This is a genomic window from Corynebacterium vitaeruminis DSM 20294, from assembly GCF_000550805.1.
In the GTDB taxonomy this organism is placed as follows: Bacteria; Actinomycetota; Actinomycetes; order Mycobacteriales; family Mycobacteriaceae; genus Corynebacterium; species Corynebacterium vitaeruminis.
In genome coordinates, this window is sequence record NZ_CP004353.1 from 2,225,514 (window position 1) to 2,340,856 (window position 115,343).

A 115,343-nucleotide genomic window follows, 5' to 3' on the forward strand; every position below is an offset into this window, starting at 1 on the left:
CACCACCTACTACTCGCAAAAGGACGAGCACGTGGACATGCTCGTCACCAACGCGCTGCACTTCGCCGAGCACATGCTTTACGCCGTGCCGCCGCACCACGCATAGGGGCCCGCAACGACAAAACGGCCCCGAAGGGCCGTGTTCGCACGCGGTTCGCGCGTGGTTAGTCGAACCGCGGGCGCTCGGTGCGCGAGCGCTTGATCTCGAAGAAGTGCGGGTAGCTGGCCAGCTGCACCGACGCGTCGAACAGCTTCCCGGCCTCCTCGCCGCGCGGGATGCGGGTGATGACGGGGCCGAAGAAGGCGGTGTCGCCGAACTTCACCACGGGGGTTCCCACGTCGTTACCCACGGCGTCCATCGCGCCCTGATGGTACTCGCGCAGCTTGTCGTCCCACTCCTCGGTGTTGGCAACGGCGGCGTACTTCCTATCGAGGCCGACCTCCTCTAGGGCCTGCGCGATGACCTCGTCGTAGGCGCCGTAGCCCTTCTTTCCTCCCTCGTCACCTGGGTGAATGCGGGTTCCCATGGCCGTGTAGAGCTCATCGAGCTTCTCCGGGTGCTCGGTGGCAACGGCGGCGAACACGCGCGCCGGCCCCCAGTTCGCCTTCATCATGTCCATGTAGCCGGGGTCGAGGTCGCGGCCGTCGTTGAGCACCGCGAGCGACATGGGCACCCACTCGACGGTGATGTCGCGCACCTTCTCCACCTCCTTGATCCAACGGGAGGTCACCCAGCAAAACGGGCAGCTGGTATCGAACCAGAAGGTCACCTTTTCGGTCATTGCGTTCTCCTTTTTCGCTTGTCGACGGCTACGCCTTGCGGCCGCATTGCCTTGTTCAACGCCTCGTCCCTGGCGTTCATTTCTCCACGCATTCTACCTGCGGGTATTTCGATTCATTCGGCTCTGGGGCGGCCATGTCGGGCGGGTGTCTTAAAGTGGGTGACAACGCACAAACGGCACGTTCTCAGAAAGGAAGCGCATGTCCTCGATCAACCTGACCCGCGTGGAGGCGGCCAACCGCAAGCGGCTGCTGGAGGTTTCCCATTACTCGATCGACGTCGACCTCACCGCAAGCGAGGAGGTCTTCCCATCCGTCACGGTGGTGGACTTCGAGGTTATAGAGGCGGGAGATACGTTCCTCGACCTGCGGGCGCGCAGCGTGGAGCGGGTCGAGCTCGACGGCGCCGACATCACCGCCGCGGACTACGATCCGGCCGCGGGCATCGCGCTTTTAGGCCTTGGCGTCGGCAAGCACCGCGTAAGGGTCACCGCTACCTGCGAGTATTCCCGCACCGGCCAGGGCCTGCACCGCTTCGTCGACCCGGCCGACGGCGAGGTCTACCTCTACACCCAGTTCGAGACGGCGGACGCCAAGCGCGTGTTCGCCTGCTTCGACCAGCCCGACCTGAAGGCCACCTATTCGCTGGCGATCACCGCCCCCAGCGACTGGAAGGTGATCACCAACTCGCCGCAGGAGGTGGAGAACCGCGGGGAGTCCTCCGTCTTCCGCTCCGAGATCACCACCCCGCTGTCCACCTACCTCGTGGCCATCTGCGCCGGTAAGTACCACGAGGTGACGGACACCTGGCGCGGCGAGCTGACCCACCACCCGGAGACCCCAGCGGGGCAGCCCACCGAGCTGGAGATTCCGCTCGCCATCTACTGCCGCCAGTCGCTGGCGCAGTTCCTCGACGCCGAGGTGCTTTTCGAGGAGACCAAGCAGGGCTTCGAGTTTTACCACGCCAACTTCGGCGTCGCCTACCCGTTCGGCAAGTACGACCAGCTGTTCGTGCCCGAGTTCAACGCTGGCGCCATGGAGAACGCGGGCGCGGTCACCTTCCGCGACGAGTATGTCTTCTCCTCCAAGGAGACCCGCTACCGCTACGAGCGCCGCTGCGAGACCATCCTCCACGAGATGGCGCACATGTGGTTCGGCGATCTCGTCACCATGGCGTGGTGGGACGACCTGTGGCTCAACGAGTCCTTCGCCACCTGGAGCGCGGCCATCTCGCAGGCGGAGAACACGAAGTTCGACACCGCCTGGGTGACCTTCGCCAACGTGGAGAAGTCCTGGGCCTACCAGCAGGATCAGCTGCCGTCCACGCACCCGATCTCCACCGACGCCAGCGACATCGAGACGGTCGAGCAGAACTTCGACGGAATCACCTACGCCAAGGGCGCCTCGGTGCTCAAGCAGCTGCAGGCCTACGTCGGCCGCGAGGCGTTCTTCGCGGGCGTGCGCCAGCACTTCGCCTCTCACGCCTTCTCCAACGCGACCTTCGCCGACCTCCTCGAGGCCCTCGAGAAGGCCTCCGGCCGCGACCTGTCGGGCTGGGCCGGCCAGTGGCTCAAGACCACCGGCATCAACACCCTTAGCGCCTCCTTCGAGGTCTCCGACGGCGCCTACTCCTCCTTCGCGCTCACCCAGTCCGGCGCGCAGCCGGGCGCGGGCGAGCTGCGCACGCACCGCGTCGCCGTGGGGCTCTACAGGCTCATCGACGGCACCGTGCAACGCACCGATCGTGTCGAGCTCGATCTCAACGGTGCCCGCCAGGACGTGCCCGAGCTCGTGGGGGTGAAGAAGGCGGACCTCGTCCTCGTCAACGACGACGACCTCACCTACTGCCTCATCGACCTCGACCCGGAGTCGCTCGCCTTCGTCGTCGACAACATCGACAAGATCGCCGACCCCATGGCGCGCACGCTGTGCTGGTCGGCGGCCTGGGAGATGACCCGCGACGGGCGCATGCGCGCCCGCGACTTCGTGGCGCTGGCCGCCCGCGGCGCCACGCACGAGACCGAGATCGCGGTCCTCGAGCGCGTGCTCATGCAGGCCTCCCGCGCGGTGGCCTCCTACGCCGACCCCGAGTGGGCGAAGGCCACCGGGCGCGACCTCCTGGCAAACGCCCTGCTTAACGGCGCCCGCAGCGCCGAGCCGGGCTCCGACTTCCAGCTCGCGTTCGTCCAGGCACTGGCCAAGGTGGAGCTTTCCGCCGAGGCGGTGGACTTCTTCCGCGCCGTGGTGGACGGCGACTCCCCGCTCGAGGGCCTCGCCGTCGACTCCGGCCTGCGCTGGTGGGCGCTGACCGCGCTCATCGCCGCGGGCGAATACCCCGAGGACGCCGCGCGGGAGAAGATCGCGGCCCTGCTTGCCGAGGACAACACCTCCGCGGGCCAGGTCGCCGCCACCCGCGCGGCCGCCGCGATCCCCACGGCGGAGGTCAAGGCCACCGTCTTCGACGAGGTCACCGCCGTCCCCAACGCGCTGACCAACCTGGAGCTGCGCCACAAGCTGGAGGGGCTTACCTTCGCCGGCTCGAGCAAGCTGCTCCAGGGCTGCGGCGAGAAGACCTTCGAGCGCGCCCGTAAGATCTGGGCGGGTCTTAGCTCCGACGTCGCCCTCCACGTCATCGGCGGCGTGTACCCGCGGTGGGAGATCTCCGACGAGGCCATCGCCAGCGCCGAGCGGTTCCTCGGCGCCGACGACCTGCCCGGCGGCCTGCGCCGCGTCGTCTCCGAGGGCAAGGCCGGCCAGGAGCGCGCCCTGCGCAACCGCCGCTTCGACGCCCAGTAACCCCCTCCCCCTCACACAAGGAACACTCTCATGACGAATCCCTACGCTCCCCCACCCCAGCAGCAACACCGCGGCAAGGGACCGCTCATCTGGTCGTGGGTCTCCGTCGCTTTCGGCGTCCTCTGCGTGATCTCGCTGAGCAACGTCCACGGCCTCGGCGGGCTCATCGGCAACACGCTCTTCGGCATCGGGATCGCCGTCCCCGGCGCGTGGTGGTTGTGGAACAACCACCAGTACGACAAGGCGCTGGAAAGCTACAAGCAGCAGTCGGCGTCGAATGCCTACCTCAGCAACCTGCTGCAGGACTCCGATCCCCATATCGTCGCGGGCATGGGCACCCTCCAGCCACCGGAGCGGCCGAACATGCGGTGGCCGCTGGTCACCATCGTCGCGCTGGCACTGGTCTTCATCGGCTCGGGCATGTCCTAGAAAAACGAAGGGGCACAGGCTTAAGGCCTGTGCCCCCTTCGTTTTGTGTGCGTTAGAGCTGCGCGAGCGCCTGATCGACGTCGGCGAGCAGGTCCTCGACGTCCTCGATGCCCACGGAGATGCGCACGAGGTCGCGCGGGACCTCGAGGGTGGAGCCGGTGACCGACTGGTGCGTCATCGTGGCCGGGTGCTCGAGCAGAGACTCCACGCCGCCTAGGGACTCGGCCAGGCAGATGAGCTTGGTGGACAGGCAGAACTTCCGCGCTGCCTCCTCGTCGTGGAAGCGAACGGAGATCATCGCGCCGAAGCGCCGCATCTGACGGGCGGCGACCTCGTGGCCCGGGTGCGAGGAAAGCCCCGGGTAGTAGACGGTGGCGACCTTCTCGCTGGTATCGAGGTGGCGCGCGATGGCCTCGGCGTTGTCGCAGTGGCGATCCATGCGCACGGCCAGGGTCTTGATGCCGCGGGCGGTGAGATAGGCGTCGAAGACGGAGGGGATCGCTCCCGCGCCGCCCTGGAGGAACAGGAGCGCCTCGTCGATCGCGGGGTCGTTGGTCACTACGACGCCGCCGACCACGTCGGAGTGCCCGCCCAGGTACTTGGTGGTGGAGTGCACGACCACGTCGGCACCGAGCGCCAGCGGGTTCTGCAGGTAGGGCGAGGCGAAGGTGTTGTCCACCACGAGCTTCGCGCCGGAGTCCTTGATGGCCTCGGCGACGGCGGCGATGTCGGTGATCGCCAGACCCGGGTTGGACGGGGTCTCGAGCCAGACGAGCGCGGTGTTCTCGCGCAGCGACTCGGCGACCTCCGCGGCGTCGGTGGTGTCCACCACCGAGTACTCCACGCCCCACTCGGAAAACACCGAGTCGATCAGTCGGAAGGTTCCGCCGTAGGCGTCGTGGCCGAAGATGAGGTGGGCACCCGGGCGCAGCAGGCAGCGCAGCAGCGTGTCGGTGGCCGCCATGCCGGAGGCGAAGGCGCGCCCGAACTCGGCCTGCTCGAGGGCCGCGACGGTCTTCTCCAGCGCCGCGATGGTCGGGTTGCCGCAGCGGGTGTACTCGTAGCCGCCGCGCAGCTCGTTGAGGCCGTTCTGGGCGAAGGTGGTCGACGCGTAGATCGGGGTGTTGATCGACCCGTACAGCGAATCGGGCTCGTATCCTGCGTGGATGCTGGCGGTGGAGAATCCGTGGGGGGCATCGGCGCTCATGGCGGGGTCCTTTTCAGTAGCGGTACTGGCGTTTCCCACATACTAGACCAAGCTGTCCAGCGAAACTAAACGCCCGCGTCCCGCTTCCCCGCACCAACCCCGGCGTGCCCGCAAACCCCGCTCCACGCTGCGGATTCGCCGATGGCAACTGGCTGAATAAAACCACCCGCTACGCGGACTCGATCGCCATCCAGCGCCCGTTGTGTGTGCTGAGGTCGACGGGGATGCCGAAGACCTCGCTCAGGTTCTCCGCGGTGAGCACCTCCCCCACCGGCCCGGCGGCTAGGACCTTCGCGTCCTTGAGCAGCAACAGGTGCGTGGTGGAGGCGGCGATCTCCTCGACGTGGTGGGTGATCACCATGCTGGACAGCTCCGGCTGCTGGGCACGCATGGCGTCGATAACCCGAAGCAGCGTTTCCCTTCCTGGCAGGTCCAGCCCGGTGCTCGGTTCGTCGAGAAGCAAAAGCCTGGGACGGGTGACCAGCGCGCGGGCGATGAGCGTGCGCGCCTTCTCCCCCTGGCTCATCCGCGACCAGCGCGCGTCGCTTTTCGACGCCATGCCCACCAGCTCAATGAGCTCGCGCGCGAGCGCCTCCTCCTCGGGCGCCGGCTGCCAGCGCGGGATGAAGCCGTTGGAGGCGGTCACGCCGGAGAGAACCGCCTCGTAACAGCTCATGTCGTCGAGGCGCTGCTTCGGGTCGACGTAACCGATTTGCATACGCACTGTGAATACGTCGACCCGTCCCATGCGTTTTCCCAATACGTCGACGGTGCCCTCCGAGGGGAACAGCAGGGTACCGGCGACCTTGAGCAGCGTCGTCTTGCCGGCCCCGTTGGGGCCCATGATCGCCCAGTGCTCGCCCGGGAGGACGGCAAGCTCGTCGCAGCTGGCGATGCAGCGACCACCGCGGACGACGCGAACGTCGGAAAGCGAAAGCGCGGGAGTGTTCATGCAACCGACGCTACTCTTCGCTACCGTGACTGGTGTTATGAATGAGACCGTACGCAACCTCGACGCCACGACCGCCGCCAGCTGGATCACCTCCGAGGAGGTGCAATCGTGGCTGGTGCACAAGCCGCTGGAGATCCTCGGCACGCTGCTCGTCGCGCTCATCCTGCACTGGGCGCTGCGCAAGCTGATTGCCAAGGCGGCCGACATCAACATCAACAAGAAGCCCACCCGCGCGCTCTCCTTGGTCCGCTCCCGCGGCAAGGAGGGCACGGGACGGGCGGCGCAGGCGCTGTCCGACACCCAGGAGCAGCGCCGCCAAGCGCGCGTGCGCACGCTCGCTGCCGTGGGCAAGTCGGCCGCCGCGATCTTCGTGTGGGTGTGGGCGGCGCTGGCGATCCTGACCACGCTCGGCACCAACGTCACCCCGCTCATCGCCTCGGCCGGCGTCGTCGGCGTGGCCCTGGGCTTCGGCGCGCAGAGCCTGGTCAAGGACTTCCTCTCCGGCATCTTCATGCTCATCGAGGACCAGTACGGCGTGGGCGACACGATCGACGTCGGCGAGATCACCGGCACCGTCGAGGACGTCTCGCTCAGGCTCACGACGCTGCGGGATGTCAACGGCACCCAGTGGTTCGTGCGCAACGGCGAGATCCTTCGGGTGGGCAACTTCTCCCAGGAGTACGCGGTGGCGCTCATCAACACCCCCGTCGCGCTCTCCGCGAACACCGACGAGGCCATCGCCGCGGTCAAGCGCGCGGTCGAGGCCGCGGTGAAGGAGCCCGCGATCGCCGACGTCATCCTGGACGAACCCACCGTCGACGGCATCAACGCCATCAAGGTCGACCACATGCTCATCCGCACGCGCATCACCACGCTGCCGGACCAGCAGTGGTTCGTCGAGCGCGAGGTCGGTGCCGCCATCCTGGACGAGATGCAGGCCTCCGGCATCCCATACCCGCGCCCACACCGCGTCGACTACGGTAGTGAGGCATGACCAACCATTCCCTCGGCGAGCCGCAGGACCCGCAGCTCGCCCAGCAGACCTTCTACGAGGCGGTCGGCGGCGAGGACACCTTCCGCGAGGTCGTCCACCGCTTCTACCAGCAGGTTCAAAAGGACGATCTCATCGGCCCCATGTACCCGGCCGACGACTGGGACGGCGCCGAGGATCGCCTCCGGTGGTTCCTGTCCCAGTACTGGGGCGGCCCGCAGACGTTCTCCGAGAACCGCGGCCACCCGCGCCTGCGCATGCGCCACGCCCGCCTCCTCATCGGCGAGGCGGAGGCGCAGCGCTGGCTGGAGATGATGGACAAGGCCATCGCCGAGATCGACGAGCAGCGCCTACCGCTGGCCCACCGCGCCGCGATGCGCGAGCACATGCAGCGGGTGGCCTACATGCTCATCAACAAGGCCTAGCGTGGCCTGGGTCCTCCTCGGCGTGCTCGCCGGGTTCATGGTCCCGTGGCAGACCGTCGCCAACAACCGCCTGCGTCTTTCCACCGGCACGCCCTACTCCGCCTCGCTCGTATCTTTTTCCGTGGGCACCGCGGGGCTCGTTGCGGTCTGCCTCGTTCTCGGTTTGCTTTCCGACGCTACGCTGGCCATCTCCCTGCCCAAGTGGATGTGGCTGGGCGGGGCCTTCGGCGTGGTGGCGCTGACGGGCAACATCCTGCTCTTCCCGCGGCTCGGCGCCGTGGAGACCGTCGTCTTGCCCATCGCGGGCCAGATCCTCATAGGGCTGGTTATCGACCAGTTCGGGTGGTTTCACGCGCCGGTGCAGCACCTGACGCTCATCCGCGGGCTGGGTGCCGCGGTGGTCATGGCGGGCGTGCTCGCCTGCGTCGGCCGCCCCTCCGAGGCCCAGGCGCCCCGCGGGGCGTGGGGCTGGCGGGCGGCGGGCATCGTCTTCGGCGCGCTCATCGCCTGCCAGGCCGCGGTCAACGGCCAGCTCGGAAAGGCGCTCGGCTCGCCGATCCCGGCGGCGCTCATCTCCTTCGCGGTGGGCACGGCGCTGCTGCTTGTGGTCAACGCGGCCCTGCGCTGGCGCCCGCGCGCAGAGCGCATCGACGAACGCCCAAACCCGTGGTGGATGTGGCTCGGCGGCTTCATCGGCGCGACCTACGTGCTGGTCAACGCCGCGCTCGCCCCGCTCATCGGCACGGGGCTGACCGTCATGGCGGGCCTGGCGGGGCTCATGGCCGGGTCGCTGCTCGTCGACCGGATCTTCGGCCGCGGCACCCGCCTGGCCCAGGTGGTCGGCGTCCTGCTCATCCTGGGCGGCGTGGCCGCCATGCGGCTGATCTAGCCGAGCGCCCTGGCGACGGCCGCGTTGACGATCTCGCCGTCGCGGACGTTGATGCCCCCGGCAAGGCCCGGGTACTGCTCGATCGCGCCGTCGACGCCGAGGTTGGCGGTCGCGCGCACGTACGGGCTCGTCGCCGCGCTCAGCGCCCTCGTCGAGGTGTGCGCCACCGCGCCTGGCATGTTGGGCACGCAGTAGAACACCGTCTCCCCCACGGTGAAGGTCGGGTCGGAGTAGCTGGTCTTGCGCGAGGACTCGAAGCAGCCTCCCTGGTCGATGGCCACGTCCACGAGCACCGACCCCGGGCGCATCGTCGCCACCATCGCGTCGCTGACCAGCACCGGTGCCTTCGCGCCCGCCACGAGCACCGCGCCGATGACGAGGTCGGCGTCGGCTAGCTCCGCCGCGAGCGCCGCCGGGTCGGACAGGACGGTGCGCACGCGGCCCTGGTAGACGTCGTCGAAGCGCTCGAGCACCCGCGCGCTGATGTCGAGGACCGTGACCTCCGCGCGCAGGCCCGCGGCCATCGCCACCGCCGAGGCGCCGACGTGCCCGCCGCCGATGACCACCACCTTGCCCGGCGGGGTGCCCGGGATGCCCGAGAGCAGCACGCCGCGCCCGCCCTGGGTGGACTGCAGGTGGTGGGCGCCCGCCAACACCGCGAGCCGGCCTGCGACCTGGCTCATGGGCGTCAACAGTGGGAGGCCGCCCATGGCGTCGGTGACCGTCTCGTAGGCGATCGCCGTGGTACCCGCCTCCATGAGCGCACGGGCCAGCTCCGGGCTGGCCGCCAGGTGCAGGTAGGTAAACAGGATGAGGTCGCGGCGCAGGAAGCGGTACTCCTCCGGCTGCGGCTCCTTGACCTTGACCACGAGCTCGCAGGCCCAGGCCTCCTCGGCGGTGCCCAGCACCGCTCCGGCGGCCTCGTAGTCGGCGTCGGTGAACGAGCTGTGGGCTCCCGCGCCGCGTTGGACGAGCACCGTATGGCCGTCGTGAAGCAGCGAAGCAACCGCCTGCGGGGAGGCCGAGACGCGGCCTTCCTGGTTCATGATCTCTGCGGGGATTCCGATGCGCATGGTTCTCCTTGTCGTGCGCCGATGGGCGCGGATAGGGCCCGACGAGGGTGAGGGAAAGTGGGTGGTGCCCGATCGTGGAAGCCACCTAGCACCACAGTAACGCCCGCCACATACGCCCGGGGGTGGATTGACCGAGAAAACTTCGCTCACACTGCCGACTCGCGGCGGGTGCCCTAGGCTTTGCACCCATGAACGACCAACCCACCCGCGGGAGGCTAGGAGAAGTAGCGGCCAGCTTCGGGATGCTGGGGATCACCTCCTTCGGCGGGCCCACCGCGCACATCGGCTACTTCCGCGAGGAATTCGTCACCCGCCGGAAGTGGCTGGACGAGCGCGCGTTCACCGACCTCGTCGCCCTGTGCCAGCTCCTGCCCGGGCCCGCCTCGAGCCAGGTGGGCATGGCGCTGGGGTTTCAGCGCGCGGGGTTTGCCGGAATGGGGCTGGCGTGGCTGTTCTTCACTGCGCCCTCGGCGCTCGCGCTCGCGCTGTTCGCGCTCGGAGTGGGGGCCGGGTGGCAGGGCTCCGGCGCGCTCGCGGGGCTGCTGGCGGCGGCGGTGGGCGTGGTCGCCCACGCGGTCTACTCGATGTTTCGCGGCGTGCGGCTCACCGCGCTCACCGCATCCTTGATGGCGGCGGCGCTTGTCGCGTGCGTCGCCCTCCCCAGCGCGTTCACGCAGATCGCGGTCATCGCGCTCGCCGCCGCCGCGGGTTTCCTGTTCGCCCGCCCGGAGCTGCCGCCCTCGGACGGCTCGAGGCTGCGCGATCCGGGTGCGGCCGTGGCGGCCACAGCGGGCGCGGCGCTCGTCCTCGGGGTGCTGGGGGCGCTGTTCGTCATCGCCTTTCACGGCTCGTGGTCGTGGCCGCTTATCCGGTTCGCCGACTACTTCTACGCGGGCTCGCTCGTCTTCGGCGGCGGACACGTGGTGCTGCCGATGCTCCAGCCGCTGGTCACCGGCGCGGGCGGCATCCCGACCGAGCTGTTCCTCAACGGCTACAGCGCCGCCCAGGCGGTGCCCGGCCCGCTGTTTACCTTCTCCGCCTACCTGGGCGCCGTCGAGCACGGCTGGCCCGGCGCGGTGCTCGCGACGGCGGCGATGTTCCTGCCCGCCGCGCTGCTCACGGTCGTCGGCCTGCATTCCTATTCGCGGCTTGCACACAGCGTCGCTTTCCGACGCTGCCTGACGGGAATCAACGCCGCGGTCGTGGGAATCCTCGCGGCGGCCTGGTGCACACCCGTGTTCACCCACGGGGTCTGGCTGGCCTCGCGGCCGGTCGCGGCGGCGGCCATCGCTATCGGGTGCTTCGCGGCGCTAGCCTTTTGGAAGCGCCCGCCGTGGCAGATCACCGTGGCCGCGGCGCTCCTCGGGTGGCTCGTGCTCTAGCCACAACGTGGCTACACGAGAAGGCTGAGGCCCGAGCTTCGGTAGACGGTGCCAAACGGGGCGTCCAGGCGCACCCACCGCCCGCAGGTGGACACCCGCAGGTGGCGCGGGATCTCCAGCGGGGCGTCGAAGCCGGGGATGAGCCCCAGCGAGGTGCACGCGAAGATCATCCGCATGGGGATCTCGGCCCTGCCCTCGCCCTCGACGGTGAGCACCGTCTGGTCGAGCAGGCTCTTCGGGGGGCCGAGCGGCCCGTTGAACTGACGCGCCAGGTCGTGGCCCTGGTCGGCGAGACCGCGCACCACGTCGACCGGGACCTGATCGACAAGCGTGAAGCCCGAGGCCGGCGGCAGGGAGCCGGGCCACGAGGCCTGGCGGTTGGTTCCCGCTCCCCCGGCGAGGAGGTCGGAAGCACCCACGACGCCACCGTCGGGATCGACGCTGCCAGCGCAGCGTCGTGAAGCGACGACCTCGAACGGCGTGGACACGAACACCTCGAGCGAGCCCTCGCGAAGCGAACGGGCGCGGACGAGCGCCTGGGGATCGAGGCCGCTCGCGCGCTGCACGAGCGAGGACACGCCCGCGGCGCCCTCCTTCATCGACACGGTGACGGTGAGTGCATTCATGGCGACCACACTACTCCCCCCGGCGCGCGGCGAAAGGAGCCGCGAGCGCCAGGTGACAGCCGTCGGCGGCCGCTACTTGGCGGAGTCTGCGACGCGGGTCAGGATCTTCAGCTCGGCGTCGTTGATCGCGCGCGGGCGCGCCGTCTTGAGGTCGATGACCACCTGGACCGCCTCGACGATCGCGCAGGTGGTGCCGTTGAGGTCCTTGATCTCCTGGCGGGTGGTAAACGAGGTGCGGCCGACCTCGACGACCTGCGTCTCCACGATCACCGCGAAGGTGTCCGGCATGATCGGGCGCAGGTAGTCCACCTCGATCTTGCGTACAAACACCGGGGCCGCCTCGACGCCGCGCTCGACGAACTCCTCGTGGGCCATGATCTGGCGGGCCTCCTGAGCCAGCTCGATGTAGGCGGGGTTGGTAATGTGACCGAACCGGTCAAAGTCGGACCAGCGGCACGGGACCTTGGTGATGTGTACGTTGCGATTTTCTTCGGCCACGATTGGCTCTCTCCATCAATAATGTGCGTGCGAGCGCATCGGTTACTTGCCCGAACCAGCCTAGTCCGGCGGCCCGGGTTCCTCACCACAAAATAGTAGTTTTCCGAACAAACATTTCTAAATCGATGCGCCACGCTGGGAAAACCTCACGCCTCACTCTTCCCGCAACCGCCCCAAGGCGAACAAAAAACCCGCGCGCGACGCGGTGAGGCGGTCGCGCGTGGGCGGGAGTCAAGGCTAGGAATCAAGGCTAGGAATCAAAGCCAAGAGCCAAGAACTGCGGCGTCAAAGCCGCGCAGCGGGAAAACCCTAGCGGGTCAGCTTGCGGTGGGTCACGCGCGAGGGGCGCGCGGCGTCGGCGCCGAGGCGCTCGACCTTGTTCTTCTCGTAGTCCTCGAAGTTGCCCTCGAACCAGAACCACTGGCCTTCGGCGACGTTGCCCTCCCAGGCGAGGATGTGGGTACAGGTGCGGTCTAGGAACCAGCGGTCGTGGGAGATCACGACGGCGCAGCCCGGGAACTTCTGCAGCGCGTTCTCCAGCGAGCCGAGGGTCTCGACGTCGAGGTCGTTGGTCGGCTCGTCGAGCAGGATCAGGTTGCCGCCCTGCTTGAGGGTCAGCGCGAGGTTCAGTCGGTTGCGCTCACCGCCGGAGAGGACCTTCGACGGCTTCTGCTGGTCCGGGCCCTTGAAGCCGAACGCGGACAGGTATGCGCGCGAGGGCATCTCGTTCTGGCCGACGACGATGTAGTCGAGGCCGTCGGAGACGACCTCCCACACGGTCTTCTCCGGGTCGATGTTCTCGCGGTTCTGGTCGACGTAGCTGAGCTTGACGGTCTGGCCGATCTTCACCTCGCCGGAGTCCGGCTGTTCCAGGCCCACGATGGTCTTGAACAGGGTGGACTTGCCCACGCCGTTCGGGCCGATAACACCCACGATGCCGTTGCGCGGCAGGGTGAAGGAGAGGTCCTTGATGAGGACGCGGCCGTCGAAGCCCTTGGTGAGGTTGTTGACCTCCACGACCTGGTTGCCCAGGCGCGGCGGGGTCGGGATCTGGATCTCCTCGAAGTCTAGCTTCTTGTACTGCTCGGCCTCCGCGGCCATCTCCTCGTAGCGGGCCAGACGGGCCTTGTTCTTGGCCTGGCGGGCCTTCGCGCCGGAGCGAACCCAGGCGAGCTCTTCCTTCAGGCGCTTCTGCAGCTTCTGGTCCTTCTTGCCGGCGACCTCGAGGCGGGCGGCCTTGGTCTCGAGGTAGGTGGAGTAGTTGCCCTCGTAGGGGTAGAGCTTGCCGCGGTCGACCTCACAGATCCACTGTGCGACGTGGTCGAGGAAGTAGCGGTCGTGGGTGACGGCCAGCACCGCACCCTTGTAGGTCTGCAGGTGCTTCTCCAGCCACTGCACGCTCTCGGCGTCGAGGTGGTTGGTGGGCTCGTCGAGCAGCAGCAGGTCCGGCTCGGACAGCAGCAGCTTGGCCAGCGCCACGCGGCGGCGCTCACCACCGGAGAGGTGGGAGACCGGCTCGTCGGACGGCGGGCACCGCAGCGCCTCCATGGCCTGCTCGATCTTGGAATCGATCTCCCAGGCGTCGGCGGCGTCGAGCTCCTCTTGGAGCTTGCCCATCTCCTCCATGAGCTCGTCGGTGTAGTTGGTGGCCATCTCCTCGGCGATCTCCTCGAAGCGCTGCTTCTTCTCGAAGATGCCGCCCAGACCCTCCTCCACGTTGCCGCGAACCGTCTTCTCCTCGTTCAGCGGCGGCTCCTGCAGGAGGATGCCGACGGTGGCACCCGGATCGAGGAAGGCCTCGCCGTTGGAGGGCTGGTCGAGGCCCGCCATGATCTTCAGGATGGAGGACTTACCGGCACCGTTCGGGCCGACGACGCCGATCTTGGCGCCGGGGTAGAAGGCCATGGTGACGTTGTCGAGGATGACCTTGTCGCCGATGGCCTTGCGCACGTTTTTCATCGTGTAGATGAATTCGCCCACGTTGATTACTCCCTTTTCACACAGTAGTGAGTGCGGTATTAGCACTAGTCAGTCCAAAGGGTACATGAGTTTAGCCACCAATACCCACACTCCGCTACCCCGCCCCGGCGCGTTCCTATCACCCCCTTTTTGCTTTGCTTGTCGACGCCTACGGCTAGCAGGCCACGGCCGTCAGGGACGGGTCTGCGTGCCCGGTGTGCTCGGTATGCTCAGCGTGCTCGGTGTGCTCACCCTCCTCCTGCGAAGGCTCAGCGGGCGGGCGGTTGCTGTAGTCGCGGTTGATGATCGAATCGTCCACGCCGGTGGGGTCCGGCGTCTCCGTGCCGTCGATGGTCACCTCGTCGTTGGGGACCGACTTGCGCGATCCCGCAACGTAGCGCGAGAGCTCGAGCCCGAGCGCGCTGGCCTTCAGCCGGGTCACCGAGCGGATCTGCTCCTTGCCGTCCTTCTCGTCCACCCAGGTGTTGGTGTAGAGGTAGCCGCTGGCCATGATGGGGCGGCCCTTCTGCAGGGACTTCTTGGCGTTGATGGCTAGCTGTCCCCAGCACTCGACGTCAATGAACAGCAGGTCCTGGTCTACCCAGCCGTCGTTGGCGCTGCCGGGTCGGGTGGACTCGGCGGCCCCGCCCGGGGAGTAGCCGGACTGCTCGAGGTTGCTGCGCCCCTGCTCCACGGCCTGGCGGTCGGGCTGCTTGCGCACCCGGCGCGAGGAGGCCACGCGCAGGCGGCACACGAAGTTGCCGGAGGTGGTCTTGGTGAGGACGGGGTCGTCGGCGAGGTGGCCGATGATGGTGGTCTGAGCGTGCATGATGAGAGTTCCTTTCCACGCGGGGACCCTGGGTGGGGGCGCCCGGGGCCCTCGCGTGTGGTCGGTGTTTTCCTGGTCTGTGAGGCGATTGCTCCTCACACCGCGAAGCATCCCAACCAACCCGAGGCCCTTCAACCCCTCGTCGAAAAACGGCCCGATTTCTGTGGATAACTTCGAAGGGCGAAAAGTTATCCACAGAAATCGGGCCGTGTGGAAGGAGGGCCTAGCGCTCGAACCTCTGATTGTGGTATTCAGAAACGTTGTCCATCTCGCCGGAGTTCATCCGCGCGAGCATCTCGTTGTAGGCGTCCATCTCGTCGATGCCGGTTTCCTCCTCGCGGCGATCGAACTCCTCGATCTCCTCCTTGTCCTCCTTCAGCCACTGCAGGAACAGCGTGCCGAAGACCACGATGAGCGGGAACGAGCCCGACGCCCACGCGATGCCGCCGCCGACGTTCTGGTCGTGCATGAGGTCCACCGGGTACGGCAGGTTCAGGTTCGAGTAGAAGTCCTCGGCGAGGATCTGCGACAGCTGCATCAGGTACACGCCGAAGTAGAGGTGGAAGGGCATGGAGAACACCAACCACGCGAGCCGCTTCATCACGGAGTTCTCCACCGGCTTCGGGTCGCCGCCGATCATCTCCCAGTAGTAGATGTAGCCGGAGGTGAGGAACACCCAGTTCATGATGAGGTGACCCGCGTGCTCGGAGACCATGAGGCTGTACCACGGGGTGATGTAGAGCAGGTAGAAGATGGTGATGAACTGGATGGTGTTCGCCGCCGGGTGCATGATGAACCGCAGCGACTTCGAGTGCAGGAACGCCTCGATCCACTCCCGCATGCCAGGCTTGCCCGGCTCACCCGGCGCGATCGTCTCCAGGGCCAAGGTCAGCGGCGCGCCGATGACGAGGAAGACCGGGATGACCATGGACAGCACCATGTGGGTGACCATGTGCATGGAGAACTGCGCGGGCATGTACAGGCCCACGCCGGAGCTCATGGACACCGCAAGCCCTACGGAGCCGAGCAGGAACCAGAAGGTGCGCCACCACGGCCACGACTTGCCCTGCTCACGCAGGCGGTACAGCCCCCACAGGTACAGGCCGGTGAGCACGATGCCGAAGGTGGTGAACATGAGGTCGTAGCGCCACACCGTCCACACGCTGGTGACGGTCGGGGCCTTGGTCACCTCGTAGCCCATGTCGAGGACCATCTGCGAGAGCGTGATGTCCCGCGGCGGGGGCGGCGGCGTGCGGCCCAGCGAGACGGCGACACCCATGGTCGCCGCCATGACGATGACCTCCACCACCGCAACGCGGATGAACAGCCTCGGCTTCTTTTCCAGCTGCGGAATTGTGCGCTGGCGGTGAGCGAAGCCGAACACGCCGAGCAGGACGGTGAGCAGGAACTTGGCCACGATGACCCGGCCGTAGGCGACGGTGAACAGGTCCTCCACGCGCACGCGGATGGCGGCGTTGATGATGCCGGTGAGCGCCATGGCGATGATGCTCACCAGCGCCAGCGTCGAGTAGCGGCGCACGCCGACCGCGAGGTTGGGGCCGAGCCTGCGCCCGTGCGCGATGAGCCCGATGAGCCCGCCCACCCACAGGAAGGCGAACAGCAGGTGCAGCAGCAGCGAGTTGGTGCCGTAGTCGTGGTCGCCGCCGGAGGCGGAGTGCCCCTCGAGCCCCAGGGGCGCCACCTGCAGGATCGCGAAGACGAGCCAGACCGGCTGCCACATCCACGAACGCAGCCCGAGCGAGACGAGGCCAAACACGAGGGCGATGATCGCCGAGGCGAGCGCCGCCTGGGCCGCGGACACCTGCCCGATCGCGATCGACCAGGACGAAGGCTTGAGGGCCTCGGATAGGGGCTGGCCGGAGACGTCGGAAAGCGCCATCGGAACCATGAGCAGCTCGATGAGGCCGAACCCCAGCGCCGCTAGGGAGCCTGTGCGGGCCGCGAGCACGCCGTCGACCGTCAGCCGCGCGTGCGGGAGGTCGTCCGAGGCGGGCGAAATGAAGAAGGCGCTGGTGAGGAAGCTACCCACCGACAGGGCGACGAGCAGCCAGCCGACGCCGCGCAGGAACGGGTACCCGGCGGTGGTGAGGATGCCGGGGTCGGGGATACCCAGCGCCGCGAGCGAGTCGCCGGCGAAGATCCAGCCGAGGACCGCCGCGACGAACCCCGCGACGAGCGCGAAGCCCGCGTACAGGGGCCACGACGCGCGCGCCTTTCCGGCCGCGCTAGTTTGAGTGTCAGGCATGGGTTTCAGGGTAGCCCACCGCACGCCCATCACCCACTCGGTGCATGGTTTCATCACCCAAAAGAGCCACTCTATCCTCCTTTTTGCTTATCGACGCCAAAGGTACGCCCGCCACACGCGATAAACGCAGGTGGCGGGCTGATGGGGCAAAGGCTCCTTAGGCGACGGTCGAGTTCACCGGCTCGAGCTCGGCGACCGGAGCGGCGGTCACCTCGCCTTTCGACGAGCGGCGATTCTTCAGCCAGCCGAAGGCCATCGGCAGGACGGAGATGGCCACGATGATGATCATGATCTTGTCGATGGAGGTGGCAACGCCCGGGATGTCGCCGAGCAGCACGCCGACCATCACCATCGTGACCACCCAACCGATCGCGCCCGTGACGTTCCAGGTGAGGAACTTGCGGTACGGCATCTCGGCGGTGCCAGCGGCGAAGGGGACGTAGGTGCGCACGATCGGGACGAAGCGGCCGAGCACCAGCGCGGCCGGGCCGTGCTTGGCGAAGAACTCCTCGGCGGCGACTAGGTGCTTGGTCTTAAGAATCCGGGCATCATCTTTGAACAAGCGGCGGCCGAAGCGGCGGCCCAGCCAGAAGCCCACCTGGTCGCCAAGGAAGGCTGCAGTGATGGCGATGGCCAGGAGAGCCGCGACGTTGATGCCGAGGTCCGAGCGGATGATCGCCGCGGTCACGAGCAGCGAGTCGCCGGGGAGGAACGGGAACAGGACGCCGGACTCGATGAAGATCACGACGGCCAGCCCCATGACGACGTACTGGCCGAACTGCTGCAGGAGGTTTCCTGAGTCCATGAAGGCGGTCAAAAGACCCATGCTGATCATTGATGTACTCCTGAAAAAATCGGAATCGTTTTGTCTTTGCCAACCATTCTCGCGAAGCCCCTCTAAGAAACCGCCAAGAATTGTCTTACGCAGGTCAGCTAGGCTAGAAGCGTGCAGAATCGAGACGCAGACCAAGAGCTTTTCCGCCAGAGCGCCAAGCGCTTTGCCATCCGCATGGGGCTGGTGTCGGCGGGGATGGTCTTCGCCGGCGCCGCCATGTTTTTCAGCGCCCTGTGGTGGAAGGCGACCTTCGGCAGCTCGAAGCCGGACGCGCCCCGGCATGTGACCATCTCTTTCGAGCCCGTCGACCTGTTCATCTCCGTAGCCATGCTCGGCGCGGGCGCCATCGTCTTGGCCTCGGCCGCGGCATTCTACTTCGCCCGCCAGGCCACGCAGCCGCTGGCCGAGGCGATGGAGCGCCAGAAGAACTTCATCGCGGATGCCTCCCACGAGCTGCGCACTCCCCTTGCGGTCATGCACGCCCGCGTCCAGCAGCTTCAGGCGCTGTCCGCGGGGAATGAGAAGATCGCGCCGGTGGCCAAGGAGCTGCGCCGGGACACCCAGGACATGGTGGACATCGTCAACGACCTCCTCGAGATCGCCTCCACCACCACCGACCTCGACGCCACGGCCTCGCTGTCGGGCGCCCTCGCCGATCTCGAGCACAACCAGTCGCTCATCGCCACCCAACGCGGCATTAGCCTCGCCATCCCCGCGCGCGACGCCGACACCCGGATCAGCATGTCCGAGGTGTCGCTGCACCGCTGCCTCAACGCGCTGGTGGGCAACGCCTTAAGCCACACCCCCACCGGCGGGCACGTCGCACTTCACCTCGAGGAAACCGACAAGGAGGTCACCGTCCGCATCACCGACGACGGCCCCGGCATCACCGGCATCGAACCCTCCCGCGTCTTCGACCGCTTCGCCAGCGGCACGCCCGGCCGCGACCAGTCCCACGGCATCGGGCTGGCGCTGGTCAAGGACGCCGTCCACCGCTTCGGCGGTACGGTGGGTGTGGAAAATACCGGGCCCAAGGGAACCACCTTCGCCCTCACGCTCAAGAAGGCCGACTAGGAGGCACCCCATGGACCCGCTGCTCTACCTCGAGGACGACCTGCGCTTGGGAGAGGTCACCCGCGACATCTTGTCCATGCATTGGGACGTCACGTGGGTGGTCTCGCTGGCGCAGGCCAAGCCCCAGCTGGAAAAGAACATGTTCGCCGTGTGCATCTTCGACCGCATGCTTCCCGACGGCGACGCCACCGAGCTCATCGCCTGGATGCGCGCCCGGCGCGACGCCACCCCAGTGCTGCTGCTCACCGCGCTCGGCCAGGTCTCCGACCGCGTCAGCGGCCTCGACTCCGGCGCCAACGACTACCTCGTCAAGCCCTTCGACTTCGAGGAGCTGGAGGCGCGGCTTCGCGCGCTCACCCGCGACTACTCCGGCAAGGATCAGGGCATAGAAATAGGCAGCTGGGTCCTGTATCCGGACCACAGCTGCCTCGAGTCGCCCTACACGGGAAGGATCATGCTCACCGCCAAGGAGAACGCCCTCATGACCGTGCTCGCGCGCGAGCCCAACCGGGTGTTTAGCCGCGAGCAGTTACTGGGGGCTGTGTTTGATCATGGAGATTCTCTGTCGACGGTAGATACGTACGTTCACTACGTCCGTCGGAAAGCTGACCGCGATCTGATCCAAACCGTTCGGGGAGCAGGCTACCAACTCGGCACGCCAGCTTAGCACACAGCGGCGCGAGCGCACCGGACCAGACCAGCGAGAACGCGACGTCCGTCGGGTAGTGCACGCCGTTGATGAGCACGGTCGCGCACACGACCGGCACGAGCACCATGGCGAGGATCCGCAGCACGCGGTTGCGGCTGAACAGGAACAGCGAGACCGCGAGCGCCATCGTGAACGCGGTGTGCCCGCTCGGGAAGGACCAGTCCCCCGGCGTGAACGCGGTCGGGTGCGGCAGCAGCGACGGCTCCGGGCGCGGGCGCGCGACCAGCATCTTGATGAAGACCACCGGCAGCCACGTGGCCGCGACCGTCGCGCCGAACTCCAACCCGCGGCGGTAGTCGCCCGCGCGCCAGGCGATGAAGGCCGCCAGCGCCAGCACGTAAACGACGGCAAAGCCCGGCTCCAGCGCCGCGTACAGGCCCGAGGTCAGCTCCCCGAGCACCCCGGTGTGCAGCGAGTTCGCCGCGATGGTGAATCCCAGCTCTCCTGGAATGAATTCGTTCATGAACCCAAGGCTAAATTGCGGTTTCCAAGAATCCACCAAGAATTGCGCACCGCCTCTGAGCTGGGCGGATGCTTTGGCCGTCGACAAGCAAGCTGGCTAGAACCTGTCAGTTTTCTGTGACCCTCCCCTTTTTCGGTTAACCGTAGGAGAATGAGTGGTGAACGATTCTTGGCTCGTACGGAAAGGACACAAGATGGCCGGAAAGTTTGAAGTGTACGAAGATAAGGCTGGCAAGTACCGCTTCCGCCTGAAGGCTGGCAACGGTGAGATCGTCGCCGTTGGCGAGGCGTACGAGACGAAGGCAGCCTGCATCAAGGGCACCGAGGCCGTCCAGCGCGCCGCGGCTGAGGCCGTCCTCAAGGACCTCACCGCCTAAAAAGACCTGCTCAGAAAGGGCGTCCGCTTTGCGCGGGCGTCCTTTTGCGTTGCTTGTCGACGCCTATCGGTAGCGAATCAAGGTTCCGGCGGAGAATGCTGGTTCGGGTGAGGAAATGCTGTTCACCTGAGGGCCCGGGAAAACCCATTCGCGATTGACGCCCATGGTGCTGGCGACAAGGAGTGTGCTCGCAGGTGCCGGGACAACATATTTGGACACAAAGTGGAGGGCTGATTCCCGCAAGTGCGGGGCGCACTTGCTCCTGGAGTAACGGTTGCAAACCCATTTGGGCTCATCCCCGCAGGTGCAGGGCGCACCATGTCGATGCCGAGTAGGTCGTGGAGGTCGAGGGCTCATCCCGCAGGTGCGGGGCGCACCATGACTGCCGTTGCAGACGCGCAGCGCCGCGGGGCTCATCCCCGCAGGTGCAGGGCGCACAAAGCGAGGAGGCGTAGGGGGTGAATCTAGCTGGGCTCATCCCTGCAGGTGCGGGGCGCACGGGACAAGAACGAATTCCCGATCCCTGGGCCGAGGCTCATCCCCGCAGGTGCGGGGCGCACCGTGATGTAAGAGAATCCGGTGACCTGGGCGAAGGCTCATCCCCGCAGGTGCGGGGCGCACTCCATGCGCACATTCCAAGTGCCGTACCCATGGGGCTCATCCCCGCAGGTGCGGGGCGCACGGGCAGATCAAGTCCCTCATCGCCCGCACGGTAGGCTCATCCCCGCAGGTGCGGGGCGCACCCAGGCGCGGGCGCGCCGGGCTAGGGGTCGGTAGGCTCATCCCCGCAGGTGCGGGGCGCACCTCCTTGTGGTGGTAGCCCACTTCCTCGTGCTGGGCTCATCCCCGCAGGTGCGGGGCGCACGCGTCGAGGCTTGCCTCACTCGGCGGCGGCGGCGGCTCATCCCCGCAGGTGCGGGGCGCACCCTTCGCATACATCATGAACCCGGTCGCCAGGGGGCTCATCCCCGCAGGTGCGGGGCGCACGTTAAGCAGCCAGATTGGAGTGGTGTTGTGGAGGGCTCATCCCCGCAGGTGCGGTGCGCACATACCTAGGTAGACGTTCCCGGCGCGCTGGGGGGGCTCATCCCCGCAGGTGCGGGGCGCACTCCAGCACGTCGCCGACACGGGCGGGCCAGCACGGCTCATCCCCGCAGGTGCGGGGCGCACTACCATTTCCTGTGACTGTGGTGGGACATGCTGGGCTCATCCCCGCAGGTGCGGTGCGCACCGATGAACTCGGTCGCGTAGCGCTCGGTCCCGGGGCTCATCCCCGCAGGTGCGGGGCGCACCTAGCGCCTTGGGCGGGACGAAAGTGAGTCTTCCCGGGTTTGATGGAGGGTACGAAACCACGGAAGGATAGATCCCATGCCCGCCAATAAGAAGTACCCCGACGAGCTCCGCGACCGCGCCGTCCGCCTTGTCTTCGAAGCCAAAGAAGACCCCACCACCGCTAACGGCGCAGTCGGACGTATCGCTGAGCAGCTCGGTATCAACAAAGAAACCCTCCGCGGCTGGGTATACCAAGCCCGCATCGATAGCGGCGCGGCTTTGGGCACGACCACCGCTGACTCTCAGCGCATCGCTGAACTGGAACGAGAAGTCACAGAACTGCGCAGAGCCAACAGTTTTTTGAAGCAGGCCTCGGCTTTCTTCGCGGCGGAGCTCGACCGCCCCTATCGGTAATCGTCGATTTCATCACCCAGTACAAGAACACTTTCGGGGTCGAGCCTATCTGCCGCGTGCTCAAAGACGCCGGCATCAAGATCGCCCCAAGTACTTACTACGCCAGGATCAATCACACTCCCAGCAACAGAGACAAACGAGACGAGATCCTCATGAATTATCTCAATGCCCTTTTCACCAGCAATTTTTATGTCTATGGGGCAAGGAAACTTCATGCCCTCATCAACAAGGACCATCACCTCGCCTCCCACGGGCAGGGCCATGTCGCTCGGTGCACAGTCGAACGGCTGATGAAGAAAGCTAGCATTCGTGGCCCCGTCCGCAGGAAGCATCCGAATACCACCTACACCGTAAAGAAAGAGCAGTGCCCTGCAGACCTTGTGGACCGAAACTTCCATGTCCCAGCACCGAACATGCTCTGGGTCGCTGACATCACCTACGTGCGGACCCATGTGGGCTGGGTGTACACCGCTTTCATTACCGACGCCTACTCTAGGAGGATTGTCGGTTGGAAGGTATCCGCGTTCATGTATACCGATCTCGTGGTCGACACGCTGACGATGGCGATTGATGCGAGATGCCGTGCAGGCCAGCGGATTGATCAGCTAATCCACCATAGTGATCGTGGCGTGCAGTACCGGGGAGAGTGTCTGATGGTTTGTGTGTGGGTGCCCGACCCGCATAAGGAGATAGACCAGAATGATGACTGTGGCACGACGAGACCCAGCCGATAAGGCCAAGATTGACGCAATCGAGCAGAAGCTGCTTGCTAACCCAGAAATCGCGAAGTTGATTGATGAGCTCGGTACCTCTACCACTGATGCGAACGACCTAGTTCGAGGCATGTTACAGGCCTCGATTACAAGGGGTTTGAACGCTGAAATGGATGCCCACCTGGGGTATCAGGCTGGTGATCGAGACGGTAAAGCCGCTGTCGGTACGGATAATCACCGAAACGGCAGCTACCCGAAGACCATTGACTCGAACTACGGGCCGGTCACCGTGGACGTCCCAAGAGACAGAGCTGGCACGTTTGTCCCCACGATGGTGCCGAAAGGCTCGAGGCGTTTAACCGATATCGATGATCTGATCATCAGCTTGTACGCAGGTGGCATGACAATCCGTGATATCCAGCATCATCTCGCCACCACGATGGGTGTGGATATCTCCCACGAGACAATCTCGGCGATTACCGACGCCGTACTTGATGAAGTCATGGTGTGGCAAAACCGCCAGCTGGATGAGTTCTACCCAGTCATCTTCCTTGACGCGTTGCGAATCAAGGTCCGTGATGGGGGCCGTGTGATCAACAAGTCTGCGTACATGGCCATCGGAGTGGATCTCGAAGGAATCAAGCACATCCTGGGCTTGTGGATCGCCAAAGAGGAAGGAGCATCGTTGTGGGCCCAGGTGTGTTCCAACCTCGCTAACCGCGGTGTCAAAGATGTCTTCATCGTCTGCTGCGACGGGCTCAAAGGCCTACCAGAAGCCGTGGAATCCACCTGGCCTGGGTCCATGGTCCAAACCTGTATCGTGCACCTGATCAGGGCGGCAAATAGGTGGGTTTCCTACGGGGATCGTAGGGCCGTATCTGCAGCGTTGAAAAAGGTCTACACCGCACCGGATGAGCCAACCGCTGCCGCAGCCTTGGATGAGTTCGAGGCGTCTGAACTAGGTGAGAAGTACCCGAGGTCGGTGAAGGTGTGGCGGGATGCGTGGGAGAGGTTTACCCCGTTTCTGCAGTTCCCACCGGCTGCGAGGAAGGTGATCTATACGACGAACTCGATTGAATCTTTCAATAATGAGCTGCGGAAGGCCACCCGGAACAGGGTGCAGTTCACTAATGATGAGTCAGCGATGAAGACGCTGTGGCTGATGATCTGCCATATCGAAGACAAACGAGCAGTCAAGCGGGCTAGGGAAGGCAAACGCGTCTCCGCCTCTGCTGGCCGGCTCGTGGAAGGTGGACGGGTTGCCGGATGGAAACACGCCATCAACCAGATGGCTGTGGCCTACCCCGACCGATTCGACAAGTACATGTAAAAATCAGCCCCACACACAAACAACTTGACACCCTCGTACCGGGCGATTGCCTATGGGCAGCGTTTGGAAGAGAACCAGATCATTGCGTCAGTCGGGTCGAAAGGAGATTCCTACGATAATGCTCTTGCAGAACCCGTGAACAGTTTGTACAAGGGCGAATGTATCCACAACATTGATCAGCACCCCGCAGGGTTTAGACATGCTCGTGACGTCGAGCAAGCGACCGCTGCGTGGGTCGGCTGGTACAACAATGACCGCCTGCACTCACGGCTCGGCAACACCAGTCCTGTCGAGTACGAGAACGCCTACTGGGCCAGTCTGAACCCCGTTCAAACAGCGGCGTAACCAACCCAAAAACCAGATAACACACCCTCCAAAAAACCCGGGGCTTGACAGTTTTGCCGTGGAGGCTCATCCCCGCAGGTGCGGGGCGCACCAGCCCACGAGGGTGGGTGTCCGCGATCGGCTAGGCTCATCCCCGCAGGTGCGGGGCGCACCAAAAACCAACTCTGAACTGGGGAGTTACATAGGGCTCATCCCCGCAGGTGCGGGGCGCACCGTTGACGGCCCAGGAGGGTGACGTGGCGGTTAGGCTCATCCCCGCAGGTGCGGGGCGCACGACAGGCCGAGTGCTGCGGGGTCTCCGACCGCGGGCTCATCCCCGCAGGTGCGAGGCGCACGTCGAGACCGGCGACATGTCCGCGATCCCCTCGGGCTCATCCCCGCAGGTGCGGGGCGCACCCGAATACAGTTACAGAGTGGGAGGTCGCCACGGGCTCATCCCCGCAGGTGCGGGGCGCACTAAGCGGGCGCCGCCTCCTTGTAGGCGATGACAGGCTCATCCCCGCAGGTGCGGGGCGCACCGCCGTCAGCATAGGCCGCGCCCTGCCCAAGCAGGCTCATCCCCGCAGGTGCGGGGCGCACCCGATGGGTCGCTGTTTTCCCAGCAGCAGGCGGGGCTCATCCCCGCAGGTGCGGGGCGCACGGGTCGAATCCCGTTCGATTTCAACGGCCAGACGGCTCATCCCCGCAGGTGCGGGGCACACGTCTTGGGGGCTGTCCATGTGTGGCTTGATAGCGGCTCATCCCCGCAGGTGCGGGGCGCACCCTGGCCGTCGGCCATGAGGACAGCGACGGTAAGGCTCATCCCCGCAGGTGCGGGGCGCACAGGCCGAGGCCACCCGATCGCCCGATACCGTGCGGCTCATCCCCGCAGGTGCGGGGCGCACCGGACGGGACGCGCACCTATGCGCTGGTGGACGGGCTCATCCCCGCAGGTGCGGGGCGCACTATGCTGGCGCGGATGGCAACAAGACCATCGTGGGCTCATCCCCGCAGGTGCGGGGCGCACCCATGCTCTCCCTGCCCTGCTGCTTCGCAGGCGGGCTCATCCCCGCAGGTGCGGGGCGCACCCCTTGAGGAAGCCGCCGACTGGTGCCCCGGGGGGCTCATCCCCGCAGGTGCGGGGCGCACGAGCACAGGCCGAGCTCGGGGTGGTGGGCGATGGGCTCATCCCCGCAGGTGCGGGGCGCACAAAGAATCCACTTATCGGCTAGTCGGTATTGAGGGCTCATCCCCGCAGGTGCGGGGCGCACGGATGCGCTTACCCCGGGTTTTCTAGGCCCAAGGGCTCATCCCCGCAGGTGCGGGGCGCACCCGGACTACCGCTGGCAGGTCGACGAGGACGGAGGCTCATCCCCGCAGGTGCGGGGCGCACATCGTGTGCAGATGCCGTTTCTCGTCCACGAGGGGCTCATCCCCGCAGGTGCGGGGCGCACAGGTTGACCTCGGCACCTCCTACCCCCTGCTCGGGCTCATCCCCGCAGGTGCGGGGCGCACCTGCCGTCCTCACGCACGATCACAGGGCGTTCCGGCTCATCCCCGCAGGTGCGGGGCGCACCAAACACAAAACCAAAGGAGCGCCCCAAACTGAGGCTCATCCCCGCAGGTGCGGGGCGCACTCTAAATCGCGTTCGAGGTTCTGCGCCTTGGACGGCTCATCCCCGCAGGTGCGGGGCGCACTGGCCGACACTGTTGATGCTGACGTGGCAGCAGGGCTCATCCCCGCAGGTGCGGGGCGCACGGCTTTTCCTCAATCGCCGCAGCCGACTGCTGCGGCTCATCCCCGCAGGTGCGGGGCGCACAGATTGGCGAGTGGTCGGGTTTTGGCGACAAACGGCTCATCCCCGCAGGTGCGGGGCGCACGCGGAGCAGGGCAAAACCTTCGGCAACGGCTACGGCTCATCCCCGCAGGTGCGGGGCGCACACCACGACCTTCCCAGCGACCGTCGACGCCGACGGCTCATCCCCGCAGGTGCGGGGCGCACTGATATCGGTGCGGATGATGTCAAGCATTGGAGGGCTCATCCCCGCAGGTGCGGGGCGCACCCGCATGATTTGCGGCATGCTGCTGCGTCGATGGGCTCATCCCCGCAGGTGCGGGGCGCACGTTCCGGCTGCCCAGGGGATGTAATTATCATCGGGCTCATCCCCGCAGGTGCGGGGCGCACTAGTGGCGCATGCAATATTCCCGGGCTACAGCCGGCTCATCCCCGCAGGTGCGGGGCGCACCTTTGTTTTGTAGTGGTCGAGGACGCGGGCGGCGGCTCATCCCCGCAGGTGCGGGGCGCACCATCACCTCCACCGTGCGACCTGGAGACTCTGGGGGCTCATCCCCGCAGGTGCGGGGCGCACATCAAGACGCCGATCGCGACGGTGGGGCAGGGGGCTCATCCCCGCAGGTGCGGGGCGCACTCATTTGGGGTTCCCTTCTTGGGGTTGTTTTCCGGCTCATCCCCGCAGGTGCGGGGCGCACCGCCGTCGTCGACGCGTCTGTGATGGTCAATGGGGCTCATCCCCGCAGGTGCGGGGCGCACGCCTGGGCGAGTCGATTAGCATCACGCATGTCCGGCTCATCCCCGCAGGTGCGGGGCGCACGCCTCAGCCACCGACGCATCCGACGCCTGCATAGGCTCATCCCCGCAGGTGCGGGGCGCACTTTTATGGCTATTACGAGTAGTCTTACGGGGCGGGCTCATCCCCGCAGGTGCGGGGCGCACAGCAGCAGGTTCTTGTCAATCATTTGGGGCCGCGGCTCATCCCCGCAGGTGCGGGGCGCACCCGTATTCAGCACGGTGTCATTCGGCCCCGCCGGGCTCATCCCCGCAGGTGCGGGGCGCACCACGGCAAGAACGGCACCCTTAGGTAATTAATCGGCTCATCCCCGCAGGTGCGGGGCGCACTGTTGATACCCTACGCGGTGCTATTGCAAAAGGGGCTCATCCCCGCAGGTGCGGGGCGCACTCTCGCCGAGAACACCACCAGTCAGATTCCCGGGGCTCATCCCCGCAGGTGCGGGGCGCACCTCATTCAGGTTATCCATCGACAACCCGGAAGCGGCTCATCCCCGCAGGTGCGGGGCGCACGACCTGCCCCTCGCCAAGTGGCAGCACTACGGAGGCTCATCCCCGCAGGTGCGGGGCGCACTTCTCCCGAGCACGGGAGGATGGGTGGCGGAACGGCTCATCCCCGCAGGTGCGGGGCGCACTATAGGTGCCATGATTTCCACTATTTTCATGGGGGCTCATCCCCGCAGGTGCGGGGCGCACGCCTCAGGGATGTCGAAATTCTGGCGGAGCCAAGGCTCATCCCCGCAGGTGCGGGGCGCACTGACCTAGTTTTTATCCCCGGATTGGAAGGATGGGCTCATCCCCGCAGGTGCGGGGCGCACTTGAATCCTTATCGGTAGGGGTTTTTGCGGACGGGCTCATCCCCGCAGGTGCGGGGCGCACGACCCGGATATGCTTCGTGCGAAGCTGTCCGGGGGCTCATCCCCGCAGGTGCGGGGCGCACGTTAAATAGAACGCCACATTAAACAGTGTTACGGGCTCATCCCCGCAGGTGCGGGGCGCACTCAAGACCGTCAACAGCTTCGGCGATGTGCTTAGGCTCATCCCCGCAGGTGCGGGGCGCACTTCGCCTGAGCACGGAAAGCACTATCGCCGGCCGGCTCATCCCCGCAGGTGCGGGGCGCACTCGCCACCTGGTGCACCCAGGTCGAGAAGGCGGGGCTCATCCCCGCAGGTGCGGGGCGCACCCGTGCCGACACCGCAGCCGAGTTGGTCAGCGAGGCTCATCCCCGCAGGTGCGGGGCGCACGCATCTTATCCAGCTCGTCGCGGGTGATTCCGGGGCTCATCCCCGCAGGTGCGGGGCGCACTTAGCGCGCTGACCAGCAGAGAAGCGCCCATCCGGCTCATCCCCGCAGGTGCGGGGCGCACGTCACCGGCGACTCCCCAAAGAAGACGTGGGACGGCTCATCCCCGCAGGTGCGGGGCGCACTTGTCAACGGCGTGGTACTTCAGCAAACCACTGGGCTCATCCCCGCAGGTGCGGGGCGCACCAACGGATAGCGGGTTGACGTGTCCCCGCCCCGGGCTCATCCCCGCAGGTGCGGGGCGCACGAGATGCCGGGCCGCAAGCAGGGCGGCGTGGAGGGCTCATCCCCGCAGGTGCGGGGCGCACCCCTCAGCGATGGGGCAATGTGCTCAAACATTGGGCTCATCCCCGCAGGTGCGGGGCGCACCGGATCCGCCTGGTGCGCCTGAGGCTCCGCCGAGGCTCATCCCCGCAGGTGCGGGGCGCACCTCACGAGATCGGCCACGCCATTCGCGGGGATAGGCTCATCCCCGCAGGTGCGGGGCGCACAACCATGTCGAGCATGGCGAGGTAGGACGGTAGGGCTCATCCCCGCAGGTGCGGGGCGCACTATGAAAAAACCTCCCACCAAACAGGGGGGAGGGGCTCATCCCCGCAGGTGCGGGGCGCACCCCTTGAGCGAGTCCAGGCGCCCCTGCAGCGAGGGCTCATCCCCGCAGGTGCGGGGCGCACGCTACCCACTCGCCGGAGCGGACGGAGACGGCGGGCTCATCCCCGCAGGTGCGGGGCGCACATTCTGCTGTGGATTCTCGCCGCGCTGATCGCGGGCTCATCCCCGCAGGTGCGGGGCGCACAGGTCGGTGAGGAAGCTGCTGTAGGTTGGCCAGGGCTCATCCCCGCAGGTGCGGGGCGCACCGTTTACTGCTTCGTCATTCATGGTGTGGTTACGGCTCATCCCCGCAGGTGCGGGGCGCACATTTTTCAGCCAGCGCGGTCGAAAGTTCACGCCGGCTCATCCCCGCAGGTGCGGGGCGCACGTTCTTCCCGAGCTGCGCATTCGTGTCGCAAAGGGCTCATCCCCGCAGGTGCGGGGCGCACTTGCAGCAGTCTGCGGAGGCGACGCGGTCGGTGGGCTCATCCCCGCAGGTGCGGGGCGCACTGTGGATTCGTACACCACGCCGTTGTAGGTGACGGCTCATCCCCGCAGGTGCGGGGCGCACGATGACGCGCATTTGCACGATTTTGTGCATGCGGGCTCATCCCCGCAGGTGCGGGGCGCACCGTAGGTGATCACACCGGAGACGTACTGTGGAGGGCTCATCCCCGCAGGTGCGGGGCGCACGCGGTGTAGGTGTCCTGCATGGAGCCGGTCGCGGGCTCATCCCCGCAGGTGCGGGGCGCACCCCCGTTGAAGGGCGGGACACCGCCGCGCACCGGGCTCATCCCCGCAGGTGCGGGGCGCACTGTTTGGTGGGCTTCGTAGCCTTCCTGTCCCCGGGCTCATCCCCGCAGGTGCGGGGCGCACGGCCTCGAAGCCATCGACGTTTTGGAAGCATTCTGGCTCATCCCCGCAGGTGCGGGGCGCACTTCGCGATACCATCGACCGCGGTCTGGAACGCGGGCTCATCCCCGCAGGTGCGGGGCGCACCGGCCATCATCCACCATCCGCTTCACAGCCATGGGCTCATCCCCGCAGGTGCGGGGCGCACCCTCCCCGCCACCCGCACCAACATGATCGCCGGGGCTCATCCCCGCAGGTGCGGGGCGCACGGCGAAAATCCGTGATGGTCTCACGAAACATCAGGCTCATCCCCGCAGGTGCGGGGCGCACGGCTACACCTCATCATCCAGCACGCCCACCCCAGGCTCATCCCCGCAGGTGCGGGGCGCACGTCCAATAACCGCCCGGACTAGTGGCCATTTCCGGCTCATCCCCGCAGGTGCGGGGCGCACTCAAAATCCTGGTCAATCACGGCGGCGAGTTTCGGCTCATCCCCGCAGGTGCGGGGCGCACCGCAGGAAATTCCACGCCGATTCTGCCGTCTTCGGCTCATCCCCGCAGGTGCGGGGCGCACGCGGATCTAAAGCTGCTGGGTGTGTCTGGTCAGGGCTCATCCCCGCAGGTGCGGGGCGCACGATGCGCAGGTTACCGAGGTGGGCGACGTGTCCGGCTCATCCCCGCAGGTGCGGGGCGCACCGTTTACTGCTTCGTCATTCATGGTGTGGTGACGGCTCATCCCCGCAGGTGCGGGGCGCACCAAAACATCCTCGGAATAGATGACGCGACCTGGGGCTCATCCCCGCAGGTGCGGGGCGCACATGACGAGTACCCACCGCATTGAGCAAGATGTGGGCTCATCCCCGCAGGTGCGGGGCGCACCCCGTTCTTGGCTCGCTTGGGGGTTGGTGCTGGTGGCTCATCCCCGCAGGTGCGGGGCGCACCCATCGTCGTTGTAGTCGATCGCGGCGGTGGTCGGCTCATCCCCGCAGGTGCGGGGCGCACTCCTCACACCCACCCACTACAGCTCCGTGGAGAGGCTCATCCCCGCAGGTGCGGGGCGCACCCTGGGACTGCTCGGGCTTGTGGTCGGGCACCGTGGCTCATCCCCGCAGGTGCGGGGCGCACGGGACCATCTCATTGAAAAACCCGGACAGCTTCGGCTCATCCCCGCAGGTGCGGGGCGCACCGAGCCCGACGACATTCCGACGATCGGCGAGATGGCTCATCCCCGCAGGTGCGGGGCGCACAAAACTCGCTCGGAATCGGCGCGGTAGCCGGTGGGCTCATCCCCGCAGGTGCGGGGCGCACCCCGAGGGGTGGCTTTTCTTATTTACACTTCCAGGGCTCATCCCCGCAGGTGCGGGGCGCACTCGAGGGCCTTGTCAGCAGCTTCCTGCTTGAGCGGCTCATCCCCGCAGGTGCGGGGCGCACGAAAACCCGTACTGGCACATGTCCTTGAACCAGGGCTCATCCCCGCAGGTGCGGGGCGCACAGCTGGGCTGGGAGTCCGTATTCGCTTGTGACCGGCTCATCCCCGCAGGTGCGGGGCGCACGAGCTTGTGCGCGAGCCGACCTGTCAGGATCGCGGCTCATCCCCGCAGGTGCGGGGCGCACTCCACCCTCGAAGCGTTTCGAGACGGTGCGGACGGCTCATCCCCGCAGGTGCGGGGCGCACCGGCCCCTCCGGCAAATCGTAGACCACCCACGGGGCTCATCCCCGCAGGTGCGGGGCGCACTACGACCTCGCTCCTGACTGGGGGTGGGGCGCGGGCTCATCCCCGCAGGTGCGGGGCGCACTGAAATCCTGATCATTGCGCGATTGTTCTGCCGGGCTCATCCCCGCAGGTGCGGGGCGCACCCCTCACTTGATTCTTAGCCTGTGCCGGAAGGGGGCTCATCCCCGCAGGTGCGGGGCGCACTCCAACGAGTGCTTCGAGCTGATCCAAAGGTACGGCTCATCCCCGCAGGTGCGGGGCGCACTCCAACGAGTGCTTCGAGCTGATCCAAAGGTACGGCTCATCCCCGCAGGTGCGGGGCGCACAACTAGGTTTCATGGCAAACCCAGCAGAACTTCGGCTCATCCCCGCAGGTGCGGGGCGCACCCACCAGTGACCTACTGAAGTTTCTGCTCGGAAGGCTCATCCCCGCAGGTGCGGGGCGCACTACCAGAGGACGCCACACGAATGGAATGCCTTGGGCTCATCCCCGCAGGTGCGGGGCGCACCTATGCACTATTGAGTTCTCAAACAACAAGCCGGGCTCATCCCCGCAGGTGCGGGGCGCACGGGGTTTTCACGAAGGCCATCAACGATGATTTGGGCTCATCCCCGCAGGTGCGGGGCGCACGCAGCACCGAGCGAGAATCCGCCGCCGCCGCCGCCGGGCTCATCCCCGCAGGTGCGGGGCGCACTCTAGGAGGCTAAGATATGGCTACTGCCGCCGGGGCTCATCCCCGCAGGTGCGGGGCGCACGCCGCCGATCTTTATTTCTCGGAGGTTGGCTTCGGCTCATCCCCGCAGGTGCGGGGCGCACGTCACCTCAACATCAAAAACCGCCGCCGCCAACGGCTCATCCCCGCAGGTGCGGGGCGCACCCGGGATACACCCCGGGCCGTGACGTGTACCAGGGCTCATCCCCGCAGGTGCGGGGCGCACGGCGGAGCATCAAGGCTTACTTTGCGGCGGGCGGGCTCATCCCCGCAGGTGCGGGGCGCACCCTTGGGGTGGTGTTTTTTCCTTACACCTAGAGGGCTCATCCCCGCAGGTGCGGGGCGCACCTTGACCAGTGGGAGTTCTTTCCACCCGTGGGCGGCTCATCCCCGCAGGTGCGGGGCGCACGCTACCCACTCGCCGGAGCGGACGGAGACGGCGGGCTCATCCCCGCAGGTGCGGGGCGCACCGGGGAAACACTGGTCAGGATGCAGCCGAATGAGGCTCATCCCCGCAGGTGCGGGGCGCACTTCTTGTCGATTACGGCGCGCGAGAAGATGGTCGGCTCATCCCCGCAGGTGCGGGGCGCACTGTGACGATCGGATACGCGAATCTCTCGAAGGCGGCTCATCCCCGCAGGTGCGGGGCGCACCACTGCCGGTGTGACCGGCGTGACCGTCACCGGGGCTCATCCCCGCAGGTGCGGGGCGCACTGGCGGAATGCCTGCAGGAGCCTCATAGTGTTCGGCTCATCCCCGCAGGTGCGGGGCGCACCGGTTTGACGGGTTCGCGTTTCAAACGCGACCCGGCTCATCCCCGCAGGTGCGGGGCGCACGCGTGGATATTTACCTCGGCAATTCCCGTCGAGGGCTCATCCCCGCAGGTGCGGGGCGCACTTGCTTCGCTTCGAGGAAATCTTCTTGATTTCCGGCTCATCCCCGCAGGTGCGGGGCGCACGGATGTCCCGTCCTGGGTGGTCAAGATGGTGTCGGCTCATCCCCGCAGGTGCGGGGCGCACTTGCCGAGCATGCCCTCGAAGGTCGCCGTGGACGGCTCATCCCCGCAGGTGCGGGGCGCACCACTTCCTGCCTTTGGCGGTTGGCTTACCGTGGGGCTCATCCCCGCAGGTGCGGGGCGCACGTGCTTTTCGCGTTCTTGGATGTACGCCTGGGCGGCTCATCCCCGCAGGTGCGGGGCGCACCGTGTGTCGGAGGTGGAGCCGACGACGGTGGAGGGCTCATCCCCGCAGGTGCGGGGCGCACACATGCCCCCACAATTTGTGCTGGAGCGTGTTGGGCTCATCCCCGCAGGTGCGGGGCGCACGGCGAGGTAATACCCGAACATTGTCCTGATGTAGGCTCATCCCCGCAGGTGCGGGGCGCACGCCCGCAGCTCGTCCAGTGAACCACGGAACGCGGGCTCATCCCCGCAGGTGCGGGGCGCACGATCTTGATAGTGTCAATTGTCACAGTCTTTCCGGCTCATCCCCGCAGGTGCGGGGCGCACGGGGCGCAGAGCCACGCCCACATGCGCGGCGGGGGCTCATCCCCGCAGGTGCGGGGCGCACATCTGCTTCTTACCACCGAAGCTCTTGATGTCCGGCTCATCCCCGCAGGTGCGGGGCGCACGTGGTGAAGCGTGATGCGAGTGCGCGTGCGAAGGGCTCATCCCCGCAGGTGCGGGGCGCACAACATCATGCCCGCCATCACCGCCCCCGCATACGGCTCATCCCCGCAGGTGCGGGGCGCACCGCTCGAGACCGACAATCCCGGGGTAAGCACAGGGCTCATCCCCGCAGGTGCGGGGCGCACCGCCCTCGTAGGCTCCGCCTCACGGCGGAGACGGGCTCATCCCCGCAGGTGCGGGGCGCACCCGCGGTTTCGGCGACGCTGTAGGCGCGTCGTGGGCTCATCCCCGCAGGTGCGGGGCGCACCGGAGCCTTGCTATGCGCTCCTCATACACCACAGGCTCATCCCCGCAGGTGCGGGGCGCACTTGTAGTCGACCCGTACCGTATGCGGCGTATCCGGCTCATCCCCGCAGGTGCGGGGCGCACCAGGTTGAGGCGCAGGATTCGGCGCTTTTGGCGGGCTCATCCCCGCAGGTGCGGGGCGCACCAACATGGCTGTGGCAAAGCGTTCTCGTGCCCGGGCTCATCCCCGCAGGTGCGGGGCGCACCGCGACTTCTCAACCGTCCACCCCAGCCACTCGGGCTCATCCCCGCAGGTGCGGGGCGCACAGTGCGGCCGCCCCTGTCGCTATGGCCTGCGCCGGCTCATCCCCGCAGGTGCGGGGCGCACGTGCGGAAAAAGAGTCGCTGCACTTCCTCACCGGGCTCATCCCCGCAGGTGCGGGGCGCACTCGGACCATGGGTCGCGTTTCCTGGTGGCGTGCGGCTCATCCCCGCAGGTGCGGGGCGCACTGTGTGTTTTAAAACACGTGCCGATAAGGAGAAGGCTCATCCCCGCAGGTGCGGGGCGCACTTATGCAGCGGGCCACCGGGGAAGCGAATCGACGGCTCATCCCCGCAGGTGCGGGGCGCACCGTGGAACGCAGCCAGGCGGTATCCGCCGCTGGGGCTCATCCCCGCAGGTGCGGGGCGCACCTTCGGCAATACGCTCGACTGGCTCAAGAATGCGGCTCATCCCCGCAGGTGCGGGGCGCACCTCGACCGAGGTCGCGCTGACCTTCAAGGTGCGGGCTCATCCCCGCAGGTGCGGGGCGCACAGTACCAGATCATTCACCGTAATGGGATGGGTAGGCTCATCCCCGCAGGTGCGGGGCGCACGTGATGATATCAAGACTGTCATGGGGTCGGGTGGGCTCATCCCCGCAGGTGCGGGGCGCACCTGTATCCGATTTTTGAGTACATGAAGGCCGGAGGCTCATCCCCGCAGGTGCGGGGCGCACCCACCGAGCACCGCGCTGACCGCCTTAAAAGTCGGCTCATCCCCGCAGGTGCGGGGCGCACCTTCAGAATCTTGTCGACGATTGGGGAATCCTCGGCTCATCCCCGCAGGTGCGGGGCGCACCCGCCGTCTACCTCGGCGTCGCATCCGCCAAGGGGCTCATCCCCGCAGGTGCGGGGCGCACGCCGTAGGGGCTTTCTAGGAGGTGGTTGTCTTCGGCTCATCCCCGCAGGTGCGGGGCGCACTGAGCATGAGGGCGCACGAGAGTGCTATGAGGGGGCTCATCCCCGCAGGTGCGGGGCGCACTTCCTGACGGCATTTGCGCGCATTTTCCACGTCGGCTCATCCCCGCAGGTGCGGGGCGCACCTCCAGACCCACAACATCGCCGCGGGCGCGGAGGGCTCATCCCCGCAGGTGCGGGGCGCACCAGAGTTAATGGTTGATGCCATTAGAAAGCTCCGGCTCATCCCCGCAGGTGCGGGGCGCACCCAGCGCCGCCTGAATCAAGTTCTGCGCACGCGGGCTCATCCCCGCAGGTGCGGGGCGCACTCGAAACCGGCGCGCTGCGCAACGGTGCCCGCGGGCTCATCCCCGCAGGTGCGGGGCGCACTCGCAGCCGCGTGGGATTGGGTGCGGACAACCGGGCTCATCCCCGCAGGTGCGGGGCGCACTCAAACAACAAGCCGTTCCTACTGGTGAAGGGCGGCTCATCCCCGCAGGTGCGGGGCGCACACCTGGTATTTCACCAAGGTCGGCAGGATAGTGGGCTCATCCCCGCAGGTGCGGGGCGCACGGGGGCCTGCAGACCGTCAAGCTCGGCCTGTAGGGCTCATCCCCGCAGGTGCGGGGCGCACGACGCCCCCACCGGCTTCGACCAGTCCGGCACCGGCTCATCCCCGCAGGTGCGGGGCGCACCAAGGCTGGACTCGGTGGCGAAGTCTAGTGAGGGGCTCATCCCCGCAGGTGCGGGGCGCACTAGCGGTGCCGTCCCCGGTTAGAGCGGGATCACGGCTCATCCCCGCAGGTGCGGGGCGCACATATGCGCAGTTCTAAAGGTTGTCAGTTGACTAGGCTCATCCCCGCAGGTGCGGGGCGCACTCCGATGTGATCGTTGATGGATCATATTTGGTGGGCTCATCCCCGCAGGTGCGGGGCGCACGGTACGACACCAGAAGCACGCAGGATTGGCCGGGGCTCATCCCCGCAGGTGCGGGGCGCACCAGTCCGGCTCATCTCTCAAGGGGTCGATCATGGGCTCATCCCCGCAGGTGCGGGGCGCACTCTCGCCACCATTTTTGCCGTTGTCGCCAGTGGGGCTCATCCCCGCAGGTGCGGGGCGCACTCTTGCTGACGTGCGTTTTTGGAGCCGTTTTCATGCTATTACATGCAACTTGCTTTTCCGAAATGACCTTCGCCAGGTTGGAGTTCATGAGGTGCTGCGAGTGTCAGCGCATCCTGCGAGCTTTGCTCCATCCGGTCCGGCGCGCGGTGCGCTGCCTCTTGTCAGGGCGAATCATGAGTTTGATGCCATCGAAGTCCGTCGGCACCCAGTCGTTTCGGTGCACTTTGAAGTCGAAGCCCTGCTCATTCGCCGCGTTGTGGACGAGGATCGCGCGCCCGTCGCGAACAAGGTCGCAGGTCCGCTCCCACACCGCGTCGCGAACACGGGCGCTAGGCCGCCCGACGAACACGCCTGGCGATATCTCCATCAGCCATTTCGTGAGGTCGCCACGTAAGCCAGCTGGACAGGCGGTCACGACCAAGACCATCATCGCGTCACTCTTCCTCCCAGTTGATTCCGCTCGCAACGGTCTCAAGGTCGCTCCACAGTCGCAGTTCCGCCTCGATGTTCTCCGCCTCAGAGTCGATCTCCATGAGGAAAAGGAGATCCTTCACCATGCGTTGCAAAAGACGCTTTTCGACGACCTTGTCACGAACGAAATGCCGAACGTACCGGTCAGCATCCATTTGTGCCCCGGCCACGGCATCAAATGCCGCGGGTATCGTGATCTCGGCCTTGTACAAATCGGCGAGATCGTAGACGAAGGCTCTGTCCGTGCCTTGGTGAACGATGCCCAGCGCAGGATTGAATCCGAGGCTGACAATGACGGCGTGGGCGACGCCGTATAGGGCGGCATTGGCAGCCGTGAGGGCCCGATTGATGGGGTCGCCAGCATCGAAGTCGGCGGGGTTGTAGCTTCGTCGACTCCAGTAGACGCCAGTTCGGGCGCTGTGTTCGGAGTAGATTCGCTTCATTCGTGCGCCCTCGCGGCCGCGCAGCTGAGCCATGCTGAGTCGCGAGACGTCCTCACCAGGAAAGCGCATGGCGTACATTTGCCGCGCGCAAAACAGCCGCCGGCGCTGATTGGTCACGATTGCCGCCTGAGCCATGGCGTTTCTGGAGGTCTTCGCGAGCGGTCGCCCGTGGGCGTAATAGCGAATGCCCTTCTCCCCTACCCAGACGACGCTCACTCCGGCGTCGCCAAGCAGCGCCATGGCTGCGTAGGTAACCCGCGTACCTGGCCCCAGCAGCAGCACCGCGAGATCCGCGGCGGGCACATGCGCGACTCCGCGATAGTCGTGAATCGTGAGCGCATTATTGTCGCGGTTGATCGTCGCTTTCTCCGCGTAGAGAAACGAGATCCTCTCCTCTACCTTGGACAAGGCGATGCGGTCGAGCGGCGTGCTGCTGGGGTTCTCAGACATGGCCGGCCCTACCGCCGAGCGAGGGTTAGGAGGCCGCACCCATAGGCACGACCTCTGCCCAAGCCGTCGACAAGCACTTGTCGCAGCTGATCGGGATCAGTGACCTCAAGGACGCCACGGTACCGCACCGCCTGCAACGCAACTCGCCGTCGATTGGACTCCTCGCCTTTGTTGAAACGCAGATGCGAGCGTTCGACGATAGCGCACTCCTTGAGCGCGAATCCGCCCTTCGCCGCCCGATCCTCGAGCCACTGGGCTTGTCCCTCATTCCCCACGAGCGACACCACCTTTCCACGCTTGGAATTCTTCTTGAATTCCGACTTGGTCGGGTTGGCCACTAGCTCGAAGTTCCACTGCTGACCTTTTCGAAGCGAACCGAGCAGGGGCATGTAATCGGCGATCTCGGGCGGCCGCGTCGCCCAACCGGCCTGCTCCACGATGTGGCTCGCGTCGCTGGCCTCGGGGCCAACCACATAGAGCACATACTCGTGGCCCCGCTTGTCGAGGCGCCAGAGCACTCGGGACTCATCGCTGAGATCAGGAGGAAAGGCTCCGCGCACGGCGGCGTGCATCGCTTGGGGGTTGGTGAGCAACTTTCGGGCTTGCCGCCGCTCAGGATTTAGCAGGATCCTCGTGAAGCTGGTCATACCGACATCACCGCCTCCATGAAGGGGTCGTCGTGCTGCCCTAGCGGATTATCAACCTCGACGCCGCGCAAGTCATGAACGACTTGGCGCCAGCCATACTTCCGATGCTCCTGGGAAAAGGACAGAGGTACGTCTTGACGAGATACCCCGCTTTCGTTGGGACCGGCATCCCTGAAGATCGGCAGATTGACCTTCTTCGCGCGCTTTACGCGATGCGACTTGGATGCCTGCCACGGAAGTTCCTTCAGCGCCGTCACCGCGTCCTTGTCCACCGTTCCTACGAAAAGATCGGGAGACGCGGGGCACGAGCGCCGCCCCAAGAACAGCGGAAAGCGGGGGCTGTTCACTGCTCTAGCCAGCGACTCAATGAATTCATTGTCCTCACTCTCAATCGCCGAAACAAAGACAGCGTCCTCGAGAAAGTAACGCGTCACTAGCCTCGTTCCGCCGCCAGTCTGCCACTTTTCCGCAGTCTGGTAGTCCTTGAGCAGGGTTCCGGGCTGGTCAACACGCACCGCGAAGGTGAGCCCCGCGAGATCCTCGATGGGGTCCGTCCGCCGACGCCCTTGGGCCGCTGCCAAGAGTCCCAAGACCCCGGACTTTGTGGGGACTTGTCCCGTGGTTCGAATGTTGTATCGGCTGTCGTCGCCCCATGACTGCAAGGGCCCCTTCAGCCGAAGCAAAAGGGTGGCGGTCACTTCGATCGCTCCTCCAAGAACGCAGCGACGGATGCGGAAAGCTCATCCAAGGTGGCTGCCTCCGCGAGGTCCGCAAACGGAGCACCCAACTCTCCGAGGCCCATTACGAAGGCCTTCAGCGGAACAAAGCCATAGGTTTCCTCGATCTGGCGCTCCTCCGTTGCCAGCTTCTTCGCACCCTCGGCTCGACGTCCGGCCTCTTGATCCGAGCCGACCGGCTCCTCGAAGGCGTTGACTAGGGACACGGAACGCCCGTCGCGGATAGCGACGTAGACAAGCTCGGGAAGAGTGTTGTTGGCGAAGGTGTTTTGCTTACCGGTGGGAAGGCTCGTGATGAAGCTCTTGATAAACGCCACCGCGGCCTCACGTGCTGCAGGGTGGTCACCAAGATTCTCACCCAGCGATTCAACGTCGATGGTCGCAAAGCGGTAAAGGGTGGAAGACATCATCTGGACCGTGCCGATCATGCCGGCGCCTGTTTCCTCGTTGTCCTCGACGAAGTCATCGACGGCGGTGAAGTAGTCGAACTCTGGCTCGGACTCGTGAATGCCCAGGGCGTGCGCAACCTGGACCGAGGCATCGACGTTGTAGGACGGATCGTCGGCAAGCATGCGGCCGAACATCGCGATGTCGATGCTGTGCTTGGTGTCGATCGCTTCCTTCGCCTTCTTCTTATCTGGCTTGCCTTCGCCTTCGATCGCCAGCTTCGCGGCCGCCTCGATCTGACGGGGGCTGAGGAAGACGAGGTAGCCTGCCTCCGGTGCTCCCACTACAATCTCGTCGCCCTTCTTGACCTTCTTTTCGGTGATCTTGATGCCCGCAGCCTTGAAGACGCTCTCCGCCAGCTTGATGGCATCGGCCATCTCAATGGACTCATCCAGGCTGTGGATCTTCTCAGCAACGATCTCCACGACTTTGCGGGTGCGGAAGCCCACGCTTCCAGCGGGCAGATGCTTTTCGAAGTCCAAACGAATCGCGCGCTTCCACGACTGCGAGGAGACTCGCTGGCGGGGCACTCCGCCGAACACCGCGCTCTTAGGCGCACCGGTGTCGTCGCGGTTGATCAGGCTCGGGGGAAGGGTCTGCAGGGCGTGAATATCAATGACGAGGGACATTGGGGTTTCCTTTCAATGCTTTCTCTAGTTTTCCGTGGTGGTTTCGGTTTCTTCGCTGGGTGTTCCCGACGGCCGGCCGATGGCAAAATCACGGCCCCATCGCAGCAGAACCCCATTCTTCCGCTTGGGATTTTCCAGGTCACGCAGATCGACCGCGAAACGTCCGTAGTCGAAACCGAGATGGTTGTTCCGAAGCAGTGAGATCAGATTGCGCGCGTGAATGAGGCGCGAACGCGAATTGCGGGCAAGGACCATGGCGTCGAAACGCGGCTTGATGGAGCCGGACTCGCTTTGCTGAACGAGGCGCCCGCAGGCGGAAGCAAAGGTCGCATTCTCCACGTGCATCTTGCTCGTTGCCCCCTGCATGTGCAGGGCAAACAGGGTCAAGGCATGGAATGCCGCATTCTCAGACGGTGACGCCTTATTCCCCTGCCCCAGCTCGCGATCGCTCAGATCCGGCTGCAGGGTGCCAAGCACTAGGCTGATCGCCAACGGATCCCGATCAATTGGCTGGCCCGCGAGCTTTCGCAGTTGCGCGAGTTCCGCGCGCGCTTCGGCCTTTGCCGAGTGCGTTACGTTTCCGAGGTAGCTATGTTGCAGCCATTCGGCAGTGTTTGACACTGAAAAGCGCAATCGCGGCTTTCCGACGGCCAATGGCGACTCATCTTTTGTCGAGGGTTGAGTCATCGATCATTCTCCTTTTCTTCACGGTTCTGATCCTCAGATTCAAAGGCAAGAGGCAAGGCCTCTTTCAACTTCTTTCGTAGCCACATCATCGCGGTGCTGGCCGACTGGATGTGGACCTTCTCTCCAGAGTCGGTGATGCGCCCGACGAGGGCTTTCGGCCCAGCACCTTTCACGAGCACCGCCGCTTGCTCGAGGATTGTTTGGCGAACTTCCTTCTGCCACTCCGCTATTTGGTTGTCCATGTCGCCAACGTTCAGGTGAGAAAGCCAGGTCAGGAAGCGCGGCTCGAGGATTCCGAGAGCGGTATCCGTGGGATACGGCTGGAATTCGTATTCTCCTCCCGCGGCGACGAGCAGCTGCCCCGCAAAACTGCCAAGGGCTACTGCGGCATCGTTGGTGGACTTGGCCGCGTCTAGAAGCTTCCTTCGTTGTACACGGGACTTCTCCTCAAAGAAGAGCGCAATCGGGAGGTCCAGCCCGTAATGCACGACCGTGGCGACGGAAGAACCTTTTGGACCGTATTCAACTGAAAATAATTCAAGCTTCAAGAGCTTTGGGACAAGGTCAGGCTCTTGCTCAGACAAGTCAGCGAGGAAAGTCAGCGTCTTCGGGCGCTTCGGCGCAAGGTCTTTAGGAGTGAAGCCAAGATCGCCGTCAATGGAGATGAGCGGAGAAAGGCTCCTCCACATCGTTCTCTCGGTACCATACGGGCGCGGGTAGTAAACCGGCTGTCCCTTCTTCGACTTGTTGGCGCTATAGCGGTGGGGAGTCATTGGATCGTCGAGGAGATTGGCGCCAGCGTCTGGTATCTTGTCGCCGTTTGAGACGAGTACTCCTGTGACCTTGTCTCCTACGACAAAAAGTTTGATCCGCCTAGACTGCCAAGTGGCGAGGTCGGAGGCACCACGGGGCACAACAGAATCCGCCATGGAGTTATCGCGCTGCTCCGAAGAATCTTGAGGGCGCTCCCAACTCGGTTGGTCACCTGGATCGTAATTTTTCCAAACCGTATTCAGGACAAGTGTCTCTCGCAGATTTGCGCCGACGACGAGGGTTCCACCAGTCATTCCGGTCCATCCCGTACCGATCGGATACCCACGCCCTCCCTTCACCCGCGGATCGCCAAGGGCACCGGACTTAATTCCGGAATAGTCGAAGGCCTGCGTGTAAACGACCCACCTAGCAGCTTCTCCGAAGCCAACCCATGACCGCGCCTCACCTGCACGCATCGTAAAGTATTCGTTCTCGGCCTCCGGCACAATTCTCTGAATCTGTGAATGACCACCGCTCTGTGTAGCCAGATCGGCAACCTGCATGAAGGGAGTCTCAGGGTGCAGGAGGTCGAAGCGATCCTCGTGCAACTTCAGGTACTCGAGTACTGCTTCATCAGGACTGTTGTTTCGTGCCGATTCTTGCTGTGTTTCGTACCAGTCAATCACTGCATCGATGGCATCAGCGTCGCGAAAGTCGGCATCCATTTCTGGGCCATGCGCGCGCCAATAGATTGCTAGCAAAAGCCTAACAAGAGCGTAGGTCTGAACCGGGGAATCCGCCCGGACCTCTTTTACGGGATTCGAGCCGTCAAAGACTTGCCTAATGCCCAAGTCCGCTTGCTCACCGTTCTCGAGAACGCAAGGAATCCATGGTTCGTCGAGAAGCGAAAAAGTCATTTCTGTCTCCTTCAGTAAGGGGGTTCCGTTGAAGCTAATGAAACAATCGATAAAGAGATTCTTAATCCCTATTTTCGGTTAGAAGGATCATTTCCGCTCAACTTCATGGAGCCCAATTTCGTGAGAATATTCCAAGACAACTTTTCCCAGCGTGATCCGGTTATTTTCATCCAGCCTGAGAGCTACTTCCCCCTTCAAAAGGGGGCTTTTCGCCCACCCCTCGGGGGTATCAAGCTCAAGCTGGGTGATGGTGGCCTCGAAGACCGACTCATACCTCGCGAATCTGCTGGGCAACCTCAGCGAAGAGGATGCGAGCTCGAGGGCTTGCGGGAAATCAAGAATCTCCCCATCTATGTGCATGGTCTCATCACTCGAGCTCAGGGCGCGGTAACCATAGTCATTTCCGATGATGGGAATGACCTCGATGGACGGGTCGGTGTCACGGACCTGGGCTCGTGCGCGAATGTCCTCCTGATCCGCCCTCTGCCGAGGCCCGATTCTCTCAAACAGCGCACCAAGGTTCTTCGCGTCTTTAGGAGCAGGCAGTTGAAAGACCCCCGCACGTTGAAGCAATTGCGCACGATCGGAAACGCTTGTGTCGACCGCCTCTTCCCATGCCTTTCTCCACTCCTCGGGAATCTCACTCCTTACACGAGAAGTGTCGTAGACGAACTGGACCGAATCCGGAACATCCTCGGGCCTCTTGAAGGGCTTTGCGCCAAAACGCGAGGTCAGCAGGTAATACGTCCCCAGAAGGATGCTGTTGTCGTAGATTGCTTCGGTGCCAGGATCGAACTCAGGTGTCGGAGTGGTCCCCCTGATACCGCGGATCAAGACCATTGGCGACTTCATACGCTCCGGTCGGTCGCCGCTGTGCCCTGAATGCCTGTGGACTCTTCCTAGGCGTTGGATTATCAAGTCGATGGGGGCTATGTCGGTAATGAGCAGGTCGGCGTCGATGTCGAGGCTCTGCTCCAGGACTTGTGTTCCACACACGATAAGGCGGTGCGGGCGGCCGCTGCCTCGATGAGACTTCTTGCCAAGCGCTTGAAGGAGGCGTTCCTCTTTGGCCGACCGGTCATTGGCCGCGAATGCGGAGTGATGAAGCTCCACCTCGCCTGGGAATTCGGCGGCCAAAGCTTCAAAGCTTTCCTGGGCGCGGCGAATTGTATTCGAAATGACGAGGATACAGCCACCATCCTCTGTCGCAGACCGAACCTCTGCTACCAAGGTGGTTAGGTCATCTTCGATGAACCGGATCTCAGCCTCTGCGTCATTGCCACGCGGAGCAACCTCGATTTCCGAGAGTCCCTTCTCACTGGCAATGGTGATGAGTGGATACGCCGTCGATTGAGGCATCGGCAGCTTAGACTTCCACGCTGATGAATACGCCTCAACAAAGGAACGCTTGCTTTCCAACGGGAGGGTCGCACTGAGCATGATCACCGAGGCGCCGTATTCCGCGAGCCACTTGAGCGTGGTTTGGAGGTAGGAGCTCGTGTACGCGTCGTAGGCATGGCACTCGTCTATGATGACTACCTTTCCGGACAACGCAACGTGCCGGAGCATGGAGTGCCGCATCTGCAGCGCCATCATCAAAACCTGATCCACCGTACCGATGACGAAGTTGGAGAGCATCCCCTTCTTCCGGCCACTCAGCCAGCTTCCTGCCACCACGTCGCCACCTGCCTTGTCATCGTCACCGATGTTCCGAAGCCGAAGATTGTTGTAGCTGCTCAGGAGGCGATTCTTCGAATGTGCCAAATAAAGAGAGCTGATGGTATCGGGCGGAGTAATTGTCTTCGCCCAGTCCTTGAAGCGATCAAACAGGCCATTGGCAGTCGCCATCGTCGGGGCAGCAAGCACCACCCCTTGGGCTCCTGACTTCTTACCCAAGATTTCGGCCACCTTGAAGGCCGCCTCAGTCTTCCCTTCTCCGGTCGGGGCTTCGATGATGACCAAGGCGGGCACCGCAGCTTCGACAGCCGCGCGAAGCGCCTGAACCTGAACTTCCCTGGGGCTTGCGTCCTCTGGCCATCCAAAGGAAGACAAATACTCGGATTTTGGATCCCGGATGACCAATTCGCAGACTTCTCCTATCCACGGATGGGTCAACTCGACCTGGGCCATTCCTTGGATCACACGGGATGCTTGATCCCCTCGTCGTTGCGTCGGAAATGCTTCGGTGTTCGAGGCGATCCAGTCGCACATCACGACGAATCCTGTGAGGACTTCAATCGCGCCGGCAGGCAAATAATCCAGTCGACTAAGCAGGTCAGAAATCCCTGTGACCTGCGCAAGCGAGTCGAGCAGCTCACGGTGCACCGCTTTCCAGCCGGCGGGGTAGTCGTCAACAATATCCCTTACCAGGCCTCGCGTCGATGCATCTGCAGGCAGACCATGATGCGCCTCGGCCACAGATACGAGGGGCAGAACCTTGCGCCGGCGCGCACCATTGTTGCAGAGCCATTCGAGCTGGATCGCGCCAGAGAACGCCGCGTGATAGGGCTTGTTTTGTTTTTCCAGAAGATCCATGTTCACTGGCAGCCCCGCATCCATGACGGAATCGATGAGCGAACGCTTGGAGGTGGGATCCACGAGCTTTTCCTGAAAGCAGATGGAAGCCTTGCCGATATCGTGGGCTGCTGCACACCAGATCGCTAGGACTCGAACCTCTTCCCGCGAGAGGCTCGTCGCCTTGATGAGGAATTCTTTCGTCTGATGAGAAAGATAGTTATCCCACACGTACTCGGCGACCGCGCCAGAATCCGCCATGTGCTGGGCGAGATTCATCGGCCCTGACTCGTCGCCCGACTTGGCTAACACTGACCTTGTCTGGGCACCTAAAGCAGTTGCAAACATTTCCCAATTCATCGAAATCCTCAATTTAAATAAGAAATTAGGTTGTTTCTGTTTTCGAGTATAACTCACCTCTCGGTAGGATGTAGCCTCGAGAAGAACAATTTCTCTGCAGTGGCGGAGATGAGCCGTTCTTTTTTAAGTTGCCAGGCTGGTTTTTCTCACCTTCCCCGCACTTGCGGGGCCCAAAGCCGAAACTGAATCTTGATCTCATCACAATGTGTGAACTTAGCCATCCCCCACGACACTCGGGTATTTGATCGAAAATCCTTGCGTAATTCGGGTTCACGCCACACCGCAATAGTCTGAATTTATAGCCTGAATTTCATCTCTCAAGTTAGGAAACAATGCTCAGCGACAAATTGGTGAAGGTTCTTTACACAGCGGGAACGGTCTTCGACAACCTCCGCTCGAGCGAGCTTTCGACGAGGTCCTTCCTCCAGAGCGGCGATGACTCTGGCATCGTTTCTCGCGCAGACCTTGACCTACTCAATGACCTGCGAGACGCAGCAGAGATTGCGGTGCACCACAAGAGCGTTCAATCACCGGTGAGCGAGGCAATCGTGAACGAGATGCATCGGGCCATGACCCGATCGGCCGCGCTGCGCCCGGGCAAGCTGCGTACGAAAGAGCAGAACATCGGTGTGTCCACTTCCTATGGTCGCCACATGCCACCGGCGCTCGAACCAGGGGAAATTGATGGACTGCTTCGATCCGCGCTCACTCAAGGCGACCGTCGTCGACAAGCCGCGTGGATATTCGTGCTCCTCGCCAAGGCACAACCATTTGAGGATGGAAATAAACGCACGGCATTGCTCACCGCCAACATCCATCTTCCGCTGTCCGAATACCTTTGCGCACCATTTGATCCAGATGACATCGAGGTATCAAGGAAGTTTCAAGATCTCCTCGCCCGAGCCTATGTCTTCGACGAGATCGACCCGGTCGTTGACTATCTCCTAGAATATGGGCTGATCATTGGGGAATGATGGGCGATCCGTCCTCGTGTCAACGATCTGACGTGGCGGAACCACGCTGCCTCGTCAAAAGCAGCATGACCAGCGCCGCCACCTGCATCGCTAGGCAGACGGCAACCAGCCCGGCGGTCGACTTCTCGTAGAGGTAACCCAGGAGCGTGCCGCCCACGAACCAAGCCGCGCCGTAGAAGGCGGCGAACAGCCCGTAGGCGGTGGCGCGGCGCTGTTTCGGCACGAGGTCGGCAACGCCAGCGCGCAGCGTGCTTTCCTGCACGCCCATCGCGGCGCCCCAGATGAGCACGCCCGCGATCGCCGTCCAGAAACCGCCGCTAAACGACAGCACGGTGCCAAGCCCAGCGAGGATTGGCAAGGAAACCAGCACCTTGATGCCGATCTGGTCGTAGTACTTGCCCGTGATGAGGGCAGCGATGGCGTCCACGCCCATCGCGATCGCGTAGATGACCGGGATGGAGGCCACCGGCGCGATGCCACGCTCGGAAAGGTGGTAGCCGATGAGCCCGAAGGTGGCGTATCCGGCCATCGTCAGCGCGACGAAGACGGCGTAGCGCCAGAAGTCGGGCGAGAGCGCAACCGCGTCGCCCTCGGTTTCCTCGACCGTCGCCTCGTAGCGGGCGGGCTCGGGCACCTTCCTGGCCAGCCAGAACAGGATCACCATGGCGATCGCACCGGGGATCGCCAGGATGGCGAAGCCCGTGGAGTAGCCGCCCGTTGCGGCCAGCACCGCCGCGACCAGCAGCGGCCCGGCGAACGCACCAGTCTGGTCGAGCGCCTCGTGGATGGCGAAGGCCTTGCCGCGGCCGGTCTCGCTGCCAGCGTGCGAGATGAGCGTGTCTTTTGCGGGGCTGCGCACGGCCTTGCCGACGCGCTCGAGCAGGATGAGTGCCGATGCGCCCGCGACACCGAGCGGCAGCGCCAGCGCCGGGACCGCCGCGGCGGTGAGCAGGTAGCCAGCGATCGTCCACGCCCAGTAGCGGTGCGTGCGGTCGGCGGCGGGACCGGAGACCAGCCGCAGAGCCAGCGCGGTCGCCTCCCCCGCCGCGGTCACCGCGCCCACCAGCGCGGCGCTCGCACCCAGCGAGCCAAGGAAGGGTCCCGTGATCGAGCGCGCCCCCTCGTAGACCACGTCCATCAGCAAGCTGACGACGCCAAAGGTGACGACGAACCCCCAGGGCGAAAGCCCCATCTTCTTCTCACTCGGCGCGGGCATACTCCCAAGTCTATTGCCGCGGGCCGAGCGAAAAGCAGACTGTCTCCAAGCACACGAAAAGGCACTTCCCGAGGCTCGGCAAGAACCTCGAAAAGTGCCTTTGACCTGCGCGCCCCCAGCAGGATTCGAACCCGCGACCAATCGGGTAGAAGCCGACTGCTCTAATCCACTGAGCTATGGAGGCATGTGGGAAATTCCAACCTTTACAGGTTAGCGCATTCCTTCCTCACCAATGAAAACGCGCCCGGCTTCCCCGGGGTCGCCCCGGGAGTTAGCTCGCGCGCCGCGTCGGCACGATCGAGAACGCCAGCTCCACCAGCAGCGCGAGCAGCACCACCACGATCGCGCCGCCGACCATCTGCGGATAGTCGCGAGTCTTGAGACCTGCGAAGATGAACCTCCCGAGCCCTGCGTCGGCGGTGTAGGCGGCCAGGGTCGCGGTGGCGATGACCTGCACGCAGGCCGAGCGCAGCCCGCCGAGGATGAGCGGCCACGCGAGCGGAAGCTCCACCTGGGAGATCTGCTGCCACGGGGTCATGCCCATGGCGCGCGCGGATTTCACAACGAGCGGGTCGACGCTGGCCACGCCCGCGTACGCGCCCGCCAAAAGCGGCGGGATCGCCAGCACCACGAGCGCGATGGAGGGTGCGAGCAGCCCGATGCCGATGAACAGACCGAGCAGGGTGAGCAGGCCAAGGGTCGGGATCGCGCGCCCGGCGCCGGCCACCGCGGCTACTACCCCGCTACCGCGGCCGGAGTGCCCGATGGCGATGCCTATGGGCAGCGCGACGAGCGCGGCCACGGCCACCACGACGGCGGTGATACCGAGGTGTTGGACTAGGCGCAAAAGGATGCCGGAGGTGCCGGTCCAGTTGTGGACGTCGCTAAGCCAGGAAAACGAGGAGCTGAGGAGATCCATCAGGCGCCCACCCCTCCCCGAGCGCGGGTCCACGGGGTCAGCAGTCGCCCGAGGAGGACGACCATGGCGTCGACAAGCAGGGCTAGCACGACGGTGAGGACGAGCCCCATGGCGACCTCGGCCACGATGTTGCGCTGGAAGCCGTCGGTAAACAGGGTGCCCAGGCTCTTGATTCCCACGACGGCGCCGACGGTGACGAGGCTGACGGTGCTGACGGCGGCCACGCGCAGGCCCGCGATGATGACGGGAGTGGCCAGCGGCAGCTCGACGTTGAGGAAGGACTGCCAGGGCGAGTAGCCAACCGCGACGGCCGAGGTGCGCGCGGCGGGCGAGACCGCGCCGAACGCGTCCGCGCAGCTGCGAGTGAGCACGGCGACGGCGTAGATGCTTAGGACGATCACCATCGTCGCCTGCGAGCGCATGGACGTGCCCGTGATGATGGGCACGAGGATGAACATCGGCAGCGAAGGAATGGCGTACAGGGCGCTGATCAGGCCCAACAGCGCGGTGCGGCCGAGCGAGAAGCGCTGCGCGATCCAGCCCACGGGCACGGAGATGACGGTCGCGATGGCGATCGCGGAGAGCGCCAGCCACAGGTGCGTGAGCGTCAGCTCCGCCATGTTATTTACATTGTGCGAAATCCAATTCATTCCCGCACCGCCCCCACCACGCGCCCGGTTCCATCCACGACCACGGTGGTTTCGCCACGCTTTTCGACGCTCAGCCTTCGGCTGCCGGAGTTGATCCCGAGGAAGTCCGCCACGAACTCGCCCGCGGGGTGAGCGAGCAGATCCGCGGCGCTGCCGCGCTGGGCGATGGTGCCGCCGGGACGCAGGACGATGATGTCGTCGGCGAGCGCGAAGGCCTCGTCGATGTCGTGGGTGACAAACAGGACGGTCTTGCCCAGCTCGGCCTGCAGGCGGCGGACCTCCTGCTGCAGCTCCCGGCGCACGATCGGGTCGACGGCCGAGAACGGCTCGTCCATGAGCAGCACGTTCGCCTCCGCGGCGAGCGCGCGGGCGACGCCGACGCGCTGCTGCTGCCCGCCGGAGAGCTGCGCCGGGTAGCGGGTGAACATGGCCGCATCGATGCCGACGAGCTCGAGTAGCTCCCCCGCCCGCTTGCGCGCCTCGGCCTTGCTGGCGCCGGCGAGCCGGGGCACGACGGCGACGTTGTCGATGGCGGTGCGGTGCGGGAAAAGCCCGCCCTGCTGGAGGACATCGCCGATCGAGCGACGCAGGCGCACCGGGTCCTTGGTGGCCACGTCGACGCCGTCGACCAGCACCTGGCCGCCGGTCGGGTCGATCATGCGGTTGACCATGGAGATCAGCGTGGACTTGCCCGAGCCGCTGGAGCCGACCAACACGGTGGTGGTGTTGTCGGGCACGGTGAAGGACACGTGGTCGACGGCGGTGGTGCCGTCGGGATAGACCTTGGAGACGTCGCGGAACTCGATCATCGGGCCACCTCGCCAAGGCGTGTGCGGCTTGCTGCGTGACGGTAAATGATCGTCTCCTTATATATGCATCGATGGCAATGTGCGCCCCAGCCTACCCGCCGCATTCTGCGCGGCGCGAGAAATTGCCTATGATGGGTCGGTAGTTGGGGATCGATTGCGACACGGGAGCGAAGAACACGATGAAGAAAACCACGGCCGCCGCGCTCTTGCTCGCCGCCGCCACCCTCGCGGCGGCTACCACCGCCTGCTCGAAGGACGGCGAGGAATCCTCGCCCGCCAGCAGCGTGGCGACGTCCACCACTTCCTCCGCGGCACCGACCACCGAGGCCTCCGCCGTCAACAAGGGTGCCGCCCCCGGCGGCGTGGGATCCTTCACGATGGACGGCCCGGCCGCCATCACCGGCGCCACCTACGACTCGATGCCCTACGAGCTCCCGCTCAACCCCGCGGGCCCGCAGGACACAATGGTCCGCTGGGTCACCGGCTGGGGGCAGTCCCCCACCACGCCCGAGAAGGGCACCACCTACGTGCTCGGCCACGCGTGGGGCCAGCAGAAGCTCGTGTTCAACCCGATCTCCGAGCTGGTCACTGCCACCGCCGACATGAACGCCCCGGTCACCGTCCCCGGCGACGAGGGGGTCACCGTGCGGCGGTTCAACTCCACCGCGCTCAACGGCTCGAAGATCACGATGTCGGACGGCACCGGCGCCCGCGAGTGGGTCGTGGACACCGCTTACCTCGTGGACAAGGACGAGGCCGCCTACGATACCCAGCTGGTCGACGAGACCATCCCCGGGCGCATCGTGCTCATCGCCTGCTCGGTCGACGGCTCCCAGGACCTCGACTACAACGTCATCGTGGAGGGGCACCTGGACTAGGGCGGTCGCCGTGGGCGTCGAAAAGCGAATGCACAGGTAGACTAGGCGGCAGTTAAATCCCTGACCGAAAGGCCCACGCCCCATGACCCTACCAGCTCCCACGATGAACGCCCGCGCCGTAGTCACCGGCGCCAGCCAAGGCATCGGCCGGGCGATCGCCCGCGACCTCGCCGCGATGGGCTACAACCTCATCCTGGTCGCCCGCCGCGAGGAAATCCTCAAGGAGCTGGCCGACGAGCTGGAGAAGAAGCATGCCATCGTCGCCGAGGTCCGCGCCTGCGACCTCGCCGACGAGACCGCCCGCGCAGCACTCATCGAAGAGCTCCAGGGTCGCGAGATCAACATCCTCATCAGCTCCGCAGGCATCGCCTCCTTCGGCCCCTTCCTCAAGCAGGACTGGGGGTACGAGACCAAGCAGTTCTCGCTGAACGCCACCGCCGTCTTCGAGCTCACCCACGCAGTGCTGCCGGGCATGGTCGCCCGCGGCACCGGCGCCATCTGCAACGTCGGCTCCGTGGCGGGCAACGGCCCGATCCCCAACAACGCCACCTACGTGTTCACCAAGGCCGGCGTCAACGCGTTTACCGAGGCCCTGCACTACGAGCTCAAGGGCACCGGCGTCACCTGCACCCTGCTGGCACCCGGCCCCGTCCGCGAGGCGGAGATCCCCGCCGAGGAGCAGTCGATCGTGGACAAGGTGGTCCCCGACTTCCTGTGGACCACCTACGAGTCCTGCTCCCGCGAGACCCTCGAGGCCATGGCCGCGGGCAAGCGCCGCGTCGTGCCCGGACCCCTGTCGAAGGCCATGAACGTGGTCTCCCAGTTCGCGCCGACCGGGCTGCTCGCACCCGTGATGGGGGCGTTCTACAAGAAGATGGGCGAGTAGTACTGCCCGTGTCAATCCCCAGATGAGGGTAATTTTCCGTTTTTCTGCGACATATTGCAATCGCCTACTACAATCGAAAACGAACTGAACCTCAGTAAAACATTGCCCCGCTTGCAGTGTTGAATGCTCCAGCCGGCCGCCTCGTGCGGCCGGCTTTTTCATAAAAGAAAGGCCCACCATGGTCTCCCTCAAATATAGAGTCGGCATTGACGTCGGAACCTTCTCCGTTGGCCTCGCAGCTATCGAGGTTGATGAGAAAGACATGCCTGTGAAGATCCTCAGCGCGGTCTCCCACATCCACGATTCGGGGCTCGACCCAGACCAGCAGCAAGATGCTGTCACTCGTCTCGCGTCAAGCGGCATCGCACGCCGTACTCGTCGGCTTTACCGTCGCAAGCGTCGCCGTCTCGTCCAGCTGGACAAGTTCATTGAGGGGCTCGGGTGGCCGGTCAAGGAGTTTGAGGAATACAGCGATCCGTTCATGCCCTGGCACGCGCGGGCAGAACTGGCTGCGGGTTTCATTGAGGATGAGGCAGAGCGAAACGAGAAGCTCTCCATCGCCATGCGGCATATCGCGCGTCACCGTGGCTGGCGAAACCCGTATTCAAAGGTGTCCACCCTCCACACTGAGGTTGCACCCAGCGAGGCTTTCCTCGCGATCAAGGAGGAGATTGCCAAAGTGGCGGGCATCAAGATCCCTGACGACATCACCGTCGGCCAGCTCGTCGCTTTTTGCAACCTAGGCAAGCACCGGCTCCGCGGCAAGGGCGGCGTGCTTTCTTCACGCCTCCTCCAAAGCGACCACGCCAATGAGATCATCGTGATCGGCCGCATGCAAAATCTCGATTCTTCGCTGGTGAAGCAGCTTATCAACGAGGTGTTTAAAGCCGAGTCTCCAAAGGGGTCTGCTGCGGGACGAACTGGTGTGGATCCGCTCCAGCCCTCCAAGAAACGCGCCCTCAAGGCTACCGAGGAGTTCCAGCGTTACCGGATCGCCTCGTTGATCGGTAACCTCCGCATCCGTGAGGGCAGTGGACAACGACGCCTGACAAAGGAGGAGACCTCCCTCGTCTTCGATCACCTCATCAACCTCAAGCCGAAGTCGGAGCCGTCATGGCTGGCTGTGTGCGAGATCCTGGGAATCGATCGCGGCAACCTCCGCGGTACCGCCACGATGACCGATGATGGCGAGCGCGCGGGTGCCGCTCCTCCCGTCCATGAGACCACGCGCCGTATCCTCAACTGCAAGGTTAAACCTCTCGTAGCTTGGTGGATGGAGGCTAATGCCGAGGATCGCTACGCCATGATTAAAGCTTTGGCCAACTCCGAGGTCGATGACTTCGACTCACAATCAGGCGCCAAGGTGCAGGCCTTCTTCGCCGAGCTTTCCGACGAAGATAACTTGAAGCTCGATTCACTCCACCTACCCATGGGCCGAGCGGCCTACTGCGAAGATACTCTCGCACGCATCACCAAGCGCATCCTCGAAAACGGCGAGGACCTTTACGAGGCACGCCTCCATGAGTTCCAAACTCCGGTCGATTGGACACCACCCGCTCCCGAGATCGGTGCTCCAGTAGGCAACCCAGCGGTCGATCGCGTCCTCAAGGCCGTGTCGCGGTGGTTGGAAACCGCCGTCGATACTTGGGGAGTGCCCACACACATCACCATCGAGCACGTCCGCGACGCGTTCACCAGCGAGAGAAAATCCCGCGAAATTGACCGCGATCAGCAAAGACGCGCCAAGAGGAACTACGAGGTGTTCGCAGAGATGGAGAAAACACTCGGTGTTCAGAACCGCAATCGCTCTGATCTCACTAGGTACCTCGCTGTCCAGCGCCAAAATGGACAGTGCGCCTACTGCGGAACGCCCATCTCGTACCAAGGCGAGGGCAAAGACAATTTTGAGATGGACCACATCGTGCCCCAAGCTGGCCCAGGTTCAACCAACAAGCGCGAGAATCTCGTCGCGGTGTGCCCTAGCTGTAACAGGTCAAAGGGTAACGTTCCTTTCGCCGTTTGGGCTGCGAAATCGACCAACCCGAATATCTCTGTAAAAGCGGCCGTTGAGAGGACTCGCCACTGGCTGGCGGATCCCGGCTTGAACGCGACCCAATTTGCCAAGTTCCGTAAGGCTGTTTGCGACCGACTTTCCCGCGTTTCCATCGATGAGGAAATCGACGCACGCTCCATCGAGTCGGTGGCATGGATGGCCAATGAGCTCCGCGGGCGCATCGCTCAGCGTTTTGCCAAGGACGGGACAAAGGTCGCCGTCTATCGCGGTGAGCTCACAGCCAAGGCCCGCGGCGCATCCGGAATCAGCAAGCGCCTCGTCTTCCTCGATGGCTATGGCAAGACCCGCTTTGACCGACGCCACCACGCCGTCGACGCGGCGGTGATTACCTTCATTACCCCGACGATCGCGACCATCCTGGCTCAGCGTGATTCGATGCGCGACTCCCAGAACCTCCTTCGCGAGCCTGCTCAGTGGAAGGAATTCACTGGCCTCGAAGAAAAAGACCGTTTCATGTGGACGCGGTGGAAGATCCAAATGGAGAAGCTCAGCGTCCTACTCAACGAAGCTCTCGCAAACGATCGAATTGTTGTGATGTCGAACCTGCGGCTGCGCCTCGGGAACGGCTCCGCACACGAAGACACCATTGGCAAGCTGACCAAGCTCCACGTTGGCGACGCTCTTTCGGTGGCGATGATCGATCGCGCGGCTTCAGAAGCACTGTGGTGTGCGCTTACCCGGCATCCTGATTTCGACCCCAAGGAAGGTCTCCCCGCCGATCCGAGCCGACAGATTCGGATTCACGGCACACGCCTCGGCGCCACGGATGAAATCGGATTCTTCCCAGTCAACGCGGGATGCATTGCCCTCAACGGTGGATACGTCGAGCTCGGCTCCAGCTTCCACCACGCACGCATCTACAAGATCACCAGCGGAAAGAAGCCTGTTTACGCGATGATGCGCGTGTACACCGTGGACCTGCTCCCCTACCGCAACCAGGATCTGTTCACCGCAGAGATCAAGCCGCAGTCTATGACGATGCGCCAGTGCGAGCCCAAGCTCCGCAAGGCGATCGCTGAGGGGAACGCCGAATACCTTGGATGGCTTGTCGTCGATGACGAGCTGCTCATTGACCCGACTCCATTCAGCGACGGTCAGGTTGGAAACGCACAACAGGAGCTCGGGCCAATTCGACGATGGCGGATTGACGGTTTCCCCTTGAATTCAAAGTTCCGTCTTCGCCCAATCCAAATGAGCACGGAAGGCCTCGATCTGAAAGCACCATCGGGGGTTAAGAAGGATCGTTTTGGCCCCGATGTGCGCAAAATCGTGGACTCTCCTGGCTGGCGACCTGCGGTGAATAAGCTCTTCTCCAGCGGAAAAGTAACTGTCATCCGTCGAGATGCTCTGGGACGTCCAAGACTCGAGTCGGCTGCACATCTCCCGATCAGCTGGAAGGTCGAGTGATCTAAATGAACGCTGGCTGGCAGGTGCTTGATTTCACGAGTTTCAAGGGTACGATTTCCTACTCTCGAGGTCAGCTCCGTGTACTTCCAGGGGATAGCGATGACGGGATCGAAGTACCTCTTTCTCCTGTGGCGGTCGTCCTCGTCGGGGTCTCGGCATCTGTTAGCGGAGCCGTGCTTTCTAAACTGAGCGAATACGACATCGCACTTTTGGTGTGCGATTGGAGGGGAATCCCGGTCGCCGGCGCATGCCCATGGGCCGAACATACAAGAATTGGTGCCCGGCACCTCGCGCAGTCTGAGCTCTCCCGCCCGCGCAAGAAGGCTGCTTGGGCGAGAATTATTTCTGCAAAGATCAAAGGGCAAGCTTCCACGCTAAAAGCACTTGACGTCCCTGGGGCTGCTGAACTCATTGCAATGGGAAATCGGGTCCGGAGTGGTGACCCCGACAACTTGGAAGCACAGGCCGCTCGAAGGTTTTGGAGTTTGATCTCGGAAGGCAAAGAATTTTCTCGCGTGCCTGGTGCCGCTGCCGGATCAACCAATTCAGCGCTGGACTACGGCTACACCATCCTGCGAGGCTTTGGAATCCGGGCGGTAGCTTCGGCTGGACTATGCCCTTCACTCGGAGTATTTCACCACGGACGCTCAAACCAGTTCAATTTGGTAGACGATCTCATAGAACCGTTTAGGCCGGTCATTGATCACTCCGTGTTTTCAAATGAATGCTTTTCCGAGGATTTGAACAAGGAATCGAAGCAGCTTCTGGTTCAGGCCGCGAACAGCCAGTTTTCTCGAGATGGAGAACCCGTTCCAACTGCTATGTCCAAGCTCGCCCAAAACTTTGGTCGATACGTGGAAGACGAGGTCGGGTCATTAGACGTTCCGATTTGGAAAGGCCCATTCGATGCCGAGAAGGGATAGTGAGCCAGTGTGGTGCGTTGTAATGTTTGACCTCCCGGTGAAGACCAAGGCGGAAAGAAAGGCTGCTACTCATTTCAGAAACTCGTTGTTAGACATCGGCTTCTGCATGGCTCAATACAGCGTCTACGTTCAGTTCCTTCCATTAGCTTCTCGTATTCACGCATTAGTAAAGAGCATCAAGCAGGATCTTCCACCAGGTGGCGACATCAGAATTCTTTCCGTCACTGACAACCAGTGGTCAAAAACCATTCGATTCTCAAATGCAAAACCGGAACAACCAGAAGACGCGCCTAGCCAATTGATGATTTTCTAGGACAAGAAACCCCTGATAACTCCAGCTTAGGCGGCCATTTTCGGGCACACTGAAGTCTACCAGGGGTTTTATGAACTGAACCCCAGCTGATCCAGGAAGGCCCGCTTGCGGACGTGAAGTCTACCAGGGGTTTTATGAACTGAACCCCAGCCCGTCGCGGACCTTCTGCACGCCGACGAGAAGTCTACCAGGGGTTTTATGAACTGAACCCCAGCGGGCATGAGGAGGATTGCGGGGGAGACTGAAGTCTACCAGGGGTTTTATGAACTGAACCCCAGCCGGTGACCCACACCATGTACCGGTCATCGAAGTCTACCAGGGGTTTTATGAACTGAACCCCAGCTAAACCTAGCGCGGGAGTAAAACTCCACGAAGTCTACCAGGGGTTTTATGAACTGAACCCCAGCAGCGCTTTCACAATGCGGGATTTCCTACGAAGTCTACCAGGGGTTTTATGAACTGAACCCCAGCTGCGCCTTGGTCGGTCAGTGCTAGGAGGGAAGTCTACCAGGGGTTTTATGAACTGAACCCCAGCTGCCGGGGGTGCGGCACAGACTGATGGGGAAGTCTACCAGGGGTTTTATGAACTGAACCCCAGCTGTCGTGGCTGTCAGTGTGTGGGCGGTTTGAAGTCTACCAGGGGTTTTATGAACTGAACTCCAGCATTGACAGTGCTGGTCTTCTTGTGCTAGAGAAGTCTACCAGGGGTTTTATGAACTGAACCCCAGCTGGTGAGCCACGACGGGATTTCTTGTTGGAAGTCTACCAGGGGTTTTATGAACTGAACCCCAGCATTCAGACCCATCAAAGTAGGCATGCTTGAAGTCTACCAGGGGTTTTATGAACTGAACCCCAGCATATCCAGCATCAGAAGCGCGCTCAACAGAAGTCTACCAGGGGTTTTATGAACTGAACCCCAGCGAACGCGTGGACGGGATTCACTACCGGCGAAGTCTACCAGGGGTTTTATGAACTGAACCCCAGCGCAATGGGGCTTGGGTGCGAACGCTTGTGAAGTCTACCAGGGGTTTTATGAACTGAACCCCAGCCATGTGGCGGCGGCGTGTTCCTTGGTCGGAAGTCTACCAGGGGTTTTATGAACTGAACCCCAGCTCGAGGAGATCACGGCCCTAGATCGTAAGAAGTCTACCAGGGGTTTTATGAACTGAACCCCAGCCGCTAACCCCGTGGCGCACACCGAGCTAGAAGTCTACCAGGGGTTTTATGAACTGAACCCCAGCGGTCTTTGGAATGCAAAAACCGCCGTGAGAAGTCTACCAGGGGTTTTATGAACTGAACCCCAGCCCGGTATTCCTATATATGCAAAAAAGAAGAAGTCTACCAGGGGTTTTATGAACTGAACCCCAGCTCATGCGCTGCATGAGCCATTCGTACCGGAAGTCTACCAGGGGTTTTATGAACTGAACCCCAGCATGGCTATTACCACCTTCATTCCGAAGCGAAGTCTACCAGGGGTTTTATGAACTGAACCCCAGCCGCGTCAATACCTCCCTACTTAAGGCCGGAAGTCTACCAGGGGTTTTATGAACTGAACCCCAGCTTGGCGCCGCGTGATGTTCCACCGCCTACGAAGTCTACCAGGGGTTTTATGAACTGAACCCCAGCGGTCATGGCATACCTAATGGATAAGCCAGAAGTCTACCAGGGGTTTTATGAACTGAACCCCAGCGAATCAGCATGTCATTGAGGATCTCGTGGAAGTCTACCAGGGGTTTTATGAACTGAACCCCAGCCGCTGCGACACCCACCAATGATCACCCGGAAGTCTACCAGGGGTTTTATGAACTGAACCCCAGCTGCTAGGGATGCGGCTTTTGTTACGAGGGAAGTCTACCAGGGGTTTTATGAACTGAACCCCAGCGTCCATTTTGCCCGAAGATAGCGAGCGCGAAGTCTACCAGGGGTTTTATGAACTGAACCCCAGCCTGATTCATCTCACCAGTAGTCCCGGCCAGAAGTCTACCAGGGGTTTTATGAACGGAACCCCAGCGGGTGGGAAACAACAGCATGTTGCCCCGGAAGTCTACCAGGGGTTTTATGAACTGAACCCCAGCCCTGTGGGCCTTTTTCACGAAGACCGAGGAAGTCTACCAGGGGTTTTATGAACTGAACCCCAGCTGGGGGCGGCGACTGTTTCTAATACGGGGAAGTCTACCAGGGGTTTTATGAACTGAACCCCAGCCTCTCAACCACATGCTCACCAGAGTTATGAAGTCTACCAGGGGTTTTATGAACTGAACCCCAGCGACATCCTCGCATCAGCTAGCTTCTTGGGAAGTCTACCAGGGGTTTTATGAACTGAACCCCAGCCGAGTGGCTGGGATTGGGTGAAGACCCGGAAGTCTACCAGGGGTTTTATGAACTGAACCCCAGCCGAATGATGCGAAGATTTGGTGTGTGTTGAAGTCTACCAGGGGTTTTATGAACTGAACCCCAGCAGCGGGTGGGTGACGATGTTGTCTCCCGGAAGTCTACCAGGGGTTTTATGAACTGGACCCCAGCACCCGCAGACGGTTAGCCGGTTCATGCTGAAGTCTACCAGGGGTTTTATGAACTGAACCCCAGCAACCAAAAGGCGATGAGGACCGTTTGCCGAAGTCTACCAGGGGTTTTATGAACTGAACCCCAGCAACCAGAAGGCGATGAGGACCGTTTGCCGAAGTCTACCAGGGGTTTTATGAACTGAACCCAGCTGGTTCGCATCGAGATACCCGACTAAAACTACTAGCGGAAATTCTCGCCAAAGAGTTAGGACATCTAGGTTTACCCGCTGAGGAAAACAGACGAAGTTGGGTTGTTGGCGCCGGTTCGAACAGGATTAGACTATTCCCCATGACCGAACCCGTAGCCCCCAAGAACGACCGCCTCGTCTGGATCGACCTCGAGATGACCGGCCTCGACATCCACCGCCACACCATCGTGGAGATCGCGGCCCTAGTCACCGACGCCGAGCTCAACATCCTCGGCGAGGGCGTGGACCTCGTGGTGCACGCCACCGACGAAGAGCTGGCGGAGATGGACGACTTCGTCACCACCATGCACACCACCTCGGGGCTCATCGACGAGATCAAGGCCTCCACGATCACGCTGAAGGAAGCCGAGGACGCGGTGCTCAAACTCATCGAGGAGCACTGCGACCCGGAGCACCCGGCGCCGCTCGCGGGCAACTCGATCGCCACCGACCGCTCCTTCATCCGCGAGCAGATGCCGCGGCTGGACGAGGCGCTGCACTACCGCATGGTCGACGTCTCCTCGCTCAAGGAGCTCGCGCGCCGCTGGCAGCCGCGCGTCTACTTCAACCAGCCCGACAAGGGCATGGCCCACCGCGCGCTCGCGGACATCATCGAGTCGATCAGGGAGCTGGCCTACTACCGCGAGGCCATGTTCATCCCGGACCCCACCACTGAGCAGGCCGAGGCGGCGAAGGAGAAGGCTACTGGCCTCTACCAGCAGTTTTTGTAATTCAGAATCTTTGGGTTAATATTGTCCTCGCTGCTTAAACGCGGTGATGGTGGCTGTAGTTCAGCTGGTAGAGCACCAGGTTGTGATCCTGGGTGTCGCGGGTTCGAGCCCCGTCAGCCACCCCAAATAGCTCCCCTACCTGTGAAAACAGGTAGGGGAGCTTTTTATGCCTAACTCGGTTCAGGGGTTAAGGGTTAAGGCTCAAAATGTGTGTGTGGATTCCGTGATTTAGCGGTGCTGAGCAGGCAGTTTCGGGGATAAATAGCTTTCAGAGAGCTATTCGACCGCCAAATCCACTCAATACCGGCCAAGGCTGCCGTCGTGTGGTAAGGGATCACGGTTTGCTTATATCCCATGTCAACGAATCGACCTCCTTGCGAACTGTGCCGAGGTAGAACCATCAAAAACGGTTTCACCTCCAAGAAAATCAGACGGTGGCGCTGCTTAGAATGTGTCACAGCTTCACTAGGAACACCCAGACCAACGCGAATAAGAAAGCAGCCTTCCGCCTATTCCTCGCATGGATTATGTCCACCCAATCGCTGGCCCATCACGCGAAAACCCGCGGTATATCCCGATCAACAGTCAAAATACGCCTCGTGTGGTACAGGCTTAGACGTCGAGCAAAGGTAGCCCCACAACATTCACTCGGCATCCGATACGGCCAAATCTGACACGTCGAAGAAACACACATTTTGAGCCTTAACCCCGGTTCAGCTTTAAACTACGCTTAAGCAGTCAGATTCACGCCGCGTAGCACAGTGGCGCCGACGGCATACATAACAGTCCCCTCCCGAAAGATCCGTCATGCATCCTATCCCCGTAGACTTGATGTGATTTTTACGTGTAGCGAAAGTAGTTAGGAAGGCTGCTCTTTTGATTCATGATGCCCTGAAGAAAAATGAGACCATTGACGCAAATTCAGCGCTCGCTGAAAAGGTTGCCGTAGAGCTGCCTGGTTTCATCGACAAGGACGGTAGATTCCTTAGTTCTAAGTTCGAGTCCGCGTTATCTGATGTTGACGTCGATATGTCTCGGGAGACCTACGGGTTATCGTTCGTGGGTAAATCCTACGGTGATTACCAGTACGGGTGTCAGTGACGGTGGAAAAGTAGCCCAAGAATGACGGTGGAAAAGTAGCCCATCCGAGAAGAATTGGATGGGTGATTTCCATGGATGATTGGGCGCAGATCAGGATTTTGCGCAAAGATGGCATGTCGATTCGCAAGATCGCAGCAACAGTCGGCTGCGCGAAAAAGACGGTAGAGCGGGCCTTAGCCAGCAACACACCTCCGTCGTATTCGAAACGAGCTCCACAAAAGACCGCGTTTGACGAGGTGGAACTGGACGTTAGGGCCTTGCTCGACGAGGTCCCTGATATGAAAGCCACGGTTATCGCACAGCGCGTCGCCTGGCAGGGCTCGATGTCGTGGTTTAGGGAAAACATCCGACGAATCCGCCCCGAGTATCTCCCCCACGACCCAGTCGATACCCTCGACCATAAGCCAGGTGTGCAGATTCAATGTGACCTCATGTTCCCCGATGACGGTATCCCCGATACGCACGGTCACGCGGGGGTGTTCCCGGTGTTGGTGATGGTGGCATCGTATTCCAGGTTCATGGCCGCGTGTGTTCTTCCCACTAGGACAACCGGTGATCTGGTGTCTGGGATGTGGCTGTTGCTTCAGCAACGTTTTGGCGTAGTACCCAAGCAACTGTTGTGGGATCACGAGGGCGTGTCAAGTTGTTTGTGTGTGGGGTGTGATTGTTAGAGGTAGGGCTCGAAGCGATCAGGGTAAGCCACTGACATCTGATTGATGGCCTGCTTCCAGTTCGTCACCCGCCTGCCCTCGATCAGCCGACCACTGGAAGCCACGACCCGTTTACCCTGCTTCGCACGTTTCGCGGCCCGCTTATCCTCGATATTGCAGATCATCAACCACAAGGTTTTGACCGCAGACTCATCGTTGGTGAACTGCACCCGATTCCGGGTGGCTTTACGCAGCTCATTATTCATCGACTCAATCGAGTTCGTGGTGTAGATCACCTTCCTGGCCATCGGGGGAAACTCCAGGAACGGGATGAACCGGTCCCACGCATCACGCCACACCTTCACCGACTGCGGATACTTCACCCCCAGCTCAGAGGCCTCAAACTCCGCCAAGGCCGCCAGAGCGGTCTGCTCGGTGGGGGCGGTGTAGATCTTCTTCAGCCCCGCAGACACCGCCTTACGGTCCCCGTAGGCCACCCACCTGTTCGCGGCCCTGATCAGATGCACGACACAGGTCTGCACCATCGAATCCGGCCAGGTCGCTTCCACCGCCTGCGGTAGGCCCTTGAGCCCGTCACAGCACACGATGAACACATCGTGCACTCCGCGGGCAGCGAGGTTGGTACACACCTGGGCCCAGAACGAGGCTCCTTCCTCTTTGGCCAGCCAGATACCCAGGATGTGTTTGATTCCCTCCATATCCACCCCGATAGCCAGGTGAGGGCGGACTTGTTGACCACCCGACCCCCGTCACGGACTTTGATGCGTAGTGCGTCGAGGAAGATCACGGGGTAGAACTCATCTAACTGGCGGTTCTGCCAGATCATCACCTCCTCCAACACCGCATCAGTGATCGCGGAGATCGTCTCATGGGAGATGTCCACGCCCATGGCGGTGGCCATGTGGTGCTGGATGTCTCGTATGGTCATGCCCCCGGCGTAGAGGCTGATGATCATGTCGTCGACGTCGGTGAGCCGGCGCGATCCTTTGGGCACCATTGTCGGCAGGAAGGAGCCGTTACGGTCCCGGGGGACAGCAACATCGATGGGCCCGTAGTTCGAATCGACTCGTTTGGGGTAGGAACCGTTGCGGGAGTTGTTCTGACCAGCAGCTTCCTTGCTGTCCCGGTCGCCGTGCTGGTAGCCGAGGTGGGCGTCCATCTCGGCGTTGAGGCCCCGGTTGATCGAGGCCTAGAGCAGGCCCCGGACAAGGTCGTTGGCGTCGGTGGTGGAGGTGCCAAGCTCGTCGATGAGCTTCGCCATTTCAGGGTTGGCCAGCAGTTTCTCCTCGATCGCTTTGATCTTGGCGGAGTCCTGGGGGTTTCGTCGTGCCACGGTAGTCATTATGGTTCATCTCCTTGATGTGAAGGGAATCCCTCATACACAAACCATTAGACACTCTCCCAGGGTCCTGCCCACACCTGCTGCGAAAAACTTTTCCATGTTCTACATCGTGCCCTTTCCCCCTTGGGAGTGGTATCCGCGGGGTGAGGGGGCGTCGACAAGCACCCGTTCAGACGCCAAGCCGCCTGACCAGCGCCGGGAGCCCCTCCGCGGCCGTCGCCCGCCACGAATACGTGGCGATCCGTGACAAATCAGTCTCTTTCGGCGTGATCTCAAGGATCGGCACCCCACGCTGATGCGCCAGAACGGGCAACGACGCCGCCGGATAGACAATCCCAGAAGTACCCACAATCACCACCAGATCAGCCTGCTGCATACGACGCTCCGCAACCGACCATTCCTCCTGTGGCAACGCCTCACCGAACCAGACCACCCCGGGACGCACCGGATTCCCACACAACGAACACGCCGGAGGAGTAAGCCGCTCCACCGGCTCCCGCGGATAATCCCCGTCATCCCGCCACGGTTTAGAACATATCGAACACCGAAAATCAAAGAGACTGCCATGCAGATGGGTGACCTCCGTGGAACCAGCCCGCTCATGGAGATCATCGATATTCTGCGTGGTCACATGCACCGTATCCACCAGGTGGCTGCCCTCCCAGTACGCGATGGCCTCATGCCCCGCATTGGGCCGCGCCTTCATCGCCTGTCCAGCGCGCCACCGGTACCACGCCCACATCGGCTCCGGATCCTGCACCCACGCATCGATGCTCGCCATCGCCTGCGGATCAACCTTCGACCACACCCCCGTCTCCGGATCACGATACGTCTCCAGCCCTGAATCGGCACTCATCCCGGCACCGGTAAATACCTCAATGTTGCGGGCCCCACGCGCCACGGCCACTGCCTGCATAATCGACTGCTCGTCCATGACCCCCAGGGTAGCGCTACGGCTGCACCCACGTTTTCAAGGCGAACAGCCAGGCGGACACGCTTAGGCAGGAGTTGTAAATACCCCGCCCACCACAGGGTCTAAAGTGTGAAAGACAGTACTATCCGATAACAATTTCGAAGGCAGGGATGCACCAATGGTCATGGGCCCCACCCATGCGATGAGTGGTGCCGCGGTCGGCCTGGCCGTGGCCCAGATCCTCCCGGAACAATGGGGTGGCGTCACCACCGCCGAAGAGACATTCATCTACGCAGGACTCGCTGCCGGAGCCGCCATGCTCCCCGATCTGGACGCCCCCTCCGCCACGGTCTCCCGTTCCTTCGGACCCGTGACACAAGTGATCTCCCGTTTCACCGAGAACATCGCGCAGACCTTCGTCAATGTCACCCGCGGCCGCAAGGACAAACCCTGCAAGAACGGCCACCGTACCGCCACCCACACCATCTGGGCTGCGCTGGCTGCAGGCATCGGAGCCACAGCCCTGATCGGTGCCTTCGGAAAAACAGCGGTAATCGGCCTGTTGTTCTTCCTCCTCGGTCTCGGCATCAGGGGGTTGCTGCCGGAATGGTCAAAAAAGACAGACTGGTTGATCGTCACCGGACTGTCCGCCGCCCTTGCCTACGCGGTGTGGAGTTATGTACCGGAGGAATCCTTCGGTGTGTTCCTCGGATCGGCGATCACGGTCGGATGCCTCACCCACATGCTGGGCGACCTGGCCACCAAACAGGGCATCCCCGCCTTCGCACCCCTGCTTCCCTTCAAGGGCCGACGCTGGTGGAACCTGAAGCTCCCGAAATTCCTCAGCATCCGCGCCAACGGGCCAGCCGACTGGATCCTGCTCACCGGTTTCACCATCGCCGTGATCGCCCAGATCGGCCTGGTTGCCTCAGGAAACATGCGTGACGTGATGCTGGATCTTCTGCCTTTCGAGGTGGTGGCCCAGGACTTGGGGATAACCGCCCCTGACTTTGCTGACCTGCACTAACCCAGAGATCCTGTTCCCAGAAACCGCGTGGCTTAACCCAGAGACCGCGACTGCTTTCTGGGGACAGGATCTCTGGGTTATGGGGTGGCATCTCCGTCCACGACATCGCATCACCGATATCAGTACTGATGTCGGGGTTGAGGTGGCGAGACCCTGTCCACGGCCCCGCCTACATCTGCACGGTGATCAGGGGCAGCTGGGTGACTGCGAGGGGGAAGCGCTGTCCGGTCTCCTCGACCACGGCTTCGACGATGCCGGCGAAGGGTTCTCTGGCGATGGTGATCCGGGATCCCGGGACCACACCGTGTTCGGCGAGGTAGCGCAGCAGTTCGGGGTCGATGTCCTGGACGCGGGTGATGGTGACGGTGACACCGGGTACGGCCGTGGCGAGGGTGGTGTGGCCGAGGTCGTCGATAAGCCCCTCGGCGGTGGGGATGGGATCACCGTGGGGGTCGCGACGTGGGTGGCCGAGGTGGGCGTCGATACGCGCGATGAGCCGGTCGGAGGCGGCGTGCTCCAACAGATCGGCATCCTCGTGGACTTCATCCCAGGTGTAACCCAGCACGTCGTGGAGGAAGGTCTCCAGCAGACGGTGGCGGCGCACCATCTCCAGCGCGAGTGCCCGGCCGGTGGCGGTGAGGGTGACACCGGAGTAGCGCTCATGATGCACCAGGTCGCGGGCGGCCAGACGTTTGATGGCCTCGGATGCGGTGGGGGTTTTCTGTTCGAGGATCTCCGCGATCTCACCGAGGGTGGCGGGTTGGCCGCCGTTGCGGTCGGTGATGTCCCAGATCGTCTTCAGATAGTCCTGGGTCTTGTCGGGAAGATCTGAGATGTGCATGTCGCTAATCGTATCCCACGGTCCCAGCACGATTTTCCCCCTCAACCTCCGGTGACTCAACCTCTGATCCCTCAACCACTGGACCGGTCAACTTCGGAAGGGATCTGCGTCGCAGGACGGTGAGCAGCTCCATGCCCTCGGCGTAGGTGAGGTCACTGCCTTGCATGGATACCGGCCCGGGTACCAGGTTGAGCTTCACGGTGCTCAGGTCCAGCAGCTTCTGGACGGGACCGCGTTTGAGGGTGAGTTCCTGGATGTGGCTGACATCGATGAGTGCCATGCGGTGGTAGAACCGACCGGAGTGAACGATCACGGCACGCGGCGCGGTATCGGTGCCAGCGCCGCCGGACTCCCCCACCAGCGTGACGCCCTGCTGTTTCCTGTCCACGGGGGAAACCCATGTGGCCTGCGGTGGGCTGGTGTAGGTCGGGTGGGTGATGCCGGCGGGGTCGGCGTAGGTCTCGAGCTCGCCGCCATCCAGTGGTCCGACTACCTCGATGAGGCGGAGCGCCAGATCCCTCGTCCCCACGGGAAGCAGACGCGTGGTGCCGCTCTGTTTGGTCTCCACACCGTAGCCCGCGACCGAGACCGATACTGTCCACCAGCCGAACAGGCGCCACAGCAGCGGTTGGGTCATGGACACCCCGTGGATGCGGCTGAGGGGGATCGACTGGCGGCGTCGATCGGCAAGCCCGTAGGAGACATTGAGGATGTCGCCTGCGAGATCAGCCTGGAATTTCCAGGATTTGTCGATGAGGTTCCACACCGAGGGAACCAGACCCACGACAACGGGCACCAGGGCTGTGATCCCCAGTGGGGTGAAGGCAATGATCAGCAGCGCCAGCACCGTGATGACGGTGTTGAGGGACACCGCGGTGCTGCCCAGGGTGCGCATGATGGGGATGGAGGGCACGACCTGCCTCCCGGTGGCCACCGATGTTTCCATGGTCCGGGGCGAGTCCATGTCTGACAATCCGACCCCCTCCTGCACCGGCTGCGGATCAGCACGCCGGGCGTGGGTGGCGTCGATGAGCTGTCGGCGCAACTCCTCAGCCTCGGAGCGTTTGAGGAAGGCGATATCGATGGCGGAGTTGTTGCCACCGGCAGTCTCCACGCGGACGGCGGCCACGCGGAAGATGCGGGCGATCACTGATTCCACCAGGTCAACGGCCTGGATGCGATCATAACGGGCGGTGCGCAGCTGGGTGTTGAGCACGCCGCGGCGGTGCTGGACCTCTTCGTCGGTCAGGCGGAACCCGGTGGCTTTCCACCAGATCAGTGACAGCAGCCAGATCAGCACGCAGGCCAGCACGAATCCACCGAGGGAGGCCAGCAGGGGCCAGATGACCACGTCGGTATCCTCGCTCAGCGCGGTCCAGATCGCCTGCAGGGAGGACAGGTTGAGGTTGAGGATGAGGCCGGCGAGCACGGCGAGAATGAGTGTCCAGAAGCGCAGCAGCGGGGTGAGTGGGTGGACCCGGCGAAAATCATCGGTGGTCTGAGCGGTGGTCACAGTCCACTCATCCTCTCCCGCGCCTTGATGGCCAGACGGTCGCGCAGGGCATCGGCGACGTCAGCGGGCAGGCCCTTCACCGAGGAGTCGGTGGTGGCGGAGGCGGTGTTGAGTTTGACCGTCTTCATCCCCAGGGCGCGTTCAATGGGCCCGGCGGTGACATCGACGAACTGGATGCGCCCGTAGGGAATCACGGTGTAGGTATGCCAGAGTTTGCCTCGGGTGAGCAGGAGTTCGTCCTCGGTCTCCAACCAACCCAGCCTTTTGACCTGCTGGGGGATCAGCCACACCATCCAGATCAGCATCACCACGGCCACGGTGGTGCCGAGGTAGAACCACGGGGACACCCAGACACCGGCCGCTGCGAAACCAAGGGCGATCAATACCCACCACGGCAGGGTGCCGATGTACCGGGCCGTGGTCAGTTTCGGCGAGACGGGGTTCATGCCCTCGTGGGGCTCAGGTGTGGTGTGCTTCATGTCCCCCATTGTGCCCGTAGGTTCCCCGCTCAGCGATACCGGGGCGATACCGGGGATCAGGCCTGCAGATCCGCCGGTAGAAGGCGTTGGGGGACGATGGAGGCGTCGACAAGCCCGCGGCGGACGAGGCGGACGTAGACGGGTTCGCGTTCCCACGCTGAGCGAATGGTGTGGAACCCGCGGGCAACGCGGGTCCACAGCTGGCGCACGCCGAACAGTGCCCGGGGGTGCATCATCACCGTCAGGTCGCGTTGGAACCACACGGTTTCATGCGGGCGGACGAAGAAGGAGAAGTACATGTCCTCATGCACGAAGGTGTTGGCCAGGTCGATGTCATCCCGGACCTCCTCCCACCAGGTTCTGCTCAGTGAACAGTTCGAGCCGAAGATCGGATAGTGCCCGAGTGCCTGCTTCGAGGCCCAGCGGTAGGCACCCAGGTAGAGGTCGGCGCTCCACCGCCCCAGATGCCCGGGGAGCTGGAAGGATCCGATACCGGTCAGTGCCACCACGGTCCGGGTGGGGTCCTGTTCTGCCTGGTCCCAGATGCGGTGGATGCGGTCGAGGTAGTCGACAGGCAGGGTGCAGTCGGCGTCGATACGCACGATCACGTCACCGCTCGCGGCGTTATATCCGGCCGCGCTTGCCCAGGTGATGCCCCGGCGCGGTTCACGGATGACGGTCGCGTCGGCGGCCTCGGCCACCCGGACGGAATCATCGGTGCTGCCGTTGTCGACCACGATGATCTGATCCGGGGTGACGGTCTGGGCGTTGATTGAGGCGAGGCAGTCGCGGAGCAGATCCGCATCGTTGAGGCAGGGAATGACGACGGTGAGTGTGCGGCGTGGGGAGGGCATTGTGACCCGGGCTTTCTACGCAGTGTGTCTACACATGGAAGGTGGGTGCGGCGGGAGTGCCCGCGGGGTTTATTTTAGACTCGTTGTTCATGAGCCTCTCAACCGCGTCCCCCACCATCGTCTGGTTCCGCGATGATCTCCGCATCCAGAACAATGCCGCCCTGGCCTGGGCCGCCGACCGCGGGCCGGTGATCGGCCTGTTCATCGACGAGGATCAGCCCCGCGCCCTGGGTGGTGCCGCGCGCTGGTGGCGCGAACGCAGTCTGACCATGCTTGCCGACGCCCTGTCCACCCACGGGGTTCCCCTCCTGCGGCGCTCCGGCGATCCGGTGGCGCTGGTGGCGGAGGCAGTCCGTGAGACCGGGGCGGGCGCCGTGACCTGGAACCGCCGCTACCACGGACCACTCCGCGAGATGGATGCTGAGATCAAGACGCAGCTGCGGGAGCAGGGGCTGGAGGTGCACAGTCACGCCGGGTTCCTACTGACCGAACCATGGGAGGTCACCAGCGGCGCCGGCACCGGCTACAAGGTCTACACCCCGTTCTCCAAGGCGGCTTTCCCCCTGGCAGACGAATCCGCCGCACAGCTGGGTGATCCTCTGCCCACCCGACTGACCGGTCCCGATGCCCCCATGACAGATACCGGGACGCCCCCTGCGCCCGACCCCTTCTGGGCCACGGAGCTGTCCACCCACTGCCACCCCGGTGAGCAGGCCGCCCTGGACCGCCTCGGGATTTTCCTCGACCGGATGCGCGAGCGCGGCGGGTACGCTGACGGCCGCGATGAGATGGCCCGCGAGGTCACCAGTGGTCTGTCCCCCCATCTGCGTTTCGGTGAGATCAGCGTGCACCGGGTGTGGGCGGAGGTCACGGCAGCCGCGGATGCAGGTGACATCGACGCCAACGATGCCCAGGTGTTCCGCAAGGAACTGCTGTGGCGTGATTTCGCCTGGCACCGCCTCTACGCCCTGCCCGACATGGCCACCACCAATGTCCGCGAGCAGTTCAACCGTTTCGGCTGGGCGTGGGATGAACGCGAGGCCACCCGGCTTGTCGACGCCGCCACCCCCTGTCCCCCACCTCCTCCGATGAGTTCCACGTGGCATTTGCGGCCTGGCGCGCCGGGCGCACCGGCATCCCCCTGGTGGATGCCGGCATGCGGGAGCTGTGGGTAACCGGCTCCATGCACAACCGCTCCCGCATGGTGGTGGCCAGTTTCCTCACCAAGAACCTGCAGATCCACTGGCGGCACGGCGAGGAATGGTTCTGGGAGACCCTGGTGGATGCCGACCCCGCCGCCAATGCCTTCAACTGGCAGTGGGCCGCGGGCAGCGGTGATGACGCCTCCCCGTATTTCCGGATCTTCAATCCGGAGACGCAGGCGAAGAAATTCGATCCGGATGAGACCTACATCCGGCGCTGGATCCCCGAATACGGCACCCCCGATTACCCCACCCCTATCGTGGATCTGAAGGAATCCCGGCGCGAGGCGCTGGATGCCTATGAGGCGGTTAAATAACCGAGTCCACCCCGTCGCGGGCTGCCTTGAGAATATTGCGGCGCATGAAGGGGAAGATCACCGAGTGGAATGGTGAAACCACCCACCAGTAGAGATAGCCCTGCAGCCCCTTGGGCTCAAACAGTGCCCGCTGGGTGTAGGTGGAACCACCGCCCTCATTGTCCTCCACCTCGAAGACCAGCCAGGCGTTGCCATCGACCTTCATCTCCGCGGTGAGCACCAGCCGGTTGGGTGGAGAGACCTCCGTGACCCGCCACCAGTCAAGCCGGTCCCCGGCCTTGAGGGTGCGGGGATCGCGTCGCCCGCCCAGGCCCGGTCCGCCGATGAGGCGGTCAGCGATACCCCGCAGACGCCACAGCAGCGGTGCGGAATACCACCCGTTGGGCCCACCGAGGCCCTCGATGATCGGCCAGACCTGCGCCGCGGTGAGGTCGGTGGTCTCGGTGCGGACATCCTGGTAGAGGGTTTTACCTGCCCACTCGGGATCGGTGGGGTGGCTGGCCCAGGCGGGCACACCCTCCTCCTCGGTGTCACCGAAGCGTGTCCAGCTGCGGTCCCAGGAGGTGGGCACCCCACGGTCGCTTTCAGCGGCCAGGGCGAGTTCCACCGCCCGGCGGTAATCGATGAGCCCTCCCGGGGGATCCGGGATGATGTCCTTGATGCTGTCCTCCTCGGTGACGGCGTCCTCCGCCATCGACTGTGCAAGTGGGAAGGTGAGCTGGAAGGGCACCGGAGTGACCAGGCTGATCCAGAAACCGCTCAACCTGTCCATGGGGAGATTGAGCGGAATGGAATGCACCCGTCGCTTCAACCCACGCACATCGGCGTAGATGCGCAGCAGATCGGCGAATTCGTAGGTCTCACCGCAGCCTATGTCACAGGCTTGATTCACCGGTTTGTCGAGATCCGCAGCGCAGACCAGGTAGTGCAGGGTGTCGCGGATGGCCAGCGGTTCAATCTGATTGGTGATCCACTGCGGTGCAGTCATGATAGGCAGGCGTTCGGTGAGGTGACGGATCATCTCGAAGGAGGCCGAACCGGAACCGATGAGGGTGGCGGCCCGCAGGATCAGTGAGGGGGTGTCGCTGTTGAGCAGGATCTGCGCCACCCGTTCGCGCGAGCGCATGTGTTTGGACAGGTCCTGAAGCGCACGGTCGCGGGGATGCAGACCGGACAGGTAGACCATCTGTTTTACTCCGGCGCGGTCGGCGGCAGCGGCGACGTTCTCCGCGGTGCGGCGCTCCTGCTCCTCGAAATCGATGTCCTTGCCGCCCATGGAGTGCACGAGGTAAAAGGCAACATCGACATCCTTGAAGAGGGCATCCAGATCGGCGGGCTCGGTGAGGTCGGCCTCAACCATCTCCACCTCACTGTGCCAGTCGAATCTTCCGAGGCTCTCCCGGCGGCGGGAGGTGGCGCGGACGGTGAAACCCGCAGCGAGCAGTTCCGTGACGAGACGACCCCCTACATACCCGGTGGCCCCGGTCACCAGAACCCGGCGTCGCGGATGGCGTGCGCTGTAATTCAAAGTGGGCTGGATGTGGCTGTTCATGGGAGCGAGTATAAGGATTTTCGGTGGTTGGGTTCAGGAGATCTTCCTGAGGTGCACTTTTGCGGAGATCTCCCGCGAGCAGCCGGTTTGTAGTACAATTCAAGAAGTATTAACTTTTGAGATAATATAAACAAAAAGAAAGGGAGTTACCCATGCGTCTGTCCAGAAAACTCACCATTGCAGCTCTGCTGTCCGCGCTGTCCATCACCGGGGCCAGCACCGCCCAGGCCCAGGACGTCTTCGACGGTGGCCGCCTTGCCGGCGGTTCATCCCAGATCGCCAACCTCAGCTCCACCCCGGAAAACCAGGCACTGCCGGAGATTGACCAGAAGGTGGATCTCGAGCGCTACCAGGGCAAGTGGTACCAGGTCGCAGCCATCCCGCAGCCCTACAGCCTGCAGTGCTCCAACGACACCACCGCGCAGTACGAAAAGATCGATGAGAACACCATCTCCGTGGCCAACTCCTGTGGCACCCCATTTGGCCCATCCGTCATCGAGGGCAAAGCCACGGTACGTTCCGATGCATCCCTCAAGGTCACCTTCGGCGGCGTGCCCTTCCAGACCGAGGGTGGTGAGCCGAACTACCGCGTGACCTACCTGGAGGACGACTACTCACTGGCTATCGTGGGCAGCCCCAACCGCCTGTCCGGTTTCGTCCTGTCCCGCACCCCGGACCTGAGCCCCGAGGACTGGACCAAGGTCCGCAACATCACGGAGGACCGTGGCTGGTGGTCATGTGCCTTCGTGACCGTGCCAGCAGCAGGCGGCAAGACCGACGTCTCGCCACTCTGCACCCTGTAGAAAACACCGGGAAACGCAACAGTCCCCAGGGAGGGAACATGATCCCCCTGGGGACTGAAAAGTTTGTACCACTAGCCGGAATTGACATCCTGACCGGCTGAGGGTGCAGCAGCGCGCGAACCGGCATCCCCCTCCGCCCAGGCGGCGTTGGAGAGGGAAAGTTCGTTGGCCATATCCTCCAGGAACCGGATAACCACCTCGCGCTCGTCACTGGTGAGCCGCTTGGCGGATTCAAAACGACGCGCCTGATGCCTACCTAAGGTCTCCATGGCCTCCGCCCGGGTGGCCTGGGTGACCTCGAGGGCGAACGCCCGACGGTCAACCGGGTGAACCTTTCGGATGATATGTTCACCCTTTTCCAGACGGTTGAGCATCTTGGTCACCGATGCCGGGGACAGGTTCAGGTGCACACCCAGCATTCCGGGGGTCACCACCTGGCCGGTGTTGCCCGCCACCATCAGATAATGCAGGGCACGCATGTCCTGCGCGCTGAGTGCCATATAACGCGAGGCGGCCGCGGCGACGGCCCGCTCGGTGTCACGGAGATTCGCCAGCGCCTTCATCAACCGCCCGATCTGCGCAAGATCAGCTGGCGACACGTCTGAGCGGTCGATGAGTTCGCTGCGCGGGTCGCTGGATTTCACATCATAGAGATTGTTGAGTGGCGACTCGTCCCCGTGCTTTGCTTCGGATTCCTGCATAGATCAATGATAACGCCTTTTTCTTTCAATGTCAGATACTGTTTAAAATTGAAAACATTAACATTTAAGATAATATTGTCGCTGATGCAGGTATACTTGCTCACACTACCGTTGTTGGACCGCTATTTCCTACTCCGAGTACAGAAAAGTCGTTAATGGTGACGTGGTGGCGTAACTGACAGGTTTTGATAGGCGATACTCTAAATGGACAACGGCATGACACTGACAACCGAGCAGTTGGCTCCCCCGGGCTTCGACTTCAATGAGGAGATCTACCTGGAGCTCAATCGCACCTTCTCCTCTTTGTCTAAACGGTGCAGTAGTTACGGCCCGGAGTTCCGGGCCTGCCTCGACACCGCATTCCAGGCGCTCCGTGGTGGCAAACTGGTGCGCCCACGCATGCTCCTGGGCACCCACCGCACCATGACCACAGAAACGGCGACAGGCGCGGCCAACCATGAGGTCGCCCTGCAGATCGCGGTGGCCACGGAACTGCTGCACTTCGCCTTCCTGGTCCACGATGACGTCATCGACGGGGATCTCTACCGCCGTGGCAAGCTCAACTTCATCGGCCAGATCCTCAAACAGCGCGACCCGGATAACTTCTCGGACAGGGGCCCGGATCCCGAACATCTGCACTGGGCATCTTCCAATGGCATCCTCATCGGCAATCTCTTCCTGGCCGCCACCCACCAGGTCTTCGCCCGGGTGGACCTGCCCCACCCCGCCCGCCTGCGACTACTGGATCTGCTCGACCACACCATGAACGACAGCCTGGTCGGTGAATTCCTCGATGTCGGACTCAGCAGCCGGGCGATCACACCCGATATCAACACCGCCCTGGAGATGAGCCGGCTGAAGACCGCCACCTATACCTTCGAACTCCCCCTTCGTGCCGCGGCCATCCTTGCCGGGTTGTCGGAGGAGGATGAGCAGAAGGTCGGGGTGATCGGCGCCCACCTGGGCACCGCGTACCAGCTGCAGGATGACTACCTCTCCACCTTTGGGGAAGCAGCAGAGCACGGCAAGGATGCCTTCTCCGATCTCCGGGAGGGCAAGGAGACCACCATCATCGGGTTCGCCCGCGCCACCCGGCATTGGAAGGACATCGAGGTGAACTTCAACAACGCGGAACTCACCACCACACAGGGGGAACAGATCCGCGACCTGCTCATCCAGTGCGGTGCGGAGGAATACTCCCGTGACACCATCAGACACCACCTGGATGCCTGCCGCCTCTCCATCGCAGACCTGCGCACCAACCTGAACCACGAGGTCATCGACCTGCTGTTCGCCCAGGTTGATCAGCTGGACAACCGCCGGTCCTGATCACCTCCATCCTCCATCCACCATCTACCCCTTTGTGAAACGGAAACGACCACCATGTCTACTCGCATCACCACACCCCCCGATCCGGTTCAGGGCGCCACGCCCCGGAAAACCGGGCCTGCGCGTTGGGTCCGGATCCTCCTCCCCGCGGTCCTGATCCTCATCTGGCTCGCTGCCGCCGGGGTCGGCGGCCCCTACTTCGGCAAGGTCGGTGAGGTCTCCTCCAATGACCAGACCGCCTACCTGCCCGAGTCCTCTGATGCCACGCAGGTGCAGCAGCAGCTGGGTGAATTCAGTGACTCTGATTCCATCCCGGCAGTGGTGGTCATGGTCGGTGATGAACCCCTCACCGATCAGGAGATCGCAGAACTTAATACCGTGGTCGCCGGTTTGACCGACCTGGAGGGAGTCGGCGAGGATGTGTCCCCGGCCATTCCGTCCGAGGACGGTCTGGCAGTCCAGGCGTTCGTACCCATTGACAGTGGTGAGGCAGTGGCAGATGTCGTCGACAAGCTCTCTGAGACGCTGAGCGACCAGACACCGGACAACGTGGCCACCTATGTCACCGGACCGGCCGGGTTCAGCGCCGACCTCGGCGCTGCGTTCGCCGGCATCGACGGGCTTCTGCTGGCAGTCGCCCTCGCGGCGGTGTTGGTGATCCTCGTGTTCGTCTACCGTTCCTTCATCCTGCCGATCGCCGTGCTGACCACCAGTATCTTCGCCCTGACCGCCGCACTGCTGGTGGTGTGGTGGCTGGCCAAGTGGGAGATCCTGCTGCTGTCCGGCCAGACCCAGGGCATCCTGTTCATCCTGGTCATCGGTGCAGCCACCGACTACTCACTGCTGTATGTGGCCCGCTACCGCGAGGAACTGCGCCAGTACCGGGATAAGGCCACGGCCACTCTCAAGGCCATCCGCGCCACCATCGAACCAGTGCTGGCCTCGGGCAGTACCGTCATCGCGGGTCTGCTGTGCCTGCTGTTCAGTGACCTGAAATCCAACTCCACCCTGGGGCCGGTCGCCTCCATCGGCATCATCTTCGCCATGCTCGCCGCCCTGACTCTGCTGCCCGCCCTGCTGTTCGTGTTCGGTCGTGTGGCCTTCTGGCCGAAGCGCCCCGCGTATGAACCCGAGGTGGTCCGCCAGGAGGGCGGCATGCCTTCCAAGGGTATCTGGACCAAGGTGGCACGCCTGGTGAAGAACCATCCCCGCGCCATCTGGGTATCCACCCTTATCGTCCTGCTCGCCGGCGCCGCCTTCGTGCCGACTCTCAAGGCCGACGGTGTCTCTCAGTCCGATCTGATCCTCGGCGCCTCCGAGGCCCGCGACGGCCAGGAGGCCCTCGGTGAGCATTTCCCCGGTGGTGCCGGCAGCCCCGCCTACGTGCTCACCGATGAGACCAACCTGCAACAGGTTGCCCAGGTGCTGCTCTCCGATGACAGCTTCGACGGTGTCACGGTCTCCAGTACTGAATCCCCGGCCGGTTCCGCCCCGCTCACCGAGGACGGGATCGCACCCATGGGCCCCGGTCCCGCACCTGCCCCGACCGTGGTGGACGGGCAGGTCCTCATCCAGGCCACCCTGGTTGATGCACCGGATTCCCAGGAGGCACAGAACAGTATCCGTGACCTGCGGGCCACCTTCGCCGATGAGAACATCGATGCCCTGGTCGGTGGTGTGACCGCCACCGCCCTGGATACCAATGACGCCTCCATCCAGGACCGCACCCTGATCATCCCGCTCGTGCTGGTGGTGATCCTGGTGATTCTCATGCTCCTACTGCGGTCCATCGTGGCCCCGGTGCTGCTCATCATCACCACCGTGATCTCCTTCGGCACGGCCATCGGTGTTTCCGCGCTGCTGTTCAACACCGTCTTCGACTTTCCCGGTGCGGACCCGGCCGTCCCGCTCTACGGGTTCGTGTTCCTGGTAGCCCTGGGCATCGACTACAACATCTTCCTGGCCACCCGCGTGCGGGAGGAGACCGTCAGGCATGGCACAAGGGAGGGCATCCTGCGTGGGCTGGCTGTCACCGGTGGTGTCATCACCTCCGCCGGACTGGTCCTGGCCTCCACCTTCGCAGCGCTGTACGTCATCCCGATCCTGTTCCTCGCCCAGATCGCATTCATCGTGGCCTTCGGTGTGCTCATTGACACCTTCCTGGTCCGTGCCTTCCTGGTGCCGGCATTGTTCTACGATATCGGGCCGAAGGTCTGGTGGCCGTCTAAACTTACTTCCCAGAAGCACGAGGATTCCGTGGCCGCCAACAAGGAACGCGCCGCACACAACCCCCGCACTGAGGAGTTCGTAGAGGTATGACGCAGCATCAGCTGACCAACCGGTCGGCATCCTTTCTCAACAGTGCACTGGGGCTGTACAACAGGGTGGCGGTTAAGGCCTCCCACCAGGTAATCAAGCGGTATTCCACCAGCTTCAGCATGGCCACCCTGATGTTGTCGCCGCAGATCCGCCGGGACATCCGCAACCTGTACTCCGTGGTGCGCATCGCCGACGAGATCGTCGACGGCACCGCGCTGGCCGCCGGGTACACCCCAGCCGAACTGGGCACGCTTCTCGACGACTACGAGGCCGCCGTCCTCGCCGCGCCCGCGCAGCATTTCCACACCGATCTGGTCCTCCAGGCCTACGGCGACACCGCGAGGCGCTGCGATTTCCAGGATGAACACGTGGTGGCGTTCTTCGCCTCCATGCGTCGGGATCTGACGGCCAGTGAACACGACCCGGGTAGTTTCGAGGCCTATGTCTACGGTTCCGCAGAGGTCATCGGATTGTTGTGCCTGAGTGTGTTCAACCAGGGCCAGCCGGTCAGCGCCGCCCGTCAACAGCGCATGCGGGAAGGAGCCCGTGCCCTGGGGGCCGCCTTCCAGAAGATCAACTTCCTGCGTGATCTGGCCGAGGATCAGCAGGAACTGGGACGCACCTACTTCCCCGGCACCACCACCGGGGCACTGACCGAGCCGCAGAAACAGCAGCTCATCACCGATATTCGGGGGGATCTGGCCACTGCCGAACGCACCTACCCGGCACTGCCGGTGCAGGCGCGGATCGGTGTGATCGCAGCCGCCCTGTTGTTTGAGGGTCTCACCGACCGGATCGAGCAGACCCCGGCAGCGAAACTACTGGAGGAGCGCATCAGTATCCCCGTCACCACCAAACTCATGATTCTGGGCAGGGCCACCATGAAAGGCCTGTCCATGAGCATCTACAGAAAGAAGCAACAGGCATGACCGGAAACAACAGGGTTGGTTCAGCAGTAGTCATCGGTGCCGGCGTGGCAGGACTTGCCACCGCTGCTCTCCTGGGCCGCGATGGTTGGGATGTCACCATTGTGGAGAAGAATGCCAATGTGGGTGGCCGCGCCGGCTCCCTGGAGATCGACGGTTTCGACGGTTTCCGCTGGGACACCGGACCGTCCTGGTATCTCATGCCCGAGGCCTTCGACCACTTCTTCGCCCTGTTCGGTACAACGACCGAGGATCACTTGGACCTGGTGGATCTGACCCCGGGTTACCGGGTGTTCTCCGGGAATACGGCCACGGTGGATGTGCCCACCGGTCGTGAGGAGGCCGCCGCCCTGTTCGAATCGATCGAACCGGGTGCCGGTGCGAAACTGCTGACCTATCTCGACGGGGCGGAGGATGCCTACAACATCGCCATCGACCGTTTCCTCTACAACACCTTCTCCGAACTCGGCCCCCTGCTGCACAGGGATGTGCTCAGCCGTGCCGGCCGCCTGGCCTCCCTGCTGACCCGTTCACTTGAATCCTATGTCAACAGCCAATTCGAGAACCCCATCCTGCGACAGATCCTCACCTACCCGGCGGTGTTCCTGTCCTCCCGCCCCGAGGGCACCCCGTCGATGTACCACCTGATGAGCCACACCGACCTGGTGCAGGGTGTGAAATACCCGATCGGCGGGTTCACGGCGGTGGTCACCGCGCTGCACAAGCTCGCCATCGAACACGGTGTGAACTTCCGTCTGTCCACCGAGGCCATCTCCATCAATACCGCCAAGGTCGGTGGCAAGACCATCACTACCGATGTCAGTGTTCTGCACGACGGTGAGCTGGCGAAGATCCCGGCGGACATCGTGGTCTCCGCGGGTGATCTCCACCATACCGAGAACAACCTCCTGCCGAAGAAGTTGCGTACCTACCCGGAGCGCTACTGGTCCACCCGCAACCCCGGCATCGGTGCGGTGCTGGTCTATCTGGGTGTCAAGGGCAAGTTGGAGCAGCTGGACCACCACAACCTGTTCTTCAGCGAGGACTGGACCGATGACTTCGCCGTGGTCTTCGACGGCCCGCAGGCCACCCGCCCCTCAAACGCCTCGGAATCGATCTACGTCTCCATGCCGTCCGCCTCCGAGGACGGTGTGGCACCGGAGGGACATGAGAACCTGTTCATCCTCGTGCCCACCAAGGCCACCAGCAGCATTGGTCACGGGGATGCCTACCTGCCGGAGGCCTCCGCCACGGTGGAGGCCATCGCCGAACACGCCATCAACCAGATCGCAGCCCAGGCCGGGATTAAGGACCTGCGGGAGCGGATCGTCGTCAAGCGCACCCTCGGCCCGGCCGACTTCGAGCGCCGCTACCACTCCTGGCTCGGCAGCGCGCTGGGCCCGGCGCACACCCTGGCTCAGTCCGCGTTTCTGCGCGGACGCAACAAGTCACGCAAGATCGACACCCTCTTCTACGCCGGTGCGACCACCGTGCCGGGTGTGGGTATCCCCATGTGCCTGATCTCAGCGGAGAACATCCTCAAGCGGCTGCATGCCGACACCACCCCCGGTCCCCTGCCGGAGCCGGTGCCCAATGCTGCCAGATCAGTAGGGTAAATACGTGACTGATTTCCTGATGTCCTTCATCTATCTGGGTTCGCTGATCGTCTTCATCGGCTGCATGGTGTTATGTGACCACCGGTGGAAGCTCGGCTTCTTCCGCAACGCACCCCGTGCCGCCCTGGCGATCGGTGTTACCTATGTCGGATTCCTGCTGTGGGATGTGCTCGGCATTATCACCGGCACCTTCTACCGTGGTGATTCCCCCTATATGACGGGCATCGATTTAGCTCCCCACATGCCGATTGAGGAGCTGTTCTTCCTGTTCTTCCTGTGTTACCTCACCCTGAATCTGACCTCCGCGGTCAGCCTGGTGTTGAAAACCCCGCTGCCTGAGCAGCGGGGGGGTACCACCCAGCCCGCCGATGCTGCAGCACCTACCGGGGAGGCCCGAGCATGACCTATGTCCTGATGAGCATCCCCTTCCTGGTGTTCGCACTGGTGGCCTTCGTGTTCAAGCGGGCCAACGGCACCAGGAAGATCACCTGGGTCACCCTGCTCACCACCCTCATCCTGTTCGTGTTGACGATCATCTTCGACAACATCATGGTGTGGGCCGATTTCTTCGGGTACGGCGACACCCAGCATCTCGGCATCTGGATCGTTCTCATCCCGATCGAGGACCTCTTCTATCCGCTGTTCGCTGCCCTGCTGATCCCCGCGATCTGGTTGCCGGGCAATCTGTGGCGCAGGAACAGGGACATCGCAGAAACCGACACATCTTCTGACGCTGAAAGGGCATAACTCATTGTGATGGACACAATCCGTGTGGTGTTCTCCTCCTCCCGCCCCATCAGCTGGGTCAACACCGCCTTCCCCTACTGCCTGGCCTACCTCCTCGGGGGCGGCAGCATGGACTGGCTGTTCTGGGTGGGGGTGGTCTTCTTCCTCATCCCGTACAACATCGCGATGTACGGGATCAATGATGTCTTCGACTATGAATCGGATATCCGCAACCCCCGTAAGGGTGGGGTCGAGGGTGCCGTGGTGTCGAAGAAGTACCACCCCACCCTCCTGTGGGCCTCGGCGATCACCACCATCCCCTTCCTGGTGGTCCTCTACGCCGCCGGCACCTGGATGTCTGCGCTGTGGTTGACCATCTCAGTGTTCGCGGTCATCGCCTATTCCGCGGCGGGCCTGCGGTTCAAGGAACGTCCCCTGCTGGACGCGATCACCTCCTCCACCCACTTCACCTCCCCGGCGCTGGTCGGTGCGACCATCACAGGTGCCGACATCTCCACCGCGATGTGGCTCGCCCTGGGGTCGTTCTTCCTGTGGGGCATGGCCAGCCAGATCCTCGGGGCAGTGCAGGATGTGCGCGCCGACCGCGAGGCCGGTTTGTCCTCCATCGCCACCGCCATGGGCGCCCGCGGTGCCGCCCGACTGGCCACAGTGCTCTACCTAGCCGCAGCCGCCCTGGTGTTCCTGCTGCCCTCGCCCGCGTGGATCGTCGGCATCGCCGCGGTGACCTATGTGCTCAATGCGGGCCGTTTCTGGAATATCACCGATGACACCTGTGAGAGCGCCAACCGTGGTTGGAAGGTCTTCCTCTGGTTGAACTACCTGGTCGGCGCGGTGGTGTCCATGACCCTGATCAGTGTCTACCTCGTGTAGGGAGCTTGTCGACGCCCCGACCCTCTACCGGAAATCGCGCGAACCCCTGCTGAGCCACTCCCCGACAGACAGGGGCTCCAATTTGTCCGCCACCACATTCACCGCCCCGGTGGCATTCTGCACAATCCCGCGGACGATCAGCGTTTTCGCGGTGCGGGCCAGCACCCGCTGCCGGTCCCACAACCCGGGTGAGACCATGACGTTCATCAGGCCGGTCTCATCCTCCAGGCCGAGGAAAGTCACCCCGGAGGCGGTCTGGGGACGCTGTCGGTGGGTGACCACCCCGGCGATCCGCACGCGGGTGCCGTCCGCCACATCGGTGAGCAGCCGGTCCGCGGGCACGACACCGAGGGATTCCAGGTGGGCGCGCAGCAGGGCCATGGGTTGGGCATCAGGGGTGACCCCGGTGGCCGCGATGCTGGTGGCCATCAGCTCGAAGGCACTCATACCGGGCAGGGCTGGCGCCTCGATCGCAGAGATTCCAGGTAGCATCCCGGGGCGTTCGGTGGCGGCGATCCCCGCCTGCCACAGAGCTTCTCGACGACCCACCCCCAGGCAGTCCAGTGCCCCGGCGCGGGCGAGGGCCTCGATGTGGGCCACGCCCAGGTCAGCCCGGCGCGACAGATCCGGGATGGAAGCGTACGGGGCATGCTCCGCGATGCGGCGGGTGGCGTCCTCCCCCAGTCCTTTCACCAGGTCCAGGCCGAGGCGAATATGACCGTCGGGGGCATCGGCCTGGACGCCGGACTCGTTGATGCTGATGGGCAGGATCGTGATGCCGTGGCGGCGGGCATCGGCGATGAGGGACTGCGGGGAGTAGAACCCCATCGGTTGGGCGCGGAGCAGGCCTGCGCAGAATTCAGCCGGGTAGTGGTGTTTGAACCATGCGGAGAAGTACACCAGGGTGGCAAACGACTGAGAGTGGGATTCGGGGAAACCATAGGCGGCGAACGCCACCATCTTGTTCCACAGTTTGTCGGCGGTGTCCCCGGTGATCCCGTGGGTGTCGGCAAGTCCCTGGTAGAAACGCGACCGTAGCGCCGCCATGCGGGTGGGGGAACGTTTGGAGCCCATGGCGCGTCGTAAAGCATCCGCCTCCCCGCCGGTGAATCCGGCGGCATCGACGGCGATCTGCATGATCTGTTCCTGGAACAGCGGGATGCCGAGGGTCTTGCCCAGGGATTTCTCCAGGACGGGATGGTCATAGGTGACGGGCTCCTCGCCGCCGCGTCGGCGCAGGTAGGGGTGGACGGATCCGCCCTGGATGGGGCCGGGGCGGATGAGGGCGACCTCCACCACCAGGTCGAAGAAGGTCCGTGGTTTCAGGCGTGGCAGGGTGGACATCTGAGCGCGGGACTCCACCTGGAACACCCCCACGGCGTCGGCGCGGCACAACATGTCATAGACACCCGCGTCGGCGAGGTCGAGTTACCAGAGGTTGACCGCGATGCCACGGTGGCGCTGACCACGGCCGGACTGGTGGCATGTTCCTCCCCGTCGAATGAGAACCCCTCCCGTGCAATGATCAGACTCCGGAGGATACCGCGTTCGCGAAGTATCTCGACACCGGTGAGATCCCGACTACGGGTGATGAACCGTTCCGTTTCGAGATCACCGACAACCACTATGATGCCTGTGATCACATCAGCTGGCTTGGATTGACCGGCACCACCCAGCCCGCGGGGGAGCAGGAGGACACCAGCGGTTTTGTTGTCTTCTTCCAGGACGGTGATCTGGTCACCGATCCCCGGCCGGTCCAGATGGGGTCAGCTCCGTTTGTCGACCGTAATGACGCCGATGACCAGGCCATCGTTCAGTTCGGTCACTACGCGCCTCCCGGTGAGGTCGGACCTGACCCCTGTTTGGTAGACACCCGACAACCCGGCTTTCTGCCGGGGAAGAAAGGTAACCTGCCACCATGCCCAGCAAGACCTACACCGAGGAATTCCGCCGCGACGCGGTCGCCCTCTACGAGAATTCCCCCGGCGTATCGATCAACGCCCTCGCCGCCGAACTCGGCGTCAACCGCAACACCCTCCAGATCTGGGTCCGCAAATATGGCACCGGCGCCCGCACCACCACCAGCACCGAGGCCGCCTCGCAGACCCCGACATCGGTGACCGATGCCGAACGTATCCGCCAGCTGGAACGGGAAAACGCCCGACTGAAGGAAGAGCGCGACATTCTGCGCAAGGCCGCGAAATATTTTGCGGAAGAGACGACCTGGTGATCCGCTTCCAGTTCGTTGACGACGCCAAGAACAGCCATTCGGTCAAGCGGTTATGTGAGGTTCTGAAACTCAACCGGTCCTCGTACTACAAATGGACAAACACCTCCTCCGCCAGGACACAACGCCTGCTGGGCGACGCGATCCTCGGCGCACGGGTCAAGGCCGTGTTCGGCGCAGAACGCGGCTGCTACGGCTCCAAACGCATCACGGCGCAACTCAACGACGACTCGCCCGGCAGTCCGGTCAATCACAAGAAAGTCGCCCGGATCATGCGCTCGTTGCAGCTGGTTCGCTACTCGAAGAAACGCAAGGTCACCACCACGGTGTCCGAGGGAAAGAAGCCGGTATTCCCCGATCTCGTGGGAAGGAAGTTCACCGCCCCGGCACCGAACCAGGTCTACGTCGGCGATATCACGTACCTGCCGATCGCGGACGGGTCGAATATGTACCTGGCCACGGTCATCGACTGTTTCTCCCGCCGGCTGGTAGGCTTCGCGGTCGCCGATCACATGCGTACTTCCCTGGTCCAGGACGCCCTGGTGATGGCCAAGGGCCAGCGCGGAAGTCTCGACGACGCAATTTTTCACTCGGACCATGGCAGTGTCTACACTTCCCATGCGTTCCAACAGACGTGCACAACGCTGGGGATCTGGCAGTCGATCCGCGCGATCGGCAGCAGCGCTGATAACGCCCTGGCGGAGTCCTTCAACGCCGCGTTGAAGCGTGAGGTCCTCCAGGACGCGAAGACGTTTGCCAATCAGTTGCAGTGCCGGCGAGATGTTTTCCGCTGGTGTACCCGCTACAACACCACGCGTCGGCATTCCTGGTGCGGGTATCTCGCTCCAGCAGTGTTTGAAGAGCAATGTCCTGTTACGCTGAGATCTGCTTCCTGATCACATCCCCCGTGTCTACTTTCCGGGGGTCGGGCCCGAAGGCCACCCAGCCGATCATGCCGCTGCGGCTGTTCGACAGCCCGGTGCGCGCGGGTGCCGCGGTCGCGCGCCTGCTGTTCGCCGGCTCCATGATCGGGTTCTTCTTTAGCACCCAGCTCTTCCAGGACTACCTCGGCTGGACCCCGCTGCAGGCGGCGCTCGGGTTCGTGCCGATGACGCTGCTGCAGTTCCTCTTCTCCCCCCGCGTGACGAGGCTGGCCGCGCGGGTGGGGATGGCGCCGCTCATCGCCGCCGGGCTGCTGTTCGTGCTCGCGGGTCTTGGCTGGCTGGCCTTCGCCAGCGGCGGCGCGTCCTACCTCGCCGATGTCCTCGGCCCGATGCTGTTCATCGGTATTGGGCAGGGCATCGCATTTGGGCCCTTGACCAACGTCGGCGTGCACGGCGCGGCGTCCGAGGACGCGGGCGCGGCCAGCGGCATGGTCAACACCGCGCACCAGCTGGGTTCGACGCTCGGCATCGCGGTGCTCACCGCCGCGTCCGTCCGCACCGACACGATGATCGAGGGCTTCCAGGCGGTCTACGCGGGTGCCGCGGTCATGGTCGGAATCGCGCTCGCTGCCGTGGTCTTCGTCGTGGCGCCCGCGCTGCGGGGCCGCGGCTAGGAAACCGAAGGCGTCGACAAGCAAAAGCAAAACCCCGGGCGGCATCTGACCGCACGGGGTTGACTAGCAGCGTGTTTAGCGGGCGAAGCGGGCGACCGCGTCGGAGACTTCCTTGAACTTCTGGTCGGCCACCTCGCCGCCCTCGATGGCGGCGTTGCGCACGCAGTGGCGCATGTGGTCATCCAGCAGTCCGAGCGCGACGTTGCGCAGGGCCGACTGGGCGGCGGAGACCTGGGTCAAGATGTCGATGCAGTACTTGTCCTCGTCGATCATCCGCTGGATGCCGCGGATCTGGCCCTCTACGCGCTTGAGCCGCATGAGGTAGCGCTCCTTCTCGGAGATGTAGCCGTGGTGGCTCTGCTCGTGGGCGGCCTCGGCGGGGGTGTTCTCAGACATCGCTTTTCCTTTCCTAGACTCTCAATCTACCTGCTTGCTAGCCGCGCCACGGCTTGAACCCGCGCAGTCGCAACGAGTTGGACACAACGAACACCGAAGAGAACGCCATAGCGATGCCGGCGAGCATCGGGTTGAGCAGGCCGAAGGCGGCGATCGGGACGAGCAGCACGTTGTAGATGAACGCCCAGAAGAGGTTGCCCTTGATGGTTCCCAGTGTCCGGCGGGACAGCCGGATGGCGTTGACCGCCGAGAGCAGGTCGGAGTTCATCAGCGTGATGTCCGAGGCCTCGATGGCCACGTCGGTGCCAGCGCCCATGGCCAGTCCCAGGTCGGCCTGGGCGAGCGCGGCCGCGTCGTTAACGCCGTCGCCGACCATGGCCACGTTCTTGCCCTCGCCCTGGAGCTTCATCACCTGGGTGACCTTGTCCTCGGGCAGGACCTCGGCCACGACGTTGCTCGGGTCGATGCCCACCTTCTCCGCGACGTGGCGGGCGGCGTCCGGGTTGTCGCCGGTCAGCAGCCAGGGCTCGAGCCCCAGCTCGCGCAGCGCCTTGATGGCTGCCGCGGAGGTCTCCTTCGGGGTATCCGCCACGGTGACCACGGCCGCGGGGACGTCGTCGACGTTGAGCACCACCGGGGTGGCGCCCTGGGCGCGGGCGGCGTCGAAGGCGTCCTTCAGCGCGCCCTCGAGGGCGACCGTCGGGCGGCCCACGCGCACCTGCTTGCCGTCGACCACGCCGCGGACGCCGAGGCCCGCGAGGTTTTCGAAGTCGTCGACCGCGGGGATGCCCGCCTCGCCGGGAAGGGCCTGCGCGCCCTTCACGATGGCCTTGGCGATGGGGTGCTCGGAGGCCTGCTCCACCGCGGCGGCAAGCCGCAGGGCCTCGTCCTTGGGCAGCCCGCCTGTGGCGACGTCGACAAGCGACATGATGCCGGTGGTGACGGTGCCGGTCTTGTCCATGACGATCGTGTCGACCTTCTTCGTCGACTCGAGCACCTCCGGGCCCTTGATGAGCAGGCCGAGCTGGGCGCCGCGGCCGGTGCCCACGAGCAGGGCGGTCGGGGTGGCAAGGCCGAGGGCACACGGGCAGGCGATGATGAGGACGGCCACGGCCGCGGTGAAGGCGGGAGCCAGCCCCGAGCCGCCGATGAAGTAGTGGCCGAGGAAGGCGAGCACGGCGATCGCGATGACCACGGGCACGAAGACCTGCGAGATCTTGTCCACCAGCTTCTGCACCGGGGCCTTGCGCGACTGCGCGTCGGTGACCAGCTTGGCCATCTGCGCAAGCGTAGTGTCCGAGCCGACGCGCGAGGCCTTCACGATCAGGCGCCCGGAGGTGTTCAGCGTGGCGCCGGTGACCTTGTCGCCCGCGACCACCTCGACCGGCACAGACTCGCCGGTGAGCATGGACTCGTCGATGGCCGACTGCCCCTCGGTGATCACGCCGTCGGTGGCGATCTTCTCACCGGGGCGCACGACGAAGGTGTCGCCGACCTGCAGGGAGTCCGCGGGCACGCGGGTCTCCTTGCCGTCGCGCAGCAGGGTCGCCTCCTTGGCCCCCATGGACAGCAGTGCGCGCAGCGCCGCCGAGGACTGCCCCTTCGCGCGGGTCTCGAACCAGCGGCCGAGCAGCAGGAAGGAGATGACCACGGACGCTGACTCGAGGTAGAGCTCGTCCATGGTGGACTCGGTGGGCAAAAGGTGCATGGACATCTTCATGCCCGGCATGCCCGCGTTGCCGATGAACAGCGCCCACAGGCTCCATAGGTAGGCGGCGGTCGTGCCCATCGACACCAGCGTGTCCATGGTGAACGAGCCGTGCTTGAGGTTGGCCCACGTCGCCTTGTGGAAGGGCGCGCCGCCCCAGAAGTACACCGGAGTAGCCAGCGTGAGCAGCGCCCACTGCCAATTGGTAAATTGCAGCGCCGGGATCATGCTGATGAGCAGCACGGGAAGCGACAGCAGCGTCGAGATGATCAGCCGGTGCTTGAGGTCCTCGGCCTCCGCCTCGCGGGCGGCATCGATCTGATCCTGAGCGCTTTCTTGCTTGTCGACGCCTACGGCTTGCTGGTCCGACTTCTTCGCGGCGAGCGAGAAAGCGTCGTATCCGGCCGCGCGGACGGTGCCGATGAGCTTGTCCTCGTCGACGGTCGCCGGGTCGTACTCGACGCTAGCGGACTCCGTGGCGAAGTTGACGCTGGCGTTGACCCCGTCGAGCTTGTTGAGCTTGCGCTCCACGCGCGCCGAGCAGGACGTGCAGGTCATGCCCGTGACGCCGAGGTCGATGTGTACGAAGTTCTGGGTTGGCTGCGTCATTTAGACCACCTGGTAGCCGGCCTCGGCGAGGGCTGCGCGTACCTCGGCCTCGTTGATGTTTGTTCCCTCGACCACGACCTTACCGGTCGCGGGTGTTGCGACGACGAGGTTGACGCCCTTCACGGCACCGACCTCCTCCTCGACGGCCGCCTTGCAGTGGCCGCAGGTCATGCCGGTGACGTCGAAGACGCGGGAATCGAAGGTGGAATCGGTGCTCATGATGAAATCCTCTCGGGTTATTCTTTGGCCTTCTCGGCCCCAACACGTTCAAACCTATACCCCCTATGGGTATCTGTCAAGGGGGGTCGCGGCATCAAAAAACCGGCGGCGGATTTCTCCGCCGCCGGTCCCTGTTTGTCCTATTAGCTAGTGGGTCAACCCCACTACCCACTACCCACTAGCCGTCTACGTTGCCGGCCTTCCAGGTCTCCCACGGGATGTTCCAGTCGCCGAGCCCCTCGGTGCCGTCGAGGGTGCCGCCGATGGTGTTCTTCACGGTGACGATGTCGCCGCGCTTAACAAAGTCCTGGAACCACTTCGCATTCTCGGTGGAGACGTTGATGCAGCCGTGCGAGGTGTCCTGCGAGCCCTGGGCCCACACCGACCATGGGGCGGCGTGGACGTAGATGCCCGAGTACGACATCTGGGAGGCGTACTTCACGTTGGTGCGGTAGCCGCCGTTGTTCAGCGAGAGGCCGTAGGTGGTCGAGTCCATGATGAGGTCCGGGTAGAGGTCACCGATGGTGTACACGCCGTTCGGGGTGGGCCACTGGTTAGCACCCATGGAGATCGGCATGGTCTTCACGGCCTCACCGTTCTTGTACACCGTCATCTGCTTGGTGTTGTCGTCCGCGATGGCCTCGACCTTGTCGCCGATGGTGAAGTTGGTCTCGTTGTTATCCGAGCCGTAGACCCCGCCGCCCAGGTTGACGCCGTACAGGTCGGCCTTGACCGACACCTCGGTGCCCGGGTCCCAATAGTTCTCAGGGCGCCAGCGCAGCTCGTTGGCGTTGATCCAGTAAAAGGCGCCGTCAACATGCGGGCTGGTCTCGATGTCGATGGCATCCTGGACTGCCTGCCGGTCCTGGATCGCCACGTCGAAGCGGAAGGCGATGACCTGGCCCACGCCCACCGTCGAGTCGGGCAGCGGCGAGAGCGCCACGCCCTCGGTCTGGGCGGGCGACATGGTCTTGAAGGTGGTCGTTGACGACTCGCCGTTCTTGTCCTTCGCCTCGATGGTGTAGGTGCGGCTGTAGCCGAGCTGCTCCGTAGTCTTCCAGCTCTTGCCGTCCGAGGCCATCTCGGCCTCGACTTCCTTGCCGTTCTCGTTGGTCATGGTGACGGAGTCGAGCCCGTCACCCAGCGACTTGACTACGACCTCCGTCGCGGGGCTCACGTCCTTTTCACCGTCGGAAACGCTGGCCACCGGCGCCATGAGCTGGTCGGCCGTGGCCTCCGCATTAGCGGCGATGGTCTTCCCGCCGCTGGAATCTCCCCTATCAATAGTGCACCCGCACAGAAGTAACGACAGTGACATAACCACTGCCGTCACCGTCGTCTTTTTGCTCACCACAGCATGATCTCTTTTCGCATTGCGCAATACGCCACATTAAAAATGAACCGCCTGAAGGACGTAGGTGCTATCCTACGACCCCAACCTGTGAATCCCGCATCCGCAAGGCAACTCGTTGCCTAACTGTTATATGACTTCCGCGGAACCGTGGTCGGGGCGCGGCCTGCACCCTTAGGACCATCCCTTTGACACTCACTTTCGTTACACTAAGCACCGGCCGCGACACGATACCCCCGCCCCTCCCCCACCCCGGCGGGCGCCGAGGCGCTTCGGCGCGGCAAAATGGCTCGTGAGCAGGTGATTTTACAATGCGACCCTTGGTGAGTTATATTTTTCTTCGTTGAACGGCAGGCCAGCCTGCACGGGCAGCGGTAAGCGCCATTAGCTCAATTGGTAGAGCAACTGACTCTTAATCAGTGGGTTCGGGGTTCGAGTCCCTGATGGCGCACAGCATGAAAAACCAGATGGTTTCGCCGTCTGGGTTTTTTATTTTCGTGCGCACGCTGCGCCATTAGCTCAATTGGTAGAGCAACTGACTCTTAATCAGTGGGTTCGGGGTTCGAGTCCCTGATGGCGCACAATCTCCCCTCCTCCGGCGGAAGCTGGCGGAGGGTTTTTCGCTTCTCGACGACCAAGGCCAGCGCCGCCATTCCCGAAGAGGGGTAGGCATACGCGCGGGCGTTGATTCATATTATTCCCCCGTTCACATTCCGCGGGTAAAATCCCGAAGGTATGCGAGCACTTGTGATTGTCGATGTACAAAACGACTTCTGCCCCGGCGGAAGTCTCGCGACCGCGCGCGGTGACGCCGTGGCCGCGGGCATCGCGGAATTCATCGCCACCCACCGAGCAGACTACGACTTCGTCATTTCTACGCAGGACTGGCACATCGAGCCAGGCTCCCACTTCCATCCCGAGCCCAACTTCACCTCCTCGTGGCCGGTGCACTGCGTCGCCAACTCCGAGGGCGCGAGCCTGCACGAGGCGCTCGAGGGCACCGAGTTCGACGAGGCCTTCTTCAAGGGCCAGTACACCGCCGCCTACTCCGGCTTCGAGGGATTTACGTTGGACGGCATCAGCTTCAGCAACTGGCTGCGCAACCACGACGTCGAGGACATCGACGTCGCCGGCATCGCCACCGACTACTGCGTGCGCGCAACCGTCCTCGACGGGTTAAAGGAAGGCCTCAAGGTGCGCGTGCTCAGCGACCTGTGCTCGCCGGTCGACGAAAAGACGGGCGCGGCGGCGCTCGAGGAGATGGCCGCGGCCGGCGCCGAGGTCGCCGCGGCGTAGGGACCGGGCGCCGAAGGCGTCGACAAGCGAAAGAGCTCACCATCGCGGTGAGCTCTTATTCTTTTTGCTAGCGGTTGGCGAGAAGGCGCTGGATCTCCTTGAGCTCCTTGCGCTTCTTGGTCGAGCGGACGATGCCGAGCGCGACGAGGGTGACCACAGCGGCGCCGACGCCGGCCAGGATCTTCTGCACCTTCGGATCCTGCAGCTTGGTAGTGGCCTGGGACTTGGCGTCCTCGACGAGGTTCTGCGGCTTGCTGCGGTCCGCGATCTCGTCCAGGGTGCTGGCCAGCTGGCGGCGGGTGCGCTCGATGTCGCGCTGGATATCATCAATACTGCGTGCCACGGGTAGATCTCCCTATGTATCTAAAGCTTCATTCAAGCGCGAAAACGCGCGGTTTGCGTACCAGCTTACCCTCTCCTTTACGCCGCGCACACGCAACCGGGATGTTTTGGCCGCTGTTTCGCGTGCCCCCGACCGCGCCGACCTCCCCGGCGGGTCGGGGAGGTTGGCTATTGTTGTAGGCATGACTGAAAACGTGCGCCTGGAAGTTGGATCCCCCGCCCCGGAGTTTAGCCTCGCTAACGATTCCGGCGGCACCACCTCGCTTTACGATTACGCCGGCAAGCGCGTGGTCGTCTACTTCTACCCGCGGGCGAACACCCCGGGCTGCACGAAGGAGGCCTGCGACTTCAGGGACTCCATCACCCAGCTCAACGACCTCGGCATCGACGTCGTGGGCATCTCCCCCGACAAGCCCGAGAAGCTGGCGAAGTTCCGCGAGGACCACGGCCTCAACTTCCCCCTTCTTTCCGACCCGGACAAGGAGGTGCTCAAGGCCTACGGCGCCTTCGGCGAGAAGAAGAACTACGGCAAGGTCGTCCAGGGCGTTATCCGCTCCACCTTCCTCGTCGAGGCCGACGGCAGCATCGGGCTGGCACTTTACAACGTGCGCGCCACCGGCCACGTCGCCCGCGTGCTCAAGGAGCTGAGCAAGTAACAATGCCCGCCGAGCCCGCCGACATGCAGGGACAGGAGATCCTCCTGCCCCGCCGTCGGCCTGCCCAGCAGCGTTCGAGGGAGCGCTACTCCCGCATCCTAGGCGCCGCGCGCGCCGTCCTCGTCGACGTGGGCTTCGAGTCCTTCACCTTCGACGAGGTGGCCAAGCGCGCCGAGGTGCCCATCGGCACGCTGTACCAGTTCTTCGCCAACAAGTACGTGCTCATCTGCGAGCTCGACCGCGAGGACACCGCCTCCACTATCGGCGAGCTGGGCCGCTTCGCCGACCTCGTCCCCGCCTTGCAGTGGCCCGACTTCCTCGACGAGCTCATCGACCACCTCGCCTCCATGTGGCGGGCGGATCCCTCCCGGCGCGCCGTGTGGCACGCGGTCCAGGCGACCCCCGCTACCCGCGCCACCGCCGCCGACACCGAGCGCCCCATGCTCGACGTGTTGGCCACCGTGCTCGAGCCTCTGGCGCCCCTCGTGCCCGCCGAGGAGCGTCGCTCTATGGCCGGGCTGCTCATCCACACCGTGGTCTCGCTGCTCAACTACGCGGTGACCTCCGCGAAGGACGAGGACACCTTCAACTCCACGGTCGCGGAGATCAAGCGCATGATCGTGGCCTACCTGTTCGCGGTGGCCACCGGCTAGCGGGAGGCCCCTACGCTAGGGACGTTCTAGGATGCACACCGCCGTGGCGTAGTCGCCGTCGTGGCTGACGCTCACCTGAACCTCCTCGATCCCGCTCGTTTCCAAGATCACCCCGCGTGGCATGATGAGGGTCCTGCCCCACCGGTCGGGGACCACCTCGATCTCGGCCCAGTCCACCCGGTCCGGCTCGACGAGCGGCGGGCGCCCGTAGTAGGCCTGCGACCAGGCCTTGATGAAGGCCTCCTTCGCCGCCCAGCGGCCTGCCAGGTGTTCCTCGCGGTTCGGCTTGGTCCCGGCCACCCGCAGCTCGCGGGGGCTGAACACGTCCGCGAAGCGGGAGCCGGACAGGGCCAGCTGCTCGGCGAAGGTGGGGATGTGCACGATGTCGATGCCCACGAAGCTGCTCATGGTTTCCCAGCATAGGTGCGGGGCATAAGAATGGGGCGGGGCGCTCCCTGATCGGTGAGCGCCCCGCCCTAAGCCAGCTGCCTAGACGTAGGTCTTCTCAACCTTCTCCACGAGGGTGAGCACGTCGTAGGTGGCCACGATCTCGTCGTTTTGGTTGTAGATGACGGTGTCCCAGACGACCTCGCCGTACTCGTCGGTCACGCGCGGGGTGATCTTCTTGGCGGTCAGCTCGACGCGGATGGAGTCGTCGTAGGTGACCGGGGTGATAAAGCGCAGGTTCTCTAGGCCGTAGTTGGCCAGCACCGGGCCCGGCGCGGGCTCGACAAACAGGCCCGCGGCCCAGGAGACCAAGAGGTAGCCGTGTGCCACCCGGCGCGGGAAGAACGGGTTGGCGGTCGCCGCCTCCTCGTCAGTGTGGGCGTAGAAGGTGTCGCCGGTCTTCTTTGCGAACTCGAGGATTTCCTCGAGGGTAACCTTGCGCAGCTCGGAGCGCAGCTGGTCGCCCAGCTTGAGGTGGGCTAGGTCCTTGCGGAAGGGGTGGCCGTCGGTGTTGGTGGGCGCGCCGCGGTGCCAGACGCCGGTGATGGCGGTGAGGTGGGTGGGCGTGCCCTGGATTGCGGTGCGCTGCATGAGGTGCTTGACGCCGCGGATGCCGCCGAGCTCCTCGCCGCCGCCGGCGCGGCCCGGGCCGCCGTGGATGAGGTGCGGCAGCGGGGAGCCGTGGCCGGTGGAGGTCTTGGCGTCCTCGCGGTCGAGGTAGTGCAGGCGGCCGTGGTGGGCGGCGATGCCCATGGCAAACTCGCTTGCCAGCTCGGGGTCGTGGGTGCACACGGTGGCGACCAGCGAGCCCTTACCGCGCTGGGCTAGCTCGATGGCCTCGCTGGTGGTCTCGTAGCCAACGACCGACAGGACCGGGCCGAAGGCCTCCACGTCATGCATCTTCTCGGAGGCGGTGAGGATGACAGGGGCGAACACGCCCTCCACCTGCGCAATGTTCGGGTGGTGAGCCACCGCTCCGGCGTCGATAAGCGAAGCAACCGCCTTGGAGACCTCCTCGAACTGCTCCGGCGAGGCGAGCGGGCCCATCGTGGTCTTTTCGTCGCGCGGGTCGCCGAGAACAACCTTCTTTTCGATCATCTCCGAAAGGGAGGCGATGACCTTGTCCACGAGCGGGGCGGGGACGATGGCGCGGCGGATGGCGGTGCACTTCTGGCCAGCCTTCGCGCTGATCTCGCCGAACAGCGCGCGGATGTAGGCCTGGTACTCTGGGGACTCCTCGTCGACGTCGAGACCCAAGATGGCGGCGTTGAGGGAGTCGGCCTCGGCACTGAAGCGCACGCCGGTGGAAAGGCTCGCCTGCTCCAGCTTGAGCGCGGTTGAGGCGGAGCCGGTGAAGGCGACGTGGTCACGGTAGTCGAGGCGGCTGAGCAGATCGCCCGCGGAGCCGGAGATGATCTGCAGGGAGCCCTCCGGCAGGATGCCGGAGTCCAGCATGATCTCCACGCAGCGCACGGCGAGGTAGCCGGTGGGAGTGGCGGGCTTGACGATGGTGGGCACGCCCGCGATGAACGCCGGGGCGAACTTCTCCAGCATGCCCCAGACGGGGAAGTTGAAGGCGTTGATCTGCACCGCCACACCGGGCAGGCGGGTGTAGATGTGGGTGCCGAGGAAGCTGCCGTCCTTGCTCAAGACCTCGGTGGGGCCGTCCAAGATGACGTTGGCGTTGGGCAGCTCGCGGCGGCCCTTGGAGGAGTAGGTAAACATCGTGCCGATGCCGCCGTCGATGTCGATCCAGCTGTCGCGCTTGGTGGCGCCGGTGGCGTACGAGAGCTCGTAGAGCTCGCCCTTGTGCTCGGTGAGGTAGTTGGCCAGCTCCTTGAGCTTGAGCGCGCGCTCGTGGATGGTCAGCTCGCCGAGTGACTTCTGCCCCACCGTGCGGCCGTAGTCGACGACCTTCTGGAAGTCGACCCCGGCGGAGGAGATGCGGGCGATCTCCTCGCCGGTGAAGGCGTCGACAACGGGCACAGCATTCGGCGCGGTGTCTTCGGCGGTGTGCCAGCTTCCGTACACAAAGCTTGGGATCATCGTGGGTCAGTCCTTTCTGTGCGTGTCACGCCGTAGATTTCATGACACTAATTTAACGAACGGTCGGTCAGTTATTTGCTAGAGTATAGCGTAGATCACATTTTGAGAGAGGAGTTTCCTGTGACCTGGAAGATCGTGCTGGGCGAGCTGGACAAAAAGATGGGCGTCCAGATCGTCAAAGAATCAGTAGAAAAGGTGGTGGCGACGATGCCGGTGGAGGGCAACCGCCAGTCGTTCGGGCTGCTCCACGGCGGGGCGCTGGCCGCCCTCGGCGAGGCCGTCGGCAGCTGGGCCGCGGTGATTCACGCCTCCACCCTGGGCAAGAAGGCCGTGGGGGTGGACATCAACGCCACCCACCACCAGTCCTCTTCCGAGGGGCTTATCACCGCCACCGCCACGCCGATCCGGCTGGGTAAGCGGATCACGAGCCACGAGGTGCTCATTACCAACGAGCAGGGCGACAGGCTCTGCACGGTGCGCATCACCAACGCGATCGTATAGCGGCGTGGCGGTTATGGGCTCGCCTCCTTAGCTAATAGAGGAGGCGGGCCCTTTCGTTTGTTGCTTACCTGCTACTTCTCGCTGTAGTCGTAGAAGCCCTTGCCCGACTTGCGGCCGAGCTCGCCCCGGGCCACCATGTCGCGCATGAGCTGCGGCGGTGCAAACCGCTCCCCCAGCGTCGACTCGAGGTACTCGGCGATGCCGAGCCGGACGTCGAGGCCGACGATGTCGGTGAGCTCGAGCGGCCCGATCGGGAACTTGTAGCCCAGGACCATCGCGTTGTCGATGTCGCGCGGCGAGGCCACGCCTTCTTCCACCATGCGGATGGCTTCCAGCGCTATGACCACGCCGAGCCGCGAGGACGCGAATCCGGGCGAGTCCTTGACCACGATCGGGGTCTTGCCGAGCGCCTCGACCCATGCCTTTGCCTTGTCGACGAGCTGGGAGTCGGTGCGCTCAGACCAGACGATCTCCACCAGCTTCGAGGCCGGCACCGGGTTGAAGAAGTGCAGGCCGAGAACCCGCTCCGGGCGGGAGAAGCTGCTCGCAAGGTCGGTGATCGACAGCGACGAGGTGTTGGTCGCGAGGATGGCTCCCGGGGCCACCTCCGCGATCTTGCGGAAGGTCTCTTCCTTCAGAGAGAAGATCTCCGGCACGGCCTCGATGACAAGCTCCAGCCCAGCGAGCGCCTCGACGGAGTCGCTGGTCTCCAGCCGGTCGTACCAGTCCTGCTTGTCACCCGTCGCTCCGCGCTCGAAGGACTTGTCGATGTCGCGCTCGATGCGGGCGCGCGCGCCGTCTGGGTCGAAATCCACGCAAATAACGCGGGCGCCGGTGCTGAGGAACCCGTGCGCGATACCAGCCCCCATGCGGCCGCCGCCCATAACTCCGATCGTGGCGGGTACTGCGGTAGTCGCCATTTACTTCTCCTCCGTTGATTTCTTCTTGTTCTTTCGGTCAAGGAACTTCTGCATGCGGTCGAACTTCGCCTCCGACTCGAAGCAGATCGCCTGGCCAATGTTGTCCACCAGCGGGTGGGCGTCGCGCGGCATGTCGAAGACCATCTTGCTCAGCCGCACCGCCAGCGGATCCTGACTGCCGATGCGGTCGGCCAGCTCGTGGGCGGCTGCCAGCGCGTCCTCGGCGATGCTGTTGACGTAGCCGGAGCGCTCCGCTTCCTCGGCACCAAGGATGCGCCCAGCGAAGAGGATCTCCTTGGCCAGCGGCTCGCCGACGATCTCCTTCAGCCGCCACAGGGCCCCGGCCGCGGCCATGATGCCGAGCCCGGTCTCGGGCTGGCCGACCTTGATGTCGGGCGCGCCGATGCGGAAGTCGGCGGCGAGCGCGAGCTCCGAGCCCCCGCCGAGCGCGTAGCCGTCGAGCGCCGCAATGACCGGCATGGGAAGATTCGCGATGCGGCTGAAGATGCCCGAGTTCACCCCGCGCAGCGCGTCGTCGCGGCGGCGCTCACGCAGCTGGGCGATGTCCGCGCCGGAGGCGAAGATGCCGTCCCTGCCCGCGATGATGAGCACCTTTGGCTCGCGCTCGAGCACCGCGCACACGGCGTGGAGCTCGGTGACCATCTGCTCGTCGATGGCGTTTTTCACCTCGGGGCGGTTAAGGAGGACCTCGACCCGATCCCCACGCTCAGTGACCTGAAGCGCCTCGAATGCGAGGCCGTCGAAGCTAGACACGCTCCACCGCCAAAGCCGCGCCCTGGCCGACGCCGATGCACATGGTGGCCACGCCGCGGGTCACCCCCTCCTGCTCGAGGCGGTTGAGCAGGGTGATGGTGATCCGCGATCCGGACGATCCCAGCGGGTGGCCGAGCGCGATGGCCCCGCCCCAGCGGTTGACCTTGTCCGGGTCGAGTCCCAGCTGGTCCATGCAGGCCAGCGACTGGCTGGCGAAGGCCTCGTTGAGCTCGACCGCCTCGACATCGTCGATCTCCCAGCCGGCTTTTTCGAGCGCCTTCTTCGTCGCGGGCACGGGGCCGAGCCCCATGACCTCGGGCGCGAGCCCGGCGGTGCCGGATGCGACGACCCGCGCCCTAGGCTTTAGGCCAAACTTCTTGATCGCCTTCTCACTTGCGACGATGATCGCGGATGCGCCGTCGTTAAGCGAAGAAGCGTTGCCAGCGGTGACGACGCTGCCGCCGGCGACCACGGGACGCAGCCGCGCAAGGCCCTCCATGGTGGTCTCGCGCGGACCCTCGTCGGTGTCGACGATGGTGACGCGGCCCTTGCGGTCTTTCACCTCGACCGGGACGATCTCGGAGGCGAAGCGGCCCTCGGCGATCGCCTGCGCGGCACGTGCTTGGGAGGCGACGGCGAACTGGTCGGCGCGCTCGCGAGAGATGCCACAGACGCGGGCGACCTCCTCGGCGGTCTCCGGCATGGAAAAGGTGGTCTTCTCCTGCGCCTTGAAGATCGGGTTGACGAACCGCCAGCCGATCGAGGTGTCAAAGACCTCGCCCGGCTTGGCGAACGCGGTGGCGGGCTTCTCCATCACCCACGGCGCGCGCGACATCGACTCGACGCCGCCCGCGACGACGAGGTCAGCCTCGCCGCTTTTCACCATCGCCGTAGCCAGCGCGATCGCCGACATGCCGGAGGCACACAGTCGGTTGACCGTGATGCCCGGAACCGAGTCCGGGTAGCCGGCTAGGAGCCAGGCCATGCGCGCGACGTTGCGGTTTTCCTCGCCCGCGCCGTTGGCGTTGCCGAGGATGACCTCGTCCACGGCCACAGGGTCGATGCCCGCGTCTTCTACCACGGCCTTGACGACGAGCGCCGCGAGGTCGTCGGGGCGCACGCTGGACAGCGCGCCGCCATAGCGGCCCACGGGGGTGCGCTTTCCGGAGACCAGATACGCTTCGGTCATTGAGTTGTCCCTCCTTTGGAAGTTATGAGTTTTCTTGTTCCTAGTTCGTGCCGGTGAACACCGGGCGGCGCTTTTCCTGGAAGGCAGCGAAGCCCTCCGCGTAGTCGGCGGTGGTGCACAGCCCACCCTGCTCGCGGTTTTCCTGGTCGATCGACTCCCACAGGCCTGGGCGCTCGCCGCGCAGGCTGGCGATGAGCCGCTTCGAGGCCAGGAACGCGAGGGTCGCACCGCACGCGGCCTTGGCCGCCTGCGCGCGGGTGAACTCGTCGAGCTCCTCGGCCGGGATGGCCCGGCTAAACAGTCCCTCGGAGACGGCCTGTGCGCCGCTGATGAGCTCGCCGGTGACGATCAGGTCCATCGCGCGGTGGGCGCCGAGGCGCTCGAAGAAGAGGGCATGCCCGCCGGAATCCAGCGTGGCGCCGAGGTTCGCGAACGGCGAGCCGATCTTGGCGTTCTCTGCGACGTAGACCACGTCGGCAGAGTTGGCCAGGCCCAGGCCGACGCCGAGGCAGGCGCCTTGGACGACGGCGAAGGTGGGCGCCGGGAACTCGGCGATCTTCTTTAGCACCGGGGTGACCTTCTCGCTGAGGAAGCCGAGCGCGTCGTCGGTGGCGGGATCGACGCCCGCGATGTCGCGGCCAGCGCAAAAGGCGCGGCCCTCGCCGCGGAGGACGAGCGCGCGCACGCCCTGGGCCGCGGCCTCGTCGAGCGCGCCAGCGAGGTCGGCGAGCGCCTGCTCGTTGACAGCGTTGAGCGCGCCGGGGTTGTTGAGCGTGACGACGGCTACGTCGTTATCAATGGATAGTTCGATCACGGGAATTTACTCCTGGGTCGCAGGTACTAGGCGTCGAAGTCGACGCTGATGTGCGAGGACTTGGGTCGGGTCTGGCAGGTGAGCACGTATCCCTGCTCGACTTCCTCCGGCTCCAGCGCGTAGTTCTCGTCCATCTCGAACTCGCCCTCGGTAACCTTGGCGCGGCAGGTGCCGCACACGCCGCCGGCGCAGGCGTAGGGGACGTCCGGGCGCGAGCGCAGCGCCGCGTTGAGGATCGTCTCGTGCGCGGAGACTGGGGACTGGATGGAGCCAGACAGGCCGTCCAGGTGGAAGGAGATCTCGTAGACCTCGTCGCCCGGGTCCACCACGATCAGGCGACCGGTGTTGTTCTCCGGCTTCTCGCCGGTGGTGAACAGCTCGTAGCGGACCTGCGAGGGGTCGACGCCGCGCTCGGAGAGGGTATCGCGGCACAGCTGCACGAGGTCGAAGGGGCCGCAGAGGAACCACTCGTCGACGTTGCTGGCGTTGAGCACCTTGTCGAGCAGGGTCTGGAGCTTCTCCTGGTCGATGCGCCCGGTGAACAGCGGGTTGATGCGGTTCTCGCGGGAGAGGACGTGGTGGGCGGCAAACCGGTTCGGGTAGCGGTCCTTGAGGTCGCCCAGCTCCTCGGCGAACATGACGTCGCTGGCGCCCTTGTTGGCGTAGACCAACTCGAGGGTGTTGTCCTCGCTGGCAGCCAGGAAGGACTGCGCGATCGCCATGATCGGGGTGATGCCCGAGCCAGCGGCGAAGGCGACGATGTGCTTGTAGCCCTGGGCCGCGACCTCCTCCGGGTTGTTCAGTCCGGTGACGTGCACCTTGGAGGTGAACGCGCCCTGCGGGTTCATCACGTCGATGACGTCGCCAACCTTGAGCTCCTCGTTCGCCCAGGTGGAGAAGAGCCCGCCGAAGGTCTTCTTGATCGCGACTCGGATGACGCCGGGGCGCGGGACGTCACAGATCGAGTAGGAGCGGCGCACCTCCTGGCCGTCGATGGTGGCGCGCAAGGCCACGTACTGGCCGGGGATGTAGTCGTAGTCCTCCACCAGGTCCGCCGGGACCTCGAAGGTCACCTCCACCGAGTCGTCGGTGAGGTTGCGAAGCTCCGAGACGGCGAGCGAGTTGAAGGATACCCGCTTCTTGGTGGGGGCCTCGGGGGCGTCTTTTACTGCAACTGCGTCAGTCATTAGTGCACCTTAAAGTAGTCGAAAGGCTCGAGACAGTCCTTGCAGCTGTACAAAGCCTTGCAGGAAGTTGAACCAAAGTGGCTGAGTTTGTGGGTGTTGAAGGATCCGCAACGAGGGCACTTGATGGCAAGCGACAAGGTAACAATCCCCTGCTTCTGCGGGCGCTCCTGCGGCGGGGCGATGCCGTACTCCTCGAGCTGCGCCTTGCCCTCGGGGGTCATCCAGTCGGTGGTCCAGGCTGGCTCAAGCACCGTGTTGATGACGGGGGTCGGGTAGCCCGCCTCCTTCACTGCGGCGACGATGTCCGCCGCGATGTGCCCCATGGCGGGGCAGCCAGAGTAGGTCGGGGTGATCGTCACGATGGGCGTGTCGGCGTCGAACGCCACCTTCCGCAGGATCCCCAGGTCCGCGATGGAGATGACGGGGATCTCGGGATCCGGCACGGTGGCCGCAACGTCCCACAGGCGCGCCTCTTTCTCGTCGGCAGGTCGGAAGGGATGCATCGCGATCACCACGTGGCGCCGGGGTGCCGGCGGGCCAGCACCTGCATCTCGGTGAGGATGTAGCCGCGGTGTTCGCTAAAGCACCCGGTGCGCTGGCCGCTGCGGGCCTGCTTGGTCTCCGGGACCTTGAGCCCGGCGCGCTCGATGATGTGAGTGAGCTGGGCAAGGCAGGTCTCGCGCAAGGTTGACGGCTTCACGGCCGCCGGATCCTCGTGCAGCTCCAGATCCTCGAAGAGCTCATTCATGTAGGCCCACATGAAGTCGAGGCCCGCCTGCATACGCCGGTTGGACTCCTCGGTGCCCAAGCCCAGGCGCAGGAGCCACTGGCTGGCGTGGTCGACGTGGTACTCGACCTCCTTGAGCGCCTTGGCCGCGACCGCGCGGAGGGTCTCGTCGGAGGAGTCGAGCATCGCGGTGTAGAGGCCGTGCTGGTAGTAGCTGAAGATGAGCTGGCGGGCGATGGTCTGACCGAAATCGCCGTTGTCCTGCTCGACGATGCGCGCGCTGAGGAACTCCTCCTCGTCGCGGAAGTAGGCCAGGTCGTCCTCGGTCTTGCCCCAGGCGGTGCCAGCGTAGGAGTAGAAGAAGCGCGCATGCCCCACGAGGTCGAGGGCGATGTTGGTCAGCGCGATGTCCTCCTCCATCTCGGGTGCGCGGGAGACCCACTGGCCGAGGCGCTGAGCCAGGATGAGCGCGTCGTCGGCAAGCGAAAGAGCGTAACGCGCTACGGCCTCGCTGGCGACAACGGACGCGTTCTGCACGTCCTCCGGGGTGATCGCGTTGCCCTGCGACTGCTTGGTCGCGGAGTCGGTGGTCGTGATGCTCACAGGTGCTTCACTCCCTCGCTCTTGGTGTAGTAGGTGGCGTGGCGGTAGGCCTTGCCCTGGGCCGACTCGAAGAAGCCGCCCTTGGAGTCCGGGTCGGAGGCGGTGATGGCGTCGGACTCGACGACCCACACCGACGAGCCCTCGTTGCGGCGAGTGTAGAGGTCACGCGCGTTACGCAGGGCCATCGTGGCGTCGGGCGCGTGCAGGGATCCGGCGTGGACGTGGGACAGGCCGCGGGAGGAGCGAACGAATGCTTCCCACAGTGGCCACTGGTTGTCGGTCATTTTTCTTCCTTTTCTGGTCTGTGCGCGGCGCTTCTTGCATGGTCGCGGCGCTTTGTGCCGTGCTTATCGACGGCCATGGCTTTAAACCGCGGAATAGTGGAGGCGAAAGCGTTTTAGGCGCTGATGAGGTTCGGGTCGATGCGCTCGCACTTCTCGGCGTAGGCGGCGGCCGCCTCGCGGACCCACGCACCCTCCTCGAAGGCCTGGCGGCGGCGCTGCATGCGCTGGACGTTGCAGGGGCCCTCGCCGGCGATGACGGACTTGAACTCATCCCAGTCCAACTCGCCGTAGTCGTAGTGGCCGCGCCCCTCGTTCCACTTGAGGTCGGGATCCTCGAAGTGCAGGCCGAGCGCCTCCGCCTGCGGGACGATCATGTCCACGAAGCGCTGGCGTAGCTCGTCATTGGTGAAGCGCTTGATGTTCCAGGCCATCGACTGCTGGGAGTTCGGGGAGTCCGCGTCCGGCGGGCCAAACATCTGCAGGGCCGGGCCGTAAAAGCGGTTGATGGCCTCCTGCGCCATCTGCTTCTGCGCCGGGGTGCCGTGGGAGAGCTCGTAGAGGATCTCCCATCCCTGGCGCTGGTGGAAGGACTCTTCCTTGCAGATGCGCACCATGGATCGGGCGTACGGGCCATAAGAGGCGCGGCACAGCGGGACTTGGTTGGCAATGGCGGCGCCGTCGACCAGCCAGCCGATGGCCCCGATGTCCGCCCAGGTGCGCGCCGGGTAGTTGAAGATGGAGGAGTACTTGGCGCGGCCGACCAAGAGCTGGTCGACGAGCTCGTCGCGGCTGGTGCCAAGGGTCTCGGCGGCCGAGTAGAGGTAGAGGCCGTGGCCCGCCTCGTCCTGGACCTTGGCCATGAGGATGGCCTTGCGCTTGAGCGAGGGCGCGCGGGTGATCCAGTTGGCCTCGGGCTGCATGCCGATGATCTCGGAGTGCGCGTGCTGGGAGACCTGGCGGGTCAGCGTCTTGCGGTAGCCCGCGGGCATCCAGTCGCTGGGCTCGATGCGGGAATCCTCCGCGATGATCTTGTCGAAGTACTGCTGTCCTTGGACATCGTCGACGGGAAGCGAACTCATGAAAGCTCCTAAGTGGTTGTGGACGTCGTGCATTCCCTCGGATCATCCGCGGGACGGGGCGTGGCGTTCGCAGGCGCCTTCGCCGTGGGGCCTTTTCCTTTGTGGGCCGTGACGTGTGCCAGAGCCCGATTTACTTACCGACTGTTCGGTCAGTTTATCGTGTGATCTAGAACTCGTCAACAGAATCTGTGACCCGCACCTCAAAAACTCCCCCCGCGGCGCGGTGATGCGCCAGCTGGTGGCGTGCTTCACCATTAGGCTAAAGTCACGTTTCAGCTCCCCCTTATGGCAGCGAAAGGAACCGCATGACCCCTCCCACCGGAAGAACCACCCACCGGGGCCGCCCCGGATACTCTCGCGACGAGGTCATCTCTACCGCGGTAGAGGTCTTCATCGACCACGGTTACGACGCAACCTCGATGGGGCTCCTGGCCCAAAAGCTGGGCATCAGCAAATCCGCCATCTACCACCACATCACCACGAAGGAAGAGCTTCTCGAGGAGGCCATCAACCGGGCCCTCAACGCCCTCGAGCAGGTCATCGACCAGTCCGGGGAAGGCCTCGATGAAGCCAAAGAGCCCGCCATTACCCAGCTTCGCCGGCTGGTGCGCGGCACGACGGTGACGCTATGTTCCGAAACCCCCTACGTCGCGCTCCTACTACGCCTGCGCGGGAACTCCCCGGTAGAGCTCGCCGCCATGCAGCGGCGACGCGAGTTCACCAACTTCCTCATTGAGGTGGTCATCGCCGCCCAGAAGGAGGGAACCGTCCGCGACGACCTAGCACCCCAGGTCCTGGGCCGCCTCCTATTCGGCTCCATCAACTCGCTCACCGAGTGGTACCGTCCGAGCGGCCCGCTCACCCCCGAGGAGCTGGCCACGACAATCGAGGCCATCGCCTTCGAGGGGATCCGCTCACTAGCCCCCACCCACGAATCGGGTCGCGGCGGCGACCCGTCCCCCGCAGCCGTGTAAACATTGCGAAGCGCAAATCCTTGGGGGTAGCGGTTTCCTGAATGATAATTCCGGCCGCAACCTCGGATTACCGGATGCGAATTCATTCACAGATCCCCCCGCAAAATCACGTTAAGGCCGCAATGGTGTGCTGGGTCACAAATCATTGCTATTCTTGTCCGAACAGTAACTGACCGATCGTTCGGTTGCTGTTCGGAAATCGCTCCTCACCGCGCAGGCACCGCCTTCTCGCGCGATGACCACGGCGCGTTTCCGGTCCAGTTTTGCCTCACTCACCTTCCAGAAGGCTTGCTTCCTTTTCCTCCGACTTACTGACTCGCAATCTCCCGGAAGAGCACACAGTAGCACTGGAATATCTCATTAAAAGAGCCGCAATCGACGCGGTCGATCCCTCATCGGATCGGCTAGGCACCCGCCGCCACACCCACGGCGGCGCGAGCCAGACCAGGCCGCGTCTCACGCAACCTCAAGGAGTAAGCCACGCCCATGAACTCTCGTTTCGACATCGTTTCTCATCACCACGGCCCCGAGACTGGAATCGAGTTTGCCTCGCGCGATGAGATCACCGCGCTGCAGACCGCGCGCATGAAGAACACCCTTCGCCATGCGTACGTCAACGTGCCCCACTACCGCCGCGTCTTCGACGACATGGGCGTCCACCCCGACGATTTCAAGGAGCTCGCCGACATCGCGAAGTTCCCCTTCACGGAGAAGAAGGACCTTCGTGCGGAGTACCCGTTCGGCATGTTCGCGGTCAATCACCAACACCTCGCCCGCATCCACGCCTCCTCCGGCACAACCGGGCTTCCCACCGTGGTCGGCTACACCCGCTGCGACATCGAAACCTGGGCCGACCTTGTCGCCCGCTCGCTGCGCGCTGGCGGCATCCGAGCGGGCGACAAGGTGCAGGTGACCTTTGGATACGGGCTGTTCACGGGCGGTTTGGGCGCCCACTATGGCGTCGAGAAGCTCGGTGCAACGGCCATTCCCACCTCTGGTGGCATGACGGAGCGCCAGGTTCAGATCATCCGGGACTTCAAGCCGGACGCGATCCTAGGCACGCCCTCGTACATGCTCACCCTCGTCGACCGCATGCGCCGCGAGGGCATGGACCCCCGCGACACCAGCATCCGCATCGGCATCTTCGGCGCCGAGCCGTGGACCGAGGGCATGCGCCGCGAGCTGGAGACCAGCCTCGGCATCGACGCGACCGACATCTACGGACTGTCGGAGATCATGGGTCCGGGCGTGGCGCAGGAGTGCGTCGAGACCAAGGACGGTCTCACCATCTGGGAGGACCACTTCTATCCCGAGATCGTCGACCCGGAGACGATGCAGCCGGTTCCGGACGGCGAGTACGGGGAGCTGGTCATCACCCCGCTCACCAAGGAGGCCTTCCCGGTCATCCGCTACCGCACTCACGACATGACCCGCCTGTTGCCGGGTACAGCCCGCTCCATGCGCCGCATCGAGCGAATCCATAACCGCAACGACGACATGATCATCCTGCGCGGCGTGAACTGCTTCCCGAGCCAGTTCGAGGAGCTCATCCTCGAGGACACCACCCTGCGCCCGCGCTTCCAGTGCGTGCTGGACCGCAAGGGTCGCATGGATGCGCTCACCCTCAAGGTCGAGGCCGCCCACGGCACCAGCTCCTCTCAGCGCGCCGACGCCCAGGCGAACCTCGTCAAGCAGATCAAGAACCGCATCGGCATCTCCGTCGGTGTCGAGGTCCTCGACGCGGTCGACTGCGGCGAGGGCAAGGCCAAGCGCCTCGTCGACAACCGCCCGCGCGACTAGCTCGCGCACGAGGGGTCCCCCTTAGCTTTACCAGCAAGCGGGACCCTTTCGTCTCTACCCCAAGGAATACGGCGACCATCCCCTCCACAGCGTTCGCCGGGTCTACCTCACGGTTTGTGCTTCCCGCTTCGCTCTTTTTCAGGCCGGGAAACGACCGTGAACTCGCGCGACGGGCCTCGCTCAAGCCAGCGTCGGCCCGTCGCGCCCCAACGAAACATCTGTAGCCAAAGGAGCCACTTGTGTCTGTACAAGTACAACAACCGACCCCTTTGACTCGAGAGCACCGACGCGTTCTCGCTGGGTCAATGGTAGGAACCACCATCGAGTGGTTTGACTTTTTCATCTACGCCCAAGCCGCGGGCCTCATCTTCGCGGCGCAATACTTCAACCCCGCCAACAACGAGAGCCCCGCGCTCGCCCAGGTCGTTGCGTGGGCCTCGCTGGGCATCAGCTTCCTGTTCCGCCCGCTCGGCGCCATCGCCGCTGGTCACCTGGGCGATAAGTTCGGGCGCAAGAAGGTCCTCGTCCTCACGCTGTTCGGCATGGGCGGCGCCACCGTGTGCATGGGCCTTCTGCCCACCTACGAGCAGATCGGGCTTGCCGCCCCGATCTTCCTGGTCCTCCTCCGCGTGATCCAGGGCTTCTCTGCTGGCGGCGAGTGGGGCGGCGCGGCGTTGCTGTCCGTCGAGCACGCCCCCACCCACCGCCGTGGTTACTTCGGTGCTTACCCGCAGGTGGGCGTCCCAGCCGGCATGCTGCTGGCCACCATCTTCATCCTCATCTTGACCTCGGTGCTGACCCCCGAGCAGTTCGACGCCTGGGGCTGGCGCATTCCGTTCGTCTCCAGCATCATCATGATCGGCATCGGCATGTACATCCGCCGCCTCGTCGAGGAGTCCCCGGTCTTCTCCGAGCTCCAGGAGCTGAAGAAGGAGTCCTCCGCCCCGCTGAGCGTCCTGTTCAAGAACTATACCGGCCTAGTCATCAAGGCCGCCCTCATCTTCGCGGGTATCAACGCCGCGGGCTACCTGGCCATCGCCTTCTTCTCCTCCTACGGCGCGAAGGTCTTGGGCATGCCGCGCTCACAAGTGCTGGCGATCACCGCGCTCGGCGCCATCTCGTGGATCATCGGCACCCTCTACTTCGGTGGGTTCTCCGACCGCTTCGGTCGCGTGCGCACCTTCGTGTGGGGCTACATCGGCATGATCGCCTGGGCGATTCCCACCTGGATGCTCATCGACACCGCCAACTTCTGGCTGTTTAGCATCTCCGTCATCGTCCTCGGCCTGCTCATGGGCGCCACCTATGGCCCCCAGGCCGCCCTCTACGCGGAGATGTTCCCTGCCAAAATCCGCCTGTCCGGTGTCTCCATCGGATACGCCATCGGATCGGTCTTGGGAGGCGCCTTCGCACCGATGATCGCGCAGATGCTGCTGAACAAGACCGGCAACTCGCTCTCGATCGGCCTCTACATCGCGGTGATGTCGCTCATCTCGCTGCTCGCGGTCATGCGCGTCGACCCCCGCATACAGGGTTCCACTCTGCACTAGCATTTCGCTTGCCGACGCGTCACCGCGCCCGGCCTAGCTTCTAGACACGCCAAAGCCCGGCTCCCCTCGCCATTTCTGGTTGGGGGAGCCGGGCTTTAGTGCGCGCTAGCTCTTACTTGCCGGGTGCAGCACGCCGTCGACGAGGCGGGCGTTCTCGTCGAGCAGCACCGCTGCCTCGCGCTCCTTGGCGGCGTTGCCGGTGGCGCCGAGGTTGCGGTCGACCGGGCGCTCGAACAGCGCGGCACCGCCGTGCATTCCCTCGAGGATGCGATGCAGACCCGCGGCCTCACGAGCCTCGGCGCGCTCGCGCCAGGCCGCAAGTGCTTCCTCGCCGTTCTCCTTGGCGACGGCCTCGGCGAAGGCTGCCGGGTGAACCACGGCGACCAGAGCGGAGACGTGGCCGAAGCCTAGCGAGGTGACCAGGCCAGCCTTCGGGGCCTTGGCCGACAGGTCCAGCGGCTCGCGCAGCCACACGAGGTGCTCGTGCTTGGCCAGCACCGGATCCACGCAGTCGAGGCTGCGGTTGGCCGGGACCTGGCCGGAGCGCAGGACCTGCGTGAGGCCGATCATCTGGAAGGCCGCGGCGCCGCCCTTGGCGTGGCCGGTCAGCGTCTTCTGGGAGATGACGTACAGCGGGTTGCCGTCCGCGCGGCCGATCGCGTGAGCGATGCGCTCGTGCAGGTCGGACTCGTTCGGGTCGTTGGCGTTGGTGGAGGTGTCGTGCTTGGAGATGATCGCGATGTCATCCGCGCTCACGCCCACCTTCGCCAGCTGCTTGGCCAGGCGAGACTTCACGCCGCCGCGGGCAGCACCCAGGGCACCCAGGCCAGGGGCCGGGATGGAGGTGTGCGCGCCGTCGGCGAAGGACTCGGCGAAGCCGACCACGCCGAGGACCGGCAGGCCCATCTCGGCGGCGAAGGACGCGCGGGACAGCAGGACGGTGCCGCCACCGGCGGACTCAACGAAGCCGCCGCGGCGACGGTCGTTGGCGCGCGAGAAGTAGCGATCCTCGATGCCCTTGGCGGTCATCTCGTTGGAGTCAGCGGTCGCGGCCATGTCGCCGAAGCCGGTGATGCCCTCGATCGACAGGTCGTCGTAGCCGCCGGCGACCACGAAGTCGGACTTGCCCAGCTTGATCTTGTCCACGCCCTCCTCGACGGAGACCGCGGCGGTCGCACAGGCGGCGACCGGGTGGATCATCTGGCCGTAGCCACCGACGTAGGACTGCATGACGTGCGCTGCCATGACGTTCGGCAGGGCCTCCTGCAGGATGTCGTTGGCGCGCGGCTCGCCGAGCATGCCGTCGATGTACAGCGAGCGCATGGACTCCATGCCGCCCAGGCCGGTGCCCTGGGTGGAGGACACGCGGGACGGGTGCATGGCGGCCAGGAGCTCGGCGGGGCTGAAGCCGGAGGACAGGAACGCGTCCACGGTGCAGACGATGTTCCACAGCGCAACGCGGTCCAGGTTGTCGCACATGTCGGCCGGGATGCCGTAGACCGACGGGTCGAAGCCCTCCGGGATCTGGCCGCCGACGAAGCGGCTCATCGCCATGCGGCGCGGCACGCGGACGGCGGAACCGGCCTTGCGGGTGACGATCCACTCGTCATTCTCCTCGTCGAAGAAGGCGGTGGTCAGCTCCGGCTCGGACTCGACGAAGGTCTTCGCTGCCTCCTTGGAGGAGACGTTGAAGGACAGGTCCTGGTCGAGGTAGATGGTGGTCAGCTCCGGCGCCAGGTTGTCGACCATGCCGAAGTCGTCGTGGTAGCGGCGCACGCCGACGCGGCCGAGAACCTCGTCGTGGAAGCGCTCGTAGATGTCTTCCTCGGCGACTGCCTCGTCGTCTGCGTCGTACCAGCCCGGCTTCGGGTCATTATCCCAGTGGATGAGCCCCATCGTCCAGGCCAGCTCGGCCACGCCTGCGGCCGAAAGGTCGCCGGTGAGCTCGGCGTCGAAGCGGGTGCGCGCGCTGCCCCACGGGCCCAGCTCGCCTGCGCCGACGATGACGACCATGTCGTCGAGGTCCTGAGAGACCTGGCCCGAGAAGTCCGGGGTGGTCTCCACGAACGGGCGGTACGGGGTCGGCAGCGCCTTGACGGTTGCTGGGGCCTCGAGGTCCTCGGGGCCTGCCGCGTCGCGCTCGGCGTTGCGGGCGAGCTCGGCGAGGTTGATGTCGTTCTCGCCCAGACCGCCGGTGAAGTCGGCGACGACCGGCGCCGTGGCGGCCGCCTCGCGGACCTCAGGGGCGATCTGCTTGACCAGGTTGGCCGCCATCTCCTCGGTGGAGAAGGTGGTCACGCCCGCGGCCTCGACGGCCGCGACCAGCGGATCGTTGCCGCCCATGAGGCCGGTGCCGCGCACCCAGCCGATGAGCACGTGTGCCAGCGAGGTGTTCGGCTTCCAGCTGTTCTCCGCGTTCCAGCGGTTGACCAGGGCGTCGAGGGAGGCCTTGGCCTCGCCGTAGGCGCCGTCGCCGCCGAAGCGGCCGCGGTTCGGGGAGCCCGGGAGCACCACGTGCAGGCGCTGGCCGACGTGGGTGTCGGTGCCGATCGCGGAAAGGCCAGCGATGAGGCGCTCGACGCTCCACAGCAGCAGGCGCATCTGCATCTCGGTCTGCGGGCCGACCTCCTGCAGGGAACCGGACACGCGCGGAGCGGCGAACGGGAACAGCAAGGTCGGCTTCATGGCGGGCTTGAGCAGCTTGGACGCGCCGTTGACGGTCGTGGTCTGCTCGTTGCCGATCCACTCGATCACGGAGTCGAGGTCCGCGAAGGAGGAGAGGTTGGCCGGGACGACCCACAGCGCTGCGGCGCCGCGAGCGGACTTGCGGTAGAGGCGCTTGTAGTACTCGAGGCGGGAGTGCGAGAGCGAGGAGGTGGTGGCCACCACGGTCGCGCCACCTGCCAGCAGCTTGGCCAGGACGGCGGCCGCGATCGAGTTCGGGGAGGCGCCGGTGACCACGGCGATGTCCCCGGCGTACTCGAGCGCCGCGGTCTCGCGCGCCTGGGCGGCGAGCTCGCCAAGGCCTAGGTACTCGGCCTGGCGTGCGACGGCCTCGCCGGTGCCGGTGACGTCGATGTCGGCGGCGTCGATCTCGCCGAGAGCCACGCGGGTGAGGTCCTCACGCGCGGAGGCCCAGCGGTCGTCGATCTGGACGGCCTTGTCTGCGTCGAAGCCCGGGGCGACCTGGCGCGGCCAGTCGGAGCCCAGCTCGCGGGAGACGAGCTCGAACAGGGCCGCGTCGGCGTCGGCGTCGTCGAGGGCGGCGGTGTTCGCCGGCTCGTCGAGGCCCAGGTTGGACAGGATGGTGCGGGCGGTGGCCGCCAGCACACCTTCCTTGCCGGTCACGGCCTCAAGCGCTGCGGAGTCAACCACTGCCCCACCGGCCGCGGCGCCGCCGCCCGGCATGGACACCGCCACACCGCGCTTGGCCGCCACGGCCTGCACGGCCGCGTCGATGAGCGAGTCGAGGTCGGAGGCGCTGGACGGTGCGGCCGGGGCAAGCGTTGCCAGGTCACCGCCGCGCAGGGAGGCACCCTCGCGGGCGCCGATGACGACCTCGGCGACCACGTGGTCGGCCCAACCCTGGCCGAGCTCCCAGGTGCCGGTGACGCGCTCTGCGATGTAGGCGGGGCGCTTGCCGGTCGGGCCGGTGATGCGGCGCAGGGCATCGGCGGCAGCATCCGACAGGACCGGGCCGAAGGCCGAGTAGCCCTTGGCCATGCGGGTGACGGTGGCCTTGAGGTCGTTGAGCTCCGCGTCGGCGGCGCCGTCGATGGCACCCAGGCCGAACTCGACGCCCAGGTCCAGCAGCAGCTGGTTACGGCGCGAGGACACGCCCTCGACGAGGGCCTCGATGGAGTCGGAGGCGCCCATCTGGTCCGGGCGGACCTTGGTCCACAGGGCGATGAGCATCTCGGTGGCATCGCCCGGGGTGAAGGCGATGTCGTCCGGGCGCGGGCCGCCGGTGGCGACGGGCGCCGGGGCTGCCTCGACCGGGACCGGGGCGGACGCGGTGGCCACGTTCTCCGGCGCGGCCGCGGCCTCCTCGACCGGAGCCTCGGCGACCTCGCGGACGAACTCGTCGGAAGCGAAGACGACGGCGCGCTCGCGCTCGACGTTGAGGATCTCGATGGAGCGGCCAGCGTACTGCGGCATGACCGCGGTCTGGGCCATCATGTTCGCCAGGGTCGGGGCGGAGCCCACGCCGACCTCGACGAAGCGCTCGGCACCCAGGCCGCCCTGGTCCTCGCTGCGCAGCAGGAGGTCCTGGGTCTCAATCCAGCGGACCGGGGAGGCGAACTGCCAGGCCAGGAGCTCAACCAAAAGGGTGCGGCCCAGCTTGACCGGGTTGGCGGCGTGCTCGGCGAAGTTGTCCACGATGTCGCGGACGATCGGGGCGTCGACGACCTCGAGGATGGAGCGCGCGAAGTCCTCGGTCAGCTCGAACGGGCGGGCGACCAGGTTCGGGATGTAGCGGCCCACCAGGGTATCCAGGTCGATGTCGGCCGGGATGAGGGAGTCGAGGTGCTCGCGGAAGGCGTCCACGCCGCCGAGCAGGTGGCTGGAGTGGAACGGCACGTCGATGCCCGGGATCTGGATGAAGGCGCGCATGCCCGGAGCCTTGGACTCGGCGTCGGCGGCCAGCGCCTTGAGGCCCTTGGTGGTGCCGGCGACGGCGTACTGCTTGCCGGCCAGGTTGTAGTTAACGATCTCGAGGAACTCGCCGGACTGCTTGGCGACCTCGGCGACGTAGTCGAAGACGTTGTCGGCCGTGAGCCCCATCTTGTGCGGGCGCAGCGCGGCCAGGCCGTAGTTGGAGTTGCCCTCGGCGTCGCGCTCGACCAGGCGGTGCATGGTCAGGCCGCGGCGGTAGACGATCTCCACGACGTTCTCGAGCGAGAGCACGGCTGCGTACGCGGCCAGGGCGTTGTACTCGCCGACGGAGTGGCCGGCGAACCAGGCGCGCTGGTTGAGCGCGTGGGCCTCGCGCATCTCGGCGATCTGGGCCACGCCCAGGGTCGCCATGGCGACCTGGGTGAACTGGGTGAGGAACAGCACGCCCTTCGGGTGGTGGAAGCGCTCGCCTTCGACCACGACCTCCTGCGGGTTGTTCTGCACGATCTCGAGGACCGAGAAGCCCAGCTTGGTGCGGGTGTGGCGGTCGGCGCGGTCCCACACGTCGCGGGCGGCCGCGGAGCGGGTGCGCGCGTCCATGCCCATGCCCTGGGACTGGATGCCCTGGCCGGGGAAGGCGTAGAAGGTGGTCGGCGCGGCCATGACGGCGGTGGCGGTGAGCACCAGCTGGCCGTCGACGGTCGCGGTGACCTCGCGGACCTCGCCGTGGCCCGGGCGGGTGTCGATGCCGGAGCGCTCGACGATGAACTCGACGTCCTGGCCCGGCAGGACCGGGGCCAGCATCGTCGCGGTGTACTCGACCACGCGGTTGGCCGCGGTGTTCACGGTCTCGTCGGAGTAGGCGCCAGCGGCGATGAGCTCGGCGACGGCGGAGGTCCACATGCCGTGGACGATGACGCCGTCCGGCAGGCCAGCCAGCTTGGCGGCGGTGTCGGAGACGTGGATCGGGTTGCGGTCGCCGGAGACGATCGCGAACGGCTTCATGGAGGTCGGAGCGGTCACGGTGGCCTGCGCGCGGAAGGAGCGCGGGGCGTCGACGTGGGTCGGCAGCGCGGAGGTGTTGGTGCGCGCGGTGGCGTCGCCGCGGCGGCCGCGGATGGCCATGCGCTCGGACAGCTTGGCCAGCGGCTTGCCGTCGGCGTTCAGCTCGGCGCGGATGACCACGATGCGGCCGATCTCGGTGTCGGCGACCTCCTCGGCGCGGGCGGCCACGTCAATGCGGGTCCCCTCGGCGAGCGCGAGGTCGAGCTCGGTGAGCATGGTGATGTGGTGCTCGAGGTGGACGAGGGAGAGCATGCCCTCGACGACGGAGTCGGACTCGGTGCCCGGGATGACGGCGGACTTGACGGCGGCGAAGATGGCCGGCCACGCCTTGCCCACGAGCACGTCGGGGGCGGTGCCCGCCGGCGCGATGGTGGATGGCAGGTAGCCCGCGGTGACGTTGGTGTAGTCGGCGACCTGCTCGGCGGAGATGGTGGTGGACCAGGTGACCTGGCCATCGGCGATCTCGCCCAGGGTGCCGCCCGCCGCGACGCGGGTGAGCTCGCCCATGGCGGCCTCGGCGTCGGCCTGGGTGACCTCCGGGACGGCGCCGTGCGGGGCGTCGGCCGGGAGGGTGATGCGGATGTTGAGGTCGGTGGTGGTGCCGAAGGCGGTGGAGCCCGCCAGCGGGACGGTGAGCACGGCGTGCTCGGCGTCCTCCTCGCGCAGGGTGGAGCCGGTGGCGGAGTGGGCGGCGGAGGCGCCGTCCTCGGCGACGGTCCAGGCGCCCTTGTTGCCCAAGCGGTCGATGAGCGACAGGCTGTTGCGGCCAGCCCAGTAGGTGCCAGCGGCATCGAGCACACGGGAGACGACGCCGCGCTGCTGCTCGGCCGGGGTCTCACCGGCGGCGGTAAGGCGGTCGATGGTGGCCTGGTTGAAGCGGTCGAACAGCTCGGCGACCGGCTCGTTGGCCTTGGTGATTCCGGCGACGGCGGAGATGCCCGGGATGATGGCGACCTGGTCGGCGTCGTAACGCTCGTCGTGGGACTGCCACAGCGAGTCGGAACGCCACCAGCGGCGCACGTCCTTGTCGATGACCGGCACGAAGTTCACCGGCTTGCCCGGGGTGCGGGCAAGGCCCAGGAACCAGGCGCGGTCGGCCGGGTGGAGCGCCACCTTGGCGTCGTAAAGCGAAGAAAGCTTCTCGACGGCTGCGCTGGGGTCCTCGTCGGCGGAAAGCGTGACCTGCGGGGTGAATTCGCCGTGATCCTGGTCGATGAGGCGGGCCTCGGCGCGCTCGAGCATAGAGACGAAGCGCTTGTACCAGCTGATGTCCGTCCAGGCGCCCTTGTAAGGGCCGGACAGCTCGAGGTAGCGGTTGAGCCACTCGAGGTAGGTCATGCCCTCGAGGTCGCCGAAGTAGGGCTTGGCGGTCTTGGAGATGGCCTCGATGATCTCCTCGCGGCGCGCGGCCACGGCCTCGGCGTCGCCCGCGACCTCGTCGAGGAGGCGGCCTGCCTTGGCGAAGGAGTTGTCGATCTCGTGGATGTCCGCGCCCAGCTGGGAGCGGCCGGAAGCCATGCCACCGGCGGCGTTGCCGGCGCCGACCCAGCCCTCGATGCCCTTGGTCTCGACCAGCAGCTGCTTGACGGACTCGGAGGTGGTGGCCTCCTTGGTAGCCATGGCGGCGGTACCGATGAGGATGCCGTCGACCGGCATGTTCGGCAGCTCGTAGGCGTTGGCCCAGGTACCGGTGAGGTAGTCGGCCGCGCGCTCCGGGGTGCCGATGCCGCCGCCGACGCAGAGCACGACGTTGCCCTGGGCGCGGATCATGGCGTAGGTGGCAATGAGCAGCTCGTCCAGGTCCTCCCAGGAGTGGTGGCCACCGGCCTTGCCGCCCTCGAGGTGCATGATGATCGGGGTCTCGGGGACCTCCTTGGCGATCGCCAGCACGGCGCGGACCTGCTTGACCGCGCCCGGCTTGAAGGCGATCCACGGGAAGCCGCCAGCGCGCAACTCCTCGACGAGTGCGACAGCCTCGTCCTTCTCCGGGATGCCCGCGGTGATGACGATGCCGTCGATCGGGGCGCCGTTGGAGCGGGCCTTGGGCACGAGGCGCTTGCCGCCGATCTGCATCTTCCACAGGTACGGATCGAGGAACATGGAGTTGAACTGGGCGTTGACACCCGGCTTGAGCTGGGACTTCAGCTGCTCGAGGTGCTCCTCGAGGATCTCCGGGGTGACCTGGCCGCCACCGGCCAGCTCGGCCCAGTGGCCGGCGTTGGCGGCCGCGGCGACGATGGCCGGGTCGACGGTGGTCGGGGTCATGCCGGCCAGCAGCATCGGGCTGCGGCCGGTGAGCTCGGTGAACTTGGTGGCAACGCGCACGGTGCCGTTCTCGCGGACGAGCTTCGGCGCGAAGGAGTCGTAGGACTCGGGCAGGACGGGGGCCTCGCCCGCGTCGAAGAGGGCGGCCTG

General features: G+C 64.4%; 87 protein-coding genes, 4 tRNA genes, 4 pseudogenes, 3 CRISPR repeat arrays and 1 other annotated feature (2 of these 99 cut by a window edge). Of the genes and pseudogenes, 44 read left to right on the forward strand and 51 right to left on the reverse strand.

Annotation, left to right across the window (positions count from 1 at the left end; translation table 11 throughout):
* A protein-coding gene (locus B843_RS10120; RefSeq protein ID WP_025253390.1) for a metalloregulator ArsR/SmtB family transcription factor crosses the window boundary here: on the forward strand, window positions 1-106 show its end. 1,442 nt of this gene lie to the left of the window's left edge; only the last 106 of its 1,548 coding nucleotides appear in the window; the start codon falls outside the window, past its left edge; it ends in the stop codon at window positions 104-106.
* A 58-nt stretch (window positions 107-164) separates the two neighbouring features.
* On the opposite strand, the gene B843_RS10125 is transcribed toward B843_RS10120, so the two are convergent.
* Window positions 165-782 (reverse strand): mycothiol-dependent nitroreductase Rv2466c family protein, encoded by a 618-nt coding sequence (locus tag B843_RS10125; RefSeq protein WP_025253391.1) that lies wholly within the window; start codon window positions 780-782, stop codon window positions 165-167.
* A 199-nt stretch (window positions 783-981) separates the two neighbouring features.
* Here B843_RS10125 and pepN point away from each other — a divergent pair, with 199 nt between their 5' ends.
* Both pepN and B843_RS10135 read left to right on the forward strand, forming a co-directional pair.
* Window positions 982-3,576, forward strand: coding sequence for an aminopeptidase N (gene pepN / locus B843_RS10130; RefSeq protein ID WP_025253392.1), 2,595 nt, complete (start codon window positions 982-984; stop codon window positions 3,574-3,576).
* A gap of 30 nt (window positions 3,577-3,606) precedes the next feature.
* Entirely contained in the window at window positions 3,607-4,005 is a 399-nt protein-coding gene (locus B843_RS10135) for a hypothetical protein (protein ID WP_025253393.1), read from the forward strand.
* A 52-nt stretch (window positions 4,006-4,057) separates the two neighbouring features.
* Here B843_RS10135 and B843_RS10140 read toward each other — a convergent pair whose 3' ends face one another.
* Window positions 4,058-5,212 carry a cystathionine gamma-synthase gene (locus B843_RS10140; protein ID WP_025253394.1) on the reverse strand — a complete coding sequence of 385 codons (1,155 nt, stop codon included), beginning with the start codon at window positions 5,210-5,212 and terminating at the stop codon, window positions 4,058-4,060.
* A 169-nt stretch (window positions 5,213-5,381) separates the two neighbouring features.
* On the reverse strand, window positions 5,382-6,164 hold the full coding sequence (locus B843_RS10145) for an ABC transporter ATP-binding protein (RefSeq protein ID WP_025253395.1): 783 nt from the start codon (window positions 6,162-6,164) through the stop codon (window positions 5,382-5,384).
* A 37-nt stretch (window positions 6,165-6,201) separates the two neighbouring features.
* On the opposite strand from B843_RS10145, the gene B843_RS10150 reads away from it, so the two are divergent.
* From B843_RS10150 to B843_RS10160, 3 genes are read left to right on the forward strand one after another with little or no spacing between them, the layout of a single operon-like run.
* Complete coding sequence (locus tag B843_RS10150) at window positions 6,202-7,158, forward strand: mechanosensitive ion channel family protein (protein ID WP_051483495.1); 957 nt, start codon at window positions 6,202-6,204, stop codon at window positions 7,156-7,158.
* The gene (locus tag B843_RS10155) at window positions 7,155-7,580 is read left to right on the forward strand and encodes a globin (RefSeq protein ID WP_025253397.1); all 426 of its coding nucleotides are present in this window, start codon (window positions 7,155-7,157) and stop codon (window positions 7,578-7,580) included. Before B843_RS10150 ends, B843_RS10155 begins: the two co-directional genes overlap by 4 nt.
* A gap of 1 nt (window position 7,581) precedes the next feature.
* On the forward strand, window positions 7,582-8,469 hold the full coding sequence (locus tag B843_RS10160; protein WP_025253398.1) for a DMT family transporter: 888 nt from the start codon (window positions 7,582-7,584) through the stop codon (window positions 8,467-8,469).
* Here the strand turns inward: B843_RS10160 and ald are convergent.
* Window positions 8,466-9,542: an alanine dehydrogenase gene (gene ald / locus B843_RS10165; RefSeq protein WP_025253399.1), complete on the reverse strand. Its 1,077-nt coding sequence runs from the start codon at window positions 9,540-9,542 to the stop codon at window positions 8,466-8,468. The genes B843_RS10160 and ald overlap by 4 nt on opposite strands.
* Window positions 9,543-9,730: 188 nt before the next feature.
* Here ald and chrA point away from each other — a divergent pair, with 188 nt between their 5' ends.
* A complete protein-coding gene (gene chrA / locus B843_RS10170) occupies window positions 9,731-10,924 on the forward strand; it encodes a chromate efflux transporter (RefSeq protein ID WP_025253400.1) in 1,194 nt (397 codons plus the stop codon).
* Between the two features lie 11 nt (window positions 10,925-10,935).
* Here chrA and B843_RS10175 read toward each other — a convergent pair whose 3' ends face one another.
* The 6 genes from B843_RS10175 to B843_RS10200 all read right to left on the reverse strand — a co-directional run bounded on the left by B843_RS10175 (window position 10,936) and on the right by B843_RS10200 (window position 17,937).
* On the reverse strand, window positions 10,936-11,550 hold the full coding sequence (locus tag B843_RS10175) for a hypothetical protein (protein ID WP_155895145.1): 615 nt from the start codon (window positions 11,548-11,550) through the stop codon (window positions 10,936-10,938).
* 72 nt (window positions 11,551-11,622) lie between these two features.
* A complete protein-coding gene (locus tag B843_RS10180) occupies window positions 11,623-12,051 on the reverse strand; it encodes an acyl-CoA thioesterase (RefSeq protein WP_025253402.1) in 429 nt (142 codons plus the stop codon).
* A 306-nt stretch (window positions 12,052-12,357) separates the two neighbouring features.
* Window positions 12,358-14,028, reverse strand: coding sequence for an energy-dependent translational throttle protein EttA (gene ettA / locus B843_RS10185; RefSeq protein ID WP_025253403.1), 1,671 nt, complete (start codon window positions 14,026-14,028; stop codon window positions 12,358-12,360).
* A 154-nt stretch (window positions 14,029-14,182) separates the two neighbouring features.
* Complete coding sequence (locus tag B843_RS10190; protein ID WP_025253404.1) at window positions 14,183-14,836, reverse strand: single-stranded DNA-binding protein; 654 nt, start codon at window positions 14,834-14,836, stop codon at window positions 14,183-14,185.
* A gap of 223 nt (window positions 14,837-15,059) precedes the next feature.
* The gene (locus B843_RS10195) at window positions 15,060-17,102 is read right to left on the reverse strand and encodes a bifunctional copper resistance protein CopD/cytochrome c oxidase assembly protein (RefSeq protein ID WP_025253405.1); all 2,043 of its coding nucleotides are present in this window, start codon (window positions 17,100-17,102) and stop codon (window positions 15,060-15,062) included.
* 157 nt (window positions 17,103-17,259) lie between these two features.
* A complete protein-coding gene (locus B843_RS10200) occupies window positions 17,260-17,937 on the reverse strand; it encodes a DedA family protein (RefSeq protein ID WP_025253406.1) in 678 nt (225 codons plus the stop codon).
* 111 nt (window positions 17,938-18,048) lie between these two features.
* On the opposite strand from B843_RS10200, the gene B843_RS10205 reads away from it, so the two are divergent.
* The gene (locus B843_RS10205) at window positions 18,049-19,011 is read left to right on the forward strand and encodes a sensor histidine kinase (RefSeq protein ID WP_025253407.1); all 963 of its coding nucleotides are present in this window, start codon (window positions 18,049-18,051) and stop codon (window positions 19,009-19,011) included.
* Between the two features lie 10 nt (window positions 19,012-19,021).
* Window positions 19,022-19,678: a response regulator transcription factor gene (locus B843_RS10210; protein ID WP_025253408.1), complete on the forward strand. Its 657-nt coding sequence runs from the start codon at window positions 19,022-19,024 to the stop codon at window positions 19,676-19,678.
* Between the two features lie 28 nt (window positions 19,679-19,706).
* On the opposite strand, the pseudogene B843_RS14115 reads toward B843_RS10210, so the two are convergent.
* Window positions 19,707-20,183: pseudogene (locus B843_RS14115) on the reverse strand (phosphatase PAP2 family protein); the annotation flags it as partial.
* Between the two features lie 193 nt (window positions 20,184-20,376).
* Here B843_RS14115 and B843_RS10220 point away from each other — a divergent pair.
* The 5 genes from B843_RS10220 to B843_RS13580 all read left to right on the forward strand — a co-directional run bounded on the left by B843_RS10220 (window position 20,377) and on the right by B843_RS13580 (window position 24,633).
* The gene (locus tag B843_RS10220) at window positions 20,377-20,559 is read left to right on the forward strand and encodes a YegP family protein (RefSeq protein ID WP_025253410.1); all 183 of its coding nucleotides are present in this window, start codon (window positions 20,377-20,379) and stop codon (window positions 20,557-20,559) included.
* Between the two features lie 410 nt (window positions 20,560-20,969).
* Window positions 20,970-21,851: direct repeats of the CRISPR family, unit length 28 nt; unit sequence GGCTCATCCCCGCAGGTGCGGGGCGCAC.
* Between the two features lie 76 nt (window positions 21,852-21,927).
* Window positions 21,928-22,245 (forward strand): transposase, encoded by a 318-nt coding sequence (locus B843_RS10225; RefSeq protein WP_025253411.1) that lies wholly within the window; start codon window positions 21,928-21,930, stop codon window positions 22,243-22,245.
* Window positions 22,206-22,334: a sequence feature (AL1L pseudoknot), on the forward strand. It overlaps the preceding gene by 40 nt.
* Complete coding sequence (locus B843_RS14290) at window positions 22,293-22,979, forward strand: IS3 family transposase (protein ID WP_404825233.1); 687 nt, start codon at window positions 22,293-22,295, stop codon at window positions 22,977-22,979. It overlaps the preceding feature by 42 nt.
* Window positions 22,948-24,288, forward strand: coding sequence for an IS256 family transposase (locus B843_RS10235; protein ID WP_210766213.1), 1,341 nt, complete (start codon window positions 22,948-22,950; stop codon window positions 24,286-24,288). The genes B843_RS14290 and B843_RS10235 overlap by 32 nt, the downstream gene beginning before the upstream one ends.
* Before the next feature lie 24 nt (window positions 24,289-24,312).
* Entirely contained in the window at window positions 24,313-24,633 is a 321-nt protein-coding gene (locus B843_RS13580; RefSeq protein ID WP_081751570.1) for an integrase core domain-containing protein, read from the forward strand.
* Window positions 24,634-24,696: 63 nt separating this feature from the next.
* A CRISPR array of direct repeats spans window positions 24,697-36,626; the repeat unit is 28 nt; unit sequence GGCTCATCCCCGCAGGTGCGGGGCGCAC.
* Between the two features lie 103 nt (window positions 36,627-36,729).
* On the opposite strand, the gene cas2e is transcribed toward B843_RS13580, so the two are convergent.
* The 8 genes from cas2e to cas3 all read right to left on the reverse strand — a co-directional run bounded on the left by cas2e (window position 36,730) and on the right by cas3 (window position 45,738).
* Window positions 36,730-37,056 carry a type I-E CRISPR-associated endoribonuclease Cas2e gene (cas2e, locus tag B843_RS10240; RefSeq protein WP_034652775.1) on the reverse strand — a complete coding sequence of 109 codons (327 nt, stop codon included), beginning with the start codon at window positions 37,054-37,056 and terminating at the stop codon, window positions 36,730-36,732.
* 4 nt (window positions 37,057-37,060) lie between these two features.
* Window positions 37,061-37,990 (reverse strand): type I-E CRISPR-associated endonuclease Cas1e, encoded by a 930-nt coding sequence (cas1e, locus tag B843_RS10245; protein ID WP_025253413.1) that lies wholly within the window; start codon window positions 37,988-37,990, stop codon window positions 37,061-37,063.
* 8 nt (window positions 37,991-37,998) lie between these two features.
* Window positions 37,999-38,637, reverse strand: coding sequence for a type I-E CRISPR-associated protein Cas6/Cse3/CasE (gene cas6e / locus B843_RS10250; RefSeq protein ID WP_025253414.1), 639 nt, complete (start codon window positions 38,635-38,637; stop codon window positions 37,999-38,001).
* Window positions 38,634-39,335, reverse strand: a complete 702-nt coding sequence (cas5e, locus tag B843_RS10255) for a type I-E CRISPR-associated protein Cas5/CasD (protein ID WP_025253415.1) — start codon at window positions 39,333-39,335, stop codon at window positions 38,634-38,636. Before cas5e ends, cas6e begins: the two co-directional genes overlap by 4 nt.
* A complete protein-coding gene (gene cas7e / locus B843_RS10260) occupies window positions 39,332-40,450 on the reverse strand; it encodes a type I-E CRISPR-associated protein Cas7/Cse4/CasC (protein ID WP_025253416.1) in 1,119 nt (372 codons plus the stop codon). The genes cas5e and cas7e overlap by 4 nt, the downstream gene beginning before the upstream one ends.
* A gap of 24 nt (window positions 40,451-40,474) precedes the next feature.
* On the reverse strand, window positions 40,475-41,137 hold the full coding sequence (gene casB, locus B843_RS10265; RefSeq protein ID WP_051483496.1) for a type I-E CRISPR-associated protein Cse2/CasB: 663 nt from the start codon (window positions 41,135-41,137) through the stop codon (window positions 40,475-40,477).
* The gene (gene casA / locus B843_RS10270; protein WP_038595463.1) at window positions 41,134-42,807 is read right to left on the reverse strand and encodes a type I-E CRISPR-associated protein Cse1/CasA; all 1,674 of its coding nucleotides are present in this window, start codon (window positions 42,805-42,807) and stop codon (window positions 41,134-41,136) included. Before casA ends, casB begins: the two co-directional genes overlap by 4 nt.
* A gap of 87 nt (window positions 42,808-42,894) precedes the next feature.
* Window positions 42,895-45,738 carry a CRISPR-associated helicase Cas3' gene (gene cas3, locus B843_RS10275; protein WP_155895146.1) on the reverse strand — a complete coding sequence of 948 codons (2,844 nt, stop codon included), beginning with the start codon at window positions 45,736-45,738 and terminating at the stop codon, window positions 42,895-42,897.
* Between the two features lie 275 nt (window positions 45,739-46,013).
* On the opposite strand from cas3, the gene B843_RS10280 reads away from it, so the two are divergent.
* The gene (locus B843_RS10280) at window positions 46,014-46,655 is read left to right on the forward strand and encodes a Fic family protein (RefSeq protein ID WP_025253420.1); all 642 of its coding nucleotides are present in this window, start codon (window positions 46,014-46,016) and stop codon (window positions 46,653-46,655) included.
* A gap of 19 nt (window positions 46,656-46,674) precedes the next feature.
* On the opposite strand, the gene B843_RS10285 is transcribed toward B843_RS10280, so the two are convergent.
* The 5 genes from B843_RS10285 to B843_RS10305 all read right to left on the reverse strand — a co-directional run bounded on the left by B843_RS10285 (window position 46,675) and on the right by B843_RS10305 (window position 50,249).
* Window positions 46,675-47,871 (reverse strand): MFS transporter, encoded by a 1,197-nt coding sequence (locus tag B843_RS10285; protein ID WP_038595465.1) that lies wholly within the window; start codon window positions 47,869-47,871, stop codon window positions 46,675-46,677.
* A 110-nt stretch (window positions 47,872-47,981) separates the two neighbouring features.
* Window positions 47,982-48,055: transfer RNA gene (locus B843_RS10290), tRNA-Arg, on the reverse strand.
* 87 nt (window positions 48,056-48,142) lie between these two features.
* Window positions 48,143-48,790 (reverse strand): ABC transporter permease, encoded by a 648-nt coding sequence (locus tag B843_RS10295; protein ID WP_025253422.1) that lies wholly within the window; start codon window positions 48,788-48,790, stop codon window positions 48,143-48,145.
* Window positions 48,790-49,410 (reverse strand): ABC transporter permease, encoded by a 621-nt coding sequence (locus tag B843_RS10300; protein ID WP_244877322.1) that lies wholly within the window; start codon window positions 49,408-49,410, stop codon window positions 48,790-48,792. Before B843_RS10300 ends, B843_RS10295 begins: the two co-directional genes overlap by 1 nt.
* Before the next feature lie 26 nt (window positions 49,411-49,436).
* On the reverse strand, window positions 49,437-50,249 hold the full coding sequence (locus tag B843_RS10305; protein WP_025253424.1) for an ABC transporter ATP-binding protein: 813 nt from the start codon (window positions 50,247-50,249) through the stop codon (window positions 49,437-49,439).
* A gap of 179 nt (window positions 50,250-50,428) precedes the next feature.
* Here B843_RS10305 and B843_RS10310 point away from each other — a divergent pair, with 179 nt between their 5' ends.
* From B843_RS10310 to B843_RS10340, 8 genes are all read left to right on the forward strand, one after another.
* Window positions 50,429-51,127 (forward strand): sortase domain-containing protein, encoded by a 699-nt coding sequence (locus tag B843_RS10310; RefSeq protein WP_038595468.1) that lies wholly within the window; start codon window positions 50,429-50,431, stop codon window positions 51,125-51,127.
* A gap of 82 nt (window positions 51,128-51,209) precedes the next feature.
* Window positions 51,210-52,013: a mycolate reductase gene (gene cmrA, locus B843_RS10315; RefSeq protein ID WP_025253427.1), complete on the forward strand. Its 804-nt coding sequence runs from the start codon at window positions 51,210-51,212 to the stop codon at window positions 52,011-52,013.
* 178 nt (window positions 52,014-52,191) lie between these two features.
* Window positions 52,192-55,494, forward strand: a complete 3,303-nt coding sequence (gene cas9 / locus B843_RS10320) for a type II CRISPR RNA-guided endonuclease Cas9 (protein WP_025253428.1) — start codon at window positions 52,192-52,194, stop codon at window positions 55,492-55,494.
* Window positions 55,495-55,499: 5 nt separating this feature from the next.
* The gene (gene cas1, locus B843_RS13585) at window positions 55,500-56,417 is read left to right on the forward strand and encodes a type II CRISPR-associated endonuclease Cas1 (protein WP_081751572.1); all 918 of its coding nucleotides are present in this window, start codon (window positions 55,500-55,502) and stop codon (window positions 56,415-56,417) included.
* Window positions 56,401-56,730, forward strand: coding sequence for a CRISPR-associated endonuclease Cas2 (cas2, locus tag B843_RS13590; RefSeq protein ID WP_081751573.1), 330 nt, complete (start codon window positions 56,401-56,403; stop codon window positions 56,728-56,730). The genes cas1 and cas2 overlap by 17 nt, the downstream gene beginning before the upstream one ends.
* 51 nt (window positions 56,731-56,781) lie before the next feature.
* Window positions 56,782-59,445: direct repeats of the CRISPR family, unit length 36 nt; unit sequence GAAGTCTACCAGGGGTTTTATGAACTGAACCCCAGC.
* Between the two features lie 138 nt (window positions 59,446-59,583).
* Window positions 59,584-60,213, forward strand: a complete 630-nt coding sequence (gene orn, locus B843_RS10325; RefSeq protein ID WP_025253429.1) for an oligoribonuclease — start codon at window positions 59,584-59,586, stop codon at window positions 60,211-60,213.
* 49 nt (window positions 60,214-60,262) lie between these two features.
* Window positions 60,263-60,338, forward strand: a tRNA-His gene (locus B843_RS10330).
* A 1,047-nt stretch (window positions 60,339-61,385) separates the two neighbouring features.
* Window positions 61,386-61,985, forward strand: coding sequence for a helix-turn-helix domain-containing protein (locus B843_RS10340; RefSeq protein ID WP_244877373.1), 600 nt, complete (start codon window positions 61,386-61,388; stop codon window positions 61,983-61,985).
* Here B843_RS10340 and B843_RS10345 read toward each other — a convergent pair.
* The 3 genes and pseudogenes from B843_RS10345 to B843_RS10355 form a co-directional block, all read right to left on the reverse strand.
* Window positions 61,982-63,171: pseudogene (locus tag B843_RS10345) on the reverse strand (IS256 family transposase); the annotation flags it as partial. The gene B843_RS10340 and the pseudogene B843_RS10345 overlap by 4 nt on opposite strands.
* A 3-nt stretch (window positions 63,172-63,174) precedes the next feature.
* A complete protein-coding gene (locus B843_RS14295) occupies window positions 63,175-63,327 on the reverse strand; it encodes a hypothetical protein (RefSeq protein ID WP_038595470.1) in 153 nt (50 codons plus the stop codon).
* Window positions 63,328-63,496: 169 nt separating this feature from the next.
* Complete coding sequence (locus tag B843_RS10355; protein ID WP_025253432.1) at window positions 63,497-64,261, reverse strand: NAD-dependent deacylase; 765 nt, start codon at window positions 64,259-64,261, stop codon at window positions 63,497-63,499.
* 157 nt (window positions 64,262-64,418) lie between these two features.
* Between B843_RS10355 and B843_RS10360 the strand changes: the two genes are divergently transcribed.
* Window positions 64,419-65,267, forward strand: coding sequence for a metal-dependent hydrolase (locus B843_RS10360; protein WP_025253433.1), 849 nt, complete (start codon window positions 64,419-64,421; stop codon window positions 65,265-65,267).
* A gap of 169 nt (window positions 65,268-65,436) precedes the next feature.
* Here the strand turns inward: B843_RS10360 and B843_RS10365 are convergent, their stop codons facing one another.
* The 4 genes from B843_RS10365 to B843_RS10380 all read right to left on the reverse strand — a co-directional run bounded on the left by B843_RS10365 (window position 65,437) and on the right by B843_RS10380 (window position 68,954).
* A complete protein-coding gene (locus B843_RS10365; RefSeq protein WP_025253434.1) occupies window positions 65,437-66,108 on the reverse strand; it encodes a metal-dependent transcriptional regulator in 672 nt (223 codons plus the stop codon).
* A gap of 4 nt (window positions 66,109-66,112) precedes the next feature.
* Entirely contained in the window at window positions 66,113-67,621 is a 1,509-nt protein-coding gene (locus B843_RS10370) for a PH domain-containing protein (protein WP_025253435.1), read from the reverse strand.
* Window positions 67,618-68,067: a PH domain-containing protein gene (locus B843_RS10375; RefSeq protein WP_025253436.1), complete on the reverse strand. Its 450-nt coding sequence runs from the start codon at window positions 68,065-68,067 to the stop codon at window positions 67,618-67,620. Before B843_RS10375 ends, B843_RS10370 begins: the two co-directional genes overlap by 4 nt.
* Window positions 68,068-68,156: 89 nt before the next feature.
* Window positions 68,157-68,954 (reverse strand): glycosyltransferase family 2 protein, encoded by a 798-nt coding sequence (locus B843_RS10380; protein WP_025253437.1) that lies wholly within the window; start codon window positions 68,952-68,954, stop codon window positions 68,157-68,159.
* 89 nt (window positions 68,955-69,043) lie between these two features.
* Between B843_RS10380 and B843_RS10385 the strand changes: the two are divergent.
* Window positions 69,044-70,473: pseudogene (locus B843_RS10385) on the forward strand (cryptochrome/photolyase family protein).
* Here B843_RS10385 and B843_RS10390 read toward each other — a convergent pair.
* Complete coding sequence (locus tag B843_RS10390) at window positions 70,466-72,025, reverse strand: SDR family oxidoreductase (RefSeq protein ID WP_025253438.1); 1,560 nt, start codon at window positions 72,023-72,025, stop codon at window positions 70,466-70,468. The pseudogene B843_RS10385 and the gene B843_RS10390 sit on opposite strands and share 8 nt — an antisense overlap.
* Window positions 72,026-72,177: 152 nt before the next feature.
* On the opposite strand from B843_RS10390, the gene B843_RS10395 reads away from it, so the two are divergent.
* The gene (locus B843_RS10395) at window positions 72,178-72,828 is read left to right on the forward strand and encodes a lipocalin family protein (protein WP_025253439.1); all 651 of its coding nucleotides are present in this window, start codon (window positions 72,178-72,180) and stop codon (window positions 72,826-72,828) included.
* A 71-nt stretch (window positions 72,829-72,899) separates the two neighbouring features.
* Here the strand turns inward: B843_RS10395 and B843_RS10400 are convergent, their stop codons facing one another.
* Window positions 72,900-73,529, reverse strand: a complete 630-nt coding sequence (locus B843_RS10400; protein WP_025253440.1) for a MarR family winged helix-turn-helix transcriptional regulator — start codon at window positions 73,527-73,529, stop codon at window positions 72,900-72,902.
* Between the two features lie 204 nt (window positions 73,530-73,733).
* On the opposite strand from B843_RS10400, the gene B843_RS10405 reads away from it, so the two are divergent.
* From B843_RS10405 to B843_RS10435, 7 genes are read left to right on the forward strand one after another with little or no spacing between them, the layout of a single operon-like run.
* The gene (locus B843_RS10405) at window positions 73,734-74,858 is read left to right on the forward strand and encodes a polyprenyl synthetase family protein (RefSeq protein WP_025253441.1); all 1,125 of its coding nucleotides are present in this window, start codon (window positions 73,734-73,736) and stop codon (window positions 74,856-74,858) included.
* Between the two features lie 54 nt (window positions 74,859-74,912).
* Window positions 74,913-77,177 (forward strand): MMPL family transporter, encoded by a 2,265-nt coding sequence (locus tag B843_RS10410; protein ID WP_025253442.1) that lies wholly within the window; start codon window positions 74,913-74,915, stop codon window positions 77,175-77,177.
* Window positions 77,174-78,106, forward strand: a complete 933-nt coding sequence (locus tag B843_RS10415) for a phytoene/squalene synthase family protein (protein WP_025253443.1) — start codon at window positions 77,174-77,176, stop codon at window positions 78,104-78,106. Before B843_RS10410 ends, B843_RS10415 begins: the two co-directional genes overlap by 4 nt.
* Window positions 78,103-79,719: a phytoene desaturase gene (locus tag B843_RS10420; protein ID WP_025253444.1), complete on the forward strand. Its 1,617-nt coding sequence runs from the start codon at window positions 78,103-78,105 to the stop codon at window positions 79,717-79,719. Before B843_RS10415 ends, B843_RS10420 begins: the two co-directional genes overlap by 4 nt.
* 19 nt (window positions 79,720-79,738) lie before the next feature.
* A complete protein-coding gene (locus B843_RS10425; protein ID WP_025253445.1) occupies window positions 79,739-80,122 on the forward strand; it encodes a lycopene cyclase domain-containing protein in 384 nt (127 codons plus the stop codon).
* Complete coding sequence (locus tag B843_RS10430; protein WP_025253446.1) at window positions 80,119-80,466, forward strand: lycopene cyclase domain-containing protein; 348 nt, start codon at window positions 80,119-80,121, stop codon at window positions 80,464-80,466. Before B843_RS10425 ends, B843_RS10430 begins: the two co-directional genes overlap by 4 nt.
* A gap of 9 nt (window positions 80,467-80,475) precedes the next feature.
* On the forward strand, window positions 80,476-81,336 hold the full coding sequence (locus B843_RS10435) for a prenyltransferase (RefSeq protein WP_404825184.1): 861 nt from the start codon (window positions 80,476-80,478) through the stop codon (window positions 81,334-81,336).
* Window positions 81,337-81,360: 24 nt separating this feature from the next.
* Here the strand turns inward: B843_RS10435 and B843_RS10440 are convergent.
* Window positions 81,361-82,794, reverse strand: a pseudogene (locus tag B843_RS10440) (helix-hairpin-helix domain-containing protein); the annotation flags it as partial.
* Window positions 82,795-83,254: 460 nt separating this feature from the next.
* Between B843_RS10440 and B843_RS10450 the strand changes: the two are divergent.
* Window positions 83,255-84,459 (forward strand): IS3 family transposase gene (locus B843_RS10450; RefSeq protein ID WP_169729851.1). Its coding sequence is split into 2 segments (ribosomal slippage): window positions 83,255-83,552 and window positions 83,552-84,459, totalling 1,206 coding nucleotides; the frame shifts between segments, so codons are not numbered across the junction.
* An 11-nt stretch (window positions 84,460-84,470) separates the two neighbouring features.
* A complete protein-coding gene (locus tag B843_RS10455; RefSeq protein ID WP_025253451.1) occupies window positions 84,471-85,121 on the forward strand; it encodes an MFS transporter in 651 nt (216 codons plus the stop codon).
* 75 nt (window positions 85,122-85,196) lie between these two features.
* On the opposite strand, the gene B843_RS10460 is transcribed toward B843_RS10455, so the two are convergent.
* The 4 genes from B843_RS10460 to B843_RS10475 all read right to left on the reverse strand — a co-directional run bounded on the left by B843_RS10460 (window position 85,197) and on the right by B843_RS10475 (window position 89,371).
* Window positions 85,197-85,517 (reverse strand): metal-sensitive transcriptional regulator, encoded by a 321-nt coding sequence (locus B843_RS10460; RefSeq protein WP_025253452.1) that lies wholly within the window; start codon window positions 85,515-85,517, stop codon window positions 85,197-85,199.
* Window positions 85,518-85,554: 37 nt separating this feature from the next.
* Window positions 85,555-87,834 carry a heavy metal translocating P-type ATPase gene (locus tag B843_RS10465; protein ID WP_025253453.1) on the reverse strand — a complete coding sequence of 760 codons (2,280 nt, stop codon included), beginning with the start codon at window positions 87,832-87,834 and terminating at the stop codon, window positions 85,555-85,557.
* The gene (locus tag B843_RS14030) at window positions 87,835-88,053 is read right to left on the reverse strand and encodes a heavy-metal-associated domain-containing protein (RefSeq protein ID WP_025253454.1); all 219 of its coding nucleotides are present in this window, start codon (window positions 88,051-88,053) and stop codon (window positions 87,835-87,837) included.
* A 178-nt stretch (window positions 88,054-88,231) separates the two neighbouring features.
* Window positions 88,232-89,371 (reverse strand): L,D-transpeptidase, encoded by a 1,140-nt coding sequence (locus B843_RS10475; protein ID WP_051483498.1) that lies wholly within the window; start codon window positions 89,369-89,371, stop codon window positions 88,232-88,234.
* Between the two features lie 411 nt (window positions 89,372-89,782).
* On the opposite strand from B843_RS10475, the gene B843_RS10480 reads away from it, so the two are divergent.
* The 3 genes from B843_RS10480 (at window position 89,783) to B843_RS10490 (ending at window position 90,700) form a co-directional block, all read left to right on the forward strand.
* Window positions 89,783-89,855, forward strand: a tRNA-Lys gene (locus B843_RS10480).
* 57 nt (window positions 89,856-89,912) lie between these two features.
* A tRNA-Lys gene (locus B843_RS10485) sits at window positions 89,913-89,985 on the forward strand.
* A 154-nt stretch (window positions 89,986-90,139) separates the two neighbouring features.
* Window positions 90,140-90,700 carry an isochorismatase family protein gene (locus tag B843_RS10490; protein ID WP_025253456.1) on the forward strand — a complete coding sequence of 187 codons (561 nt, stop codon included), beginning with the start codon at window positions 90,140-90,142 and terminating at the stop codon, window positions 90,698-90,700.
* Between the two features lie 67 nt (window positions 90,701-90,767).
* Here B843_RS10490 and B843_RS10495 read toward each other — a convergent pair whose 3' ends face one another.
* Complete coding sequence (locus tag B843_RS10495; protein WP_025253457.1) at window positions 90,768-91,043, reverse strand: DUF3618 domain-containing protein; 276 nt, start codon at window positions 91,041-91,043, stop codon at window positions 90,768-90,770.
* 181 nt (window positions 91,044-91,224) lie between these two features.
* On the opposite strand from B843_RS10495, the gene bcp reads away from it, so the two are divergent.
* Window positions 91,225-91,698, forward strand: a complete 474-nt coding sequence (gene bcp, locus B843_RS10500) for a thioredoxin-dependent thiol peroxidase (protein WP_025253458.1) — start codon at window positions 91,225-91,227, stop codon at window positions 91,696-91,698.
* A 2-nt stretch (window positions 91,699-91,700) separates the two neighbouring features.
* Window positions 91,701-92,351: a TetR/AcrR family transcriptional regulator gene (locus tag B843_RS10505; protein WP_025253459.1), complete on the forward strand. Its 651-nt coding sequence runs from the start codon at window positions 91,701-91,703 to the stop codon at window positions 92,349-92,351.
* Window positions 92,352-92,366: 15 nt separating this feature from the next.
* On the opposite strand, the gene acpS is transcribed toward B843_RS10505, so the two are convergent.
* Both acpS and paaZ read right to left on the reverse strand, forming a co-directional pair.
* The gene (acpS, locus tag B843_RS10510; RefSeq protein ID WP_025253460.1) at window positions 92,367-92,759 is read right to left on the reverse strand and encodes a holo-ACP synthase AcpS; all 393 of its coding nucleotides are present in this window, start codon (window positions 92,757-92,759) and stop codon (window positions 92,367-92,369) included.
* An 81-nt stretch (window positions 92,760-92,840) separates the two neighbouring features.
* Entirely contained in the window at window positions 92,841-94,844 is a 2,004-nt protein-coding gene (paaZ, locus tag B843_RS10515; protein ID WP_025253461.1) for a phenylacetic acid degradation bifunctional protein PaaZ, read from the reverse strand.
* Window positions 94,845-95,003: 159 nt separating this feature from the next.
* Between paaZ and B843_RS10520 the strand changes: the two genes are divergently transcribed.
* On the forward strand, window positions 95,004-95,345 hold the full coding sequence (locus tag B843_RS10520; protein WP_081751654.1) for a PaaI family thioesterase: 342 nt from the start codon (window positions 95,004-95,006) through the stop codon (window positions 95,343-95,345).
* Between the two features lie 71 nt (window positions 95,346-95,416).
* On the opposite strand, the gene B843_RS10525 is transcribed toward B843_RS10520, so the two are convergent.
* The 9 genes from B843_RS10525 to paaA form a co-directional block, all read right to left on the reverse strand.
* The gene (locus B843_RS10525; RefSeq protein WP_025253462.1) at window positions 95,417-96,265 is read right to left on the reverse strand and encodes a 3-hydroxyacyl-CoA dehydrogenase family protein; all 849 of its coding nucleotides are present in this window, start codon (window positions 96,263-96,265) and stop codon (window positions 95,417-95,419) included.
* Complete coding sequence (locus tag B843_RS10530) at window positions 96,266-97,039, reverse strand: enoyl-CoA hydratase/isomerase family protein (protein ID WP_025253463.1); 774 nt, start codon at window positions 97,037-97,039, stop codon at window positions 96,266-96,268.
* On the reverse strand, window positions 97,032-98,228 hold the full coding sequence (locus B843_RS10535; RefSeq protein WP_025253464.1) for a thiolase family protein: 1,197 nt from the start codon (window positions 98,226-98,228) through the stop codon (window positions 97,032-97,034). Before B843_RS10535 ends, B843_RS10530 begins: the two co-directional genes overlap by 8 nt.
* Window positions 98,229-98,268: 40 nt before the next feature.
* A complete protein-coding gene (locus B843_RS10540; RefSeq protein WP_025253465.1) occupies window positions 98,269-99,042 on the reverse strand; it encodes an enoyl-CoA hydratase/isomerase family protein in 774 nt (257 codons plus the stop codon).
* 26 nt (window positions 99,043-99,068) lie between these two features.
* Window positions 99,069-100,229, reverse strand: a complete 1,161-nt coding sequence (gene paaE / locus B843_RS10545) for a 1,2-phenylacetyl-CoA epoxidase subunit PaaE (RefSeq protein ID WP_025253466.1) — start codon at window positions 100,227-100,229, stop codon at window positions 99,069-99,071.
* Window positions 100,229-100,732 carry a 1,2-phenylacetyl-CoA epoxidase subunit PaaD gene (gene paaD / locus B843_RS10550; protein ID WP_034651581.1) on the reverse strand — a complete coding sequence of 168 codons (504 nt, stop codon included), beginning with the start codon at window positions 100,730-100,732 and terminating at the stop codon, window positions 100,229-100,231. The genes paaE and paaD overlap by 1 nt, the downstream gene beginning before the upstream one ends.
* Before the next feature lie 5 nt (window positions 100,733-100,737).
* On the reverse strand, window positions 100,738-101,559 hold the full coding sequence (gene paaC, locus B843_RS10555) for a 1,2-phenylacetyl-CoA epoxidase subunit PaaC (protein ID WP_025253468.1): 822 nt from the start codon (window positions 101,557-101,559) through the stop codon (window positions 100,738-100,740).
* A complete protein-coding gene (paaB, locus tag B843_RS10560; RefSeq protein WP_025253469.1) occupies window positions 101,556-101,843 on the reverse strand; it encodes a 1,2-phenylacetyl-CoA epoxidase subunit PaaB in 288 nt (95 codons plus the stop codon). The genes paaC and paaB overlap by 4 nt, the downstream gene beginning before the upstream one ends.
* Before the next feature lie 113 nt (window positions 101,844-101,956).
* Complete coding sequence (paaA, locus tag B843_RS10565; protein ID WP_025253470.1) at window positions 101,957-102,922, reverse strand: 1,2-phenylacetyl-CoA epoxidase subunit PaaA; 966 nt, start codon at window positions 102,920-102,922, stop codon at window positions 101,957-101,959.
* Window positions 102,923-103,227: 305 nt separating this feature from the next.
* Between paaA and B843_RS10570 the strand changes: the two genes are divergently transcribed.
* From B843_RS10570 to B843_RS10580, 3 genes are all read left to right on the forward strand, one after another.
* On the forward strand, window positions 103,228-103,896 hold the full coding sequence (locus B843_RS10570; protein ID WP_025253471.1) for a TetR/AcrR family transcriptional regulator: 669 nt from the start codon (window positions 103,228-103,230) through the stop codon (window positions 103,894-103,896).
* Window positions 103,897-104,382: 486 nt separating this feature from the next.
* Window positions 104,383-105,696, forward strand: coding sequence for an AMP-binding protein (locus tag B843_RS10575; RefSeq protein ID WP_025253472.1), 1,314 nt, complete (start codon window positions 104,383-104,385; stop codon window positions 105,694-105,696).
* A gap of 239 nt (window positions 105,697-105,935) precedes the next feature.
* Window positions 105,936-107,246 (forward strand): MFS transporter, encoded by a 1,311-nt coding sequence (locus B843_RS10580; protein WP_038595474.1) that lies wholly within the window; start codon window positions 105,936-105,938, stop codon window positions 107,244-107,246.
* 105 nt (window positions 107,247-107,351) lie between these two features.
* On the opposite strand, the gene B843_RS10585 is transcribed toward B843_RS10580, so the two are convergent.
* On the reverse strand, window positions 107,352-115,343 hold the 3' portion of the coding sequence (locus B843_RS10585) for a type I polyketide synthase (protein ID WP_025253474.1). Its footprint extends 1,059 nt past the window's final position; only the last 7,992 of its 9,051 coding nucleotides appear in the window; its start codon lies off the right edge, out of view — the gene reads right to left on this strand; it ends in the stop codon at window positions 107,352-107,354.

What these genes read in the sequence shown, in the direction of transcription:
- cas1 (WP_081751572.1), top strand. Translation starts at nt 55,500, where the DNA reads ATGAACGCTGGCTGGCAGGTGCTTGATTTCACGAGTTTCAAGGGTACG.
- B843_RS10415 (WP_025253443.1), top strand. Translation starts at nt 77,174, where the DNA reads ATGACGCAGCATCAGCTGACCAACCGGTCGGCATCCTTTCTCAACAGT.
- B843_RS14030 (WP_025253454.1), bottom strand. Translation starts at nt 88,053, where the DNA reads ATGAGCACCGATTCCACCTTCGATTCCCGCGTCTTCGACGTCACCGGC.
- B843_RS10520 (WP_081751654.1), top strand. Translation starts at nt 95,004, where the DNA reads ATGGGCGTCCAGATCGTCAAAGAATCAGTAGAAAAGGTGGTGGCGACG.
- cas7e (WP_025253416.1), bottom strand. Translation starts at nt 40,450, where the DNA reads ATGTCCCTCGTCATTGATATTCACGCCCTGCAGACCCTTCCCCCGAGC.
- B843_RS10490 (WP_025253456.1), top strand. Translation starts at nt 90,140, where the DNA reads ATGCGAGCACTTGTGATTGTCGATGTACAAAACGACTTCTGCCCCGGC.
- casB (WP_051483496.1), bottom strand. Translation starts at nt 41,137, where the DNA reads ATGACTCAACCCTCGACAAAAGATGAGTCGCCATTGGCCGTCGGAAAG.
- B843_RS10570 (WP_025253471.1), top strand. Translation starts at nt 103,228, where the DNA reads ATGACCCCTCCCACCGGAAGAACCACCCACCGGGGCCGCCCCGGATAC.
- B843_RS10400 (WP_025253440.1), bottom strand. Translation starts at nt 73,529, where the DNA reads ATGCAGGAATCCGAAGCAAAGCACGGGGACGAGTCGCCACTCAACAAT.
- orn (WP_025253429.1), top strand. Translation starts at nt 59,584, where the DNA reads ATGACCGAACCCGTAGCCCCCAAGAACGACCGCCTCGTCTGGATCGAC.
- paaB (WP_025253469.1), bottom strand. Translation starts at nt 101,843, where the DNA reads ATGACCGACAACCAGTGGCCACTGTGGGAAGCATTCGTTCGCTCCTCC.
- pepN (WP_025253392.1), top strand. Translation starts at nt 982, where the DNA reads ATGTCCTCGATCAACCTGACCCGCGTGGAGGCGGCCAACCGCAAGCGG.
- B843_RS10190 (WP_025253404.1), bottom strand. Translation starts at nt 14,836, where the DNA reads ATGCACGCTCAGACCACCATCATCGGCCACCTCGCCGACGACCCCGTC.
- B843_RS10525 (WP_025253462.1), bottom strand. Translation starts at nt 96,265, where the DNA reads ATGGCGACTACCGCAGTACCCGCCACGATCGGAGTTATGGGCGGCGGC.
- B843_RS10155 (WP_025253397.1), top strand. Translation starts at nt 7,155, where the DNA reads ATGACCAACCATTCCCTCGGCGAGCCGCAGGACCCGCAGCTCGCCCAG.
- B843_RS14295 (WP_038595470.1), bottom strand. Translation starts at nt 63,327, where the DNA reads ATGACTACCGTGGCACGACGAAACCCCCAGGACTCCGCCAAGATCAAA.
- B843_RS10575 (WP_025253472.1), top strand. Translation starts at nt 104,383, where the DNA reads ATGAACTCTCGTTTCGACATCGTTTCTCATCACCACGGCCCCGAGACT.
- B843_RS10425 (WP_025253445.1), top strand. Translation starts at nt 79,739, where the DNA reads ATGTCCTTCATCTATCTGGGTTCGCTGATCGTCTTCATCGGCTGCATG.
- B843_RS10285 (WP_038595465.1), bottom strand. Translation starts at nt 47,871, where the DNA reads ATGCCCGCGCCGAGTGAGAAGAAGATGGGGCTTTCGCCCTGGGGGTTC.
- chrA (WP_025253400.1), top strand. Translation starts at nt 9,731, where the DNA reads ATGAACGACCAACCCACCCGCGGGAGGCTAGGAGAAGTAGCGGCCAGC.
- B843_RS10145 (WP_025253395.1), bottom strand. Translation starts at nt 6,164, where the DNA reads ATGAACACTCCCGCGCTTTCGCTTTCCGACGTTCGCGTCGTCCGCGGT.
- cmrA (WP_025253427.1), top strand. Translation starts at nt 51,210, where the DNA reads ATGACCCTACCAGCTCCCACGATGAACGCCCGCGCCGTAGTCACCGGC.
- bcp (WP_025253458.1), top strand. Translation starts at nt 91,225, where the DNA reads ATGACTGAAAACGTGCGCCTGGAAGTTGGATCCCCCGCCCCGGAGTTT.
- B843_RS10300 (WP_244877322.1), bottom strand. Translation starts at nt 49,410, where the DNA reads ATGGCGGAGCTGACGCTCACGCACCTGTGGCTGGCGCTCTCCGCGATC.
- B843_RS10135 (WP_025253393.1), top strand. Translation starts at nt 3,607, where the DNA reads ATGACGAATCCCTACGCTCCCCCACCCCAGCAGCAACACCGCGGCAAG.
- B843_RS10420 (WP_025253444.1), top strand. Translation starts at nt 78,103, where the DNA reads ATGACCGGAAACAACAGGGTTGGTTCAGCAGTAGTCATCGGTGCCGGC.
- B843_RS10340 (WP_244877373.1), top strand. Translation starts at nt 61,386, where the DNA reads ATGGATGATTGGGCGCAGATCAGGATTTTGCGCAAAGATGGCATGTCG.
- B843_RS10475 (WP_051483498.1), bottom strand. Translation starts at nt 89,371, where the DNA reads ATGTCACTGTCGTTACTTCTGTGCGGGTGCACTATTGATAGGGGAGAT.
- paaA (WP_025253470.1), bottom strand. Translation starts at nt 102,922, where the DNA reads ATGAGTTCGCTTCCCGTCGACGATGTCCAAGGACAGCAGTACTTCGAC.
- B843_RS10200 (WP_025253406.1), bottom strand. Translation starts at nt 17,937, where the DNA reads ATGATCAGCATGGGTCTTTTGACCGCCTTCATGGACTCAGGAAACCTC.
- paaZ (WP_025253461.1), bottom strand. Translation starts at nt 94,844, where the DNA reads ATGATCCCAAGCTTTGTGTACGGAAGCTGGCACACCGCCGAAGACACC.
- acpS (WP_025253460.1), bottom strand. Translation starts at nt 92,759, where the DNA reads ATGAGCAGCTTCGTGGGCATCGACATCGTGCACATCCCCACCTTCGCC.
- B843_RS10310 (WP_038595468.1), top strand. Translation starts at nt 50,429, where the DNA reads ATGAAGAAAACCACGGCCGCCGCGCTCTTGCTCGCCGCCGCCACCCTC.
- B843_RS10405 (WP_025253441.1), top strand. Translation starts at nt 73,734, where the DNA reads ATGGACAACGGCATGACACTGACAACCGAGCAGTTGGCTCCCCCGGGC.
- cas1e (WP_025253413.1), bottom strand. Translation starts at nt 37,990, where the DNA reads ATGTCTGAGAACCCCAGCAGCACGCCGCTCGACCGCATCGCCTTGTCC.
- B843_RS10295 (WP_025253422.1), bottom strand. Translation starts at nt 48,790, where the DNA reads ATGGATCTCCTCAGCTCCTCGTTTTCCTGGCTTAGCGACGTCCACAAC.
- B843_RS10375 (WP_025253436.1), bottom strand. Translation starts at nt 68,067, where the DNA reads ATGAACCCCGTCTCGCCGAAACTGACCACGGCCCGGTACATCGGCACC.
- B843_RS10380 (WP_025253437.1), bottom strand. Translation starts at nt 68,954, where the DNA reads ATGCCCTCCCCACGCCGCACACTCACCGTCGTCATTCCCTGCCTCAAC.
- B843_RS10140 (WP_025253394.1), bottom strand. Translation starts at nt 5,212, where the DNA reads ATGAGCGCCGATGCCCCCCACGGATTCTCCACCGCCAGCATCCACGCA.
- B843_RS10195 (WP_025253405.1), bottom strand. Translation starts at nt 17,102, where the DNA reads ATGCCTGACACTCAAACTAGCGCGGCCGGAAAGGCGCGCGCGTCGTGG.
- casA (WP_038595463.1), bottom strand. Translation starts at nt 42,807, where the DNA reads ATGACTTTTTCGCTTCTCGACGAACCATGGATTCCTTGCGTTCTCGAG.
- B843_RS10460 (WP_025253452.1), bottom strand. Translation starts at nt 85,517, where the DNA reads ATGTCTGAGAACACCCCCGCCGAGGCCGCCCACGAGCAGAGCCACCAC.
- B843_RS10235 (WP_210766213.1), top strand. Translation starts at nt 22,948, where the DNA reads ATGACTGTGGCACGACGAGACCCAGCCGATAAGGCCAAGATTGACGCA.
- B843_RS10395 (WP_025253439.1), top strand. Translation starts at nt 72,178, where the DNA reads ATGCGTCTGTCCAGAAAACTCACCATTGCAGCTCTGCTGTCCGCGCTG.
- cas6e (WP_025253414.1), bottom strand. Translation starts at nt 38,637, where the DNA reads ATGACCAGCTTCACGAGGATCCTGCTAAATCCTGAGCGGCGGCAAGCC.
- B843_RS10220 (WP_025253410.1), top strand. Translation starts at nt 20,377, where the DNA reads ATGGCCGGAAAGTTTGAAGTGTACGAAGATAAGGCTGGCAAGTACCGC.
- ald (WP_025253399.1), bottom strand. Translation starts at nt 9,542, where the DNA reads ATGCGCATCGGAATCCCCGCAGAGATCATGAACCAGGAAGGCCGCGTC.
- B843_RS10430 (WP_025253446.1), top strand. Translation starts at nt 80,119, where the DNA reads ATGACCTATGTCCTGATGAGCATCCCCTTCCTGGTGTTCGCACTGGTG.
- cas2 (WP_081751573.1), top strand. Translation starts at nt 56,401, where the DNA reads ATGCCGAGAAGGGATAGTGAGCCAGTGTGGTGCGTTGTAATGTTTGAC.
- paaE (WP_025253466.1), bottom strand. Translation starts at nt 100,229, where the DNA reads ATGACTGACGCAGTTGCAGTAAAAGACGCCCCCGAGGCCCCCACCAAG.
- B843_RS10390 (WP_025253438.1), bottom strand. Translation starts at nt 72,025, where the DNA reads ATGAACAGCCACATCCAGCCCACTTTGAATTACAGCGCACGCCATCCG.
- paaD (WP_034651581.1), bottom strand. Translation starts at nt 100,732, where the DNA reads ATGCATCCCTTCCGACCTGCCGACGAGAAAGAGGCGCGCCTGTGGGAC.
- B843_RS10175 (WP_155895145.1), bottom strand. Translation starts at nt 11,550, where the DNA reads ATGAATGCACTCACCGTCACCGTGTCGATGAAGGAGGGCGCCGCGGGC.
- cas2e (WP_034652775.1), bottom strand. Translation starts at nt 37,056, where the DNA reads ATGATGGTCTTGGTCGTGACCGCCTGTCCAGCTGGCTTACGTGGCGAC.
- B843_RS10280 (WP_025253420.1), top strand. Translation starts at nt 46,014, where the DNA reads ATGCTCAGCGACAAATTGGTGAAGGTTCTTTACACAGCGGGAACGGTC.
- B843_RS10505 (WP_025253459.1), top strand. Translation starts at nt 91,701, where the DNA reads ATGCCCGCCGAGCCCGCCGACATGCAGGGACAGGAGATCCTCCTGCCC.
- cas9 (WP_025253428.1), top strand. Translation starts at nt 52,192, where the DNA reads ATGGTCTCCCTCAAATATAGAGTCGGCATTGACGTCGGAACCTTCTCC.
- B843_RS10435 (WP_404825184.1), top strand. Translation starts at nt 80,476, where the DNA reads ATGGACACAATCCGTGTGGTGTTCTCCTCCTCCCGCCCCATCAGCTGG.
- B843_RS10355 (WP_025253432.1), bottom strand. Translation starts at nt 64,261, where the DNA reads ATGGACGAGCAGTCGATTATGCAGGCAGTGGCCGTGGCGCGTGGGGCC.
- B843_RS10125 (WP_025253391.1), bottom strand. Translation starts at nt 782, where the DNA reads ATGACCGAAAAGGTGACCTTCTGGTTCGATACCAGCTGCCCGTTTTGC.
- B843_RS10150 (WP_051483495.1), top strand. Translation starts at nt 6,202, where the DNA reads ATGAATGAGACCGTACGCAACCTCGACGCCACGACCGCCGCCAGCTGG.
- B843_RS10210 (WP_025253408.1), top strand. Translation starts at nt 19,022, where the DNA reads ATGGACCCGCTGCTCTACCTCGAGGACGACCTGCGCTTGGGAGAGGTC.
- B843_RS10365 (WP_025253434.1), bottom strand. Translation starts at nt 66,108, where the DNA reads ATGCACATCTCAGATCTTCCCGACAAGACCCAGGACTATCTGAAGACG.
- B843_RS10225 (WP_025253411.1), top strand. Translation starts at nt 21,928, where the DNA reads ATGCCCGCCAATAAGAAGTACCCCGACGAGCTCCGCGACCGCGCCGTC.
- B843_RS10465 (WP_025253453.1), bottom strand. Translation starts at nt 87,834, where the DNA reads ATGACGCAGCCAACCCAGAACTTCGTACACATCGACCTCGGCGTCACG.
- B843_RS10535 (WP_025253464.1), bottom strand. Translation starts at nt 98,228, where the DNA reads ATGACCGAAGCGTATCTGGTCTCCGGAAAGCGCACCCCCGTGGGCCGC.
- B843_RS10410 (WP_025253442.1), top strand. Translation starts at nt 74,913, where the DNA reads ATGTCTACTCGCATCACCACACCCCCCGATCCGGTTCAGGGCGCCACG.
- B843_RS10360 (WP_025253433.1), top strand. Translation starts at nt 64,419, where the DNA reads ATGGTCATGGGCCCCACCCATGCGATGAGTGGTGCCGCGGTCGGCCTG.
- B843_RS10305 (WP_025253424.1), bottom strand. Translation starts at nt 50,249, where the DNA reads ATGATCGAGTTCCGCGACGTCTCCAAGGTCTATCCCGACGGCACCACC.